Here is a 113,622-nt window from a genome sequence, read left to right as displayed (position 1 = left end):
GTCATCCTGGCCCGCGGGCGTGGCCGTCAGCGTTTTAATCATCGTTCCCGAGTCTGCTGCGATCGTCATCGTCGTCGTGCCTTTTGCCAGCACCTTATCGCGCTGGGTGATGCGCCAGGTCAGACGGCATTCGCGGCACGGTTTCCAGGTGTCGTTAATGACCCACAGACGCACGGTCGCCGCCGCCCCGGATTGCCACTGCGCGGTGACCGGTTCAATGGATGGCAGAACAGGCTGGTACGCACGTTGTAGCGCGTAAAACCCGGCCTTAGGTTTACGCAGGTAGTCCACCACGCCCCAGTTGATGGAGGGCCAGGTTTCCACGAACATGAAGTGGAACAGGGCCGTCACCGGCTGGTAGCGCTGTCGGCGATAGCTTTCTGCCGCCGTGGCCACCAGCTGAGACTGGTACGCCTGAGTATTGCGAATCATCGCCTGAATGTTCTTCCCGCGCGGAATACCGGCAAACTTAAAGGTCTGGAAGGGCTGAAAATTATGGTATTTCCAGACGGTCCAGCCGGGATCGTCAGCGGCGGTCGTTTTTGGCCAGAGCGAGGCCGCCGGGATGATGGTTTTTAGTGTCGATAAGCGGGGAAGCGCCTGCGCGCCGAACTCGGTAATGATCCCCGTTTTAGCCGGTGCAAGCAGGTCGCGCACGGTGCCGAAGTACCAGCCCGCCCAGTAATGCTCTTCAACGGCGGAAAAGCGATGCACGATGCGCGAAGTATCTTCGGCAAGCGTATCCGCTACCTGCTGCGTGAGATCGCGATTCAGATCTTTATTCCAGTCCGGGAAGCGTTTTTCCATCCACGGCGAGTTCCACGGCGGTTCGTTATGCCCGCCCCAGACGATGATGGCGGGCGAATTGCCAAACTGTTTGATCATCTCCCGCGTCTGGCGAACCGCATTTTTCGTAAAGGCGTCACGGCTGTCGTAGCCCCACTGCAGCGGGACGTCCTGCCAGATCATCATCCCCATCTCATCGGCCACGTCATACAATGCACGTCCGGCAACGTGTCCGTGCACGCGTATGGCGTTGGCGTTCATGGCCTCCACCAGACGAAGATCGCGACGGTATTTTTCTCGCGTCATGGTGCTGAGCCACGGGGAACCGATGTAATTACTGCCCTTAATGAAAAGGCGTTTGTCGTTAATGAGCCAGCCCTTATTGTCGGGCTGCTCGACGATCTTACGCAGCCCGGTGCGGGTGACCGCCGTATCCATCAGGCCGTTTTCATCGCGTAATGCCACGCGAATGGTATACAGGTGCGGTTTCCCCGTGCCGACGGGCCACCACAGTTTTGCCTTCGGCATGGGCAGCGTCACCTGCACGGAATGGGCGCCGCTTTCGAGGGTAACCGGAAAGTCAGCCTGATAGCGCTTGCCGCTGAAATTGGCGGGCGTGGCGGTGAGCCGTACGGTCGCCGGGCCCGGATCGAGCGCGCGATAGCGAATCTCCGCCTTTAACGCCGGGCGAGTCAGCCCCTGCGTCCAGTCGGGCCGCAGGATGGTCTCATCAAGGGTAGCGCCCCGGCTAAGATGCAGCCTGACCGGTGCCCAGATGCCGCCTGAGTTAGCATCCTGTCCTTGCGGCGACCAGGCCCCACCGGGACGCGTGTCATGCTGGTTAAGGATCCCCTTCATGAGCGTTTTATGCAGCGGCCAGACCTTAGTGGGATCTTCGTAAGGGCTGTCGACCCTGACCACGAGCTGGTTGTGACGTTGTAACGCTGAGCGGGCATCCAGCGAAAAGCGCTGAAAATAGCCCTCATGCTTGCCCAGCGGCTTGCCGTTCAGCGCCACCTCTGCAAGATAATCGACGCCGTCAAACACCAGAGTACTCATTACGTCGGGGGGCTGCACGGGCAGGGAAAACGCGTGCTTATACCACAGCGCGCCCTGGTGATCGTATCCGGCGCTGTACCAGTTGGCAGGAACCTGAAGCGGGCGCCAGCCTGATGCGGCAGGATGTGCGCTGTCATTGGCATCCTGAACCTGCCATTCTCCTGCCAGTGACCAGCTGACCGGCACGGAGTTCGCCACCGTGTGGGTGGTCAACAGGGCAAAGAGCAGCGCACAGTTGCGAGTCATCATGCGTTTACCCCGCGTGCGGTGAGCCACGCCATCAGGCGCAGCGATTCCTGGCGAAGGTTGTCATTCAGGGCCGCAAGCTGTTGCCCATCCAGCGCATGCGCGTCGCTTTCCAGCACCTGAAGCTGCTGTGCGAGCGTGCTGAAGTCCAGGGTGACGGCCTCTCCGCGCAGCTTGTGGGCCGCGCGGCGCAGCGCCTCGCGGTCGTTGCTGTCGATCGCCTGGGTAATGGTTTTGATTGCTTCATTTAGCCCTTCGCCAAAAAGGGCGAGCAGCTCCTGCACCAGGGCGGGATCGTCAGCGCACTGCTTCAGCAGGCGTGCTTCATCCGGAAAGTCGGAGAAATCCTCATGGCGCTGGAGCACGCGAGTAATCTCTTCAGCGAGACGCTCCTGGCTGATGGGTTTGGCAATGTAGCCGTCGAAACCCATGTTAAGACAGCGCTCTTTGTCCCCCTGCATGGCGTGTGCGGTCATGGCGACGGTGGGCTGAGCCGTGCCGGGCCGGGACCGTTCTTCTTCACGCAGCAGGCGAATGGCGGTTTCACCGTCCATCTCTGGCATCTGAAGGTCGATCAGCAAAACGTCCCACGCATCCTCGCGCCAGCGTTCCAGCAGCGCGACGCCATTATCGACGATCTGACAGGTGTGTCCGAGCCGCTCGAGCAGGCGCGCGGCGACCTTCTGGTTGACCAGATTATCTTCAGCCAGCAGGATCCGCAGTCCCGTAGCCCCTGGCGAGGCGACAGGCGCGGGGGGGCTTTCACCCACGGGCGCCGGCGAACGTTCAAACGCGGCGGCAATCGCCTGATGTAATTCATCCTGGGCGATAGGCTTATGCAGATAGGTCTTGATCCCGATCCGCTTCAGCATATTGATATCAAAATGTCGGCTCATGGAGCTCAGCATAATGATATGGCTCTCAGCAACCTGCGGCAGAACTGAAAGCTCAAGGGCCAGCGACACGCCGTCCATATCCGGCATCTGAGCGTCCAGCAGGATCAGCGGCCAAGCCGTTCCCGTTTTAACCCGATTGATGGCCTCGCTGGCGTTGTTAACACAAGTGGGTTTCAGCCCCATCTGGCTGAGCATCGCTGCCAGCAGCCGCAGGTTGGTCGCGTTATCATCAACCACCAGCACGGGTTCCCCGTTAAAGCGCTGGCTATGTGGGCGCTCTCCGGGCGCAAGGGTCTGCGCCGCCAGCGGCAGCGAGAACGAAAATTCGCTGCCTTTTCCCGGCTCGCTGGAGACCGTTAATTCGCCCCCCATCGCCGCAACCAGTCTTGCCGAGATGGTTAGCCCGAGCCCCGTACCGCCATAGCGGCGGGTGGTTGAGTTGTCCGCCTGGCTGAAGGCTTCAAAAATAGCCTTCTGCTTATCTGCCGGTATGCCAATGCCGCTGTCGCGCACGCGAAAACGCCATCTGTCCGCGCTATCGTCTGGCTCAACAACCAGAATCACTTCTCCCTGATGGGTAAACTTCAGCGCGTTACCCAGCAAATTAGTCAGGATCTGGCGCAGACGCGCGCCGTCGACCAGCAGCACGTCGGGGACGTCGGGCGCAATATCAACCAGCAGCTCAATGCCTTTTTCGCTCGCCCCCGGCATGTGCGGGCGAATAAGCGACTGAATAAAGGGGCGGACAGGCACGGGGTCCGCCTCCAGCTCCACTTTGCCGGCTTCAATTCGGGAAAAATCGAGAATGTCGTTGATGATATGCAGCAGAGACTGGGCAGAGCTCATCACCAGGGTCAGATAATCGCGCTGATCGGCACTGAGAGACGTATCCAGGCACAGCTGGGTCATGCCAATAATGCCGTTCATCGGGGTGCGAATTTCATGGCTCATATTCGCCAGGAACGCGCTTTTTGCCTCATTGGCTTTTTGTGCCTCAATGGCCGAGGCGAACGCCTGAATTTCAGCCTCTTTGCGCCGCGTAATATCCTGCAGCGTGCCAATCACGCGCTCGGCGTTTCCCTCAATGGAGAGGGTGACCACCTGGCCGGAGAGCAGCATCCAGCGCAGTCCTTCGGTAGGGTGATGCACGCGAATTTCACATTCAAAGACCGGACGGTGATCCTGCTTCGAAGCGTGCAGCGCCTTGCGTAGCGCTGCGCGATCGTCCTCGTGGACCTGATTGAGGAGAAAACGTACCGGATATCGCCACTGTGTGCGCGACTGGCCCAGCATGGCAAGCAGGGTGTCATTCACCTGGAGCGTGTCGCCAGAAACCTGCCAGTCCCAGATCCCGATATGGATGGATTCCGCCGTCAGCAGAAAGTCGTCATGCAGCTGATGGCGCGCGCGCTGCGCTTCATCCAGCTCCGTGATATCGCTGTGCAGGCTGACAATGCCGCCGTCCGCAAGCCGCTGGTGCTGGACGAAGATCCGCCGCTGGCCCGCCTGCCGCACTTCGCAATGTTTATCCTGCCGACAGTTGCGCACGATCGACTCGCGCAGCGTCTGGCGCAGGCCGGGGTCGACGTTGTAAACGGCATCGATAAAGCGTTCCGCCAGCGCCTCAAGTGTCGTCCCCACCTTCAGCCACGGGGTTATGACCGGATAAAACAGGGCCACGTTGTGATTCCAGGCCTGAAGGCGTTCCTCGCGGTCATAAATCATGACGGCGGCCGGCAGTGCGTTAAGATCGTACGTGAACGAACTCATCGTGATCCTCCCTACGCGCGGTAGTGCAGTTCTGCCTGTCGGCGCAGGTATTCCAGCCCGGGCGCGATCGCCATGGCCCAGGCCGTCAGGATCTCATCGTCGCACTGCGGATCGCGCTCGCTCACCGCGTTCAACATCGCTTCGCGCCACAGGGCAAAGAATCGCGGGGGGAGGTGGAGGCCGTCGTCGCTTTGCTCCCGCGCCAGGCGCTCGAGAAAATCAGGCACGATTAACGCGCCGTCTACCGCAAGCATGGCGAAGAAACTTTTAAACAGGGTCTGCTGACCTTCACGATCCGGAAGACGAGAAAAATGCGCTTCCGTTTCGGGTGACATATGGACGAAGGCGTCATAGAACGTCTGAAAAAACGCGGTTTTTTCATTATTCGGAAAGACGCGGTTCAGGCTGGATTCAAACAGATCGCGATAAAACTTCACGGCGTCCTCCTTATGGTGCTTTCGCCCGGCAGACAGTGGCCGACAGGCGTGTATTCCTCTGCCAGACGGCGTGAAAAATAGCTCTCTTTCTTCGACCGACGCACATCAAACAGCGGCCCGGCGTTGTGTTTAAAGAAAAGGGCTTCCAGAACCGTGGCATTGGTTGAGAGGGTTAAGGCAGCGTTGGTATCGCCCGTGGCTTCCTGACGGCCTTCGTACCAGCCTTTCTGCGGATCGTTAAGGTGTTTTGTGACCGTCATCAGCACGTCGGTGTACGGAGTGTCCCAAAGAGCCCACAGGGCAAAAACCGCCTTGGTCGATACCTGTGCGAAACGGGTGTAGTCCCGGCCATCGTCGCCGACAGAGTTCCAGGCATAGCCATTTCCCCAGACCGTATCCTGGATATGCCAGGGTGCCTGAGAGAGCGAGAAATCTGCCCTGGCCGTCAGGATTTTATCGGTCTCCCAGCGGCTCTTCTGGCTCAGCCAGACGTTTTCGGCCTGCTTGCGCAGGTACTTTTGCCGATCGGCCGCAACGCCTTCGGGCTCCCAGCCAAACTCCAGGCCCGGCAGCATATAGGGAAGGGTGGTAATCAGGGAGGGCTGCCACGTGGTGCGTGGATCCCTGGCATCAACGGCCAGACGCCGCTGGGCGATGATGACGTGGTGCGCCGGGGGCGTAAACGCTTTCTCCGGGGAAAACCCCCAAAGCTGAAACGCCGTTGCGGCATATTCGCTCTCGCCCAGGCGCAGCTCCTCGCGCACCACCGGCTGACCGTTTTGCAGGGAAGATGACCACAGTTCACCTTCGCCGTCGATGACCGGGCAGAAATTCCAGCGCAGGATGATTTTATCGAGGTATTCGCTGTACTGCGGTTCCCGTTCTGCGGTGAGGCGCAGGGCGAGCATCAGACGCGCCATATCGCGCGCAGACCAGCCGTTTTTGCTGGGCTTGCCGCTAAAATCGACGGGCGTCGCCGTCTGGCTGGAATAGAGTCGGCCCGGCGTCCGGGCATCGGTCAGCATCAGGCGGTTAAGGGTGCCCATGATACGGGTTAAGCGAGCGTCATACTCGGCATCATCAATTAGCCCCAGCTCTTTTGCCGCCAGCAGGGCGATAAGCGTATCGCCCATTTGCCAGAGCGTGACGCGAGGCTGTTTGTCGCTCCCGTTGACCAGGCCCGTTTGCGGCTGGGTATTATTGACGAAATAGCGCCAGGCGATCGCCGCCCACGTCTGCTCCTCCGGCGTCAGGGCGGCAATACGCGCGCTGGAGTGCCAGCCACCGTGGATGAGCCAGCGCCAGCCTGCGCCCTGATGGCCAAACAGGGCAAAGATGATCGCGCCTGCGAGGAGTAATCCCGCGAGCCCTCTGGCTAAGGTTTTAAGCATTGCGCAGTCACCGGAGGCAGTTTAACGGGCTCGTCCGCGCTGCATGACGCGCACTGACAGGCCTGACAGGCGGGTTTGGTACGCTGCGTGACGCCGGTCCGGTCGCACCAGCTTTTTACGGCCGGTGTGCTGGTCAGGAACGGGCGACTGCGCAGCGCGTTGTTCTCTTCAAACTGATCGAGCAGCTTTTGATCCCACAGCGACGGCGCAAAATCCTTGCTCTTCGGGTTGTCGGTGTTGAAGGCCAGCAGTTTTCCCTCTTTTTTGAACAACAGGGCCTCCAGCATGATGCCGTTATTGTTGGCGGTGAATTCTTTGATCGGGCCGTCACCGTTTTCATACAGCCCTTCGTAGTAGCCTTTTCCCTCTTCGTTGGCATTCTCAATGGTGTTGAGCAGGCGGTCGGTATAAGGGGAGTTCCACAGCACCCACATGCCCAGCGCCGCCTTCAGCGATATCGCGGCAGCGTTAGGGACGAACTGGCCCTTATCGGTAATCGTGTTCCAGTTGTATCCGTCGCTGAAGACGGTGTCATAGACGAAGTAAGGCGCCTTATCGAGCTGGTGCTCGGAGCGCGCGGTGAGGACGCCAGTAATGGTATAGCGGTTCTCCTGAGCCTGATAAACGCGGTCAGCAAAGTTTTTCATCCACGTCAGGGAGTAGTCGCGCGGGGCGTTATCCCGGTCGGTCGGTTTATCAAAGCCGAACTCCAGCCCGTAGAGCAGGTAGGATTCCGTCACCACGTAGTTATGCTGCGACGTGTTGCGCGGATCGCGCGTATCGTACGGGACCAGCACGCAGTAGATTTCGGCCAGCTCGTAAGGCTGCGGACGGCTGGCTTTACAGGTATTAAACCCCCACAGCTGGAAACCGGCCGCGCCGTACTCTTCATAGCCCAGCCGACCTTCCTGAACATATTTCGGCTGGCCGTTCTCCAGATAGGCCCCATACAGCGTGCCGCAGGGGTCGATCGCATGGCTGAAATCCCAGCCGAGCACCACGTTATCAATACTGTTGCCGTATTCCGGGTAACGTTCTTTGATGATTTTCAGCCAGACCAGCATTCGCCCGATATCCAGCGCCGAGAAGCCAATTTCGCCGGGCTTGTTGGTGTAGTCCACCTTCTGGCCGCTGATGGTGTTATAGGCCTTGTTGGGCAGCTCGTTGCGGAACAGTACCAGGGTGTTTAACGTGGCGAGAAACTTCAGCATCCGGCGGTCAAATTCCGCTTTATCAATGATCCCCAGCTCGCGCGCCGCCGTCAGGGCGGCCAGATAGGAGGCGCTGTCCCACATGGTGGTGGAGGGATATTTGTTGACCGCATTCACCAGGCCCGTCGTGGGCTGATAGTTGGAGACGAAATACTGCCAGGCGTTTTTCGCGATGGTCATCTCCCGGGCGGTCAGCTCGCCGCTGCGCGGGGAGTAACCTGATGCAGGCAGCTCGGTATCCGCACGCACGGTCGATAAGGCCAGCCAGCAGATCGTTATTCCCGTGAGCAGGTGGAAAAGGATCGGGGATCGTGGCTTCATGGCGTTGCTCCTGCTGAGGGGGAAGTGTAGAGGCAGGCCAGACAGAGCATCTGACCATGCGCGATGTAAGACAGACTTTCCAGCACAATGGCATTGGTATCGGCGTCCACGACGGCATTGACGCTGTTGTTGAGATTTAACCCGCGCTGCCAGCCTTTACCCGGCACCTGAAGGGCCAGAACCTGCTGGCGCAGCGCTTCGCTCCAGCTGTTGCGGAACAGGGCGTACCAGGCAAACGCGGTGCGGGTGGAGGTAATCGCCACTTTCTCTGGCACCTCGTCGCGCAGGTTGCGCGCCTGAACCGGCTGCCTGTCCGGCAGATCGTTGACGTAATCCGGCGCCGGTTCGGCATAATCCGTGCTGACCGGCGGTTTTGGGCTGCGCAGGCTATGGCGCCGCTGCTGGATCTGCATAATCCGCCACGCGATTTCAGCGCTCTGCGCATCAAAGCCCAGCTCAAGACCGGTTAACAGATAGGGGAGACTGATCAGGGAGGTTTGCTTGCCCCATGGCGTGCGTAGTCCCTCATCGGGCACCATCACGCCATCCAGATCGATCATCTTTTGCCCTTCAGGGGGGTTGGTCACCGCGAGGCCTGCCGCGCTGTCAATCAGGCGCAGCGTATGGCTGGCATAGAGACGGTAGCCAAAGCTGTCCCGCTGTTCGTCATCAGTCAGCGTCCAGTGATGGAGTGGAACGGCCGCCTGACTTTGAACGTTATTTTCAATCAGTGCGCCGGTGTTCCAGAGGCTAAACAGATCGTGGATAGCCGCCGCGTGCTGAGGATAACGCCACAGGAGGGTCTGAAGCGCCGTCAGCAGGCGGCTCAGCCCAATTGCCGAGGCGTCGGGTTTGCCGAGGATCTTCAGGGTGTCCGCATGGTAATACGCGGCAGGGAGGCCTTGCTTGTTGAGCGGTAACTGCCCCAGCGTGAACAGGGCCGTGCCGACCCTCTCGTCGAATTCATCGGCGGAAATAATATTGAGCTGCTCTGCGGCAGCGGTCGCAAACAGGTAGCTCCCTACGCTCCAGAGGCTCAGCCACGGCTCACCGTCGCTGGCGTTCGCCAGGCCGTTTGGCTGGGTATTATTCACGTAGTATTGCCAGGCGACCCGCGCCCAGATGGCTTCGTCATAGGTCAGCGCGCGTTTCGCCGGCAGCGGCGGGAAGTCTTTACTGAGCGCGATGCCGCCGCTGCTTTCCACGCGCGTGGGCATCTGTTTCTCCACCCAGACCACAATGGCAAAGCCGATCAGGAAGCCGAGCAAAATGGTGAGGTAGCTGCGCGCGGGCAGCAGGGCATCACGTATCCTCATTGGGTGACCTCATCCTCTTCAGCGGGCGTCCACATGGCCGCGAAAATCAGCGGCAGCATGGCGGCGATGTTCACCCCTCCCCAGAAAATATTGATGACGTAGCCGGAGGGGTCGTCCACCTGTCCACGCGCCACCTGGATACCGCCCCAGATAAGCCCTGCGAGGGTCAGTACCACGATGGCAATCTGCGGCTTCACCAGGTAGAGAAAACGGCCCGTCTGCCGCTCTTTTGGCGTGACGTGAAATTTAATCTGCTCGCCCCGCAGCACCGTATTGAGCGCGCGCAGGTTCATGGAAAAGAAGGAGAGGTAAGAGGCCCTGCCGTCCCAGGCCGAGATCCCCCAGGTACCAAACATAAAGGCCAGTTCAGAGAAAATAAAAAACGGGAGAAAATGCAGATAGAACGGCGTCGACCAGGCGGACACCGGCGGAATGCCGGTAAACAGATAGATAATAGGCGAAATCAAAAACACCGTGTTCCACACGCAGGCCATGTACGACCAGAAGGTGGTGGCATACATCAGCGTCTGGGGGAGGGAAAGCCTGAAGCGGCGACGGCTGAAGATGTTGTCATGAAACAAAATATCCAGCGAACCGGCGGCGTACTTAAAACGCTGGATCATCCAGGTCAGCATATCCTGCGGAGAGAGCATCTTCGACTCAACCCGCGGATGCATAACCGAGCGCCAGCGTCGTGCGGCGTCACCGTGCAGCAGCACCGAGGTGTAAATATCTTCCGAGACGTGGAATTTGTAGGGGGTGAGCTCGGTGTCAAACGCCACGTGCGGACGCATTGCATTCTGCAGCGCGTCCCGCGTTTCGTCATCGCGGATGTCGCGGGTATGTCGATGGATCTCCTCTTCAACGGACCAGACATAGCTTCTCAGCGCGGCCTGCATGACCGCCTCACGACGGTGAATGGACGCCGCACCGCAGCAGAAAGCCGCGTTCGCCCAGTTGCGCCGCCGCAGGATCACGTCATAGAACATGCGCGGATCGTTAAAAAACGGGTCGCGGCCTATCGTGACCGGGCCAACACACTTTTGAATCAGCCAGCCCAGACCGTAGCCCACTTTTCCGGCTTTTCGCTGGCCCCAGCGCGACAGGTTTTCTCCTTCCGGAAGGTCGAAGAACCACTGCGGCGTCTGCACCCAGGCCACGTCCGGGTCGCGGAAATAGCCGAGCGTATGGCTGAGCAGGGTGGGAAATACGCGGGTATCGGCGTCGCAGATAACAATAAAATCGCCGTCGGTTTGCTCAAGGCCGTTGCGCAGGTTGCCGGCCTTAAAGCCGATGTTGGTCTGGCGAGTAATATAGTTAACGCCTTCCTCTTCACAGACGGCTTTCATATCCGGGCGGCGGCCGTCATCAAGCACGTGGATGCGGTAGTCAATCGGGAACGGGTACGCCATCTTCAGGGCATCGCGAATGGATAGCCTGACCAGCTCGGTGTCTTCCGAGTAGGTGGCAATGAACAAATCCACTTTTACAGGACGAGGTTCTACGGCCTCCTCAGGCGACAGACATTCGTTAATTTCGCCGGGCGGCGGACTCTGAGGAGGATCCTGTTCTTTCCACAAATTGATGGTAAACAGCACGGTGCCAATCCACGCCAGGGTTTCGGCGAGGACCAGCGGAATGGCATACCATAATGCGTCAGTATTCAGGGAGGCGGTCCAGCGCCAGTAAATATAATTGGCACCCAGAATAAGCGCCGCGACCGCTAACACCTGCCAGGTCATCATTACCCAACGCGGTGTTGTTAACGGCTCCGGAGGACGACGATGTTCAAAACGGGAAAAATAAAAATCCATAGTTCCGGCGTTCCTGATTCCGTGAAAATGCAGACCCATTCTGCTGCGCAGACAGTTGCCCAAAAGCGAAAGAAAATAGCGATTAAACAAGATTTAAGATAAGTGTAGAACGCCGAATAAAAGTGTCCAGCGTCGTTTTTATTAATATGTAGCAGTGATTAATTTGGATTTAATTCTGCTTAATGTTTTTCATCTGCCGGTGATAAATTGCAGTTACTATTCCTTTAGACTATCTACTTTATTTAGACCTTAATTTTCGTTTTCAGGCAAAGGACACCCTATGAGCCATGTTGCGCCGTCGGTAGCGCAAGAAGATGACGCTAAATCAACAGCATGGCGTTATGCCGTAGCAGGTGCACGGGACCTGAGAATTGACTTTATGCGCGGCATAGCCCTCGTCATGATGGTCGTGGCGCATACGGAGGTCATGTCGGTATTTAATATATTCTCCTGGGAGCGTTTTGGGTTAACAACCGGTGCAGAAGGCTTTGTCATTCTCTCGGGGTTTATGCTGGGAATGCTGAATCGCGCGCGTCTGCAAAAAGTGGTTTTACTCACGGTGTCCTGGGGGCTTTATCTCAGGGCGTGGAAAATATATCGTGTAAATATCATTATCATAGTGTCATTTATTCTCCTGGCCTATATCCCACATATTAATGTTTTCGAGGTCACCCATTTTACCGACCGTTTTTCGGGGCAAAGCTGGTCGCTTTATCCTGTTACGCCGCAAATTAAAGAGACCTGGTTCAACATTATTCTCTATTTGCAGATCGGCCCCCATCAGACGCAGATTCTGGGGCTGTATATCTTCTTGCTGCTACTCAGCCCGCTATTTTTGGGGATGCTGCAGAAAGGGAAAGTCTGGTGGCTGCTGGGGCTGTCGCTGCTGGTGTACAGCCTGTGGCAGCGGTGGCCGCTTCGACTGACGCCATCGGAGTTCGAATTTGCCTTCCCGCTGCTGGCCTGGCAGTTCATCTTTGTGCTGGGGATGGCCAGCGGCTGGTATAAAGCCGAACTGCTCTCTTTCGCCCGGACGCCTCCGGGGAAAGGGGTGGTAGTGGCGCTGGTCATGGTGTCGCTGGTGCTGGGGTTTGTTGCCCAGAACCATACCAACCCGTTTATGCCGCCCGCGCTACTCATGCACGTCATCCCGCCTGACAGCTTCAATACGTTTTATCACACCTGGGCGGCGAAGAACGGGCTGGGCCCGGTGAGGGTGCTAAACGATATCGCCCTGATGGTTACCGTCTACCTGGTGCTGACGTATTGCTGGACGCCGCTCAACCGCCTGCTGGGATGGTTCCTGATCCCGCTAGGCCAGCACTCGCTCTATACCTTTATTTTGCATGTGTACGTGGTGCTGCTGGTGAGCCAGTTCATCACCTTCGACTTATGGCGTCACGCCTGGATAGAGAACACGTTAGTGCATGCGGCGGCACTGGGTATTTTGTGGCTGATGGCAAAATACGACGTCGGCGCACGCTGGATACCTAACTAAGGATGGCGGTTATGCGCGAAAAATGGCTTCTGGCGGGCGTGCTGCTCGCCGCGATCCCCGCCGCAGAGGCGGCACAAAATAGTGATAAAGAAACCCTGCGCGATAAGAACGGTGAACCCGTTCAGGCAGGCGTTTTTACCAGCCGGTGGGGGCGTTTGTTCTCGGGAAATGACAAGAAATTTTCTGGGGCTCTGAGCTTCAGTTCGGGGCTGAAAGAGCAGCTGGTGAGCGTGCCTAATAGCTCTGACAGCGCCGCGCAGGAGAAAAAAATTAACCAGACGCTCAACCTTAGTCTGCAGTATTCCCCGTACAGCTTCTGGTTTGCCAACATTACCTCCCGATTGCCGGTCAGAGATACCACCCGCTATACCGCCGATTTTCGCTACAGCTTCGGCTATGACGACTGGCATGCCAATACGTTCAGCCTGGTTTACGGTAACTACGGTGAAAACCACTTTTGGACGTCAGGCAGCCGGAGACATACCTATTTCGAACAGGGCGCCTTCACGCTGGCCTACAAGTTTTCGCTACCGAAACCGGTTGAAAACACGCTCCTGATTAATAAAGGGGATTCCATCATTTGCCAGGTCGGGTACAGCTGGGTGCCGCGCTACTACGACCTCAGCAGCGATGACATCCGCAAAAATAAAAACGTCATGCTCGGCGGCTGCGGCTACACCTTTAAACAACATTTCTTCGTTCGTGCGACGGCATTCTGGTTCCCGGACAGCAGCCAGCAGCAGCCCTGGAACGGCGATTACAGCTACAGCTTTGGCTACGCGGGCTATACGCCGGGATCGTTCTCTGTTCAGTATGCTAACTATGCGGGGACGCGCTATCCGGGGCACGGCAACGGTAACGCAAAATTCAGGGAAGGGACCGTGAGCCTCATCTGGTTCTTACCGCTATAGGAGGGATACATGTCGGCGCTGCACGTGTTAATCGTTGAAGATTCGCTGATTTATCGTCGGTTACTCTCCCGGATGCTCACCCAGTGGGGGTATGTCGTGAGCGAGGCGGAAAATGGTGTTGCTGCGCTGGAAATCTTGTCCAGTCAGCCGATCAGCATGGTGATAAGCGACTGGGAAATGCCGGAAATGGACGGGCTGACGCTGTGTCAGACCATCCGCAACCGTCAGTTTGGCCGCTACGTGTATATCATCCTGTTGACGGCCCGCGAGAATGCCGGTGACGTGACGCAGGGGTTTGATGCCGGGGCGGATGATTTTTTGAGTAAGCCCGTTGAACAGGCTGAACTCCGGGCGCGGCTTCACGCCGGGGTCCGTATTTTGACGCTGGAAGCGACCCTCGCGGCGCACAACAAACGCCTGAGTGAAGCCTTGCATCAGATTGAAAAAGATCTTGAACTGGCGGCACGTGTTCAGCACTCGGTGCTGCCTTCACACCGCTTACGCTACGGCGACTACTTCTCCGACTGGCTTTTCTTACCGTCAGCCTGGGTCTCGGGCGATGTGTTCAATATCTTTCCGCTGGATTCCCATCTGGGATTCTATTGCGTTGATGTCTCGGGTCACGGCGTGGGGGCCGCGATGATGTCCCTCGCGGTGGCTCGCCAGTTTTTACATGGCCGGGTGGTGGACCGCTTCCTGTTTACCGATGAGGGCGGCATTCAGTCACCCGCGGAGGTCGTCAGGATGTTGAACAGCCGCTTTTGCAGTGAAGAGAGCGACATCACCAGTTATTTCACGCTCATTTACGGCGTGATCGATCCAGAAAGCGGGCAGGGATTGTTGTGCCAGGCAGGGCATCCTACTCCCGTCATTGTGAACGCAGACAGCGCTGTCACGTCCGTGGGCGATGGCGGCCCGCCGGTCGGCCTGATCCCAGACCTGAGCTGGGAGGACGTCGCGTTTTCCCTCAATCCGGGGGATCGCTTATGCTTATTCAGTGACGGTATTACGGAGTGCGAGAACGTCAGCGGCGAGCAGTTTGGCCCGCAGCGTCTCGAACGCTGGCTTCATGAGCATGCCCGGCTCCCGGTTGACCAGCTCCTGCCGCGGTTTGGTGACCACCTGACTGGCTGGCGCAATGCAAATCGTGATGAACCGATCGCCTTAACCGACGACGTGTCACTGCTCGTGATTGAACGTCAGGGAGAACAGAATGATTATTAACACCGAGCGACTACCGCATGCCAACATTCTCACGCCCGCAGTCCGGCGGCTGGATGCCTCCGTTGCCGCGACGTTTAAAGCGTCCGTGACGGAGGAAATTGGCAGCGATCGTAAAGCCTTAATCGTCGACTTTAGCAAAGTGGATTTTATCGACAGCAGCGGGCTGGGGATGCTGGTGTCGTTGTTCAAGCTGATGAACGGAAAAGGCGAAATGGCGCTGTGCGCCCTGAACCCCGGGATCATGAACATGTTCACCCTGACCCGAATGGATCGCATCTTCCGCATCTATCCGGATAAACATAGCGCGCTTGCGCAACTGGGGCAGTAGATGCAGAGGCCGGAACAGGCTGAATTTCCGGCGGCGATCGCGTCCCTGACGCCGCTGTCCGGCTGGCTTGGCGACAGGTTGAGCGCGCTTCCCGTAGATGATGAGTGGCGTTTCGCCTTCGATCTCGCCGCCTGTGAAGTGGCGACGAACATCATCCGCTACGCGCTTCACGAGGATAACTCGCGCGTCTTTCGCGTCCAGTTCGATGTCCGCGGCAATGACGTCTGCGTTGTTTTTAGCGACGCGGGTGACGCGTTCCCGCAGGAGCGGCTTGAGGCCGCCAGGCGAGACCGCTTCTGCGAAATGTCGCCGCTGCTGGAGAGCGGCAGGGGGCTGATGCTCATTTTGCTGAGCGTCGATCGTTTCACTGTGGAACGCGTGGCGGGTGAAAATATCGCCACGCTTGAGAAGAAAATCAGCGTATGACCCGCAGGTCATACGCGCGTGATTTTATTTCGTGTTGTCAGCAAACAGTGTCGGCGCCCATGGACGTGGATCCACCTCCATAAACGGCGCGCGCTCGAAGCGGTCCTTCAGTGCCCACGGCACCGTGCAGTCGAAGATCGTCTTGCAGGAAATGCCGTTGCCGCGAATCGAGGTGCTGTAATCCGGCGACTGGGACGGATCGAGCTGGTGGCCGCGGATCCCCGGAATATTGGTGATGCTGACATCGCCCTGCATGCGCGTCGTCATCGCCCACAGGATGTCGTCGCTGTCGAAAATATCCACGTCTTCGTCGACCAGAATAATGTTCTTCAGCTCCGAATAGGTGGCTAAGGCGATGAGTGCCGCCTGGCCCTGGCGTCCTTCGTCTGACGGCTGGCGTTTTTTCACCTGCAGTATCCCGAGGAACTTACCGCCGCCCGCGGTATGGGCATAGACGTTTTGCAGGAATCCCGGAATAGCCTCTTCAACCGCATTACGGATGCTGGCCTCGGTCGGCAGTCCGGCCAGCGTGGTATGTTCTTCTCCCGGTCCCACCAGCGTCTGCAGGATAGCGTGGTTTCGCATGGTCACGGCTTTCACTTTGATCACCGGCAGGGAGGGATTCGCCTCGCCGCAGTAGCCCGGGAACTCCGGCATCGCGTGGCCGGTGTTGGTGTGCTGATCCTCTCTCACGCGCACGCCCGGAAGCAGTTCACCTTCGATGATGATCTCCGCCCGCGCGATGGCTTTCTCTTTGACCGCCACGCCCTGCACCAGCTCAACCGGCTGCTGGCGTAGCGCCCCAGCGACGCCCAACTCGTTATAGCCAAACGGCGTGGTTGGGGCCTCAAAGCACGCGCCGATATAGATGGCGGGGTCGAGACCCATGTTGATCGTCACCGGCAGCGGCTTTCCGGCATCTTCCGCCTTTTTGCGGAACACTTCGATATGGCGCCCGGCGGCAAGGAACATGGAAAGCTCGTCGCGCTCCTGCACGCAGAGGCGGTGAATGGTGACATCCGTCAGCGAGCTGTCTTCCGGATCGCTTGCCAGCACCAGCCCCAGACAGAAGAACGGACCCGCATCAATCGGCGTGTTGGTTGGGGCCGGAAGCAGCTTGCGAAGGTCGAAGTCAGGATCGTCAGCGTAGAAGACCTGCTCCTGACAGGGGGCCTGCGAGGCCGGGACGACAACCGGCGCAACCGGTTTTTTGACTGCCTGGCCGACGTGTTTTGCCAGTTCAGAGGGCTCGCAGCCCAGAAGGAGCGCCGCGCGCTCGCGGCTGGCGTGCATGCCCACCAGGATGCGGGAGTGCGGATAGCCCTTAATGCTGTTGAACATCATGGCCGGGCCCGTACGGGTTGGACGTTTGACCGTGCCACCCGCGCCGATATGGCGATAGACGCCCGCCAGCTCGGCATTGGGATCGACCGGATGATCGGTTTCGATATACTGCCCTTCGTGGCGGTGCAGTAAGGCGATGGCGCTGCGGAGATCGTTAATCTTATGTTCCATATTTTCCTCCCTCGGTTGAATACCTCCATTTTTATGGCAATGACCAATAGCATCAATTGCATCATTACTGTTAAATTGATAAGTAAATTCATATCAATTCAGGAAGTCGTCTCGTGCAGTTTCGTCAGATGCGCCACTTCATCGTCGTGGCCGAAGAGCTCCATATGCACCGGGCCGCCGAGCGTCTGAACATGGCGCAACCGGCGCTAAGCCAGCAGATAAAGGCGCTGGAAGAACGTTTAGGCGTCACGCTTTTCAGCCGGGCGAATCGCCGCTTAACCCTGACGCCCGCGGGCGAAGCGTTCCTGGTAAAAGCCAGGCTTGCCATCTCGTTAACCGAGCAGGCGGTGCTGGACGCCAGACAGACGGCAAGGGGCGAGCAGGGCGTGTTAAACCTCGGGTGCGTGTCGAGCGCGATGTTCGACGGCAGGCTGCCCGCCGCGCTGCGCCAGATGCATAGCCGCTGGCCGGCCATTACCATGTCGCTGATGACGGGAAACGTGCAGACGCTCTACGCCGCCGTGCAGAGCAACCAGCTGGATGTGGCCATCATCCGCGCGCCGCTGCCGTCGCTGCCGGACGATCTGCAAAGCCGGCCGTTCGCCTCGGAGAAAACGGTGCTGGCGCTCTATCGTCAGCATCCGCTGGCCGGGTCCGCCGCGCTGACGCTTTCGTCGGTGAAAGACGAAAAATGGATCTCCCTGCGCGACCCGGAGGGAATGGGGCTGGAGCAGTATTTCTATGACGCCTGCAGCGGGGCGGGCTTTCAGCCGGACGTGGTGCAAAATGCGACTGACGTGCCCACGGTGATAAGCCTGGTTTCGGCAGGGTTTGGTCTGGCGCTGCTGCCCGCGTCGGCAAAGGCGGTGAGCGTCGAGGACGTCGTCTACGTGGACATCCTTGATCGGCTGCGGGAGAGCGAACTTACCCTGGTTTGCCACCGGATTATACGCTCAGAAGTGCTTAAAAAGTTTCTGGTTACCCTCGATCACACCTGACGTCCGGCGGCCCGCAGCAGCTGCTCGCGCAGCCAGGCATTCGCCGGATCCTGGCTGTTTTTCGGGTGCCAGTACATGTTGATGGTAATCGGCTGGAGCGGCAGCGGCGGTGGAAAAATATCCAGCGTGCTGGCGAACCGTCGCAGCATCCGTTCCGGCAGGGTGCACACCAGGTCGGTACCGGCAACCAGCGGCGGCGCCATGGCGTAGCTCTGGGTGGACATGGCGACGTGTCGCTGATAGCCCAGCCCGGCAAGAGTTTGGTCGACAAAGCCGGTAAACGGATCCCCTGCCGACGACACCACCAGATGGGAAAGCGCGCAGTAGCTTTCCAGATCTAACGGACCTGTTCCGCGCGGATGGCCTTTACGCTGGGCGGTGGCAAACGCGTCGTCGAGGAGTTTGCGCCTTACCCACCCGTCATGGGCGCCCGCGCTCACGCCGATGTAGATATCCACATCCCCGTTTTCCAGCTGCTGCGGCAGGTCAGCCATCTCCGGCAGGGCGAAGCGCAGGCGGATGCCGGGTGCGTCGGTTCCCACCTGGTTAAGCAGCCCGGTGCCGAGCATCAGCGCCGGGTTCTCATGCAGCGCGATAACAAAGGTGCGGCTGCTGGTTTGCGCATCAAATGCCGTGGGGGCAAACAGCGCGCTGATGCCGCGCAGTACGTTCGCCACCTGCGGCTTGAGCGCTTCCGCTCGCGGCGTGGGAAGCACCCCGCGTCCATGCGGGGAGGGAATGAACAGCGGTTCGCCAAACAGCGTGCGCAGACGGGCGAGACGGGCAGACAGCGCGGGTTGGCTGATGCCCAGACGAGCGGCCGCATGGGTGATGTTCCTGTCCTGAAGCAGGGCGTCCAGCGTCAGGAGCAGGGCTATGTCCATGTCAGATATCCGCGTCATCGCTCTATTTCGCGCCGCTGGCGTCCCGGTTGGTATAGGTGACAGGGACCCAGGCATAACCGCCTTTCTCGCCTTTCGTCACATAGCCGATGCCCGGGAAAGGCAGGTGCGGGGCGGCAACCAGGTCCTTGTTTTTCACAAAGTCAGCGAACGCATGCTCGCGTACGCTTGCCGCTTTGTTCTGATCTTCATCGTAGGTGATGGTCACCGCAGGCTGCGGGAACTGAACCGCCGCGGCATGAATGATGTCGCCGACAAAGGTGATCTTCTCGCCTTTACTCGTTAGCGTGTAGAAGGCTGAACCCGGCGTATGGCCGGGATGAACCGTGCCGGTCAGACCCGGGAGAATCTCCGATGTGCCGCTAAACGGCACCACTTTCCCCGCGTCAAGATAGGGCTTCAAGGTCTTCTGCGCGACGTCAAAGTAGTTCTTGCCGTAGCCGGTTTTCTTCTGATTGTCGTCGTTAAAGAAAAAGTCGATATCCGGTTTGCCAACGAAAACGCGCGCGTTGCTGAACACCACCTTGCCATCTTTCACCAGGCCACCGGCATGATCGGAGTGAGCGTGAGTCAGCAGGACTTCAGTGATGTCCTCGGGTTTTATCCCCTGCGTGGCGAGGCTTTCAACCAGACGTCCGCCGGTATCAGGACCAAAGAGTTGGCCAGAGCCGGTATCCACCAGGATTTTATGTCCGGGTATCGCAATCAGGAATGCGTTGATGGAGACCTCAGCCGGGTTGGTCTGGACGTTTTTCGCGAGCAGCGCATCAATGTTTTGCGGCGTAGTCCGGCGCAGTAGCTTGTGCAGATCCTGCGCGACGGTCCCGTCGGTAAACGAGGTGACCAGAACGTCCCCAACCTGAACGCTGTATCCGCCCGCCGGTTGTTTAACGACGTGCTGGGGCGTCTCTGCCGAGGCCTGGAGCGCAGGGTAGAAAAGCAGTGAACTGGAAATCAGCGTGGAAAGAGCAAGTTTTTTCACGGTAAGCATACGAGTCTCCTTTGAAAGTGCTCATCTTACTGCTCCGTAAAATTATAAGAACCTGCCCAGAAATGATAGGACCTATAAACGGGATGGATAGTCAATCGAAGGGCCGGGAAGGCGGGCAATGCCTTTTCCGGCCCGTAAGACCTTATTTTTTCAGCGGTGCGTTCCAGCTATCGAGCGTGGCTTTGGACCAGGCGCCATAAGCGGCATTAGGCAGCACAATCCAGTCGTTGCCGAAGTGTTCGGCGCTGGCTTCAACCAGCTCACGCTGCTGCTCGCTCGGCTTTTTGTTTTTAAACTGCACGGCGAAGTCCGGCAGGCTGTCGCCGAACAGCATCACGATCTGCTGCTTTTTGAGGATGCTCTGGCGGCGCTCTTCCTTGCTGACCGTATCCAGCAGCACGCTTTCGTCAGACACCTGCGGCAGGCCGAGAGCGTTTAACGTCTTCAGCGTGTCGGCTTTATTTTCATGCATACGATCCGAGACATAGTAGATCCGGACCTTGCTCTGATTCACATGGTCAAGAAACGCTTTTGCTCCCGGGATTAAGCCGGGTTTTCCCTGCTTCTCCCAGTCGCTCCAGGTGTCCCATTGTGTATAGTCGTGACACTGCTCCGCGTCGCGCACCAGCAGAGGGGTGTTATCCAGCACCGTTTCGTCGAGGTCCATCACCACGGCGTAGTTTTCGGGCGTTTTCAGATCTTTTAACTTCTCGTTGAAACGCTCGGTGGCAAACCGATAGGTTTGCAGCTGAAGGGCCATAATCTCTGCCGATTTCTGCTGATAGCGCAGCGCCATTTCGTACGCTTTCGGTTCACACAGGTCGCGCCCGGCAGCCGTCGCGGTTGCCGCTGCACTCATAACAGGTAATGCCAGCAGTAATGCCTTAGCCATTGAATTCACGCTTTTTTCCTCAACACCCTGGTTAAAATCCCGAAAGCGTAATGAAATTCAGTGACAGAAATATGACCGCGATGTGGCAATGTGTTTCCGCTAGACCAGCATGTAATACCAGAACAGGGCGACCTCGTCTTTTTCCGGCAAGGCGTTGTAGAGATAACGGTCGTACCCGCCCAGAGTAAATCCGTAGTGACGGTAAAACAGGCAGGCGGAGACGTTCACATTTTGTGTTTCAAGCCGTAATCCGGGCGCGTTTACGCTGCGGGCCCAGACGTGGGCGGCGGCCATTAATTTTTGCGCGGCGCCGGTTCTGCGTCTGGTGCGATCAACGGCAATATAATCCACTGAAATAAACTTATTCCAGCCGATTGACGCGGTAATAAATCCGGCTAATTCACCATCATCCGTTTCCGCCACAAGAAATATGGCGTCCGGATTAACGCAATGGTTTTCAAGCGTTTGAATGTCAAGTTCGTAGGTTTTTATCCACGGCTCGGCGACGGCTTCAATATGCAAATCACAATGGATAAAGGGCTCTCGCGCAATGTGGCTAATGGTGAAAGAAAAGTCACAACATTCAAGACGGACGAGGTCCGTATTTAATCCTTTTCGAATCTGCATAGTATTCCCGATAGTGAGTTATTTCATAAAGAATAGACGAAGCGGTTAAATCCGCTGAGCTCACGCACTTTTAATCCTGAACTAAGCTTGTACTTCGTTCCGCGTAAAATGTGGGTCATTCGAGGACAATGAATGGAATTCAGGACATTTCAAAAGCAGTGGGGTGCTGAGTTTATTTCCGATGACGTTGTACGTTTTCGCGTCTGGGCAGAAGGAAAGAAAGAACTTACGCTACGTCTTGCCGCCACCGATGTGCCGATGACGGCAACAGGCGGCGGCTGGTTCCAGGCAGACGTCCCTGGCGTCACGCACGGTGCAGAATATCAGTTTGTTCTTCAGGACGGCATGGCGGTGCCCGATCCCGCCTCGCGGGCGCAAAAGGGCGACGTTAACGGACCCTCGGTGGTGATCGATCCCCGACGTTACCAGCCGCTCAACCGCGACTGGGCAGGGCGGCCGTGGGAAGAGACAATCATTTACGAACTGCACATCGGCACCTTTACCCCGGAGGGCACCTTCCGGGCGGCCATCGACAAGCTGCCGTATCTGGCGGAGCTCGGGATTACCCAGCTTGAAGTGATGCCCGTCTCTCAGTTTGGCGGTTCCCGCGGCTGGGGGTACGACGGCGTGCTGCTGTATGCCCCTCACTCTGCCTACGGTACGCCGGAGGATTTCCACGCGTTTATTGATGCCGCGCACGGGCTGGGGCTTTCCGTGGTGCTGGATATCGTGCTTAACCACTTCGGCCCGGAGGGGAACTATCTGCCTTTGCTGTCGCCCGCGTTTTTCGATGCTCAGCGGATGACGCCGTGGGGCAACGGCATCGCCTACGAGCGCGAGCCGGTGAGACAGTACATGACCGACGCGCCGCTCTTCTGGCTGACGGAATACCGGCTGGACGGCCTGCGGTTTGATGCCATCGACCAGATTAAAGACGGCTCGGATACGCATATTCTCGAGGAGATTGCCGCAAAAATTCGCGAGGCCATTCCGCACCGTCACGTTCACCTGACCACGGAAGACAGCCGCAACGTGATTTTCCTGCATCCGCGCGATGAACAGGGCAACGCGCCGTTGTTTACCGGCGAGTGGAACGATGACTTCCACAACGCCGCCCACGTGTTTGCCACCGGTGAGACGCACGCCTACTACCAGGATTTTGCCTTTGAGCCGGAGAAAAAGTTCGCCCGGGCGCTGGCGGAAGGGTTTGTCTACCAGGGCGAGGTGTCTCTGCAAACCGGAGAATCTCGCGGGGTGGAGTGCCGCACCCAGCCGCCGCAGTTTTTCGTCGATTTTATTCAAAACCACGATCAGACCGGCAATCGCGCCCAGGGCGAGCGGCTTATCTCCCTCGCGGGTGCCGACAAGACGCGGGTGCTGCTTGCCGCGCTGCTGCTCTCCCCGCATATCCCGCTGCTGTTTATGGGCGAGGAGTTTGGGGAAACGCATCCGTTCCTGTTCTTCACCGACTTTCACGGCGAACTGGCAAAGGCGGTGCGGGAAGGGCGCGCGAAAGAGTTTACTGGCCATGCCGGGCACGATGAAACCGTCCCGGACCCGAACGACGTGAACACGTTTATCCGCTCAAAGCTCGACTGGCATAAAGTCGCCACCGACGAGGGCAAGACGTGGCTGCGCTATACGCGCCATCTGTTGACGCTGCGCCATCGCTATATCGTTCCGCTTCTGCATCCGGGCGGTGCCGTTGAGGGCCATGTGCTCAAGACCGCGCCCGGCATGGTGGCGGTGTGCTGGCACTTTCCGTCGGGGACGCTCTCACTGGCGCTTAATATCGGCATTAAGCCCGTCGCGCTGCCTGCTATGGCGGGGGAGACGCGTTTTGCCTCGCCAGACGTTACCGACGTTTTACCCCCGAACGGTATTGTCGTTCGCTTTGCTGATGGAGAAGCATCGTTATGATCCCTTCCGCCACGTACCGAATTCAGTTCCGTAACGGCATGACCTTCGACCGCGTTGTGGCGCTGGTGCCGTATATGAAGGACCTCGGCATCAGCCACCTTTACGCGTCGCCCGTGTTCACTGCCACGACGAGGTCTACCCACGGCTATGACGTGACCAACCCGAATGAAATCGACCCTGCCATCGGCGGGCGAGACGGGTTTGACCGCATGACCGCCGCGCTCAAACAGGCCGGTATGGGGTTGATTCTGGACATTGTCCCCAATCACATGTCCACCTCGCTGGAAAATGCATGGTGGCGGGATGTGATTGAATATGGCCAGCAGAGCCGCTATTTCCGCTACTTCGATATCGACGGGTCGCGACCGCTAACGCTGCCGTTTCTTGGCGACACCTTTGAGGCGGAGCTGGAGAAGGGAGCTATCACGCTAAAACGTGACCCTGTCACGAAAAAGGCCGCGCTGGTTTACTACGACGCCGAGTATCCGCTCAACCCCGGCACGTACAGCGAGGAGAAGAGCATTGCCGAGCTGCACAACGCGCAAAGCTGGCGGCTGATGTCCTGGCGGGAGGCACCAAAGCAGCTCTCGTGGCGGCGCTTCTTTGAGATCACCGGACTGGTCGGCGTTCGGGTTGAAGATGATGCGGTCTTCGACGACACGCACCGGCTGATCCTTGAGCTGGTCCACGCGGGCGTGGTGGATGGTCTGCGCATTGACCATGTCGACGGCCTGGCGGATCCGCTGGGCTATCTGCAGCGCCTGCGGCAGGCCACCGGGCCCGACTGCTACATTACGGTCGAAAAGATTCTCGCCAAAGGGGAACAGCTCCCCGCTGACTGGCCGGTATCCGGTACCACCGGCTACGAGTTTATCGCCTCGCTGGCGGAAGTGCTGGTCGACGACGATAGCCTGGGGCGTCTTGAGAAAATTCACGACGAGACGCTGGGCATCACGGTCGATCGCCACGCGGAACTGCGGGATGCCAAAGGCCTGATGACCGATCGTAATTTTGAGGGTGAATTCACTACGCTGCTAAACCTTGCTGAGGATTTGGCACGCCGGAATGAGGTTGCGCTGCCGCACGAGGAAATCGGCCACGCGCTGCGCGAACTGCTTATTGCGTTTCCGGTCTACCGCACCTATGGCACCCGGGAAGGATTAACCCCGCCGGACGTGGCGCTGCTCAACCGCGTGGTTGCCAGCGTGGAGACGTCGGAAGCCGCGCTCAGCCTGATCGTGCGCATTCTTACCGGCGACCTGCCGGAAGATTGCCGCGAGAGCGCCGCGCTGTTCAGGACCCGCTTCCAGCAGCTCACAGGGCCGCTGATGGCGAAGTCCGTTGAAGACACGCTTTTCTTTCGCCACAACCTCGAGCTTGCGCTCAATGAAGTCGGTGCCGACCCGACCCCGCGCGCGTTTTCCTTATCCCGCTTCCACCAGGAGATGCGCATTCGTCTGGCCCGTCAGCCCGACGCGCTGCTGGGCACCTCTACGCACGATACCAAGCGCGGGGAAGATGCCCGGGCGCGCCTTTACACCCTGACGGAAGCCCCGGAACGCTGGGGGGAAAATCTGGCCCGCTGGCGGCAGATGAACCAGACCCAGGTGCGTTTTCTCAATGACGGTACCGCGCCAAACGCCGCCGATACGTGGATGATCTACCAGGCGCTGGCGGGCGTCTGGCCCGCCATGCTGTCACCGGACGACGCTGACGGGCTGGCATCACTGGAAGAACGTTTTCTCGGCTTCCTCGAAAAAGCGCTGCGCGAGGCGAAACAGCGCACCGACTGGATTGACAGTAACGAGAGCTATGAGAGCGTGGTGTTGAGCTACGCGCGGCACCTGCTTTCACCGGACAATAGCCTGTTCCTGCACGATTTCAGCGAGGCGATGCAGCCCTTTATCCGCGCCGGGCTGATGAACAGCCTCAGCCAGACGGTGATCAAGCTGACGGCGCCCGGCGTGCCGGATATTTATCAGGGCAGCGAGGCGCTTAACTTCAGCCTTGTCGACCCGGATAACCGACGCGAGCCGGACTTTCCGGCCCTGGTGCAGAGCCTCAGCGCGGCGGATGCCGGGGTGTTTGACAACCCGGCATGCTGGCGGGACGGCAGGGTGAAGCAGTTTGTTACCGCCACGCTGCTGCGGCTTCGACCGCACTACGACGCGCTTTTCCGCTACGGCGACTGGCTGCCGCTTAAGGTCAGCGGCGATCGCGAGGAGAACCTGATTGTCTATGCGCGTGTTAAGGACGACGAGGCGCTGATTGTCGCCGTGCCGCGTCTGGTTTTTGACGTCACCGATAATCATCAGCTGTGGGTCAATACCACGGTCGCGTTACCCGACGAACTGGCCGGGAAGCGCTATCGGGATCTGTTCAGCGGCGAAAGCCGCATGCTGCAAGAAACGCTGGCGTTAACGCCAGAAAAGGGATGTGTACTGGTTCTGCTTACCTGCGAATAATCGTGGAGAACGAAAATGGCAAAGGATACAACGTTTGAAATTCGGGCCGGTCATGGCCAGCAGTTGGGGGCGAATTATGACGGGAAGGGCGTTAACTTCGCGCTGTTCTCCGCTCACGCTGAACGGGTGGAACTCTGTCTGTTTGACCCGTCCGGGAAAACGGAAATCGCCCGGCTGGAGCTGCCCGAGTATACCCATGAGGTCTGGCACGGCTATGTGCCTGACCTGAAGCCGGGGACACTGTATGGCTATCGCGTCTACGGCCCCTACGACCCGGAAAACGGTCATCGCTTCAACCCGCATAAGCTGCTTATCGACCCCTACGCTCGCGAACTGGTGGGTGACATCGACTGGAACGATGCCCATTTCGGCTATGAGCTGGGGCATGACGAGCTGGATTTGAGCTTTGACACGCGGGACAGCGCGCCGTTCACGCCGAAAGGCAGGGTCATCGACCCGAACGCCTTTGACTGGCAGGACAACAACCGGCCGAACGTGCCCTGGCCGCATACCGTTGTCTATGAAAGCCACGTGAAAGGCTTTACCCAGATGAACCCGGCCATACCACCCGAGCTGCGCGGCACGTTTGAAGGCATGGGGCATAAAGCCTCGGTCGACTATATCAAAAGCCTGGGCATTACCTCGGTGGAGCTGCTGCCAGTTCACTGGTTCCCGGACGACCAGCATCTGCTCGACCGCGGTCTGAAGAACTTCTGGGGCTATAACACGCTGGGCTTTTTTGCACCGGCGTCGCGCTACTACGGCCCGGCGGGGATCCAGGGTTTTCGCGACATGGTGCGCGCCTATCATGACGCGGGCATTGAGGTGATTCTGGACGTGGTGTACAACCACACGGCGGAAGGGAACGAGCTTGGCCCGACGCTCTCGTTTAAGGGGATTGATAACTACAGCTATTACCGCACGCTCCCGGACCAGCACCGGTACTACATCAACGACACCGGGACGGGAAATACGGTCAACACCTCGCATCCGCGCGTGCTGCAGATGGTGATGGATTCCCTGCGCTACTGGGCGGAATCGATGCACATTGACGGTTTTCGTTTCGACCTCGGGACGATCCTGGGCCGCGAGCCCGAAGGGTTTGACCCGCGCGGCGGTTTTTTTGACGCCATGACTCAGGATCCGGTCTTATCCCGACTGAAGCTGATTGGTGAACCCTGGGATATCGGTCCCGGCGGCTATCAGGTGGGCGGATTCCCGCCAGGCTGGGGGGAGTGGAACGACAAATACCGCGACACCGTTCGCGAGTACTGGAAGGGGGACAACGTCTCCACGGACTTTGCCGCGCGTCTGCTCGGTTCCGGCGATCTGTACGATCTGCGCGGACGCTGTCCGTGGGCCAGCGTCAATTTCATCACCGCCCATGACGGCTTTACGCTGAATGACCTGGTGTCGTACAACGAAAAGCACAACGCCGACAACGGTGAGGACAATAACGACGGGCATAACGATAACCGCTCGTACAACTACGGCGAGGAAGGGCCAACCGAGAACCCGGATATTATTGCTACCCGCGAACGGCAGAAACGTAATTTCCTGACCACGCTGCTGTTCTCCCACGGCACGCCGATGCTGCTGGCGGGGGACGAGTTTGGCCGTACGCAGAAGGGGAATAACAATGGATACTGCCAGGACAGTGAGATCTCGTGGATCGACTGGAAGGGACTCTCCGAAAACGACGCTGCGCTGCGCGAGTTTACCCGTCGTCTCATTGCCCTTCGCGCGCAACAGCCGCTGCTGCGCCGTGAAAGCTGGCGCGACGGGCTGGAGATCCGCTGGTTCAATGCCGGAGGTGGTCCACAGCAGGCCGAGCAGTGGGATGAAGGCTCGACGCTTGGGGTCTCCATCAGCAGACCGGATCTGCGGCAGGAGGACGGTATCTGGCACGACGTGCTGATGCTGTTCAACCCGTTTGAAGGCACCGTGCCGTTCCAGATCCCGCAATTTGGCGAAGGGGGATGGGTGCTGGAGCTGTCTACGGCGGATGACGCTGCCACCGGGACAGCGATCACCGAAACCGTTGAGTACGAACTGGCCGGGCGCAGCATTACGCTGTTCCGCCGTCCTTAGTTACAGTGACGCCGCCGCCCGGGCGGCGGTGTCATACAGGGAGGAGATCGTGCGTAACAGCTGCGCGGTCTCGCCAATCGACTTCCCGGCAATGCCGCTCTCCGCTTGGATCGCAATCAGACACGCTTCCCGCACGTCCCGGTATTTCATGCACAGCGCTTTCCCTTCCTCCGTGGTAGAGAAAAAGAGTTCTTTACCCGCTTTCTCGCTCGTCACGTAGCCTGCTTTGACCAGCTTTTTCAGCGCATAGGTCACCACGTGGGTGTCTTCCACGTTGAGGACGAAGCAGATATCGGCCAGCTTTTTCTTGCGGTCGCGGTGGTTCACGTGATGCAGCAGCGAAACGTCAAAGGCGCCCATATCGGGCTCGCCGGCAGCCGTCATGCAGCGCACCATCCATTTGTTGAACGCGTTGCTGATCATGATCAGCGCATATTCCAGCTCTGATAACTCCGCGCAGCGCTCGGATACCAGGTGGCGGGAAGAGACGATCCGGCCATCGTTGATATCGTCGCGATCAGGTGAAGCACTCTTTTCTGAGGTCATAACGTTCCTTAACCAGAAATGTAAACTCATCGATAAAATAAGAACATTTTATTGATAATTTGTTTACATGTTTTTGAGGTTCAGATATAGCTTTTTAGCGCAGGTTTTGCGAAGCCTGCCAACAAAACACAACATCGCTCGCCGCAAATTAAAAAAATAGCCGTCGGCGCGCAACGCTCACTTTCGATAGGGTAAACGTTATGGACGGTACTACGCTGTTGCCGCTGATCGGGATACCGATCGTGGTTATTGGTTTTGCACTGCGCTTCAACCCGCTGCTGGTGGTCGTGGTGGCGGGGCTGGCGACGGGTCTGCTGGTCGGCATGGATTTCGGCATGCTGCTGGAGACCTTTGGCGAGAAGTTCGTCAATAGCCGATCGCTGGCCACCTTCATCCTGATCCTGCCGGTGATTGGTCTGCTGGAATATTACGGGCTAAAAGAGCGCGCCCAGGCCTGGGTGGCGAAGATCGCCAGTGCCACCGCAGCGCGTATTCTGATGCTCTATTTTGTCGCGCGGGAAGGCACCGCTGCGCTGGGCCTGATGTCGCTGGGCGGTCACGCGCAGACGGTGCGCCCGCTGCTGGCGCCGATGGCCGAAGGGGCGGCGCTGAACGAATATGGCGAGCTGCCGCAGCACATTCGCGACAAAATCAAAGCCCATGCCGCCGCGTGTGACAACATCGCGGTTTTCTTTGGGGAAGATATCTTTATTGCCTTTGGGGCGGTGCTGCTGATCGACGCGTTCCTGAAAGAGAATGGTATTCAGGGCATTGAACCGCTGCATATCGGCCTGTGGGCCATTCCCACCGCCATTGCGGCATTGATTATTCATATGACGCGCCTGCTGCGCCTCGATGCAAGTATCCGTCGCGACGTGATGGCCTGGCGTGCAGAGCAGGGTACGCAGGAGGCCACGCAATGATGACGCTTATCACCATTAACCGCGTGTACTACCTGATTGGCTTTGTCGTGATGCTGCTGGTTGTGATGACCCTGCGCGATCGCGCCAATCCAAAGCGCTTTACCACCGCGCTGTTCTGGTTCTTGTTTGGCGGGATCTTCCTGTTTGGCGATCTGATGGTTCAGGAACTCGGCAAATCGCTGGCGTACCGGATTATCGGCGGCGGCGTTATCGTTATCGCGCTGCTGGCGGGGTTTGGCCTCGTCGGGAAAGGGCACTATAAAATGTCGACCGAGGAGGAGCGCGTCGCGTCGTCAAACCGGCTTAAAAACTGGCTGTTCCTGCCCGCGCTGATGATCCCGGTGGTGACGGTGCTGGGCACGTTATTCCTGAAGGGCGTTTCGGTCGGCGGCGTGTTTCTGCTCGATCAGAAGCAGCTCACCCTGGCGGCGCTGTGCGTGGCCTGCGTCGCGGCGATACTTACCGGCTGGTGGCTGACCAAAGGCACACCGCTCCATGCCGTTCGTCAGTCCCGTCGTCTTGTCGATACCATCGGCTGGGCGGTGATCCTGCCGCAGATGCTGGCCATGCTCGGCGGCGTGTTCGTGGTGGCTAACACGGGCGACTCGGTACAGAAGGTGGTGAGCCTGTTTGTGAACCCGGACAGCCGCTTTATGCTGGTGGTGATTTACTGCGTGGGTATGGCGCTGTTTACCATGATTATGGGTAATGCCTTTGCGGCCTTCCCGGTGTTAAGTGCCGGTATCGCCTTGCCATTTCTGATCAACGTGCATCACGGCAACCCGGCGCCGCTGCTGGCGATTGGCATGTATGCAGGCTACTGCGGCACGCTGATGACGCCGATGGCCGCGAACTTCAATATCGTTCCCGCCGCGCTGCTGGAGCTGAAAGACAAATATCAGGTGATCAAGATCCAGATCCCGACCGCGTTAACCCTGCTGGTGGTGAACGTGTTCTTAATGTATTTCCTCGTGTTTCGCTAAGGAGCTGTCATGGAATTAACGCAACATCAGGCCGACGCGTTTGCCCGCATGCCTTTGACCTATTTGCGCCAGGAATACCCGAACCACATCATGCACCTGCTTAATGATGATGGTGACGTGCTGCCGCCTCGCGAACTGCACCCGATTTTCTACGGCTGTTTTGACTGGCATTCGGCGGTGCACGGCTACTGGCTGCTGCTGCGCTGCGTGCGCCTCTATCCAGAATTACCGTGTCGGGACGCGATCGTCGCGCTTTTTGACGAGCACATGACCGAAGAGAACGTGGTGAAGGAGCTGGCCTATTTTACCGCGCCGTTCCGCGCCTCGTTTGAGCGTCCGTATGGCTACGGCTGGCTGCTGGCGCTGGCCCAGGAGCTGAAACAGTCGTCGCTGCCGCAGGCCGCAGGCTGGTACCAGACGCTGGCGCCGCTCACCCAGGATATTCGCAACCGGCTGGTGGATTACCTCGGTAAGCTCACCTATCCGATCCGCGTCGGGACGCACTACAACACCGCGTTTGCCCTCGCGCTGGCGCTCGATTACGGTCGCGCAGTCGGAGACAAGGCGCTTGAACAGGCGATTGTGGCAGCGGCGGAGCGGTTTTATCTCGCCGACACGCGCTATCCGGCTCATTATGAGCCCGGCGGAGACGAGTATATTTCCGGCGCGCTGACGGAGGCGCTGCTGATGAGCAAGGTAACTGAAGACTTCCCGGCCTGGTTTGACGCGTTTCTGCCGGAGGTGGGCGCCGTTACGGCACTGATGAACCCGGCGGAAGTGAGCGATCGTACCGACCCGAAAATTGCCCATCTGGACGGATTAAACCTCAGCCGCGCGTGGTGTATGAAGCACATTGCGAAAGCGCTTCCAGCCAGCCACCCGGCGCAACCGGCATTGCGCGAGGCGGTGACGAAACATCTTGCCGCAAGTGTCGGGCATGTGGTCGGCAGCCACTATAGCGGCGGGCACTGGCTGGCGAGCTTTGCGCTACTGGCGCTGGAGTAAACAAACGCGCCGTCTTTCTTGCCGGGTGGCGCTGCGCTTACCCGGCCTACATTGTGCAACGCTTGCCTGTAGACCGCGCAGGGCGCAGCCTGCTCAGGCTGAATACCACCGAACCCGTCGAGGCGATGACGGCTAGCCACAGTGCAACCTGGATAGCATGTTGATGGTCCCATCCTGCCGCTGCTCCCAGCAGCACCCCCACCACGGCGGCGCCGAGACACTGACCGAATGTTCTGACGATCGACAACACGCCGGAGGCATAGCTGGCATATTCCCGCGCGACGTTAGCGAGCATTTCACGATTATTGGGACTCTGGAAGCAGCCAAATCCAATACCGCATACCAGACTGCGCAGACAGATATTCCACACGGAAGGATTCTCCGGCAACGTGGCCAGCAGGACCAACCCACCGACAAAAACGATCAGCCCGAGGGTCGAGATCAGCGGCGCGGAGATCGTATCCGCCCAGCGACCCGCGTGCGGCGCGATCAGCACGATGCCAATCGGCCACGGGGTAAAGAGCAGCGCCGACACCACCGGGCTGTAGCCATACACGCTCTGAAACAGGAACGGCAGCGCGACAAACGTGATCCCCTGGCTGACAAACGAGGCCAGCGAGGTCAGCGCGGCGAGGGTGAAGCGCCCGTTTTTGAACATCACCGGCGGCAGTAAAGGATGTTGCGCGCGCCGGATACGCCAGGTAAAGGCGAAGGCGCTGACCAGCGCGAGAACGCCCCAGAAGACGGCCTGCCGGTTAATGTGTTGCGTCACGTGCTGAAGGCTGTCGGCCATCATGATTGCGGAACCTAACAGGACGGCGGAGAGCACGGCGCCTGGCGCGTCAAAGGGAGTGCGGTCAACGGCCGATTCCCGCGGCAAGGCCCTCCATGCCAGCAGCAGGGCGATGCTGCCCGGAATAAGGTTAATGGCGAACAGCCATTGCCAGCTCAGGGCGTCCAGTATTGTTCCGCCGAGTACCGGGGCTATCGCCGTGCTGGAGGCGATAAGCAGGGCGTGCAGTCCCAGGATACGGCCCAGCAGTCGGCCCGGAAAAACGGACCGCAGGATCGCCGGGGCGATACTCAGGGTCGCCGCCCCGCCGATGCCCTGTAGAATTCGCATCCCGGTTAACATTTCCGGCGTTGTTGCCAGCGCGCAGCCCAGCGAGGTGAGCGTAAAGGTGGCAAGCCCGGCCAGAAAGATTGGGCGATAGCCCACACGGGCCGCCAGCGCCGCGAAGATGGCCAACGTCATCGCCGCTGACAGCAGATAACCGTTGGCGAACCAGACCGCTACGTTCGCGGGGACCTGCATCGCGCTTGCCATGGAGGGGAGCGCGATGTTGATCATGGTACCGTCAAAAACGCCCATCAGCGTGGTGGTCATAACGGCGGCCATCACCCTGGCGCGTTCATGCCCGGGTAAACCTTCATCGCCGGGCTGGTTTGAAAAGAGCGTCATCGTCGTTACTCCGAAAAAGAATCGTGATGACGAAACTATAATCATGCGGTATACAGGGCGGAAGACGCAGCATTTGCATTTAATCATTGCACGTAACGCCATATCTGAGGAGCCATCGTGTCCGATCCTGATTTTAACCTTCTGGTTGCGCTCGACGTTTTGCTGGCAGAAGCCAGCGTGGCGGGCGCGGCGCGACGTTTGAACCTGAGCACCTCCGCCATGAGCCGCACCCTGAGCCGGCTGCGGGAGGTGACCGGCGATCCGATCCTGGTGCGGGCCGGTCGTCACATGGTGCTGACGCCCTGGGCCGAAGCCACCCGGGACCGCGCCAGAAGCGCCGTGCACGAGGCGAGGGCGGTGCTGCAGCCCTCCACCGACGCGCTGAAGGTGGAAAGCCTCGAACGGCTGTTCACCATCCGGGCCAACGACGGTTTTGTGGTGGCGTTTGGGCCTCTGCTTATTGCTGCGGTGGCGAGCGTCGCGCCCGGGGTGTGCATCCGCTTCTCACCGAAACCGGAAAAAACGTCGCGCTACTTGCGGGAGGGACTTGTCGATCTGGAGATTGGCGTGCAGGGCAACATGGGGCCTGAAATACGGCTGCAAAGGCTTTTCCAGGATCGGTTTGTTGGCACGGTGCGCAAGGGGCATCCGCTGTCAGAGCAGCCGGAGGTCAGCCTGAGTGACTATGTCGCCTGGGGGCATGTGGTGGCCTCGCCGGACGGATCGCTGCACGGGTTTGTCGATGAGGCGCTGGCGGAGCGCGGGATGAAGCGCAAGGTCGCCAGCGTGGTGCCCGGCTTTCCGACGGCGTTATCCGTGGCGCTGGCGTCCGATCTGATTGCCATGGTGCCAGCGTTATACCTGCTCAATCAGGCGATGACCGAGCGCGTGCACGTTTTTGAACTGCCCTTTAAGACCCGCACTATTACGGTATCCCAGATGTGGCATCCGCGCATGGAACGGGACCCGGCGCATCGCTGGCTCAGGGAAAAGGTCCTTGAGGTGTGCCGCGCGGTTTACTGACGCTCAGAGCACTTTCCCCGGCACGGTGAGGATGAAGCGCGTCGACACCGCATCCGATTCCACGCGAACTTTTCCGTGGTGTGCGGTGACGATGGACTTCACGATGGCAAGCCCAATGCCGCTGCCTTCGCCTTTACGCTGCCTGGACGGATCGACGCGATAAAAACGGTCAAACAGCTTCGGCAAATGCGCCGGCGGGATCGGCGAACCGGGGTTTTCTGTCACCAGCTCAACGTCGTTATCCTGTTTTCGCAGTGAGACCGTCACCGTTTTGCCCGCTGGCGTATAGCGCAGGGCGTTAGATAACAGATTATTGATGGCCCTTCTGAACATCTGCGGATCGCCTTCTATCAGGCAGGGCATCCCGTTGAATGTCAGCGCGATGTGGCGTTCTTCCGCCCAGGCTTCGAAGAAATCAAACACCTTCATGACCTCGGCGCTTAAATCAAACATCACCCGATCCGGGATGAGCTGATTATTATCGGCCTGTGCCAGGAACAGCATGTCGCTGACCATGCGGGTCATCCGGTTGTACTCTTCCAGGCTGGAGTACAACACATCCTCCAGCTCCTTCGGAGAACGGTTCTGACTCAGCGCGATTTCGGTTTGCGTCACCAGGTTGGTGATAGGGGTTCTGATTTCGTGCGCGATATCGGCGGAAAAGTTAGCCTGACGGGTAAAAACATCTTCAATCTTCTCGATCATCTGGTTGAAGGAGATGACCAGTTGTTCCAGCTCAACGGGGACGCGGGACGGCTCCAGTCGTGCATCCAGGTTTTCGGAGGTGATGTTTTTAATGGCGTTGCTGACGTTACGCAGGGGCAAATGTCCCTGACGCACCGCGATGCGGATGACAAGAATAATCAGCAGGCTGATAACCGCGGCAATCGCCAGAAGGTTTTTTTTCAGCGCCTCAAGATAGTGAAGATGAAAATTAATGGAGAGCCCGATCAGCATGACGTAGTCCTGGGTTTTGCCCTGCAGCGTCGCCGTGCCTGAGGAGGCGATAATCCGGTACGTTTCCATTTTCATGTCGGACCCGGCATGCATGGGGTTGGCCGGGTCTTCTACCGTCCAGAGAAACACATCCTGTGCACGACGGTGTTCGCTAAAGTCCGCCGTCTTCATTGCCGGGCGCAATGCCGCCCCTTGCGTCGAGCTGAACAGGGTATTGCCCTGCGGATCCAGAAGCAGGACGGCCACGTTGCGGTAACTGGCGATCGACTCTTTGATCTTACTGATTTTCTTTTGGTCGGGATCGGCCGGTGAGTGCAGAATGCGGTGCATCGCGGTGCTGATCTGCTGAAGGTCGCTGATATCCTGCTCGGCAAAGTGCTTCTCAACGGAGTGCAGCATGAACCAGGTAAAGGCGAAGAAGGCCAGTATGGTGGAGAGGCTGATAAAAAAGGTCAGCCGCAGCGCAAGAGAGAACGGGCGTCGGAGGGGCTTAACGCGCATCCGGCACCTCCAGCATATAGCCCACGCCGCGCACCGTCTGGATCAGCTTCGGGTCAAAGTCATTATCGATCTTTGCGCGCAGCCGCTTTACCGCCACATCAATCGCGTTCGTGTCGCTGTCAAAGTTCATGTCCCATACCTGGGAGGCAATCAGGGAGCGGGGCAGCACTTCCCCCTGATGGCGCATGAAAAACTCCAGCAGGCTGAACTCCTTGCTGGTGAGCATAATCCGACTACCGGCCCGGCTGACTTTTCTCGACACGAGGTCAACCGTCAGGTCTGCTACCTGAAGCTGGCTTTCTGCGATCACCGTATTTCCGCGTCTTAACAGCGTCCTTACCCGGGCAAGCAGCTCGGCAAAGGCGAACGGCTTAATCAGATAATCATCTGCGCCCAGCTCAAGCCCTTTAACCCGGTGTTCAATCGTACCGAGAGCCGTCAGAAGCAGTATGGGCATCCCTTTGCCGGCAGAGCGGAGCATGCGGACAATATCCCAGCCGTTCACATCGGGCAGCATGATGTCGAGAATCAGCAGATCGTATTCAGCGGTCATGGCGAGATGGTAGCCGTTCAGGCCATTATCAGCGTGGTCCACGACAAACCCCGCTTCAGTGAGTCCCTTGCTGAGGTACTCACCGGTTTTCATTTCGTCTTCAACGATCAGTATTTTCATCTTGCTCCCCTGACTGGCTGCTGATGACATTCTATGGCGCCCGCCACCGTTCACAATGACTTACGTTAAAAATGACAACATTGTCATTATCCCGTCACCCGTCAAACAGGAAGCGTTCAGTAGAGTAGCCCTAAAAATACTCTGGACTTCATTTGAACCGTTATGTTCCTGATAAAACGACTTAGCATCAGTACGGTATTTATCCTGGCAGGCTGCGTCTCGCTGGCTCCCGACTATCAGCGCCCGGCGTCACCGGTCCCCCAGCAGTTTTCGCTTTCACGCAACGGCCTGACGCCCGCGGTGGCGGGGTATCAGGACACCGGCTGGCGCACCTTTTTTGTCGACCCGCAGGTAGCCGGGTTGATTACGGAAGCCCTGAACAATAATCGCGATATAAAAATGGCCGTCCTGAAGGTTGAAGAGGCGCGGGCGCAGTTCAACGTGACGGAGGCGGAGCGTTATCCGCAGCTGAATGGATCCGCAGGTATCACGTACCGCGGAGGACTGAAAAGTGACAAACCGACTTCGCAGCAGTACGACGCGGGTCTTGCGCTCAGTTACGAACTCGACTTTTTCGGCAGGCTGAAGAACATGAGTGAGGCTGATCGACAGAACTATTATGCCCAGGAAGAGGCCCGTCGCGCCGTGCATATCCTGCTCGTCTCTAACGTGTCGCAGAGCTATTTCAACCAGCAGCTGGCGTATAAACAGCTGCGTATCGCGCGGGAAACGCTGGAAAATTACCGGCAGTCTTATGCATTCGTTGAGCAACAGCTGGTGACGGGCAGCACTAACGTACTCGCGCTGGAGCAGGCCCGGGGACAGATCGAAAGCACGCAGGCAGAGATTGCCAAACGTGAGGGGGAGCTGGCGCAGGCCAATCATGCCCTGCAGCTGCTCCTCGGGACGTACCGTGCGCTGCCGGGCGACAGTGGAATGAACGCCAGCGATATTGCGCCGGTAAAACTCCCGCCTCATCTTTCCTCAGAGATACTGCTGCAGCGCCCGGATATTATGGAGGCGGAGTATCAGCTTAACGCGGCCGATGCGAATATCGGCGCCGCGCGTGCCGCCTTTTTCCCGTCGATTTCCCTGACCAGCGGGCTTTCAACTGGCAGCACGGAGTTGTCCAGCCTGTTCACAGCAGGCAGTGGGATGTGGAATTTTATTCCTAAAATCGAAATTCCCATTTTCAATGCGGGCAGGAATAAGGCCAACCTGAAACTGGCTGAAATTCGTCAGCAGCAGTCGGTCGTGAATTACGAACAAAAAATACAGGCCGCCTTCAAACAGGTCGCCGATGCGCTCGCGCTGCGGGACAGCATTAACCAGCAAATTGACGCTCAGCGTCGTTATCTTGATTCGCTCCAGATTACGCTCCAGCGTGCCAGAGGATTATATGCCAGTGGTGCAGTCAGTTATATCAACGTGCTGGACGCGGAACGTTCTCTTTTCTCCACCCGCCAGACCCTTCTCGACCTTATTTATGCCCGACAGGTTAATGAAATAACGCTCTTCACCGCCCTGGGCGGCGGTTGGGTCGAATAACTGTACTTAAAGAGGAAACTAAAAATGCGTAATTCACTTAAAGCCGTGGTATTCGGTGCGATCGTTGTGACGTTTTCTGCCGGCCTTCAGGCTGAGGTTCATCAGTACGAGGCGATGAGCGCCGCCCCTGAAGGGGCCGCAGAGCAGGTTATTACCGGGACCGGTATCGTGAAAGACATTGATCTCACGAATAAAAAAGTCACGATTTCTCATGAGGCCATCCCGGCGATTGGCTGGCCCGCGATGACCATGCGTTTCACCTTTATTGAGGCCGATGAGAGCATCAACGCCTTAAAGGTCGGCAGTCACGTTGATTTTTCATTTGTTCAGCAGGGCAATATCTCTTTACTAAAGAGCATTAAATAGCGAGAAACGGCATGGCCTCATTAAAAATAAAATACGCTGCCATGATAGTCAGCAGCCTTATTGCCGGAGGGCTGATATCCGTGACGGCATGGCAGACACTTTATTCATCTGAAAAAACAGCAAATAGCGTTGCGGAAAGAAAGGTCCTTTTCTGGTATGACCCGATGAAGCCTGACGTGAAATTCGACAAGCCCGGTAAATCACCGTTTATGGATATGGATCTGGTCCCGAAATATGCGGACGAAAATGACGATAAAAGCGGTGGCGGTATCCGTATCGATCCGACGCAGGTCCAGAATTTAGGATTAAAAACGCAAAAAGTGACGCGCGGAACGCTGAATTATGCCCAGACGATCCCGGCCAACGTCAGCTATAACGACTATCAGTTTGTCATTGTGCAGGCGCGTGCGGATGGGTTCGTTGAGAAAGTCTACCCGCTGACGATCGGCGATAAGGTGAAGAAAGGCACGCCGCTGATTGATATTACCATTCCGGACTGGGTCGAAGCGCAGAGCGAGTTCCTGCTGCTCTCCGGCACCGGCGGTACGCCCACGCAAATAAAAGGGGTTCTGGAACGGCTTAGGCTGGCGGGTATGCCAGATGAGGATATTCAGCGGCTGCGTGCGACCCGCACTATCCAGACCCGGTTTACCATCAGGGCGCCCATCGACGGGGTGATCACGGCATTTGACCTGCGCACCGGGATGAATATTTCGAAAGATAAGGTCGTGGCGCAAATTCAGGGAATGGATCCGGTCTGGATCGGCGCGGCGGTCCCAGAATCGATTGCGTATCTGCTGAAAGATACCTCGCAGTTTGCTGTTTCGGTACCGGCCTGGCCGGATAAATCCTTCCCGGTTGAAAAGTGGAGTCTTCTGCCGAGCGTGGATCAAACCACCCGTACGCTGCAGGTGCGCCTGCAGGTCTCCAACAAGGATGAGCTGCTGAAACCGGGCATGAATGCCTACCTGAAGCTGAATACCCAAAGTCAGGAAATGCTGCTGATTCCGTCTCAGGCCGTTATCGATACCGGCAAAGAGCAGCGCGTTATTACCGTTGACGCTAACGGGAATTTTGTACCGAAAAGGATCCACGTTCTGCATGAATCTCAGCAGCAGTCCGGCATTGGTAGCGGGCTGGAAGAAGGGGAGTCAGTCGTCGTCAGCGGTCTGTTCCTGATTGACTCGGAGGCCAATATTACCGGTGCGCTGGAGCGCATGCGCCACGCTGAAACCCCTGACGACGCCCATTCTGGCCATTAAGGAGACGATGATGATTGAATGGATTATCCGGCGGTCAGTGGCTAATCGTTTCCTGGTTATGATGGGGGCGCTGTTTCTCAGCGTCTGGGGAACATGGACCATCATCAACACCCCGGTTGATGCCTTGCCCGATCTGTCTGACGTTCAGGTGATTATCAAAACCAGCTATCCCGGCCAGGCCCCGCAGATTGTTGAAAACCAGGTGACCTATCCACTCACCACCACCATGCTGTCGGTTCCCGGCGCGAAGACCGTGCGCGGCTTTTCGCAGTTTGGTGATTCGTATGTCTATGTCATTTTTGAAGATGGCACTGATTTGTACTGGGCCCGTTCGCGCGTGCTGGAGTACCTGAACCAGGTTCAGGGCAAACTCCCTGCTGGCGTGAGTTCCGAGATCGGCCCGGATGCCACCGGCGTGGGCTGGATATTTGAATATGCGCTGGTGGATCGCAGCGGAAAACACGATCTCGCCGAGCTGCGCTCATTGCAGGACTGGTTCCTGAAGTTTGAGCTGAAAACGATCCCGAACGTGGCCGAAGTGGCCTCCGTCGGCGGCGTGGTGAAGCAGTATCAGATTCAGGTTGACCCGTTAAAGCTGGCACAGTATGGCGTCAGCCTGCCGGAGGTTAAGCAGGCCCTTGAGTCGTCTAACCAGGAAGCAGGGGGATCGTCCGTAGAAATCGCGGAAGCGGAATATATGGTTCGGGCCAGCGGCTATCTGCAGACCATCGATGATTTCAATCACATTGTCCTGAAAACCGGCGAGAACGGCGTACCGATCTATCTGCGTGACGTTGCCCGCGTACAAACAGGGCCGGAAATGCGCCGCGGTATTGCCGAGCTGAACGGGCAGGGTGAAGTGGCGGGCGGCGTGGTGATCCTGCGTTCGGGTAAAAACGCGCGCGAGGTCATCACGGCGGTGAAGGATAAGCTGGAGACGCTGAAGGCCAGCCTGCCGGAAGGCGTTGAGATTGTGACCACCTACGATCGCAGCCAGCTCATCGACCGGGCCATTGATAACCTGAGCGGCAAGCTTCTCGAAGAGTTTATTGTGGTGGCCATCGTATGCGCGCTGTTCCTCTGGCACATTCGCTCGGCGCTGGTGGCGATTATCTCTCTGCCGCTTGGCCTGTGTATTGCCTTCATCGTCATGCATTTCCAGGGGCTGAACGCCAATATTATGTCGCTCGGAGGCATTGCCATTGCCGTCGGTGCAATGGTGGATGCCGCCATCGTGATGATTGAAAATGCGCATAAACGGCTGGAAGAGTGGGATCACCAGCATCCGGGGGAACAGATTGACAACGCCACCCGTTGGCAGGTGATCACTAGTGCCTCCGTTGAGGTGGGGCCAGCCCTGTTTATCAGCCTGCTGATCATCACCTTGTCGTTCATTCCCATCTTTACCCTCGAGGGTCAGGAAGGGCGGCTGTTTGGTCCACTGGCCTTCACGAAAACGTACGCCATGGCGGGGGCGGCCGCGCTGGCCATCATCGTGATCCCCATTCTGATGGGATTCTGGATCCGGGGTAAAATCCCGGCCGAGACCCGTAACCCGCTGAACAGACTGTTGATTAATACCTATCATCCGCTTCTGATTCGAGTGCTCCACTGGCCTAAAACAACCCTGCTGGTTGCGGCATTATCCATCTTCACGGTGATCTGGCCCCTGAGCCAGGTGGGCGGCGAGTTTTTACCGAAGATCAACGAAGGCGATCTGCTGTATATGCCCTCGACATTGCCAGGCGTGTCTCCGGCAGAAGCGGCGGCGCTCCTGCAAACCACGGACAAACTCATCAAAACCGTGCCTGAGGTAGCGTCGGTGTTCGGTAAAACCGGTAAAGCCGAAACGGCCACGGATTCCGCGCCGCTCGAAATGGTCGAAACCACCATTCAGCTTAAGCCTGAGGATCAGTGGCGACCCGGCATGACGATTGACAAGATTGTTGACGAGCTCGATAAGACCGTTCGTTTGCCTGGCCTGGCGAATCTCTGGGTTCCGCCCATCCGCAACCGCATCGATATGCTTTCAACCGGGATTAAAAGCCCCATTGGTATCAAGGTTTCAGGTACCGTTCTGGCTGATATCGACGCCACGGCGCAGCGCATAGAGGCCGTCGCCAAAACGGTGCCAGGCGTGGTGTCTGCCCTCGCTGAACGTCTGGAAGGCGGGCGCTACATCGATGTTGATATCAACCGGGAGAAAGCCTCCCGCTATGGAATGACGGTGGGCGACGTGCAGCTGTTCGTCTCCTCGGCCATCGGCGGCGCGACGGTGGGGGAAACGGTGGAAGGCGTGGCCCGCTACCCGATTAATATTCGTTATCCTCAGGACTACCGGAACAGCCCGAACGCGTTGAGGCAGATGCCGATCCTGACGCCGATGAAACAGCAGATCACGCTGGGTGATGTGGCGGATATCAACGTGGTTTCCGGCCCCACGATGCTAAAAACGGAGAATGCCCGACCTGCAAGCTGGATTTATATCGATGCCCGCGGCAGGGATATGGTGTCCGTAGTGAACGACATTAAAACGGCCATCAGTCAGAACGTGAAGCTGAGGCCGGGTACCAGCGTGTCATTCTCCGGACAGTTTGAACTGCTTGAGCACGCTAACAAGAAACTGAAGCTGATGGTGCCGATGACGGTAATGATCATTTTCATTCTGCTCTATCTGGCGTTCCGTCGCGTGGACGAAGCGTTGCTGATCCTGATGAGCCTGCCGTTCGCGCTTGTCGGCGGGATATGGTTCCTCTACTGGCAAGGTTTTCATATGTCAGTTGCAACCGGCACCGGGTTTATCGCCCTGGCCGGGGTGGCGGCAGAATTTGGGGTGGTCATGCTGATGTATTTGCGTCATGCCGTTGAAGAACATCCGGCGTTGTCCCGCCAGGAAACGTTCACTGAACGAGGGCTTGATGAGGCGCTTTATCATGGTGCCGTGTTGCGCGTGCGGCCAAAGGCAATGACCGTCGCGGTGATCATCGCGGGTCTGCTGCCCATTCTCTGGGGGACCGGCGCAGGGTCAGAAGTTATGAGCCGGATAGCGGCCCCCATGATCGGCGGGATGATTACAGCACCGCTGCTATCGCTGTTTATTATTCCTGCGGCGTATAAGTTAATTTGGTTGCGCAGACATAAAAAGCCATAAAAAAACCCGCCGGTAGCGGCGGGTTTTTACGGGATGAATGCTTAGCGCGCCTTGCTGATCAGTTTGCGCCAGGCTCTGTTATGCAGAGTAAATAGCAGCATCTTATAAAAAGCGGTAGAGAGGATACAGCTGCCGCTAAGCCCCAGCATGACAGTACTCACCATCGCAGCGGTCAGACTGACGCCCGGAGCAGCGCTACCGCTCAGCGCGGCCAGCAGATAGGCTGCCGTTAATACCAGACTCATCACCGCCAGCGTAAGATGTAACCGCACGGCGCGCATGCTGCCTTTGCCAATCATAAACATCGTCACGCCGTTGATGCTTGCGAACAGGAGGGCGATCAGCACAACCCACACGAATACGCGTTCGGCTGGCTGGCCGAGTGCGGCGAGTACGCCATAGCCCAACCACAGCTGAGGAATCGCGAAGCTGACAATTACCCCGAGAGTGCTGATTGCCGCCGGAATACCCATGGTGTGTAGACCCACAGGTTTGCCCATTTCTTCAGCCAACTGAGTCTTTAGCTGTTGCAGCTGTGTCGGGGAGGTATTGCTTATGCTGGTAGCCACCTCGTTACAGTGTTGCAGGCGACGGGATGCTCTTCTAATTATTTGAATAATCAAAGTTTTGCCCCTCTCACTCCTTGAGTCCTGGATCAGGGTAGGGATTAAGCCCCTGGAGTGACAGAAATGTCACTCGCCAGTCATGCGATAAACAGCGGCCGGTTTTTATAATTCATTATAAAGAAGGCCACCAACTGTTGAGCACTTTAATTTCGGAGATACAACCATGAAAAAGTTCCTTTTATCTGTTATTGCCATCCTGGCGGTTTCTGCATCCAGCTGGGCTGCAGAGACAAACAACAACGAACAGGCAGCAATGTCTCATGACATGATGCAAAACAACACAGAAGCTGCACACCAGAGCATGGCTGACATGCATAAGGAGATGATCAAAAACGGTCCATGCAGTACTAACGAAACTGCGACGTCGTTTTCTGCGGTGAATGAACACGAGAAAGCGGCGATTGCACACGAGACGGCGAATAACGGCCAGTCTTCGGCTAGCCATCAGCAGCAGGCTGAACAGCATCGTCGCCAGATGACTGAGAATTAATCGGCTGCGAAGCCTCTCAGTGATTATTGACGTTACTCATACGCTCCTTAAAAAAAGGGGCGTTTGTTAGTGGGAAGGCCGGGTTATCACGTAGAGAATGGTTATTGGCATATCGTATTTAACTATTCTGGGTTTGAGGAATATACATAATTTACGACAGCACCAGAAACAGTATAACAAACTGTTTTAAATGCATATTAATCAAATGGCGATTCAAACTCACAGTTATGAACTCAGTTTTGGTTCATAACTGTGTTAAACGCTGTCCATAAATCACTCGATGTCACGCCTGTTGGTTCATGAACTGTTCGTTCTAATTTTGTGATGTGCGTCAGGTTTTAGTGTTCAGTAATATTACCTTTTACTCGATGATCGATTGTTTAGCACCTCTCCGACAACCGGAGCAGCAGTAAATGCGTTTGGCCAGCCAGCGTAGAACGCGGCCTGGGTAACGATCTCACCAGCTTCCTCAACAGAAAGTCCATTATCCATTGCTCTATTGAGGTGATAGCCAATCTGCGCGCTCTGTCCGGATGCGATTAACGCGCTGACCGTAATCATACTTCTGTCGCGGGGTTTCAGCGCGGGTCTTTGCCAGAGCTCCAGGAACAGTGGATCTGTAGTGAATTTAACCAGGCCCGGAGATATTGGGCCAACATTTTTTTCCACTGTCTCTGAACGCTGCTTTTCTGCTTCCTGATTGAGAGGAAGCAGGTCCGGAGAAGCTTCAGGAAGTACATCTGCCGTGACGCCACGAGTTTCAAATACTGCTTTGGTCACGCTGACGGCTGACATGGCATTTGACCAACCTGAGTAGAACGCCAGATGGGTAATGATTTCTGACAACTCCGCTGGCGTAACGCCGTCATCAAGGGCAATGTCTATATAGTGCTTAAGGTCGCCAGGCTGGTTTCTGGCAATTAGCATGGCGACGGTCACCATACTACGATCCCTGGGCGAGAGGGCATCGCGTGTCCACAGATCTTCAGTAATCGCTTCTCGACCAAAGCGCGCAAGAGCCGGTGAGACGGAACGAATATCAGCTTCAGAAATCGCTGAAGGTTCAATTTTCATCATCGCTTTACCTTTTGTTTCCTCAGCAGTAGCAAAATTAGAAATAACAAGCGACATGGCCGCCGCTGCAATTACGCTTTTCATGTTAATCCTCACTGGTCAACGGTGCGGATCCTGTTTGATTCCGCCTTTGTTACGAAGAAATACCGGTTTTACCGGGATAGCGTCCTTACTGGCGCTCATATGCGCCGTTTGCCTGAGATAGTCACGGAAGTGTGGCGTTTGTCGGTGCAGTTGATACGCTTCCTCACTGGCGTAAATCTCATAGAAATACCAGCGGTTCGGAGTCTGTGAATCTGTAGCGGCATACATCGCTAATACGCCTTTCTCTACTTTGAGCGATTCCGCCATTTCGGGCAGGACGATGTTTTTAAACTCGGTCTGAAATTCAGGCTTTACCTCGACGATCACCAGATTATTAATGGTTCGCTCATCCGGTATGATGTGTTTGTCCACCAGAAATTGGGGCTCCAGGGTGATTTTATTTTTCCGATTGATAATGTCAGGTGCCCGGGCAGCGAATGCCTTATATGGTTCGGCATTCAGATGTTTGCGGTAAGTACTTTCGTTTTCATAAAGTTCGACCATGAATGCCTGACGTGGATTGTCGCTGCGGTGCAGGGCGTACATCGCCAGCGTACCTGCTTCATGATCAACCGAAGCGGAAATCGTCTGTCTGGCTACGTCTGCAAAATCTTTGTCCCGATCGTGCCTGACGCCGAGCTCAAAGATATTCATCACTCGCTTATCCGGCGCGTCCAGTTTTGTTGCAAAGACAGGGCTGCTTATGAGCATACAAATTAAAAGCATAAGGGGCTTTTTCACGATGATCCTTTTACTGAAATTACTGTTTGCTACCGCGTCCAGACCTGATTAACGTCTTTCGTTTGCGGCGTGTTTTGCGCCATGATCCCCGTCAGAACATGCGGCTGGTAGGTTTCTTCCAGAAACCGGATTTCCTCCGGGCTCAGTAATTGAGCAGCTCGACAAGCCTTGAAGCGTGTTCCCGGGCAAGCGTTTTTTGCTGCGCGATTTTGTCGGCATCCCGGTCGGCATAGCTGATACCGCAGGTATAAACCGGTGCCAGCAGCTCAAGATTGCACAGTTTTGCCGTGGTCTCGAACGGAATAAGATACTCTTCAATGGCATGGCCAAAGAAACCGTCAGCGGTATAGAGCGCCTGTGGCGCCCCTGTAGTGAAGGAGAGGAGCAGCTTTTTACCGCCCAGTTTCGCTGTTGAGCCATGCGCGAAGCCGTGGACAAAGACCTCGTCCAGCCATTGTTTCATTAACCCGGGCAGCCCATACCAGGAAAAAGGAAACTGCCAGACAATCACATCGGCCCTGAGCAGGCTTTCCTGCTCCGCAGCGATATTGAATTTGCCGTCCGGATAGAGCCAGTCCAGACGACGAATTTCAGCATCGGGAAGGGCGGTCGCCACTTCATCAAGGATCGTGGCATTGGCGACGGAATGGGTAAGCTCAGGATGGCCTGAAACAATAAGGATATTTTTCATTTCAATGAGTTAAATATATTTGATGAATGTTTAACCCAGTATAGAGTGACACCATTATTTTTTTTAGAGCAGTAAAGACTCATTCACTTTTAGACAAAAACTAATAATGGTCGACTGTTCTCATTGTACCGGTCATCACGAACCCGTGAACTACGCCGTGATGCCCAGTAAACGTTCTGCATTGCGAAATGCGATGGCCTCTTTTTCAGCCTTGTTGACGGGCAGACTGTCGATAAAGGTTTTTACACCGTCCAGGGTCTGATAGGGATAATCGACGGAGAACAGGATCCTTTCTGCCCCCATTAACGCGTAGATAAACTGGAATTGCGGCAGCGACAGCATACCTGACGGGGTAACGTAAACGTGCTCCTGGAAGGTTCTCGTTAGCGTGCGTGACAGACCCGTTGCAGCCAGTGGAAGGCTGTCATCAAGACGCTGCAGCCAGAAGGGCAGCATCTCTCCCCAGTGGCCACTGATTACCTGCAAGTGGGGATATTTATCAAATACGCCCGATAACATCAGCCGTAACAAATGGATCCCGGCTTCGTGATGCCAGCCCCACCCAAACATAGAGAGCCGGGCGTTGACCTCTGCGCTGAAGCCCGTGAAGTAGGCCTGTTGGACGCTTTTAAACGGTAATCCGGGATGAAGATAGAGTGGCACATTCAGTTTATTAAAGCGGGAAAGCAGGGAGTCATAGTCAGGATTATCGAGAAAGCATGAAGAGGGTCGGCCATTCAGAAGTGCCCCCTTAAACCCCAGTTCTTCAACTGCGCGGACAAGCTCTTTTTCAGCCTCTTCCGGCTGTGCCCAGGGAAGAGTGGCAAATGCCGCGAAGCGATCCGGATGATTTCTTACCGCCCCGGCAAGGCGGTCGTTTGCCGCCGTATTTAATGTTACCGCTTCATCCTTAGGTGCCAGCTGGGGGAATCCGCCCACAGAAAGGATCTGAAGGGTAATTCCAGCCTCATCCATATCCCTGAGGCGGCGGCTTCCCAAATCAGCGCCTTTCGCGTTTATCAGCGCATTCTTTTCTATCTGCGGCCGGCTTCGGTCAGGATTATGACCATCAGCGACGGTTTTCCCCCAGTCGCCAAGGAAAGGCGCCTGCTCAAGCGCAACAGGCATACACGCTCGGCCTAACTCGCTGTCGAGATAATGTTCTTCAAGGCAAATGATTATCATATTCTCACCCTTCATACAAAGCAGTAAAGTGATACAGATTAGAATCACCCGGAACAGCCCGTTCGTGTGTGTCATTCATGACAGTCTGTTCCGGACGGGCTTTACACCATCGGTTTTTCCCAGGCGCCTCGTGTATCCACTCTGGTCTCTGCGGCGAGTTGTTCCAGCAGGATGATTTCCTCATCGCGTAACTGGATGTCTGAAGCGCAGGCGGCGTCCAGAACGTGATGGACTTTAGTCGCACCAACGAGGGGAAGGGTACCTTTCGCAATAGCCCATGCGATGGCTATCTGTGCCACGCTGGCATTCCTTTCGGCTCCCATTTTTTTCATGGCGGCGGTTAATCTTTCAATCTGCGGCAGTACCGCGTTATAACTTTCGGCCCGGTCACTCCCGGCAGGCATGGGATGATTTGAATCATAACGGCCACTGAGCGCGCCTTGCTCCAGGACCATGTAAGCAAAGAACTCGATGTTATTTTGTCGGCAATAATCAAGGATCCCGGCCTCTTCAGAAGCGCGATAGAGCAGGCTGTAGTGATTTTGTACTGCACTGAGGGAATAACCGGAAGCGTTAAGGATTTCATTGGCGCGTCTGATTTGTGCCAGATTGTGGTTGGAAACACCTACGCGTTTGACCTTACCGCTTTGTAAAAGTGGGATCAGTTCTGGCGTCCATTTCTCAACGTCGAGGGGATTATGGATCCAGTAGATATCAATCGCGTCCACACCCAGACGCCCAAGGCTGGCCTCAAGCATATCGCTGACAGGCTGCGCTGACTGTTCGTTCGCAATCTGCGGTGTAAATTTGGTGGATAAAGTCATATCCTCGCGGGGGAACTGACGGACTAATGCTCCCAGCGCTGCCTCGGAACTCCCCAAGCCATATACTGCTGCGGTATCCCAGAGATTGAGGCCCTTACTCATGGCCGTGATGAACACGTCTGCCATCTGAGTATCAGAAAGATGATTGCCGAAGACGGTGTCGCCACCGGCGAAGCCAGTGCCCCAGGACCATGTGCCCAGCGCGACGGAAGGTAGTGTTTTCATATTCAGCTCCTGTAAAAAGGCCGGAACGTTGCTGACGTAAACCGGCCAAAGAGGATGAGTAACGGTGAAAAAGAGATGAATGGATTAAGCTGACTGGCGGAGGGCATTTAACAGCGCCACACCGACACCGTGCGCTGAAGCGGGATTCTGCCCCGTGATAAGGCGACCGTCAGTAACCACATTTTCAGACCAGTTCGGGGCTTCATGATGAAGCGCGCCATGCTCGCGAAGTGCAGTCTCAAGCAGGAAGGGAACCACATCTGTAGTGTGAACTTCTTCCTCTTCCTTGTTGGTAAAGGCCGCCACGTTTTTGCCTTTCACCAGGTATTCGCCGCTACTGAGCTTTGCGTCAACCAGTGCCGCAGGTCCGTGGCAGACGGCTGAGACAATGCCATCACTTTCATATACTTCGCGGATAATACGCTGGGCATCCTGGCTGTCGCGGAAATCCCACATGGTTCCATGGCCGCCTGCAAAGAAAACGGCGCTGTAATCGGTACCGTTTAGCTCGGATAACGCTGGTGTTGTTGCCAGGCGCTGCTGAAAATCGGTTTCGTTCCAGTACCAGGCATTGACAGGATCACTGAGGTCAAATCCATCCACCGGCGGCTGTCCCCCGCGAATGCTGGCGATCATCGTTTTTAGTCCGGCATCTTCCAGTACTTTCAGCGGATGGGTCAGCTCGGCCAGGAAAAAACCGGTTGGTACACCGGATGCACCTTTAATCGGATGGCTGGAAACGACACACAGCACGGGTTTATCTGCAGGTTTCATATCGGGCCTCACTCTTTATTTTTAAATTCAGCGGCAAAGAGATTTTCCCAGTTAATAAAGGAGCCAAGCGGAATGCACTCAAAGCTTAATAAGCCAGCTTTTGCCAGCGGGAATTCGGCCATTACGTTCATCGCTTCATCGACAGAGTCACATTCAAGAAAAATAGCGACGCCAGGTCTGTCCTGACGGAAGTAGATGTCGCGGATGAAGCCGGATTTATACAATCCCCAGGCGTGCAGCGCTTCAGCGTTAAGGTGTGGAGCATATTTTTCCAGCAATGCTCCAGGTGCGGGGATATCCAGACATAAAATTCGCATCATAGTCTCCTGAACTCAGGTCGTTGTAGAAAGAGATAAAAGTATAAGAGGCGAATTTCACGAAGATTAGAGGAGCATTGACTTAAGCATCTTTAGACTGTACTTAATAATCAGGCGGAGATTGCTTTAGGAAAACATTATGAATAACGCCCTGTATAACCAGATACGGATCTTTCAGAGCATTGCACGTGAGGGCAATATTTCGGCAGCCGCAAGAAAACTGGAAATTACGCCTCCCTCCGTCAGCAATGCGCTTAAGCTGCTGGAAGATCATATCGGCCATCCGCTTTTTGTGCGTACGACCCGCCGTATTGAGCTGACGGAAACTGGGCAGCTGTTGCTGGAACAGACCGCTGCGGCGGTGGAGTCGCTGGAACATTCGCTTGAAAGCATTCGCGACCAGAATCAGGAGCCCTCTGGTATCGTGCGAATCACGCTCTCGCGTTTTGCCTATCTGTTAATTCTTAAACCTGCAATGGCGAAATTCTGTCAGCAATATCCGGGTATACAGCTTGAAATTTCGGTTTACGACGGTACCGTGAATGTTATCGAAGAGCGTTTTGATCTTGGGATCCGTTTTGGCGATATCCTCGAAGGTGGGGTGGTGGCGCGGCCGTTAATGAAACCCTTTCGTGAAGGGTTATATGCATCCTCAGCTTATATCAGCGAGCATGGAATGCCCGAGGTGCCGGCTGACCTCAGTCAACACAAGCTAATTGGCTACCGTTTTATTACTAACAACCGCATCCTTCCGTTGATTCTGAACGATCGCGGAGAGCAGTTGACGGTTGAGATGCCCGGGCAGTTAATCAGCAACGATATTGACGTTATGGCAGACGGGATCCGTAACGGCCTGGGAATCGGACGTTTGTTTGAACCCATCTTGCAGTTACAGCCGGACAGGGAGCGCTTTATACCCGTGATGGAGAGCTACTGGAAAACCTACCCGCCAGTGTATCTCTATTACCCCAAAAACGCGGGTAAAACGAAAAGAGTGAAGGCCCTGATTGATTTTCTGATATCCGCTACGGGACGATAAAGACGATAACGCCTCGTTCAGTATGGAAGCGCTATTTCACAACCCCAGCGGCCTGGCCTCCTGTATGAACTCTATCAGAAGGCGAAGCCCGGTCGGCAATTGCCGGCGGCTTGAATAATAGATATGAAAACCTTCCTCCAGCGGGGACCACTCCGTAAGCACCAGGCGGAGCCGGCCATCCTTCACATAGGGTGCAACAAGAGGCTCCGGAAAATACATCAGGCCGGCTCCGCCTAATACGGCCACAAGGCCCGTTTCAGCCTGATTGACCGTCACAGAGCCAGGCACACTGATTTGGTACGTTTCGCCGTCTCGCTCAAGTTCCCAGCGATAAATCCGATCGTCGCCGAGACGATTGCTTATACAGCGATGGTGTAATAAATCATCCGGATGTTCAGGCGTTCCGCAGCGTTCAAGGTAGTCGGGGGATGCTGCGATAACCCAGCGAATATCGGCAGATAAACGCCGGGCAACCATGTCTTCCGGGACGGTGCCACCATAGCGGATACCGGCATCGAAGCCCGCATCAGTGACGTCAACCATACGGTTGCTGGCCACAATATCGATTTCAATATCGGGATAGCGATCCATAAACGCGGGCATAACTGGCGCAAGCAAAAGATTGGCCGCTTCAACGGCAGCATTGATGCGGATACGTCCGGTAGGGGTATTACGATACCGGTTAAGCGATTCAAGCGCGCCTTCTATCTTGTCGAAAGGCTGAAGGACAGACTGAACCAGTTCTTCACCTGCAGCCGTAGGTGTAACGCTCTTCGTCGTGCGATTAAGGAGGCGAACACCGAGCCGGGTTTCCAGCCCCTTCAGGGCATGACTAAGCGCTGATGCACTCACACCTAATTCAATCGCCGCACGGCTGAAACTGCGATGACGTGCAATAGCCATGAAATAAATGAGATCGGCGACATCCGCTCTGCTTATTTGCATACAGAATCGTTTTCCTTGTGCGTTAAGGCCCGAATGTATTGATACGGAAATGATATACACCATAGACCGATTAGCGCTAATCCGTTGCTGAATTTATTTCACAAGTCCATCCACTCATCGCCTCTCACTGAACACGTTGTGCTTCGTTATTCTTGAAAATTATGCGCTCTGGCCGTCGGTCAGGGCGGAATATTCACCTAACGGAGCCGTGTATGAACTATACGCATCTTGGCCGCACCGGCCTGAAAGTCAGCCGCCTTTGTCTCGGAACCATGAATTTTGGTGACGTCACCGACGAGAAAACCAGCGCCCGCATTCTGGATGAAGCGCTTGAGGCAGGTATAAATTTCATTGATACAGCAGACGTGTATGGCACCGAACAATCACCCGATATCCAGCAAGGCTCGGGGCTGTCCGAAGAGATTATTGGTCGCTGGATCCAGCAGGGTGGACGCCGTGACCGTATCGTTCTGGCGACGAAAGTCTATCAGCCAATGGGGCCAGGTCCGAATGATCGCCGTCTTTCTGCTTACCATATTCGCAAGGCCTGCGAGGACAGTTTGCGACGGCTTAAGACCGACCATATTGACGTCTATCAGATGCATCACATCGATCGCTATACGCCATGGGAAGAGATCTGGCAGGCCATGGAACTCCTTGTTCAGCAGGGAAAAGTGCTTTATATCGGTAGCAGCAATTTCGCAGGCTGGGACATTGCGACTGCGCAGTCAGTTGCTACGGCCCGTCATTCCCTTGGCCTTGTCGCCGAGCAAAGTCTCTACAATCTGACTGCCCGAACTGTTGAGCTGGAGGTCATTCCCGCATGCCGCCATTTTGGCCTGGGATTGATCCCCTGGAGCCCACTTGCCGGAGGGTTGCTTGGGGGCGCACTGAAAAAGATGGCAAGCGGGCGCCGTGCAAGGCCCGCGTTTGCCCGTCTAATTGAACAACACCGTCCTCAGCTGGAAGCCTACGAAGGATTATGTGAGGACCTCGGCGAAACCCCTTCCGATGTGGCGCTTGCGTGGCTCCTGCAGAATCCTGTCGTTACTGCTCCACTTATCGGGCCTCGTACGGTCGAACAACTCCATCAGGCGCTTCACGCAACGACAATCACGCTATCAGACGACACCATGAGCTGTCTCGACGAAATCTGGCCCGGACCCGGGGGAGAAGCGCCCCAGGCTTATGCCTGGTAATCACCGTATGTAGGGTGGTCGCGCAGATCCGTTAACCGAAAGTCAGTATGATAAAAGTTAAACCTTTACTGGGGGACCCGGCAACGCCGGGCCAGGGTAGGGCATTAACAGTCCTGTATTGCTGAAGGCGGCGTGAGTGAAGGTGGCGTATCCGGAAGTGGGGGAATGATCCCGTCGACGGGGTGCGGCAGATAGTGTGCCTCGAGTTCCGTGATTTCTGCATCGCTAAGTGAAAAGTCCAGCGCGCTGATAGCCGTGGAAAGATGTTCTGGTTTCGTCGCGCCGATGATCGGTGCTGTGATGACCGTTTTTGATAGCAACCAGGCAATTGCAACATGGGCTCTTGGCACATCGTGCTTTTCAGCAATTCTGGCAACAACATCAACAACGGGCTTATCCAGCAGGGCTGCGTTCTCATACATTTTTAACGCAAAGGCATCGTTTTGCGTTCGTCGGGACGTGACACTCCAGTCGCGCGTGAGCCTGCCGCGTGCCATCGGACTCCAGGGGATCACACCAACGCCCTGGTCTTCACACAGGGGCAGCATCTCGCGCTCTTCTTCCCGGTAAAGCAGGTTGTATTGCGGTTGCATCGTAATAAATCGGGACCAGCCGTTACGCTCTGCAGTATGCTGCATTTTTGCAAAGCGCCAGGCTTCCATAGATGATGCGCCGATGTAACGTACTTTTCCTGATTTAACGAGGTCATGCAGAGCCTCCATGGTCTCTTCAACAGGCGTGGAGTGGTCAAAGCGGTGAATTTGAAAGAGATCCACATAATCCATACCTAAGCGCATCAAGCTATCGTCAATAGACTGAAAAATGGCCTTGCGGGAAAGAAACCCGGTATTGGGTGAGTTGCGCCACGGAAAGAAGGTCTTTGTCGCCACAACGATCTCGTCGCGTCTGGCCAGTTCTCTCAGCGCTTTTCCTGTGATCTCTTCAGAACTTCCGCCAGAGTAGATATTTGCGGTATCAAAAAAATTAATGCCAGCTTCAAGCGCCTGACGAATGAGCGGACGTGACGCTTTTTCATCCAGGGACCAGGGTTGAGGCAAACGTTCGGGGTCACCATAGCTCATACAACCGAGACAAAGACGGGAGACTTTCAAACCGCTACGACCCAGATTCACATACTTCATTCGATGTTCCTTCTTTTATTACCAGCAATTCTGTATGCGACAGGTTATTGCACTGGTATGAAGGGGACCAGCATCTGCTATCGAATGGTGCTGTGAGTTTTTCTCACAAATGGTTTGTTATCGACGGTGGATTTTATCGAGAAGGGAGGACACCAACGTACTAATTTCTGGAGCTGCATGAGAGCACCATGGAGAATAGACCTATAAATTCAATTTAACATAATATACATTATGCGCACCAATATATGATTCCTCAAAATCTGGATGTATTCGGTCGTAATTGTCCTGGACCATTCCGAGCTCGTGCAGTCGCCTTTTCACGCGTTCATGCTGACATGATACCCACACAACCCAACATCTGCGTTTACACATGGTTGAAAGACGTTTGATATACTTCAGCCTTTGACCACTGCTGCCGTAAACTTATGGAAATTGAATTAGATAAAAGTGTCAGAGAAAGGATTTTCCACGCGGTCATTTTTGAAGTGACGGCTAACGTTATCATCGCGCTGTCGCTTGCCTGGCTGATGAACGTGTCGGTACTCCAGTCAGGCTCGCTGTCCGTGATATCCGCGCTAACCGCCACGGCCTGGAATTTTGTGTTTAACAAACTCTTTGACTCTCTTCAGAAAACATACCGATTTGAAAGAACATTTCTGGTCCGCGCGCTCCATGCGGCCTGTTTTGAAGTTGGCCTTATCATAACGTTAATTCCTGTGGCAATGGTGATGCTGAATTTAACGGTGACGGAGGCTTTTTTTGTAGAGATCGGTCTTGTACTGTTTTTCCTGCCGTACACGATGCTGTTTAACTGGCTCTACGACTACCTGCGCTGGACATTTGTTGGGCGGAAACGGTCTGCTCTGTAGCGAGACATCTGTCACATAGGCACGCCCTTGATCATATTCGACTCCTCTCACCTTCTATACTCTTCATTTCTCTATCTCTTTTGAGGAGTCGATAATGTTTGACCATGTTAAATTCGGCGTCAGCGATTATGAAAAAAGTAAAACCTTCTTCCTTGAGGCGCTTCGCCCGCTTGGTGTGGAACTCATTGATGAAGGCGCGCCAGATTACGGTGTTGAAATGAGCGCTGGCGACGTTTCACTTTGCCTTTTCCAGACAAATGATAAACCTGCGCCTCTGCACCTGGCGTTTGTGGCTACTACACGTCAGCAGGTTGATGATTTTTACCACGCCGCGCTGCGCGTTGGCGGACGTGATAACGGCGGGCCGGGATTACGTCCGTACGGTGAAAATTATTATGCCGCTTTTGTCATCTCACCTGATGGTCATAACATCGAGGCCGTGTGCCATGCACCGGAGAGCCGGTAGCACAACGCCTTTGTCAAAATGCTCATGCGACTTTGTGCACGATATTGCACGAAGCGTTGTATTTCAGGCCGGTAATGGCGTAAGGTATCCTCTGTAAATGTGCAGTTTCATGCAATAACGCTGACAGAGGTATTAATGACACAACAGTTGATTTTAATTGCCGGTCCCTATCGCAGCGGAACCGATGGTGTTCAGGCGCGAATTGACGAGAATCTGGCGCGTCTCGAAAACGCAGCATTAGCCGTTTACCAGCGTGGCCACATCCCGGTCATTGGTGAATGGCTTGCTTTGCCGCTGGCAAAAGCCGCTGGCTCAAAAACGGTGGGTGATGAAATCAGCGAAGCGATGCTGTACCCCGTTGCTCACCGGCTCATCGCAAAATGCGATGCGATTTATCGTATTGCCGGTGCGTCTAAAGGTGCCGATATGGACATTGAAGTAGCCAGAAAATATGGTCTCAGCGTGTATACCGCGCTTGAGAACATTCCAGAAGCGTAAGCCTGGACGCCAGCCAGCCTGACGTTAAAGGCTGGTTGTCAGAGGCGGTCACGATCTGAGGTCAGCACGACGGATACCCCCTTTTCCGATACCGCGCGGATCCAATCCTTATCCGTACCGTCTTCAACGACGATGGTATTCACTGAAGATACATCGCCAATCACAAACGACGACGCGGTGTTGATCTTTTCCGGAGACGCCAGAACGACCGTTTCCGCGGCTCTGCCGGAAAATGCACGTTTGATGCATGCCTCTTCGAAATCACCGGTTGTCAGCCCCGCATCGGGATGAATACCGGTCACCCCCATAAAGAACAGGTCTGCATGGATATTTTCTATGCCTTCGATGGCCGCAGCACCGACCGCAACAATCGAGTGTTTATACAAGCGTCCGCCGATTAAAATCACCTCAATGGAAGGATGATCAACGAGCCCCAGAGCAATACTTGGGCTGTGCGTCACCACGGTGATGCGTAAGTCAGGAGGGAAAAATGTAATCAGCTCCGAGGTAGTCGTGCCACCGTCGACAATCACCACCTGGCCTGATGAAATCAGCTGTGCTCCTTTCCGGGCCACCCTTTTTTTCGCATCCATCCTCACGGATTGCCGTTCTGCAAACGGAGCTATAGCGGAAGATGACGGCAGCGCGCCGCCATGAACACGCTGCAAACGCCCTTCTGCCGCCAGCTCGCGCAGATCGCGCCGGATGGTGTCTTCAGAGACGTCAAAGAGAATGCTGAGCGCTTTTGACTGGACCTGGCCTTCGGCATCCAGCTTTTCAAGGATCAATTGTTTTCGCTGACTGGTGAGCATCATGAATTCCTGATGTTGCATGTTTTATCTTGAATATGCATGATATTGCTGTTTATGATCATTACTCTACGTAAGGAGGAACAATCGTGCAATCAAAACGTGCAGATGTGCGCATCATCGACAGTGAAACCCTTTCTGACAACTGGTACATCCTTAAAAAATATACCTTTGACCTCCAGCGGCGTGATGGCGAATGGCAACGGCAGCATCGGGAAGTCTATGACCGTGGCAACGGCGCGACGATTCTTCTCTATAACCGTGAGAAAAAGACGGTGATCCTGACGCGTCAGTTCCGCTTCCCTGTCTTTATCAACGGCCACCAGGACGATTTAATTGAAGCTGCCGCGGGATTGCTGGACAACATGGATCCCGAAAGCCGCATAAAAGCAGAAGCGGAAGAAGAGACCGGCTTTCACGTTTCGCGCGTGCAGAAAATCTTTGAAGCCTATATGAGCCCAGGCTCCGTCACGGAAAAACTCTATTTTTATCTTGCAGAGTACCAGCCAGATGACAGAACCGGCGCAGGCGGTGGGATCAAGGCCGAGGGGGAAGATATCGATGTGCTGGAAATGACGCTTGAAGAGGCATTACGCAGCATTGAAACGGGCAAGATTGTCGACGGTAAAACCATCATGCTGCTTTATCATGTTGCCCTGAAAGGTATTCTGTAACCTACTGGTTTACATCCTGATTTGAAGGCGCATGAAATCGGTACGCTTGTGCGCTACCCGGATGAAAAGCGGAAAACCTCCTAAATTTTGCAGCCTACTATATTTAGTGAGCGATTCCGAAATTCGATAAAATCATCAACTATTCCCTCAGTCACCTGCATTTATCATTCAAAAATGCCAAACGTTCACGAGGCTGCCTGCTGAGGTAGCCTGTCTTATCGGTTGTCTGGATTAAAATGCGACTCGCTACAGATAACGAAGCATATTATACTTGGTCCTCCACTCGAACAGGAGGCAGCAACTCACGTGAAGGATACATATTACAACGACATAACGATCAACACGCAAATTCAGAGTGAGCTGGACGCGTTTTTTGAGGATTTCAAAGGGATCGTCTTCGCCTACGCTATTATGAACAAGAAAGATCCTTCACAGATGAGGATACTCAATAATAGCCCCGAGTGGTTTAATATCTATCTTGAAAGAAAATATCAGTTCATTGACCCTGTCATTATTCGGGCTTTGCGCTGTGTTGACGATTTTTTCTGGGAAAGTGATGTCGTCCTGTCGGATGGTTACAACCTGACACGCATTTTCGACGAAAGTGTCCAGTATGATATTTACCAGGGACAGACGTTTCCTCTGCATGACTATCTGAATAATCTTGTGGTCTTATCCGTCATCAGTCCTAAGCATTCTGGCATTGACATAGAGAAATATCGACCGCAATTTCTACGCTTCCTTGTTCAGTTACATCAGAAGACACTCAACCTTTATAGTCAGCATCAGCAGAAGAAGAATGTTTTCTTATCGCCACGCGAGCGCCAAATCCTTAAATGGGTCAGCGCCGGGAAAACGTACGCAGAAATTGCGGTTATTTTGTCTATTGCTGAGCGCACCGTCAAATTTCACATGGGCAATATAATGAAAAAACTCGGTGTAAATAATGCCAGACACGCAATAAAACTTGGAACGGAACTCCGGTTACTGGAGGACTGAGCCTCAGCCACTGGTTATAAATGGCGTAAATGCTCGAGCATTTCGCGAAGCCAGTGACTGGATTTATCTTTGCTAATAATGTCTTCAATAATGCTGGGGCTGGCAGGCATATAAATATAATAAATAACCTCCCCTTTTTCAGAAACACCGCGCTGAATTACTTCAACTTTCCAGTTTGCATGGCGAAATATGGCATACATACCACGACTGGCTACTGCGTACATCCCGTGATATTTTTTCTTTAGGCAATAAATATTCATTGCAAGAAACAATGCTTTACTGGCGGGCACGCCCTGCAGACTTGCAGAGTCTCGTGTTTCTTTATCTAAAAATAAGCGACTCACTTCACAGCAGGGAACATCTGCTGGAAAAACAATGGGATTATCGAAATAGTTGTGAAAGATCTCGCTTATCATTGTCGGCTGCGTTGCGTTAATAAATCGCGCGCCGCATAACAGCTGTCCATCATACATCCCCAGCAAGTATGTCGTGTTATGAGAATCAAACTGATCCTTTTCCATACCTTCGATGCATTCCACTTTCCAGTCGAGTCGGTCCCGAAAAGTTTTTCTTCTGAGTCGGTAGAGTTCGTGTGCTAATGCTGGTGGTAAATCATCGTAGTCGTGTAAAAAAAATTCAATGACAGAATTCATGCTCTTGTTCCTGATAATAACACCTGAAACTATTATCACCTGTCTTTAAGGACAGCTTTCATTGTGCCGCATATTCCCTATACTTAAAAAGTACCTGACCACGAAGTTCTCGCAAAACTAGGCGGTCAGGAGGTCAAAGACCTACGAAACACCAGGGATATACCCATCGATGATTATCTAATATTTAAAGTTTCGGGTACAGAGCATAAGAAGCACTTTGCCTATAAAATATTAAAAAACAATAATCACAAAATAATTACAATAAAAACATTGCCCCTTAATCTTTTAAGGGGTAATATTTCCGTTTGCTTATTTTTTCTACCTTCCCTTCGTTTTACTGACTCTGCTGATTTCATCTGCCCAAAACCCTCGTCGGTACCGCTTAACAGACATCTGCCTGTGCTATTCTTGCTGAATCATGTAAGACGGAGAATTGATGATGGCCGACTGGAACCCTTCTCTTTACCTGCAATTTGGCGCAGAAAGAACGCGTCCAGCCGCCGAATTGCTCGCCAGAATTCCTCTGGATGAGGCTGCGACTATCGCCGATCTGGGCTGCGGTCCGGGCAACAGCACGGCGCTGTTGAAGCATCGCTGGCCTTCTGCGCACATCACCGGGGTCGATAACTCCCCTGCTATGCTTGAGGAAGCACGCGCCGCCTTACCTGACTGCCACTTTGTTGAGGCCGATATCCGGCAGTACAAGCCTGGTCAGCCGCTGAGCCTGATTTATGCCAACGCGTCGCTGCAATGGGTTCCGGACCATTATGATCTCCTGCCGCATCTTGTCTCCCTGCTTAAGTTAAATGGCGTGCTGGCGATCCAGATGCCCGACAACTGGCTGGAACCCACTCATGTGGCGATGCGTGAAGTGGCGCTGGAGCAAGACTACCCAGACCGGGGCCGCGAACCTCTGCCGGGCGTACATGCTTATTACGATATTCTGTCGGAGGCTGGCTGTGACGTGGATATCTGGCGGACAACCTATTATCACAAAATGAGCTCTCATCAGGCCATTATTGACTGGGTAAGCGCCACCGGCCTGCGGCCCTGGCTCCAGGAACTGAATGAGAGCGAACAGAAACGTTTCCTGAAACGCTACCATGAACTGCTGGAAGAGCAGTATCCGCTGCAGGAAAACGGGCAGATACTGCTGGCTTTTCCTCGGTTGTTTATCGTGGCTCAACGCCAGCCCTGATCCGATTACAGGCGGGCTTCTTTGAGCAACTGCTGGATAACCTTTTCCTGCTGCGCATAATCCCCCTCGCCAAAGGCGGTATAGCGCAGCTGCCCTTTGGCATCAAAGTAGTAATGCGCTGGCCAGTACTGGTTGCCGAACGCATTCCAGATTTGATAGTTGTTATCCGTCACGACCCGATACGGCAGTTGCCACTTTTTCACCGCATTTTTAACCGACGAAAGCGGTTTTTCCCAGGGGTATTCCGGGGTGTGAACCCCAATCACCACCAGACCCTGCGATTGATACTTTGTAGCCCACTCCCGCACATGAGGGAGCGTATGCTGGCAATTAATGCAGTCCCAGGTCCAGAAATCAATCAGAACAACCTTCCCTCGCAAGGATTCAGACGTGACAGGGTCACCGTTAATCCATCCTGTTCCACCGCTTAGCGAAGGCAGCTGGCTGCTGGGCTCAGCGATCGCCACCGGCTGGAGCTTCACCGTCGCGGTTGTGGGTTTTGCCAGGTTTAAGAGCGCGGTCTCAAGACGGTCTGCGACGCCGTTAACGCCTTTCAGCAACGAGGTCATCCCCGTCGCATTCAGGACGACTGCCGCTAACATCGCCACCCCCGCCCCCTGACGCAGCTTCGCCATGAGTGCCGATTTTGCTCTCAGCGGGGTCATTAGCGTGCGGCCTCCCATGATGAGTAATCCCAGCATCAGCGCGCATCCGCTGCCATAGGCAGCCAGCAGTGCGCCGGTGGTAATGGCGGAATGCCCCGCAATGTTAATGCTGAAGATCGCTCCCAGGATGGGGCCCGCGCAGGGAGACCAGAGCAGTCCTACCGCAAGCCCGGCCAGAAAAGCCGATGCCATTCCGCGCGTTTGCCCGCTTCGGGTGTTGAGGACATTTCCCGCGCTGACGGCCGGACCGGCAATACGCTGGGCGAAAGACGGGAAAATTAAGGCCAGCGCGGCGGTGGCCAGAATGACGAGCGCGATCCAGCGCCCAACAATGGTCGCCTCTGTTATCCACTCACTGGCGACGGTGACGACCATCGCCACCAGGGTGAACATCACGACCATCCCTGCGAGCAGGGCCAAAATATGTCGTCGTTGCCCCTGAAAACCGGCAAACAGGAGTGGAATAACCGGGAGCGTACATGGGCTGAGCAGGCTTATCATCCCGCCCAGAAAAGCGATTAACAGAAACATAATGACCTCACATTACACGTCCTGCGACACTGCAGTGAGGCTATTTCATCGTCCTGATGTGTTCAGGATATGTGTAAACGCGCGGTTTTTGTCTGGTTCTGTATCACCCAGGCCAGGAGATACAAAGCCGTACAATTTTATGAACGACGCGGTAGCGTAATGGCGACATCCAGTCCGCCTCCGGCGCGGTTCGCCAGCCTGAGTTTGCCGTCCAGCTGTGCGGTCAGCTGCGCGGCAATCGCCAGGCCGAGACCTGTCCCGCCGGTATCGCGATTACGCGAGGTTTCAACCCGATAAAACGGCTGCAGAACCGCCTCCAGTTCGGCTTCGGGTATTCCCGGCCCGTCGTCCACAATGTGAATCACCACCTCTTCGGCAGACGAAATATCAATAGCAATGACGGCACCGCCGCCGAACTTAAGCGCATTATCCAGCAGGTTAGTCATCACTCTACGAAGCGCCTGTGGACGCGTGATGATGGGCAGGCGGGTTTCGCTTGCCTGAAACTGCACGTTTTTACCAATGTCCTGATAATCGCTGGCGATGCTGTTGACCCAGGCGTTCAGCTCCAGCTTCAGCGACGTTTCCTCCAGTGATTCTGATGACCGGGCATACGCGATACCCTCCCGCACCAGACGAGACATGCTATCAAGATCATTGAGGAGCTTGTCGCGTAGTTCCGGTTCCCCGGCCATTTCGACACGCAGCTTCATGCGAGTAATGGGCGTCTGGAGATCGTGGGAAATCGAGGCCAGGATCTGTGCGCGTTCCCGGAGATAAGACTGAATGCGCGCCTGCATGGCGTTGAAGGCATGCGCTGCCCGCTGCACCTCAAGCGGCCCCTTTTCCGTCATTGGCGTGCTGGCCGCCGGATCCAGCGCATCCACCGCGCGGGTAAAGTGTGAAAAAGGCCGTACCACCTGCCGCACGGCGACCCAGGCGCAGACGGCCACAACCAGCAGCTGCAAAACGAGAACGATCGGGAGCCAGCTGGCGACGGGCGGCATGCGCGGGATCAGGTCAATGCTCAGCGGCGCGCCATCGCGTAACGTAAGATGGGCCTGAATATGTGAAATGGCGCCGGGAACCGCGGTAAAGCTAAGCGGGTAATGCGCGGCAAGCGTCGCTTTTAAGGTTCGGATAGCATCTTGCGAACGCTTATCCGTCGGCGCTGCGCCGGGTTCTCCTGTGCCCAGAATATAACGATAGTTACCTCGTTCAAGTCGAGGCAGCCAGGCGGCGCGTTCGCTGGCCGGTAAGCGGTCTAAAATGGCGACGCTGGTTGCGACATCGTTTTCCAGATTACCGAGCATCACCGTGCGCGCGCTGTGCATGCGTTCAGTCATGACCAGCGTCAGGCTCAGGGCGTTAGCCAGCAGCAAACCGGACAGTACGACGATCAGCAAACGGGCCAGCAAAGAGCGTGGCCAGAGCGTCATTCGTTAACCTCTTTGATGGTCACCGGCATCGTAAAGACGTAACCTTCGCTGCGCACGGTTTTGATATAGGCGGGCGTGCGGGCATCTTCATTGAGACGCTGGCGAACCCGGCTTACCAGCAGATCGACAGAACGTTCAAACAGTTCGGCGTCACGACCCTGCGTCAGATTGAGCAATTGGTCACGGGTCAGCACGCGTTGCGGATGGTCCAGGAAAACGCGCAGCAGACGATACTCCGCCCCACTGAGTGCCACAATCACCCCTTCCGGGTCGATTAAGTGGCGAGCAACGGTATCGAGCTGCCATTCACCGAACATCACCAGCCGCCCTGCTTCTGTCACCTGTAGATTGGGCGGCATCGTGCGAAAACGCCGTAAAATCGCTTTGATGCGTGCCAGAAGCTCACGGGCGACAAACGGCTTCACCACGTAGTCATCCGCCCCCATCTCCAGACCCAGGATCCTGTCCGTCTCCTCATTGCGCGCCGTCAGCATCAGGATGGGCAGATCTTTATGTTTGCCGCTGCGTAGCTGCCGGCATAGCGTGAGACCGTCATCGCCGGGCATCATGACGTCCAGCACCACCAGGTCGATATGTTGTTTATCCAGTACGCTACGCATCTCTTTGCCGTTGGCCGCGCCCGTCGCGCGATAGCCAGACTTACCGAGATAATCGACAATCAGTTCACGAATATCCCTGTCGTCATCGACGACAAGGATGTGGTCAATATGTTCCACCGAACTCTCCAGACCGAAGGGTAACGTACTGAAAATAGCACATTTCACAGCTTATCCGCGTCGATAACTGCCTTGACGAAATCCTGTGGATCTTCCTGAGGCGGGTTATGCCCCACGGTTGCGCCGAAGGTGCGGTGCTCATATTTGCCGGTAAATTTAGCTGCATAGGCCTGCGGTGCCGGATGCGGCGCGCCGTTGTTGCCGCCTTCGATGGTGATCGTTGGGACGGTGATATTCGGCAGCGTGGCCAGTTTTTGCTCGTAGCGGTCGTATTTACGCTCGCCTTTTTCCAGCCCTAAACGCCAGCGATAATTACTGAGCGTCACCGCGACGTGGTCCGGATTATCGAGGGATTTGGCGCTGGCGTTAAAGACCGCATCGCTAAATTTCCAGTCAGGCGAGGCCTGCGACCAGATTAAGCGCGCAAAGTCATGCGTGTTTTTGGCATAGCCTTCAGCACCGCGCGCGGTGGCGAAATAGAACTGATACCACCACTGCTGCTCTGCTTTTGGCGGCAGCGGCTGTTTGCCAATCTGCTGGCTGCTGATGAGATACCCGCTCACCGACACCAGTGATTTTACGCGCTCAGGCCACAGCGCCGCGACGATATCCGCCGTCCGGGCGCCCCAGTCATATCCTGCAAATACCGCCTGCCTGATATTCAGGGCATCCATCAGATTAACGATATCTTTCGCCATCGCCGAGGGCTGGCCGTTGCGCGGTGTGTTTGCTGACAGGAAACGCGTGGTACCGTAGCCGCGCAGAGACGGCACAATGACCCGGTACCCTTTTGCCGCCAGTGCGGGTGCAACCTCGGCATAGCTGTGAATATCGTAGGGCCAGCCATGCAGTAAAATAACCGGCTGACCGTCTTTCGGGCCAATGTCGACATAACCGACATTCAGATCGCCGGCATTAATTTGCTGAGGATGTTCAAAGGCTGCGGCGACGTTTGTGCCGGTGACTTCGGCCTGACAGGACATCACGGTGCCAAGCGAAACGGTCAGTGCGAGGGTTGAGTAAGCAAGTTTGCTGAACATGTTGGTATCTCCGGTTGAGTACAATTCACGGGGATATCACAACACCTCAATGTATAGCGGATATGTGCGAAAGCGGGTTTATTGCAAGCCTGTGTATGTATCCGGGACGCTGATACAGTGTGATACAAACACAGGCGCTGTAGTTTTAGAGGGAGAGACGATAGCGGACGTAATCGTCAGCTTCACCATATTTGTCATAGAGTTTACGCGCCGGGTTGTTTTCCCGGGTGACCCAGTACAGTTTCGACCACCCTTCGCGCTTGCCTTCGTCAATCAGAGCGTCCATGAGCGCCTTACCGGCTCCCGCCCCGCGTTCGGCAGCATCAACAAACAGATCTTCCAGGTAGCAGATGGGCGCGGTTGACCAGGTGCCTTCATGCAGAACACACATTGCGAAACCGATGACCTTTTCGTCCTTCTCCACGACCCGGCAGAACATCGATGAATGCGCTGAGAGCGCCCTTTCCCACGTCGCTGCGGTGACGGATTCCTCGAGGAAGCAATCATAAAAATGGGTGTAACCATCCCACAGCGGTCGCCATTGGGAATAGTCCTCTGCGCGTAAAGGTCTTACCGTAACTGCCATGTTTTCCTCACATTACAGGTCAATTGCCATTTCAAAACAGCGTAAATCAGCCCCCGCCATACGCGAATGATGATTATGTTCTCTCAGCGTAACAAACCCAAGCTTCTGATAAAACGACTGGGCGTTAGGCGTCGCATCGAGCGTCAGGCGGGTTATCCCCCGGCTGCGGGCCTCGTGTTTGAGTGCCTCAATAATCCGGGTCGCCATGCCTTTACCGAAGGCTGCGGGCAAGGTGAAAATCGCCTCCAGGCAATGGGTATCCAGATCGAGATAGCCGCTTGCCGCAACATCGCCCTTTTCATCTTCAACCACGTAAAAAGGGTATTCAATGACCATCTGCCGATAGCGTTCGGGCATCAGATCAGGCGTCCAACGCGCAATGACCTCTGCGTCGTAACTGGTTTTACAGCCGTGACGAATCGCCTGGTTACGAATGTCCCAGAGTACTTCGGCTTCCTGCGGGTGGGCTCGTCTCAATGCCATAGTGACCTCTGCAAATGATAGTAGGATGGAAAAGTGAGCTTGCTGAGATAGAGTGCTATTGAGATGAAAATACCAGAACGCAAACAAAAGCATAACGCCTAAATAGGGAGATCCGCGCATGACGATACCGACGCTCACGACAGAACGTTTACTGCTGAAACCGCTGGTTGCGGAAGATGCCGTCCAGATACAAACGCTGTATCCGCGCTGGGAGATTGTCCGCTATATGGTCTCTTCCGTGCCCTGGCCCTATCCGGATAACGGCGCGGAAAACTATGTCAACAACGTGGCGCTGCCGGATATGGCGAAAGGGATTGCCTGGTTCTGGAGCATCCGGCGACGTGAGGTGCCGGATGAATTGATGGGCATTATTTGCCTGTACGACGTCGAGGATAACAACCGCGGGTTCTGGCTCGCGCCGGAGTTCCAGGGTCAGGGATTTATGCGCGAAGCCAGCATTGCCGCGACGGATTACTGGTTCAACACGCTAAACAAATCCGTTTTGCGGGCCCCGAAGGCCGCTGCTAACAGCCGCTCCCGTCGTATTTCGGACAGTAGCGGCATGCGGCTTATCAGGACGGAGAAGAAAGCCTACGTCAGCGGGATGCTGGACTCCGAGCTGTGGGAGATCACTCGCGACGAGTGGAACGCCCGTCAGGTCAGCTGATAGTGCTTATCCGGCACCAGCCTTTCCGGAATATTCTCTTCGTCGTTCATCTGCAGCAGATCGCGTTCCATCATGTTGCAGATGGCGTCCAGCGGCAGGTCGTTATCTTCTGTGCCAAACGGGTCTTCCAGCTCTTCCGCCAGGGTGTCCAGCGAGATAAAGGTGTATGAAATCAGCGCCGAGACAAAGGGCGTCATGTAATGCAGATCCACAACAAGCGCAAACGGCAGCATGATGCAGAACAGATAGACCGTACGGTGCAAAATCAGCGTGTAGGCAAACGGTACTGGCGTGGTCGCAATGCGCTCGCAGCCGGACAGGACGATGGACATATCGTTCAGACGGTTGTTCAGGCTGTGAAACAGGATGTCCGAGAGTTGCCCGTTACGTCGCCGCACGGCCAGCCACTCCCCCATGATCAGTAAAATACGGTTCGCGGGCGCACTGGCCTTCATCACCTGACGTAAATCATCCGGAGAAAGATAGCGAGAGAGTTGCTCTGCGTTCAGCTCCCGGCGCAGGGTCATCCGCAGGCAGTTGGCAAAAGCAATCTGCAGTCGCACGAATTCGCCGAGGTGCTTATCGTCAGGCAAGGTGTTTTTTACCTCGCGAAACAGCGAGCGTGCCGCTATCATCAACTGCCCCCAGAGCAGGCGAGCCTCAACGTAGCGCGAATAACAGGCGTTGTTTCGGAAACCCAAAAAGATAGCGATCGCCACGCCGAGAATGCTGAATGGCGCCACGGTAAATTTGATGCCCAGCGAGGTATACCACGGCAACATCAGGATAACGGCAATAGAAAGCAGGAAATTGAGCAGCAATCGGGTATAGATCTTAGGCAGTACCGAACCGTGCCAGACAAAAATCAGTTGTAGCCAGTGCTGTTTAGGACGAACGATCATAGTGAGTTTCAGGAAAGAAAAGAGCGAGGCTATTAAACGAGATCCCCGTCACCGTTGCAAGCTTGTTAACGGGACATTGCATTTTCTCCCCTGATTAGCGAAATCCGCACAGTGCTGCATGTGCTTTTTAAAACAAAGCCAATAGTATGTTGTAACTAAATAGATCGTATTCAAACCCGGCCGAAGCCGGGTGAACGCATTAGCAAAGCGGTTTAACCGCAGCGCGCATGCCCTTCAGCAGAATGGCATCCAGGTCCAGCGTGACCTGGTCGACAAGCCCACTCACCTGCGTCAAGTCCTGCTCCCAGTGTTCGCGTGCGCTGAGTACGGACTGTACCAGCTCACGGGTGCTCAACTGCCGATCGCGGTGCTGTGCCCAGAGCTGCTGATAGCGTTCCAGCCAGCACGCATCATCCTGCACCGGATAGCTCTCCCCGTCACGCTCCGCGCGGTAGAACGCGATCAACGCGGCTAAGGCAAACGTCAGACGTGCCGGTAATTGCCCCGTTGCCTTCTGCCCTGCCAGCAGCTGCGGCAGGATGCGGGTACGGTATTTGGTCATACCGTTAAGCGCAATGGATAGCAGCTGGTGTCTGATGTAAGGGTTACGAAAACGCCCAGTCACCGCACTGGCGAAAGATTCCAGCTCGTTACGCGGCAAATCGAGGACCGGAATGATCTCCTGATAAATTGCTTTTTCGACGAACGCGCAGATCTCCGCATCATTCATCGCCTCGCCTACCGTATCCAGCCCGGCCTGGAAGGCGACCGGCACCAGCGCCGTATGCGCCCCGTTCAGAATGGCAACCTTGCGTTCTTTGTAGGGCCTGATGTCGTCGACAATCCGTACATTTAGCGGGTACTTATCCAGACGAAGTTCGCGGGCAAGGGATGCAGGTCCCTGAATAACAAACAGATAGAAGTGTTCGGCCGTGTCCAGGAACCCATCGTGATAACCCAGCTCAGCTTCAAGCGCAGCCGCTTCGTCACGTGGATAACCCGTCACGATACGGTCAACCAGCGTCGAGCAGAAGCTGTTGGCGTCATTGAGCCACTGAATAAAGGCGGCGGGCAGCGCCCACTCCTGCGCATAGCGCAAGACGAGTTCACGCAGTGCGTCACCGTTGTAGTCAATCAACTCGCAGGGAATGATGATCCAGCCCTTGTCAGCCGCACCGTTGAAGTGGCTAAAGCGCTCAAACAGCAGACGCGTCAGCTTCGCCGGATAGCTCACCGCAGGGGCATCGTCGAACCGGTCACCCTCGTGGTAGCTGATACCCGCTTCGGTGGTATTCGAGAAAACAAAGCGCATATCCGGATTGTGTGCCAGCTTCAGGAACGCGTCATACTGGTCGTAGACGTCGATTTCCCGGTTAACGGAGCGGATAAGCCGGCTTGCGCTCACCGCCTCACCCTTCTCATTCAGACCGCGAATGAGCGTGGTATAGAGACCGTCCTGCGTATTCACTGACGGCGGGAAGTCGCTCTGAATCGGACGGACGATAACCACGCCGGCGTTAAGATCGGTATGTTCGTTTAACAGGTCAATTTGCCAGTCGACAAACGCGCGCAGGAAGTTGCCTTCACCAAACTGAATGATGCGTTCGGGATAAAGAGCACCGGGAAAATCGCGACGGTTGAGCGTGTTCACAAGAGGTTCCTTTTATGATTAGTCATACAGCCTGATAAGATTGGTACGATAACTTATCAAAACTTAACGACCAGAAACCCTGTTTTGATCAATACGTCGCGTAGTTGTGCAGAAAAATTATAAGAACTTATAAAACACGGACGTGGATGTCATGGCACCGTCCGGCATCAGGGCATAGCGCGGGATCTCACCAACCTTTTGCCAGCCGGCACGCTGGTAGAAAGTCTCGGCCCCGCTGCCGGTGGAGGTATCGAGCACCAGCACCGAAATCTCTCTGGCTCTGGCCTCAGCTTCCAGCGCTTCCATCAATGCCATCGCGGCCCCTTTCCGGCGCGCTTTCTCGTGAACCAGCAGCTTCGCCACATCGGCGCGATGCGGCTGGTTTTCCGGCTGATCTGTGATCAGCTGCACCGTTCCGATGACGCCGTCCTGCGCATCGACGCAGGCAAGCACCAGTCGCTCGCCACGCGCGACGCTTTCGGCAATACCGCGCCAGAAAATACTGGCCTTATCCAGGCCATAAGGAAGCATAAAGCTGACGGATGCCCCGCCGTTTACGCAGTTTTCGAGGATCCCGGCCAGCGCATCAAGATGGGTGAGGATCTCTTCCCGGGTGAGATTTTTGATTTGCAGTGAGGTATTCATTGTTTTTCCTTACGTTGAATACACTCACTTTGTATTTAACAACTTATTAACGCAAGCGGATCGGACATAGGCTTTTGTTATGTCACCGGGCGCGCTGGCGCTGCTGTTTCATGGCGTACATCTTTTCATCGGCATCTTTTAACCACTGCTGCAGGTCGTTGCCGCTATGATCGAATTCGCTAAGCCCCCATGAGAACTGAAGCGACCAGGGATGCAGCTTGCGGGCGTTATAGTGTTCCACCTGCTCAGCGAGATACTGCATGGCAATCCAGGCCCCTTGCTCATCCGTATCCGCAAACAGCACGGCGAACTCGTCCCCGCCAAAACGCACCAGCAGATCCGCTTCACGGAAAGAAGCACGCATCAGTTGCGCCATGACTTTCAGCGCCTTATCGCCCTCTTCATGCCCGTAGCGATCGTTAATCTCCTTAAAGCGATCCAAATCCAGCCAGCCGAGCGTGAGCGGCTCAGCCCGGCGCCGGGCAACAGAAAGCGTGAACCGCACCAGCTGATTAAAGCCCCGACGGTTGAATAAACCCGTTAATTCATCCGTTGTCGCCGCGCTGATAGCGGCAAACTCATCTTCAGCCAGCGCGCCAAGATCCCCCAGCACGGCGAGATCGGCCGCTGAAAACTCCCTGGGCGCGTAGTCAATCAGGCAGAGCGAGCCCACGCTCGCGCCGTCACGCAGGCGCAGCGGGAAGCCCGCGTAAAAACGCACGCGAGGTTCACCGGCCACCAGCGGATTATCCGCAAAACGATCGTCCTGCAGCATGTCTCCCACCACCAGCGGTGCTTCGGTGAGGATCGTATGGCCACAAAACGAAATGTTACGCGGTACGGAATTGGGTGCCTGCCCGTCGGCCGACTTCACAATCAGTGAATGCTCATCAATCAGATTGACCATCGCCAGCGGCACCTGGAAGAAGCGCTTTGCCAGACGTGTTAACCGGTCAAACGCCGGGGAGCTGTCTATCTCAAGCAAACCGGATTCGCGCAGCGAGTTCAGTCTGTCTGTTTCATTTTCAGGGGTTGCAGGTGCTTTCATAATGTCTCCTGACGTAAAGCGTTACTAAAAGCGTAGCTTAAACAGAGACATTGTCAGTGTTCGAACATCCTGTTAAGCCGCTTGCTATTCACGTCAATGCCTTATGACGATTAACGCAGCTATATTTCACTCCCGGAGGTCGCGGCAACCTGCTCGTCCGACATCCGGGCACTGGTACGATTTCGACCCGCTTTTTTTGAACGATAAAGATGATCGTCCGCTTCGGCCATCAACGTGTTGAAGACCTCGGTCAACTGCCATGACTCAGACTTTCCGCTTCCGAGACCAATACTGACCGTCAGGTAGAGCGTCTGGTGGCGCCACGTAAAAGGATGGCTGGCGACGGTGGTTCTGATACGCTCCGCCAGTTCATAACCGTTTTGCGCATTACCAGAGTTTACCACCACCGCGAACTCTTCCCCGCCCATTCGCGCAACCATGCCGTCTTCGCCGACAACCTGTTGGACCTGTCTGGCAAATGACGCCAGCACGCGGTCACCACACTCGTGACCATAGTTATCATTAATGCTTTTAAAGTAATCGATATCCAGCAGCATGACGGTCAGAAAACGCGAGTGCCGGTGTGTCTCTTCGTGTTTTAACGCCTCATAAAGCCCGGAACGCGAGTAAACATGCGTTAAGAAGTCATAATCCGCCCGCAGGGAAACCTGACGGATCAGGGAATTAATGGCAGCCATGCTGACGGAGACCATCACCGGACAGATCGCCATCGTGGCAATACCCAGCCGGGCAGAAAACATCATTGGGGTGGTAAACGGCGTCGCCACGGCAATATTAATCACCGAGTTGGCGACCAGAATAATTTCAATGGCGCCCGTGACAAACGTCAGCAAGCAGGTCACAGGCAATGGGTAGCGTACCGCACACCAGATAAGCGCAGGCAGAGGAAAAGAGAGGCTCCCCGCTCCGCCGATCACCACCGACGCGACCACCGAGACAATCAGCGCAATAACCGGTAGCAACTGCTCCAGACGCAACCTGAATTCGCGCACGGGCATGCCCAGCGTGAGCATACACGGCACAACAAGCACGCCGGTTGAGAACTGCTCGCTAAACCAGTCGGCAAACAACGGCCAGAAGGTGTGACTGTCAATCCCGACCGAACCTACCGCGCCGAGCAACGCGCACAGCAGCGCGGCGATCAGACAGTAGTTGAACAGGCGTAATGCGTTAAGCGGATCGGGGGTTTTCTTCATCAGCCGCTTGTCACGCTGAACCAGCACGGCCACAACGACGATAAAGACCATGTTAGACAGGTTGATCACCACGGAGGCCATCCCCCAGCTGGTCGTGACCGCGTCGTACAACAGCATCGCGACATAGGATACCGCATAGTAATGCAGGCGATTCAGGAAAGCATAACGGGCAAAGATCCCTGCCATCACGCCATTGAGTGGCCAGAACAGCGACAAGGCCTCCACGAGACGTAATTCCGCGCCCACAAAATAGAACAAGGTGGTGAGAATAAAGATCGTCGATGCATTTCGCAGCGGCGTGTCAGGCTGGAACGGTCTGAAAGCGGTAAGAGCAGAACGCATTAAATATCATTCCATATGAAAGCTTATGGCAATTATTGCGGTCGTCAGCACGATCGAAGCTCACTTAAGATGCATCTATAACACAAATACAGCGGGATCATAACTCGTCAAATTTAGGCGTTCATCTGCAGTACCAGCCAGTGGTGAATGACGCTGACGATATACTGCTGCTGCTGCGCGGTGAGCTGAACACCAGGTGGAATATTATGCCATTTTGCCAGGCAGCCCCGACAACAGGTGGCGGTAGCATGCTGGGCGATAAACACCGGGTGACCGCGCATGGGCGTCTGTTTCCCGTCGTTTGCAGGTTGTGCAGGGGCAAGACGCTTTTCAACAAAATCCGCGGCATGCTGGTCAATGGTATCCGGGCCTTTGTCCCAGCAGTACTGCCGTTCCTTACCGCCTAAGCGAAAGCGCGAGCGAAACGTCGATCGCGCCAGACGGGAAAAAAGAGGATCCAGGTCAGACATCAGTAGACTGAACGTCCCATACGCTGGGTCAGTTTCTCCAGAACCGCCACACCGGCAAGCGAATTTCCGGTTTCATCCAGCTCGGGGCTCCAGACCGCAATCGCCATTTCATGCGGCACAATAGCCACGACTCCGCCACCGACGCCTGATTTAGCCGGGAGACCAACGCGCCAGGCAAACTCGCCGGCGTTTTGATACATCCCGCTGGTCGCCATCAGCGCGTTAACCTGGCGTGCCTGCAGAGGTGAAACCACCTCCTGATCGAGATGCGGCGCGTGCCCCTGATGCGCCAGGAACAGGAACGTCTGAGCCAGCTCAACGCAGCTCATCTTCAGGGCGCAGTAATGGAAGTAGTTTTGCAGGACGGTCGCCACGTCGTTATGGAAATTGCCGAAGGATTTCATCAGCCACGCGATGGCCGCGTTACGGGCGGAGTGTTCAAATTCCGAGCGGGCCACCACCGGATCGTAGGCAATGTCGTCGACGCCCGAAAGCTGGCGCACGATCTCCAGCATTCGCTGACGCGGCGCGCTGAGGCGGCTTTGCAGCATATCGCAGACCACCAGCGCCCCGGCGTTGATAAAGGGATTTCGCGGTTTACCCTGTTCTATCTCGAGCTGAAGCAGCGAGTTAAAAGGCTGGCCGGACGGATCTTTGCCCACCCGCTGCCAGATCTCGTCTTCTTCATACTGGCGCATCGCCGCAACCAGACTGAGCACTTTCGAAATGGACTGAATGGAAAAACGTTCTGTTGCATCCCCTGCCTGGTATCGCTGTCCGTCGATGGTACAGATAGCAATGCCCAGCTTATTCCCGCTGACCGAGGCAAGGGCCGGAATATAGTCGGCAACCTTCCCCTTTCCAATTAACGGACGAACCTGCGCCAGAATCTCGTCCAACATCTCATTATGGATGACCGCAGCCACACTTTGCTCCTTGCCCTCAGGCTAAAACGGGCTGCGAGTATAACAGAGGCTTATGTATTGCGTCAGGCGCTAAGACGAAAACGCGAAACGGCCTGCAATAAAAGATCGGATTGCTTTTGCAGACGTTCAGAAGCATCCGAGGCGTCAGAGACCAGCAAATCCGTCTGACGGGAGACCTGGTTCAGCGCCTGAAGCTGACGCGTCATCTGGTGAATACTGTCTCCCTGGCTGAGCGTGGCGGTGGAGATCTCATTAAGCAAACTGCTTAAATTGCCCACCAGACCGGTGACCTGCTGCAGATTCTCTTCCATCAGGGTGACGGCACGAGAACCGTCTTCAATCCCCTGCACCGAGCGGTTGATAAGCTCCTGAATGGTCTGCGTCGAGTGGCTGCTCTTTCTGGCCAGCAGCCCAACCTCCCGGGCAACGACGGCAAATCCGCGCCCCTGATTTCCGGCATGGGCCGCCTCAATAGCGGCATTCAGCGCCAGGATGTTCGTCTGAAACGCCACGCTGTCGATCATCGCCACGATCCCGCGCATCTCTGACGATCGCTCGACGATCGCCTGCATGGACGCGTTTACGGTCGACATCATCTGGTCTCCCCCCACGGCTGCCTGGCGCGCTTCATCGGCCCGGGCGCTGGCGAGTCTGGCATACCCGGTGTTGCCTTCAACGTGGCTTTCCAGCGCCGCGATATGCGCCGTCACATCCTCAAGCTCTTTCGCCTGACGTGCCGACTGCTGATACAGCTTCTGGTTACCCTGTGCCAGGGCATCAATGTTCTCCACCATGGTCGCCGTGGCATAGCTGACCTGCATCACCAGCTGCTGCAGGCCAAGCTGCATCGTGGCAATACTGTCGCTAAGCTGCCCAATCTCGCGATTGAAACGCATAACGTTCGGCGGCGTGCCGGAGAGATCCCCTGCTGCCAGCAGGTTGATATGCGCGATGAGCCGACGCAGCGGTGTAATCACCCATCGGGACATACCGAACCAGACGACAGCGGCGATGGCGACTAACAGCACCGGGGCAAACAGGAATAACGTTTGCAGGTCGGAGAGCTGCGCCATGAGGCTCTGACGCCCCTGCATCGCCTGCTTCTCGCTTGCCTGCTGATAGCGCGCATAGTTGTCGTTAAAATCCGTCTGAAACGCCTGCGCCGGGACGGCAAAAAAAGCGTCGATGGTGTTGGTTTTGACCAGACCTTCCGCCTGCTCTTTGATCGCACCGTAGAAAAGTTGATAGCTGTTCACCAGCGCGTCGTCTTTCGGCGGATTCAGCGCCAGCCAGGCCTTCCATGCCTGCTGCGAAACCGTCAGCGCCTTTTGCGCGTCATCCATCAGGCTATGCCAGCTTCCGTCGGAGCCGGTCTCTTTATCCTGCATAAACCAGACGCCGGAGCGGTTAAGGAGATCGCTTGCGGCCAGCAGAGAGACGCGAGCCAAATCCAGCTTGCTCTGCTGCTGCCAGGCCAACAGGTTGTGCTGCTCGTTGCGCTGGGCTTCATTCAGGGAGGCATTAAGCAGGAGTGACGAGGAGAGCTGCAGCGCGGAGAAAAGGCCAATGATGCAAAAGATGCCCGTCAGCAGACCAAAGTGACGGGGGGTGAGACGCTGCGCAATACGGCGAAAAATTTGCGTTAGGTTCATAATTAGCTTCATTTACAAGGCGTTAGACGCGAGCGAGTCTACGAAATGAAAATGACAGAACCATTGCAGAATAGTGACAACGGCCCTCGTGAAGAGGGCCGAAATTCAAGATTACACGCGATCCTTCCACACCGTCTGCGCATTACAGAACTCGTGCAAGCCAAAGTGGGAAAGCTCACGGCCAAAGCCGCTTTTCTTCACGCCGCCAAAGGCTACGCGCGCATCGCTGGCGCTAAAGCCGTTGATAAACACCCCGCCGCACTCCAGCTCGCGGGAGAAGGTCTCTGCCAGCGCATCACTGGCGGTAAAGACCGTGGCTGACAGACCAAAATCGCTGTCGTTGGCCAGCATCAGGGCGTGCTCCGCGTCTTTCGCGACCGTAATGGCCGCGACCGGCCCAAACAGCTCCTGACGGAACGCCGTCATCGACGGGGTGACATTCGCCAGCACGGTTGGCGCATAATAATTTCCCTCGCCGCTGATTTTCTCACCGCCCAGCAGCAGCGTTGCCCCTTCTGCCAGCGTCGCCTGCACCTGCTGATGCAGTTCATCGCGCAGATCAAAACGCGCCATCGGGCCCAGGTAGTTTTCTTCCTGGTCCGGCGCACCCAGCTTCAGGGCCGCAACCGCATCGACAAAGCGTTGGGTAAAGGTGCCCGCAATACCTTCTTCCACAATGAAGCGTTTGGCCGCCGCACACACCTGTCCGGTATTCTGGTAGCGGCCTGCTACCGCCGCCTTCACGGCAAGATCCAGGTCGGCATCGTTGAGAACGATGAACGGGTCTGAGCCGCCCAGTTCAAGAACGCATTTCTTCAGCGCGGCCCCCGCCTGAGCACCAATGGCTGCCCCGGCACGCACGCTGCCGGTGACGGTCACCGCCGCAATACGACGATCGTTAATCGCCTGGCTGACGCCGTCGTTGGTGGCGTTCACCCAGCCGAACACGCCTTCAGGGAAACCCGCATCCGCAAAAATCTGCGCGATAAGATCCGCCGAGCCGAGCACGTTGGGCGCGTGTTTGAGCAGATAGCTGTTCCCTGCCAGCAGAATCGGCACCGCGCCGCGCAGCACCTGCCAGAGCGGGAAGTTCCACGGCATTACCGCGAGGATCGGCCCCAGCGGACGGTATTCAATAACCGCGTTCTGGTTTTCCACCTGCGTGGGTTCCGCATGCAGCATCGCTGGGCCGTGCTCGGCGTACCAGTCGCACAGGCCGGCGGATTTCGCCACTTCCGCCCGCGCCTGCTGAATGGGTTTGCCCATTTCACGGGAGATCGTCTGCGCCATCTCTTCAGCGCGATGACGCAGCGCGGCACCAAGATCGCGCAGCTTTTGCGCCCGGTGGGAGACGCTTTCGCGACGCCACTGGCGATAGCCCGCGTCGGACTGAGAAATCGCGCGTTCAACCTGTTCCGGCGTCGCCCACGGATACGCGGCGAGGGTTTCACCCGTGGCCGGGTTGACTGAGAAGGCATGTGTTGCAGAGGAATAAGTCATGGTGTTCTCCACGTTTTTCGGTTGATTAATTGTGGCCCACTCTGCTATTTCTTAAAAATGAATAATACTAACCACCTTATTCACGAAACGAGAACATTATGGATCTAACCCAGCTTGAGATGTTTAACGCCGTCGCGCTGACGGGCAGTATCACCCAGGCGGCGCAAAAGGTGCATCGCGTGCCGTCTAACCTGACGACCCGCATCCGCCAGCTGGAAGCCGATCTCGGCGTTGAGCTGTTTATTCGTGAGAACCAGCGTTTGCGTTTATCCCCGGCTGGCCATAACTTCCTGCGCTACAGCAAGCAGATCCTCGCGCTGGTGGATGAAGCGCGCATGGTTGTCGCGGGGGATGAGCCGCAGGGGTTATTTGCCCTCGGCGCGCTGGAAAGTACTGCCGCCGTGCGCATTCCTGAAACGCTGGCACAGTTTAACCAGCGCTATCCGCGCATTCAGTTTGCCCTTTCGACCGGGCCATCCGGAACGATGATTGATGGCGTACTGGAGGGAACCCTCAGCGCCGCCTTCGTCGACGGGCCGCTGTCGCACCCGGAGCTGGAAGGAATGCCGGTCTACCGGGAAGAGATGATGCTGGTCACGCCTGCCGGGCAGACGGAAATCTCGCGTGCCGCGCAGGTCAGCGGCAGCGACGTGTATGCCTTTCGCGCCAACTGCTCGTATCGCCGACACCTGGAGAGCTGGTTTCACGCTGACCGCGCCGCGCCCGGTCGCATTCATGAGATGGAATCCTATCACGGCATGCTCGCCTGCGTTATTGCGGGCGCGGGCATCGCGCTGATGCCGCGCTCGATGCTGGAAAGTATGCCTGGGCATCATCAGGTGGAAGCCTGGCCGCTGGCAGAAAACTGGCGCTGGCTCACCACCTGGCTGGTGTGGCGACGCGGGGCGATGACCCGCCAGCTGGAGGCCTTTATAGCGCTGCTAAACGAACGTCTTCAACCAGCGCCTTCTCCATAAACAGGCTGAGCGGATCGTCAACGTACGGGGCAAACGCCGGGCGCAAATCGTATCCGCACTGTTCATAAAGACGCACCGCGGCATGCTGCTTGATGCCCGTCTCCAGCCGTACCGTATGGCAATGACGGCTCAGAGCCTCATCTTCCAGGGCGGCCAGCAGCGTCTCTCCCAGATGCTGGCCACGATGGGCCGGGTCAATATAGACCCGCTTCATCTCGCCCGTACCGTCGCCGTTGAGCACGATAGCGCCACAGCCAACGGCCTGAAGCTGCTGGTCGCGAATGATCATCAGGATCAGCGAGGCTTCCGGCAGCGCAGCCAGATCGAGCAGATGATTACTTTCAGCGGGATAGAGTTCGCTCTGATAGCGGTCAAGCGCCGCGATCAGGCTAAGAATGTCCGGGTGACGTGCAGATTCAGAGGTAATGGAATACATGGCAGGCTCCTTGCTTTTTTATGAGGCTAAATTTCAACATAGCGCAGGCCTGCCAAGGTGCTTCATAGTATTAACTTATGTCATGACGCCAGCGTCAACTGGACATCTAACGCCCTCAACCCGGCCTGTGTCGCTTCGTCCAGCCTGCTGTCCGTGACGATATCCGTCAGGGTATTAAGATGCGCCACGTTAAATAATGACCAGGCTCCGTACTTGGAACTGTCCGCCAGCAGCACGCGACGTTTTGCATTGGCAATCAGATCCCGCTTTAAGGCAGCCTTCTCTTCCGTTGGTGAGGTAATGCCGCGGGTGATATCCCATCCGTTACAGCTAACGAAAGCCATGTCTGGCCACACGTTCTGCAGCAAGCGACGCCCGTGCTCACCGATGCAGGACTGACTTGAATCATCAATACGCCCGCCAATTATCGTCACTTCAATCTGACGGAATTCCGAGAGAAACAGCGCGATGTGCAAGTCGCTGGTGATGACGCGAAGCGGCAGATGCGTAAGTTGGCGAGCGAGTTCAATCATCGTGGTGCCAGCATCGAGCACAATGGCGTCGCCCGCTTTAACAAAGCTTGCCGCCGCGCTGGCGATGGCGTGTTTTTCTGCCAGACTGCGCTGCATTTTTTCATGCGTTGTGGGCTGGGAAGGAATAAACCGGTTAAGGGTAACGCCGCCATGGGTACGGCTAATGACACCTTCCTGATCGAGCTTTATCAAATCCCTGCGGATCGTCGCCGGAGAGGCATCGGTAATTGCCACCAGCTGATCCACCGTCACCAGATTGTGCCCTTTCAGGTAATCCATTATCTGCTCTAACCGGTTATATCCCTTCATATCATTCCCGTGTAATTTGCATAGCCAACTGGATAGACACCGTCATGCTCTCAGACTTCGCTTTGCCGGTCCAGGCAATATCGAATGCGGTACCGTGGTCCGCAGAGGTACGGATAAACGGCAAGCCGGCGGTGATATTCACCCCGTCATAAAAGCCGAGTAATTTTAGCGGAATATGCCCCTGATCGTGATACATCGCAACGACCATGTCATACATTCCTTCGTGGCATTGCATAAATACCGTATCCGGTGGACACGGTCCGGTGACGTTTAACCCCTGCGCTTTCATCGCGTCGATAGCCGGGCCGACAATCTTGATCTCTTCATCGCCAAACAGGCCGTTTTCACCCGCATGCGGGTTAACGCCGGCAACCGCAATGCGCGGATGTTGAAAGCCGACGCGTTTCAGGAATCTATCCGCAATCCCAATCACGGTTTTTACCCGATCCTGATTGAGCGTATCAAGGAATTTGCGCAACGCAATGTGGGTCGTGATGTGAATCACCTTCAGTTTGTCCGTATACAGCACCATGGCGTAATCTTTGCTGTCGGTCAGATGCGCCAGCAGCTCGGTATGACCCGGATAGAGATGACCGGCCAGGTGCAGTGCCTCTTTATTCAGGGGAGCCGTTGCAATCGCCTTCACCTCACCCGCCATCGCCAGTTCGGTAGCACGCTTCACGCAGCGATAAGCCAGATCCCCGGCCTCAGCCTGAACGATACCCGGCTTCAGTGCATCAGGATCGGCCAGCGGTTCATCAAGCACGTTAATCACGCCAGCGGCAAAGCGCGCGCCGCTGACCGTGTCGATAGTGCGGATATCCGCCTGCCCGGTGATTCCTTTCTCAAGCACCCGCTGCAGCGTTCTGGCGCAGCCCACAACCACCACAGGCGCCCCTGACAACTCACCCTCGGTGAGGGATTTGATGATGATTTCCGGGCCAATGCCAGCCGGGTCACCCATGGTTACAGCAATAATTTTAGTCACTCAGTCTCTCCTCGATAAAATGCAACACCTCAAGCAGCGTCTCTTCGTTTCCGAAGCCCCCTGCTTTGGTCATTACCGGCTGCTGCCAGCCACAACCCAGAAATTTTCCGACTGGCACGCACTGTGCGACGCACCCGGTAATCTCAAACCCCCGAGCGTCCAGTGCCCTCGCGACAGCCATCGCCACGTCGCCACCGGAGACGTACAGCGCGTCAGGCGTCTGCGCCGCCAGCACCTGTCGGGTCAGTTCGCCTAAAAACGTACAAATTTTTTCGCCCAGGCCTGCGCGGGTGACGCGATACTGCTGGCAGAGTTGCTCGACCTGATGCCGAGCCTCGTGGCCCGCACAGGTATGCACAATGCAGTGATGGCCAGACTGAAGTACCTGCGCAATCTGTTCGAGATACCGGGACGTGTCTCCGCGCAGCGCGTCATTCACATCAATGAGTACCGACGAGACGTCCGCCTGGCTTACCGCCAGCGCAATCTGTCGTTGCGCGATCTCACTCATCGAGCCGACGACGGCCAGCAGTTGTTTACGCCGGACCGGGGCCAGATGACGGGCCAGCGCATCGCATAGTCCGGCAGAGCCCACCAGCAGCGGCGTCTGTGAGCAGGCCAACGCGGCATCGATAATGGCGTCCATCTCCTCATCGGTGTGCGCATCCACGATGAGCCATTCCGTTCCTCGGGCAAGTTCGGCAGTGAGCGTTTTCACGGTCACGCTTTTAGCGCTCACCCCGGTAAACAGGTCAGCAATAGCGGCAGACGGGACAGGCGTTTTGGGATCGCTGGCAAATTCGGTTTCATTCACCGGAACGCCGTTTACCAGACACCTGCCGTACCGCGTGATCCGCCCTGCTGACGGGTATGCCGGCGCCACGATCACCTGCCGCCTGCCGCTTAATGCCTTAAGAACCTGAGATTCGGCTCCTGCATTGCCACGCAGCGTGGAATCCATCTTTTTAATGAGCCAGCGGGCATCCGCGATTTCAGCCCCGAGTGCGGCCACCCTTTCGGCCGCCTCCGATGCCTTCAGCGCCCGGGAATCGGTGTTAACGATCAGCACATCGCTCGCCTGGGTAAACGGTGTATGAAACGCCACGCTGACTTTTTTGCCGCACAGCGCCAGGCTGACACCGGCATCATTTGCGCCGGTAAAGTCATCGGCGACGACCACGACCTCTCTGTTCACATTGCTCACTTTCATCCCCACTTCGGGTTAGCCTTTCCCGTTAATGATTATATTCAATCATTATTGATTATATGTGAGCAAGATCAAGTTAATCAGTTTGCGAATAAATTATAAATTTAGCCACACGATGACCATGAAGCGTCTTACTTGAGCGAAATCAATCATGGATACAGAGACAGGAGAAAAGCGTGGTTACGATCAACAGCACCCTGATTAGCGGGGCGAATGCCATCGCCGCCATCAGGCCATTACTTACTGATAAAACGCAGATCCTGCTGGTGACGGACGGCAATATTGCGCGTCTGGAGGCAGCAAAGCAGATCCGCGCGATCCTCGAAGAGGACCAGCGCGGCGTCACAATTATCGACAATGTCCCGCCTGAACCCACCCATCACGACGTTAACCAACTGCTCTCGACGTTAAAGGGAACGTTTGGGCTGGTCGTCGGGCTCGGCGGCGGTAGCGTACTGGATGTAGCCAAACTGCTTTCAGTACTTTGTCACCCGCTTTCTCCAGGGCTGGACAACCTGCTCGCGGGCATAAAACCGGTGGCACGCATCGCGTCACTGCTGATCCCGGCCACTGCAGGAACCGGATCGGAAGCGACGCCGAATGCCATTCTGGCCATACCGGAGCAAAGCACGAAAGTGGGCATCATCTCCCCCGTCCTGCTGCCCGATTACGTCGCCCTGCTGCCGGAACTGACGACCAGCATGCCCGCACACATTGCCTCATCCACCGGGATTGATGCCCTGTGCCATCTGATTGAGTGTTTCACCTCAACGGTCGCTAATCCGGTTAGCGATAACGCCGCGCTGATGGGCCTGTCTAAGCTGCTCAACAACATTGAAACGGCCTGCGCCGAACCGGGCAATCTGCTGGCGAAACTGGAGATGCTGTGGGCGTCTTACTACGGCGGGGTCGCCATTGCACATGCTGGCACGCACCTGGTTCACGCCCTGTCCTACCCGCTCGGCGGCAAATATCACCTGCCTCACGGGGTGGCCAACGCGATTCTGCTGGCGCCCTGCATGCGCGTGGTTCGTCCCCACTGCGTGACGAAATTTGCGCAAGTCTGGGATTTGGTGCCCGGCGCGGATACGTCGCTGTCAGACGAAGAAAAATCCCACGCGCTGGTGGAGTACTTTGCCGCGCTGGTTCGCAGACTCAACCTGCCGGATAACCTGGAGACACTGGGCGTACCGCGTGAAGATATCGCCTCCCTCAGTGATGCGGCCCTTAACGTTAAGCGGCTCATGAACAATGCACCCTGTCAGGTTAATCACGACGAGGTGCAGGCGATTTACCGGACACTGTTTCCCCAACATTAATAGCCAAGGAGTGTGTAATGCGTAACAACATCAGGGGCGTGCTAACGGCCGTTGTAACCCCCTTTAACATGGAAGGCGCGCTGAACCTGTCGGGCCTGAAACGACAGATCGATCGTCAACTCAGTGCTGGCAACGGCATCTTCTGCGGCGGCACAAACGGCGAGTTCTTCGTGCTTAACGAAGAAGAAAAAATCGCCGTCACCCGCACCTGCGTGGAAACGGTGGCCGGGCGCGCACCGGTCGTGGCGCACATTGGGGAAATTTCGACCCGCGAAACCATCCGTCTGGGGAAACAGATCGCCTCGCTGGGCGTCGATGCCGTTTCCGTCATTACCCCTTACTTCGTTCCGCTGAAACAGTCTGAACTGGTCGCGCACTACACCGCTATCGCCGACGCGCTAGCCGTACCGGTATTTCTGTACAACATTCCAGCGCGTACCGGCAATACCATTGAACCCGCTACCGCACGCGCGCTGGCCGAACATCCCAACATCGTCGGTATTAAAGACAGTGCCGGGAGCTATGAAAGCCTGCGTGGATTCCTTAATGCGGTGAGGGACATGGATGGATTCGACGTGCTCAACGGCCCAGATTCGCTTATCCACCAGGGCTTCGTCGACGGATGTTCGGCCTGCATTTCCGGGCTGGCAAACGTGGCGCCGACGGCCATCAACGCTATCTGGTCACGCTTTAACGCGGGGGATATTGACGGTTCCCGCCTTGCGCAGGAGAGCGTCACCCAACTGCGCACCGAGCTGTACAACGTGGCGTTTTCCCCTGCCGCAGTCAAAAAAGCACTGCAGATCATGGGGGAAGACGTCGGTGAGAGTCGATATGCCGTGGCATTTAGCGAGCAGCAGTGCCAACAGATACGCCGAATAGTGACAACGTCACTTAACTAAACGGCGTTGGTTTCGTCAATAAGAATACCGGGTACCTGAGGTGCCCAGGATTCACTCGCCCTGAAGAGAGGCAAAGATGAATAATTTTACCGCTGAAGATACCCTAATCATTGTGGGCATTGTTATTGCTTACATCCTTTTCACCACCTGGCTGACCTTCCGGATCCGCAGTAAAAATTCCGGCGATTTTATGGAAGGCTCCCGCGCAATGCCGGCACTTATTGTCGGGATCCTGCTGATGTCCGAGTATATCGGCGCTAAATCCACCATCGGCACCGCACAGGCGGCGTTTGAAGACGGCTTTGCCGCGTCATGGTCGGTCATCGGGGCCGCGATTGGCTTCCCGCTCTTTGGCCTGTTGCTGGTAAAACGCATCTACAACACCGGGAAAATCACTATCTCTGGTGCGATTGCTGAAAAATACGGTAACAGCACCAAAAACATTATCTCTGTCATCATGATCTACGCCCTGCTGCTGGTTAACGTGGGGAATTACGTCAGCGGCGCAGCGGCTATTTCCACCGTACTGAAAGTCAACCTGCCCGTTGCCGCCTTCATTACGGCCATCGTCAGTACCTTCTACTTCGCCTTTGGCGGCATGAAGGGGGTTGCCTGGGTGACCGTACTGCACAGCGCGCTGAAATACTTCGGTATCCTCGCTATCATGGGCTTTGCGCTCTCCAAAACCGGCGGCTTTACGCCAATGATTGAAAACATGCCGGCCTTCTACTGGACCTGGGACGGTAACATCGGTGCGTCGACCATTTTCGCGTGGCTCATCGGCACCATCGGCTCTATCTTCTGTACCCAGTTTGTAATCCAGGCAATCTCCTCCACCAAAGATGTGAAATCGGCCAAACGCTCTACCTGGGTCGCCTTCTTCTTCTGCCTGCCGATTGCGCTGGCCATTGCGGTGATTGGGGTGGCGGCAAAATATCTGCACCCGGAAATTAACAGCCTGTATGCAATGCCGATTTTCCTGCAGGACATGAACCCGTGGTTGGCCGGCCTGGTCACCACCTCTCTGGTGGCGTCTATTTTCGTCAGCGTCAGTACCGTGGCGCTGGCTATCGCCTCCCTGGTGGTAAAAGACTTTTACGTGCCGATGCGCAACCCAACGCCCGATCAGGAGTTTAAGGCCACCCGCTGGATCTCCCTACTGATTGGTTTCCTGCCGCTGATTTTTGTTCTGCTGGTACCTGAAGTCCTGAAGCTCTCGTTCTTTACCCGCGCCATTCGCCTGTCGATTTCCGTGGTGGCCGTTATTGCGTTTTACGCGCCGTTCTTCCGCAGCACCCGCGGTGCCAATGCGGGCCTGATTGGCGCCTGCGTCGTCACCTCCGTCTGGTATCTGCTGGGCGACCCTTTCGGCATCAACAATATGTACATTGCCTTGCTGACCCCTGCCGTCATCATGGCGATCGATCGCCTCATTCCGGGAAAAGCGCAGGGTAAAGCGCCAACCCCCGCTCAAAATAATGGAGTCTGATATGTCTGTAACCGTAACCCGCGACGGGATTGTTCGACCACAACAGGATGCGCACGTGCAAACCGCCATGCTGCCCTCCTCTTGCCCACAAAACCACGCGGCGAATCTGCTGCCGCTGCCGGATGGCTCGCTGATGTGCGTCTGGTTTGGCGGCACCCAGGAAGGCATTGCCGATATCTCCGTGTGGGGGGCACGCCTGGCACCGGGCAGCCAGCAGTGGAGTGATGCGGTAAAACTGTCGGACGATGCCACGCGTTCCGAACAGAACCCGGTTCTGTTCCTGGCCCCGGACAACGTCCTGTGGCTGCTGTGGACCGCGCAGATCTCAGGTAATCAGGATACGGCTATCGTTCGCTATCGCCAGTCCCGGGATCTGGGGAAAACCTGGGGGGAGATCGCTACCCTGCTCGATAAACCGGGCACGTTTATCCGTCAGCCGATTGTCGTGGTGGATAACGGTAACTGGCTGCTCCCGGTGTTTTATTGCCGTACCCAACCAGGTGAGAAATGGGTCGGAAACGACGATATCAGCGCGGTAAAAATATCCGGGGACGGCGGCAAAACGTGGCGCGATGTTGAGGTACCGGAAAGCCTCGGCTGCGTACATATGAATATTACCCACCTGCTCAACGGCACACTGGTCGCCCTGTTCCGCAGCCGCTGGGCAGACAATATCTATTACAGCCAGTCAACGGATAACGGCGAAAGCTGGTCCGTACCGGAGCCCACGGAGCTCCCTAATAATAACTCCTCTATCCAGGTGACCACGCTTGCGGGCGGTGAACTCGCGCTGGTCTTTAACCCCATGAGCGCCGCCGGGGCGCGGGAACGTCGCGCCTCGTTATACGATGAAATTGACGATGGTGATGACCGCAAGGAGCCGGTTGTTACCCACGGTCGGACGGCCTTCTGGGGCGCACCGCGGGCACCGATGACCGTCGCCATTTCGCCTGACGGCGGAAAAAGCTGGCCGTGGCAGCGTCATCTTGACGAGGGGGATGGTTACTGCATGACCAACAACTCTCTGGAAAAGCTGAACCGCGAATTCTCCTATCCCAGCATCAAACAGGGGCCCGATGGCGCGCTTCATATCGCGTACACCTACTTCCGCCAGGCCATCAAATATGTGCGGGTGACCCCGGAATGGGTTAAGGAGTCCATATGATTATCGGTCATCTCAACGCCCTGCCGCTGGCAGGGCTTCCGTCGGCGTTGTACGCCCTGCTATCCCGTCCGGACTGCACGCTGCAGGCGCTCAGCGAACGCGATGACGGGCGCTGGCAGCCGGAAAATGCAACCTGGTTTTGCCAGATTGGTCCGGCGCAGACGCAGCCACGTCCAGATCGGCATACGGAGTACCATCGCCAGTGGGCCGATATTCAGGTTGTGCTGGCAGGAGAAGAACATATTTATGCTGGCGCACGCCCCACTGGCAAGCCGGAGGACGAAGAGCGTAAACCGGATCTCTTTATTACTTCACCTGCTGAACACAGCGTGAGGATCCGTCTTGCCGCAGGAGACTTTGCGGTCTTTTGTCCGGGAGAACCCCACCAGGCGCTGTGCGCCGCAGAGGCGCCGCTGACCGTTCGCAAAGCGGTATTTAAAATTCCCCGAGCGATGCTGGAGGTCTGACATGCGTCACGCCGTCGTCACCGGGGCCAGCTCCGGAATTGGTGAAGCCATCGTCAAGCGTTTACTGGCGGAAGGCTGGCAGGTTACTGGGCTCAGCCGCCGGGCAGTGATGCTGAATGCCCTTGGCTTCACGGGCCTGCGCGTGGATATCAGTGATCCTGCTGCGCTGTGCAGCGCCCTGCAAACCATCGCGACGCCCCAGGCGGTGATCCATGCTGCAGGGATGATGGCCGCTGCGCCCCTGGGCCAGCTCGAAAGCGATGTGAGCACCTCACTGTGGCAACTCCACGTCCGGGCCTGTGAGGCGTTGTTTAACCATTTTGCGCCCGCAATGGCCGCAGGTGGACGGTTTGTGGCGATTGGCAGCAGAACCTCTCGCGGTGCAGCAGGACGATCGCAGTACGTTGCCACCAAAGCAGCGATGGTAGGGATGGTCAGAAGCTGGGCGGCGGAACTGGCCCCGCGCGGGATCACCGCTAACGTGGTCGCGCCAGGGGCTACCCAAACGCCGATGCTCAGCGCACCGGGGAGAGAAACCTCGCCGCCGAAGTGTCCGCCAATCGGACGTCTGATCGCCCCAGAGGAGGTGGCGGGACTGGTGAATTTCTTACTTAGCAATGAAGCCGCCGCCATCACCGGTCAGGAGATGGTGATATGCGGCGGCGCCTCACTCGGCTAGCGCAGGAAAACACGCCCTTTCAGATACAGGGTGGCCTGACCGCCGATCAGCACGCGGTCGCCCTTCAGCTCGCAGCGCAGATCCCCGCCACGGTGCGCCCCCTGGTGGGCATAAAGTGACGTTTTACCCAGCTTTTCGCTCCAGTAAGGGATCAGCATGCTGTGGGCAGATCCGGTAACCGGATCTTCGGGCACCCCTTCGCCCGGGCAGAAAAAGCGGCTGACGAAGTCATATTTATCACCCGGCGCCGTCACGCAGACCATTTTATCCAGCGGAAGCATTGCCCCAATATCCGGCGTTAACGCTTCTACCTGCTGCTGGCTCTCCAGCACCACCAGGTAATCACGTCCAACGCGCACCTCTTTTGCCTCTGTGATGCCCAGGCCGCTAAACAACAGCGCAGGTGGGTTCTCGACCACCTCCGTTGACCACGCGGGGAAGTTCAGCGTCAGCCAGTCGCCGCTGCGTTTAACCGTCAGCTCGCCCACGAAGCGCGTGGTGAAGGTGATTTCAGTGTGCGGATAGTCAAGGTATTCGAAAATAACGTGCGATGCGGCAAGCGTGGCATGGCCGCACAGGTTAATTTCATCCAGCGTGGTAAACCAGCGCAGCTCAAACCCACCGTCGGTACGGACGAAAAAGGCGGTTTCAGACTGGTTATGCTGCTGCGCCATTTTGAGCAGCGTCTCGTCCGGCAGCCACTCTTCCAGAGGACAGACCGCTGCCGCGTTGCCGCCAAAGGTTTTGTCGCTGAAGGCATCCACCAGATAAAAATCAATTTCCTGCATTGTCTCTTCCTCTCTTGTTATGGGTATTTAGCGCAGAAAAACTGTGCCTTTCAGATAAAGTGAAGCCTGTCCGCTCATCAGCACGCGCGAGCCTTTCAGTTCACAGCGCACGTCGCCGCCGCGCGCGGAAACCTGACGGGCAAGCATGGCTGTTTTCCCCAATTTTTCGCTCCACCAGGGAATTAGCATGGTGTGCGCGGAGCCGGTGACTGGATCTTCCGGTACGGAAACGCCGGGGGAGAAAAAGCGGCTGACAAAATCGTATTCCCCCTCACCGCGCGCCGTCACGCTCACCTTATGCTCGCCCGGCGTCATCGCCGAAAAGTCCGGGGCGAGGGCCTCGACCTGCTGGCGATTTTCCAGAACGATGACCCAAGCGCGCCCTTTACGGGCTTCAACGTAGCGGCTGATACCCAGCGCCGAAAGCATTTCCGGCGGGGGCGTCTCTTCATGGGTTGGGCATGCCGGGAAGTCCAGCGTCATCCAGTCCCCCTCCCGGGTGACCGTCAGGTGGCCAGAGGCGGTATCAAAGTGGATCCGCGCGTCCGGGTAGTCCAGCTCGGTAAACAGTACATGCGCCGCCGCCAGCGTAGCGTGACCGCAGAGATTGACTTCACTAAGCGTGGTAAACCAGCGTAGCTCAATGCCCCCTTTGCTGCAGACGAAAAACGCCGTTTCCGACTGATTATGCTGCTGCGCCATCTTCAGCAAGATCTCATCGGGTAACCATGCTTTCAGCGGGCACACGGCGGCCGGATTACCGCCAAACGTGGTATCGCTGAACGCATCGACCAGATAAAAATCAATCTCCTGCATTGTCTTACCGCCTGTTTTTATTGTGTTGTTCTTTTATATTCAATGAAAACAGCGTCCCCGGCTACCGCTTTCATAAGGTAAATATTGAGATCTGCGTCACATAATGGTTGAGTTTTCGCCGTTCGACGTTTTAAGATCGTCTCCTCTTCTTTTCAGCAACGAATCTCAGACATCCCTATGACAACGAACACAGTTTCCCGCAGGGTCGCGTGGCTACGCGTGGTCACGCTGGCAGTTGCCGCGTTTATTTTTAATACCACAGAATTTGTGCCGGTTGGGCTGTTGTCGGACATCGCTGACAGTTTCCAGATGGAAACAGCGCAGGTGGGCATTATGTTGACCATCTACGCCTGGGTGGTGGCGCTGATGTCTTTGCCGTTTATGCTGCTGACCAGCCAGATGGAGCGGCGCAAGCTGCTGATCGGTCTGTTTGTCTTGTTCATTGCGAGCCATGTGCTGTCGTTTATGGCGTGGAATTTTACGGTGCTGGTCATGAGCCGAATTGGCATCGCCTTTGCCCATGCGGTGTTCTGGTCGATTACCGCGTCGCTGGCGATTCGCCTGGCGCCGGCAGGTAAACGCGCTCAGGCGCTGAGCCTGATTGCTACCGGTACCGCACTGGCGATGGTGCTGGGTCTGCCGATTGGCCGCATCGTGGGGCAATACTTCGGCTGGCGCACGACCTTCTTCGCCATCGGTATGGGCGCGCTGGCGACGCTGGTATGCCTGATTAAACTGCTGCCCGCGCTGCCGAGCGAACATTCCGGCTCGCTGAAAAGCCTGCCGCTGCTGATGCGTCGCCCTGCGCTGCTGAGCATCTACCTGCTGACCGCCATCGTCGTGACGGCCCACTACACGGCGTATAGCTACATTGAACCGTTTGTGCAGGTGGTGGCGGGCTTTAGCGCCAACTTTGCCACCGTCTTGCTGCTGATCCTCGGCGGCGCGGGCATTATTGGCAGCGTACTGTTTGGCAAGCTGGGTAACCGGCACGCCTCCCTGCTGGTGAGCAGCGCCATCGGCCTGCTGCTGGGCTGTCTGCTGTTGCTGATGCCCGCCGCGGGCAGTGAAAGCCATCTGGCGATCCTCAGCCTGTTCTGGGGCGTGGCGATCATGATTATTGGCCTGGGTATGCAGGTGAAGGTGCTGGCCCTGGCGCCGGATGCGACGGACGTCGCCATGTCGCTGTTCTCGGGGATTTTCAATCTGGGCATTGGCGCGGGGGCGCTGGTGGGAAATCAGGTCATCCTGCACGTGTCGATGTCGGCGATTGGCTATCTGGGGGCTATTCCGGCCCTGGTGGCGCTGATCTGGTCGGTACTCATCTTCCGTAAGTGGCCGGTGGCGCTGGAGGAACAGGGGCAGCACGGGTGAGGGTTGTTGGTGCCGGGTGGCGGCTTCGCCTTACCCGGCCTACGTTATTACGATTTGTAGGCCGGGTAAGCGCAGCGCCACCCGGCAATGAACTTAATGATAGGTCTTAATAATCTCCAGCACGCCGTTAATAATAAACTGCACGCCCATACAGACCAGTAAGAAGCCCATCAGACGGGAAATTGCCTCGATACCGCCCTTACCTACCCAGCGCATAATGGCGCCGGAGCTGCGCAGCGACACCCACACGATAAGACCGATAATCGCAAAAATCAGCGGTGGCGCAACCGTCAGTACCCAGTCCGGGAAAGTTGCGCTGTCACGCACCGTTGACGCGGAGCTGATGATCATCGCGATAGTCCCCGGCCCCGCCGTGCTCGGCATGGCAATCGGCACAAAGGCGATATTCGCACTCGGTTCGGTTTCCAGCTCTTCCGATTTGCTGGTCGCTTCCGGCGACTCATGCGCTTTTTGCGCCGGGAACAACATGCGGAAACCAATAAAGGCCACAATCAGCCCCCCGGCGATACGCAGACCAGGGATGGAAATCCCGAAGGTATTCATCACCACCTGTCCGGCGTAATAAGCCACCATCATGATGGCAAACACATACACCGAGGCCATCATCGACTGATGGTTGCGCTCTGCGCTGTTCATGTTCCCTGCCAGCCCGAGGAAAAGCGCCACCGTCGTTAACGGGTTAGCCAACGGCAGCAAGACCACCAGCCCAAGGCTGATTGCTTTAATTAAATCCAACATAGTGCGTTGTCGTCCTTATCCATATTTAACACAGCAATTATAGGGGGAAAGTGTGACATTCAGCCATGGGGGCAACGTAACGATTATTTTCCTTCAGAAAAGATAACTGTCAGTTATCTCTATGATTTGAAAGACCTCAAAAAAAGTTCATGAAACGTTTTAGCAATTCGTGGCATCGGCTGATTCATTCAGTTGACTTATACTTGCCTGAGCAATAATATCTGCCGTGACTAACTACTTGCCAGGGCAACCATTGTGAAAAGCACCAGTGATATCTTTAACGACGTTGTTCCGCTGGGTCGTCTTATTCATATGGTCAATCAGAAAAAAGATCGCCTGCTCAATGACTACCTGTCACCGCTGGATATCACCGCAACACAGTTCAAAGTGCTGTGTTCCATTCGCTGCGAAGTGTGTATCACGCCGGTTGAGCTGAAAAAGGTGCTCTCTGTCGATCTGGGTGCGTTAACCCGCATGCTCGATCGTCTCGTCTGCAAAGGATGGATAGAACGAAGCCCTAACCCGAATGACAAACGCGGCGTACTGGTGAAGCTAACCAGCGATGGCGCGGCCATGTGCGAGCAATGTCATCAATTAGTAGGACAAACACTGCATCAGGAACTAACAAAAAACTTAACGGCAGATGAAGTGGCAACCCTTGAGCTTCTGCTGAAGAAAATCCTGCCGTAAACAGAAAAAAAGAGGTATGACGATGTCCAGACGCAATACTGACGCTATCACCATTCATAGCATTTTGGACTGGATCGAGGATAACCTGGAATCGCCGCTCTCCCTTGAAAAAGTGTCAGAGCGTTCGGGTTACTCCAAATGGCACCTGCAACGGATGTTCAAAAAAGAGACCGGTCATTCATTAGGTCAATATATTCGCAGCCGCAAGCTGACGGAAATTGCCCAGAAACTGAAAGAAAGCAATGAGCCGATCCTTTATCTGGCGGAGCGTTACGGATTTGAATCGCAGCAAACCCTGACGCGTACGTTCAAGAACTATTTTGACGTGCCGCCTCATAAGTACCGAATCACCAGCGTGCCGGGCGAATCCCGATACCTGTATCCGTTAAAACACTGTAGTTAATCATCGCCTGTAACAGACGTAACCGAGGAAATCATGAAAGTTATCGCCTCCGCCGCCCTCGCCTTGCTGGTGCTGTTCTCCAGCCAGACCTTCGCGGAGCAAACCCCTCGTGCAACGCAGCAAAATAATCCTGATACGATGATTTTGCCGTCAGCACATGACCAGTCGCCTTATGATTTCAACCACATGGGTGCTGGTAGCGACAAATCCGACGAATTAGGCGTGCCTTATTATAATCAGCACGGCTTCTGATTCGTTTTTGCCCCGCAGATGCGGGGCTTTTTTTATGCCTTTTCGCTTACCCGCGTCGTCCGACGAACCCGCAGACCAAACACGTTAATGTACAGCCCGGCCATGATCAGCACGGCGCCCAACAGCTGCAGCGCGCTCAGCGTTTCATCCAGCAATATCGCCGCACTGGCAAGTCCTACCACCGGTACCAGCAGGGATAACGGCGCGACGCGCCAGGTCTCATACCGCCCCAGCAGAGATCCCCAGATCCCGTAGCCCACAATGGTGGCGACAAAGGCCAGATAGACGAGAGACAGGATCGTGGTCATATCGATGTCGACCAGACTGTTCAGCATCACCGCCGGACCGTCCAGAATACTCGACGCCAGCAGAAACGGAATAACCGGGATCAGTGCGCTCCACACCACCAGCGACATCACCGCCGGGCGCGCCTCGTGCTGCATAATCAGCTTGTTGAAGATATTCCCGCAGGCCCAGCTCAGCCCTGCCGCCAGCGTCAACATAAACCCGAGCAGCGCCACATGCTGACCATTCAGGCTGGCCTCGATCAGCACCAGCACGCCGAACACCGCCAGGGTGATCCCCGCCAGCTGTTTGCCCTGCAGACGCTCGCCAAACACGAACGCCCCGAGAATAATGGTAAAGAACGCCTGCGCCTGTAACACCAGCGAGGCAAGACCCGCCGGCATACCGAACTTGATGGCGCAAAAGAGAAACGCGAACTGGCCAAAGCTAATGGTCAGACCGTAGCCCAGCAGCAGTTTAAAGGGGATCTTTGGACGCGCCACAAAAAAGATGGCCGGGAAAGCGACCAGCATAAAGCGTAAACCGGCCAGCATCAGCGGCGGCATGTTATGCAGCCCCAGCTTAATGACCACAAAATTGAGCCCCCATACTACGACCACCAGCAATGCCAGCAGCCCGTCTTTCCGCGTCATATCCAGCCCCTGAATTATTAATAATTTGTTAACACTTCAAGGTAACAGAAAAAAGTACGTCACGAGAAGATCATTATTTCTGGCAGGCAGCTGAAGCACTTAGGGATAAATCAGGTGCTATACAAGCCCCTTATGTCATGGTAATCCTGTTAACACACATCTAATAAAAGCATAAGCAACTGTCGGGCAGGAATATGAAACCATCTCTCAGGCGCTCAACCACAGCGCTGCTGGCATCGTCATTGTTGTTAACCATCGGTAGAGGGGCAACGCTGCCGTTCATGACCATCTATCTCACGCGCGTCTACAGCATGAGCGTCGAGAATATTGGTTATGCCCTGACCGTGGCGCTGACCATTGGCGTGGTATTCAGCCTGGGATTTGGCATTCTGGCCGATAAGTTTGATAAAAAACGCTACATGCTGATCGCGATTGTGGCGTTTATCGCTGGCTTTGTGGCGATCCCGCTGGTCAATAACGTCACGCTGGTGGTGCTGTTCTTTGCGCTGATCAACTGCGCCTACTCCGTCTTTTCGACGGTGCTGAAAGCCTGGTTCTCCGACGTACTGACCTCCAGCCAGAAGGCGCGGGTCTTCTCGCTGAACTACAGCTTCCTGAACATTGGCTGGACGGTCGGCCCGCCGATTGGCACCCTGTTGGTGATGTACAGCCTGCAGCTGCCATTCTGGCTGGCAGCCTTCTGCGCCGCCCTGCCGCTGGGCTTTATCCATTTCTTTGTGCAAAAAAGCGTGGCGTTAGATACCGCAGAGGAGAAAACGCCCTGGCAGCCGTCGGTCTTGCTGAAAGACCGCGCGCTGTTCTGGTACACGCTCTCTGGCCTGCTGGCGTCCTACGTGGGTGGGTCGTTCGCGAGCTGTATTTCGCAATACGTTCTGGCCGCGCATGCGGACAGTGATTTCGCCGAAAAGGTGGTGGCCGTGGTGCTCCCGGTCAACGCTGCCGTGGTGGTGACGCTGCAATATGCGCTGGGCCGCAAAATCTCAGCCAGCAATATCCGCCCGCTGATGACCCTTGCCACCCTGTTTTTTATCGTGGGACTGGGCGGCTTTATGCTCTCCGGGGAAAACCTGGTTTACTGGGGCATCGCTGCCGCCATTTTCACGCTGGGTGAGATTATCTATGCGCCGGGTGAATACATGCTGATCGACAACATTGCGCCACCGGGAATGAAGGCGAGCTATTTCTCCGCGCAGGCGCTGGGCTGGCTCGGCGCGGCGGCAAACCCGATGATCACCGGTATCATCCTGACCAACCTGCCGCACTGGTCCTTGTTTGTGATCATGATGGTCGCCATCGCCATGGCCTGGCTGATGATTTTGCGCGGGATGAGCGTGAAAAGTGAAGATAGCGTGTCGGGTGGCGCTGCGCTTACCCGACCTACAAAACCCTAATCGTAGGCCGGGTAAGGCGAAGCCGCCCCCCGGCAAAAGCAAAAACCTAGTGGTGCAACATCTCCTCCACCACCTGCTCTTTATACATCTCGTTCGGGTAATAGGTCGGCCAGTTGTCCATCTCTTTCAGCAGCGCCTCCTGAGAGGTGTTGCCCATGAAGATATGGAAGTGAGACGAGGCCTTCGGTCCGATGGTATGGTCGCTGAACTGCACGAACTTCGGCGCCTTGCTAGCGACGTCCTTACACTCAAACAGATAGCGAACGCCTTTCTTACCTGACGCGTAGGTCAGAATTTTGTAGCCGCTGTAATCATACTGACACCGGCTGACCGCTTTGCCCTGATGGAATTCCATCACGTTATTTTCGATGCCGATGGCATCCACGTCCGTCGCATATCCCGTGCGGTAGTAGGCTTTCACCTCATCAAAGGATTTGCTTTTGTCTTTCTGGGCTTTCTGTTTAAAGACCGGATCCAGCGAACCATCGAGCAGGAACGGATAGACCGACTGCCAGGTTCCGTCCCAGTCAGACAGCGTTCTGTCCTTCACGTCTTTATCCTCAAACACGCCGTTCGCCGCCTTCTGTTCCGCTTCGGTCATCTGATGGCCGTGCGAGTGAGCAAACAGCTGGCCGCTGACCAGCAGCGCCCCCAGAGTCATGGCAAATTTTCCAATATGTGCAGCCAAAGTAACGCCCTCATTCCGTTTTATAAGAATGAGAATGTTATATTATAACATTTCAGATCGCAACCAGGCCGCGCACGCCCTCCTGCTCCATGTTTTCGCCCCGCCCGCGCTGAATAATGGTGCCGCGGGACATCAGCAGATAGCTGTCGGCCAGCTCGGCGGCAAAGTCGTAAAACTGCTCCACCAGCAGGATCGCCATGTCACCTCTGTTTGCCAGGGTGCGAATCACGTGGCCGATCTCTTTAATAACGGAAGGCTGTATGCCTTCGGTCGGTTCATCCAGGATCAGCAGCTGCGGACGGCTCGCCAGCGCGCGCCCAATCGCCAGCTGCTGCTGTTGCCCGCCGGAGAGATCGCCCCCGCGACGATGCTTCATCTCTTTGAGCACCGGGAACAGCTGCCAGATCTCCTCCGGCACCTGCTTCGCCTCGCGGGCAGAAAATCGCGACAGCCCCAGCTGGAGGTTCTCCTCCACGGTCAGGCGCGGGAAAATCTCCCGTCCCTGCGGGACATACGCCACACCAGACTGTACCCGCTGGTGCGGTTTACTGTGGGTGATCGTTTTTCCCTGCCAGATGACCTCCCCGGTTTTCGCCGGGATCAGCCCCATCAGACACTTCAACAGCGTGGTTTTCCCCACGCCGTTGCGACCCAGCAGACAGGTGACTTCACCGGTGACGGCCTCAAAGCTCACGCCGCGCAGGATATGGCTGCCGCCGTAATACTGATTCAGTTCGTTGACCTGTAACATTCCCTCTCCTTAACGTCCCAGATAGACCTCAATCACCTGCTCGTTGGCCTGAACTTCGCGAAGCGATCCTTCCGCCAGCACCCGCCCCTGATGCAGCACGGTCACATGGTCGGCGATGGTTTCAACAAAGCCCATATCGTGCTCCACCACCATCAGGGAGTGTTTGCCCGCCAGCGTTTTGAACAGCTCTGCGGTGTATTCCGTTTCCGCGTCGGTCATTCCGGCGGCGGGTTCATCCAGCAGCAGCAGATGCGGGTCCTGCACCAGCAGCATGCCGATCTCCAGGAACTGCTTTTGTCCGTGGGAAAGCAGCCCGGCGCGGCGGTCGCGCTCGCCGGTCAGCCGCAGTAAAACCAGCATCTCGTCGATCCGATCGCGCTGCCCGCCGTTGAGTTTTGCCCGCAGGCTCGCCCAGACGGACTTATCGGTTTTCATCGCGATCTCCAGGTTTTCCCACACCGTCAGCGCCTCAAAGACCGTGGGTTTCTGGAATTTACGCCCGATGCCCTGGCGCGCAATGGCCGCTGGCTCCAGCGCGGTCAGGTCGATGGACTGGTCGTAAATCGCCCTGCCGCTCTTTGGCCGCGTTTTGCCGGTGATAACGTCCATCAGCGTGGTTTTACCGGCCCCGTTGGGACCGATCACGCAGCGCAGCTCACCCACGCCGATATTCAGCGAGAGATCGGTCAGGGCCTGAAAGCCATCAAAATTGACGTTAATCGCCTCAAGCTGCAGGACCGGGTCGGTCTGCTCGCGGTAACGATCGCCGGGTAGCTGGCGGGTGAATAACCCTTCGGCTGGCTGCATTATTTTTCTCCCTTACGAAACAGTCCGTAGACGCCGCGCGGTAAAAACAGCGTAACGGCGATAAAAATCAGCCCCAGAAACAGCTGCCAGTATTCCGGCATCGCAACGGTGAAGAAACTTTTCGCCCCGTTCACCAGCGCCGCGCCAATCACCGGCCCCACCAGCGTGCCGCGCCCACCCAGCGCCACCCAGATGGCGGCCTCTATCGAGTTTGTCGGCGACATTTCGCCCGGGTTGATAATGCCCACCTGCGGCACATAGAGCGCCCCCGCCAGACCGCACAGCACGGCAGAGAGCGTCCACACCAGCAGCTTGAACCCGCGCGGATCGTAGCCGCAAAACGTCAGCCGGTTTTCGGCATCGCGAACGGCGGTCAGAATGCGGCCAAACTTGCTCTTCGCCAGCGCAAACCCTGTGCCCAGGGCCAGGAGCAGCAACAGCACGGTGGTCAGAAACAGCGCGATACGGGTCGTCGTTTCCGTTACTGAAAACCCGAGCAGTGTGGTGAAGCCGGTAAAGCCGTTATTGCCGCCAAAGCCGGTTTCGTTGCGAAAGAACAGCAGCATCCCGGCATAGGTCAGCGCCTGGGTCATAATCGAGAAATAGACCCCTTTGATCTTCGAGCGGAAGGCAAACCAGCCAAATACCAGCGCCAGCAGCCCCGGCACCAGCACAATCAGCACCAGCGCCCAGGCAAAATGCTGGGTGCCCCACCAGAACCAAGGCAGCTCGCTCCAGGAGAGAAACGACATAAACGCAGGCAGACCGTCACCTGCAGCCTGGCGCATCAGGTACATGCCCATCGCGTAGCCGCCCAGCGCGAAGAAGATCCCGTGCCCAAGCGACAGCATACCGGCATAGCCCCACACCAGATCCAGCGCCACCGCAACGATGGCATAGCAGAGGATCTTGCCAATCAGCGTCAGCATCCAGGTCGACAGCGCCAGCGGATGCGTCGCAGGCAGTAAGGCGAAAAACGGCAATATCAGCAGACACACCACCAGCAGGCTGCCTGCAATTTGCGTTGTGCGTGGCGCTTTGCGCGCCAGCGTTAAGGTCAGCGGCTGGCTCATCAGTCAATCACCCTCCCTTTCAGCGCAAACAGTCCCTGGGGGCGTTTCTGGATAAACAGCACGATCGCCACCAGAATCACGATCTTGCCCAGCACCGCCCCTATCTGCGGTTCAAGAATTTTATTGAAAATGCCCAGACCAAACGCCGCGGCCACGCTGCCTGCCAGCTGGCCTACGCCTCCGAGCACCACCACAAGGAAGGAGTCGATGATATAGCCCTGACCCAGCTCCGGCCCGACGTTACCCAGCTGCGATAGCGCCACGCCGCCTAACCCCGCAATCCCGGAGCCAAGCCCGAACGCCAGCATATCGACGCGCCCTGTCGGTACCCCGCAGCAGGCGGCCATGCTGCGGTTTTGCGTCACCGCCCGCACGTTGAGCCCCAGACGGGTTTTATTCAGAATGAGCCAGGTGAAGAACAGCACCAGCAGCACGAAGCCCAGCACCACAATGCGGTTCCACGGCAGCGTCAGGTTGGCAAAAACCTGCACCCCGCCGGAGAGCCATGCCGGGTTCGCCACCTCGAGGTTCTGGGCGCCAAAGGTCATGCGCACCAGCTGGATAAGCATCAGGCTGATGCCCCACGTCGCCAGCAGCGTTTCCAGCGGACGACCGTACAGATGACGGATCACCGTGCGCTCCAGCATCATTCCAATGCCCGCCGTCAGGCAGAACGCGACCGGCAAGGCGATAACGGGATAGAGCGCCAGCCACTGGGGCGCAAGCCCGGCCATCGCCTGCTGTACCATCCAGGTGGCATATGCCCCGAGCATCAGCATCTCGCCGTGGGCCATGTTAATCACCCCCAGCAGGCCGTAGGTGATAGCCAGCCCCAGCGCGGCCAGCAGCAGTACCGATCCGAGGGACAGCCCCATAAACGCCTGGCCCAGTAGATCGCCCCACATCAGTCGGTGCTGGATCTGGCTAAGACTCTCTTCTGCGGCCGCGCGAACGCCGCTATCCGGCTCCGTCTGTGGCTGGGTAAACGGGGTGAGTCTGGACTGTACGTCCGGATCGTCGGACTGGCCTAACAACGCCACGGCCTTGCGGCGCACCTCGGCCTGCGGGCTTGCCAGCTGGAGATTCGCGACCGCCAGCAGCAGCGCCTGACGCGCCACGGCATCCGTTTCATCGCTCACTCGCTTTTCCAGAAAAGCGAGCATGTCGGGCCGGGCATCGCGCTGCAGCTGACGCGCCGCCGCTCGCCTTTCAGTGACACTGTCACTCACCAGCTGATGCGTGGCGATGGCGGTCGCAGCCAGCACGCGCAGCCGGTTCGTCAGACGAACGGCTTTGGTTGGGCCCTCTGCCGTCTGACTTTCCCCCAGCGGGATGACGTTGCCATTGCGTTGTGCAAAGGCGTGCTTTTGCGTATCGACGTAGAGGTTTTCTTTTTGCAGCGCCTCAAGGAGCGGCAGTCTTGACGCATCCGGCGCGGCGGCCCACTGCGTCAACAAATCCGCCTGCTGGCTGCGGCTGGCGGCAACAAAACGATCGGCATCCGATGCCTGCACCATCCCTGGCAGCAGTCCGGAAAGCCATACAAGAGCGATGAACAGGCGCATGGCGTTCATGACGTTTCTCCCTTCGGTGATGGCTTAGTTGCTGGCGGTTTTCATCGGCTGGTCGGGCTTTTTGTCATTCCCGGCGATGAACGGACTCCACGGCTGGGCGCGTACCGGCTGTTCGGTCTGCCACACCACGTTAAACTGACCGTTGCCTTCGATTTCACCGATCATGACCGGCTTATGCAGATGATGGTTGGTGGCATCCATGGTGAGCGTAAAGCCTGACGGCGCCTTAAAGGACTGACCGGCCATCGCCGCACGCACTTTGTCCACATCGGTAGTGCCTGCTTTTTCCACCGCCTGCGCCCACATATGAATCCCCACGTAAGTCGCTTCCATCGGGTCGTTGGTCACCACGGTGTCGGCGTTCGGCAGCTTGTGCGCCTTCGCATAGGCTTTGTAATCCGCCACGAACGCCTGGTTAGTCGGATTATCGACGGACTCAAAGTAGTTCCACGCCGCCAGGTTCCCCACCAGCGGTTTGGTGTCGATCCCGCGCAGCTCTTCTTCACCGACGGAGAAGGCCACTACCGGCACGTCGGTCGCCTTCAGCCCCTGGTTAGCCAGCTCTTTGTAGAACGGTACGTTGGAGTCGCCGTTGATGGTCGACACCACGGCGGTTTTGCCGCCCGCAGAGAATTTTTTGATGTTGGCGACGATGGTCTGGTAGTCGCTATGACCAAACGGGGTATACACCTCTTCAATATCCTTATCCTCCACCCCTTTCGAATGCAGGAACGCGCGCAGGATCTTGTTGGTGGTGCGCGGATAGACGTAATCGGTTCCCAGCAGGAAGAAGCGTTTCGCCGCGCCGCCGTCTTCGCTCATCAGGTATTCCACCGCCGGGATCGCCTGCTGGTTCGGCGCCGCGCCGGTATAGAAGACGTTTGGCGACATTTCCTCGCCCTCATACTGCACCGGATAGAACAGCAGGCCGTTCAGCTCCTCAAAGACCGGCAGTACGGATTTGCGCGAAACCGAGGTCCAGCAGCCGAATACCACCGCCACTTTATCCTGGCTCAGCAGCTGACGGGCCTTCTCGGCAAACAGCGGCCAGTTTGAGGCCGGGTCCACCACCACCGGCTCCAGTTTCTTGCCCAGCACGCCGCCTTTGGCGTTGATCTCGTCGATGGTCATCAGGGCGACATCTTTCAGCGGGGTCTCGGAGATAGCCATCGTGCCGGAAAGAGAATGCATGATCCCCACTTTGATGGTATCGGCCGCCTGCGCGCCAAAACTCATCCCCATCGCCACGACGGACGCAGACAACGCGAAGGCTTTTAGTAAAGTACGACGGTGCATATTTTCACTCCTGAAAAAGAACGCTGTGCGAAAACGTCCGTTACAGCGTGGACGCGGAAAAAAATGTGTCAGCGAAGCAGGAGCAAAAAGAATGCCAGAATGGAGATAGCGCTATCTCTGGGAGGGGAACGCCGGATGTAAAGAGAACGTCTCACAATGGCACAGCGCTGCACTTTTATAATGCAGCGCTGAGGAGGAAGGTTTTACCAGACTTCGCTGGCGATCTGCGTGACCAGACGGACTTTGTCCCACTGCTGGGATTCGCTCAGGCTGTTGCCCTCTTCGGTAGAGGCAAAGCCGCACTGCGGGCTAAGGCAAATTTGCTCTTTCGCCACGTATTTCGCCGCCTCTTCCAGACGGGCTTTAATCCCCTCCGGGTTCTCCAGCTCGCCGTTTTTCGTGGTAATAAGACCCAGCACCACCTGCTGCTTGCCCGGGCGGACAAAGCGCAATGGCGCAAAATCCCCGCTGCGGTCGTTATCATATTCGAGGAAGAAGGCGTCAACGTTGACGGTTCCGAACAGCACTTCCGCTACCGGCTCGTAGCCGCCCTCGGAAATCCAGGTGGAGCGGAAATTGCCGCGACAGACGTGCAGCCCGATGGTCAGGTCGTCCGGCTTGCCCTCCAGCGCCTTGTTCAGCACGCGGGCATAGATGCGCGCCAGCTCATCGGCGTCGTCGCCGCGCTCGCGGATCTGACGGCGCTGATCGTCCGAGCAGAGATAGGCCCAGACGGTGTCATCCAGCTGCAGATAACGGCAGCCCGCATCGTAGAAGGCCCGAATGGCGTCGCGCCAGGTGGTCGCCAGGTCATCAAAATAGACGTTCAGGTCCGGGTAGACGGTCGCATCAATGTCTTTGCGACCGCCGCGGAAATGCAGCACGCTCGGGCTGGGAATGGTCATTTTCGGCTGGGCGTTCCCGCTGATGCTTTTCAGATAGCGAAAGTCTTCCAGCATCGGATGCTCGCCAAAGCCCAGCTTGCCGGTGACGCGCACGCCGTGGGCTTTGGTTTGCACGCCGTTAAACTGGATGCCCTGCTGCGAATCGTAACGCTCAACGCCCTGCAGTCCGTCGAAGAAGTCGAAGTGCCACCAGGCACGACGAAACTCTCCGTCGGTCACCACATGCAGGCCGCACGCACACTGCTGATCGACGACGTGGCGAATGGCCTCGTCCTCCACCGCGCGAAGCTGCCCGGCATCAATCTCACCGCTGGCAAATTTCAGGCGAGCCTGCTTGATGGCATCCGGGCGTAAAAAACTGCCGACTACATCGGCGCGGAACGGGGCGTGGTGTCGTTGCATGGAAATCTCCTCAGCCTGCCGGCAATAATTGCCCGCAGTGATAATTCATCATTTGAAGTTTTAGACTTCTGGATGTCTAAATGTCCAAAAACAATGTCATACCTCACCGGTGCCGGCAAACGAGAAAATTTCACGGGTGTTGAAAAAAATTCATCTTCACAGCGCAGCGACGGACGCCTCGCTGGCAAACGCGTAGCGTTCATCTTCCCAGCCGGTGATCCCACCGAGCATGATTTTGACCGGCAGCCCGAGACGTGCCAGCTTCAGCGCGGCTCTGTCCGCGCCGTTACAGTGCGGCCCTGCGCAGTAGACGACGAACAGCGTTCCTTCAGGCCATTGGGCCATGCGCTCAGCGGTCATCTGGCTCCATGGCATATGCAGAGCGCCCGGCACATGGCGACGGGCAAACTGCTCCGGGCTTCCCACAACGTGCAGTAAAACAAAGTCCTGCTCATTATGCGTGATGGCATGATGAACATCGGCGCAGTCGGTTTCGACGCTCAGGCGGCGCAGGAAATGGGTAACGGCTTCCTGCGGCTCGGCAGCCGGAAATTCAGTAACATAACTCATGATCCTTCCTCATCTTTGGCGTTTGTGTTAACACTACTCTATCCACAAATTCAGCCCGTGAATGCGCTCGCTTATGCCAGAAAACAGCAAAAAGATGACAACGTTAAGACAGATTGCCCGCCCGAAGGTGGTGGTGCTGGCGTATGACGGTCTGTGTACCTTTGAGTTTGGGGTGGCGGTGGAAATCTTCGGCCTGCCGCGCCCCGAGTTGGGCGACGACTGGTATCGTTTTGCCGTGGCAAGCGTTGACAGTGGTGAGCTTCGGGCGACAGGCGGGATCCGTATCATTACCGATGGCGATCTCTCCCTGCTTGAGTCTGCCGATCTGATCGTGGTGCCGGGCTGGCGTGGGCTGGACTCGCCGGTGCCGGACGCGCTCTGCAACGCATTACGTCAGGCCAGCGCGCGAGGCTGTCAGCTGCTCTCCATCTGCTCGGGCGTATTTGTGCTGGCCGCCTCGGGGCTGCTGAACGGGCGCAAAGCCACGACGCACTGGCGCTACATTGAGACGCTAAAAACCCGCTTCCCTGACATCGACGTGGTCGAGGATGTGCTCTACCAGGATGAAGGCGATATACTGACTTCCGCAGGCAGCGCGGCGGGGATCGATCTCTGCCTTCACGTTGTACGAAGAGATTATGGGATGGAAACCGCCAACAGCGTGGCGCGTCGGCTGGTCATTCCCCCTCACCGGGATGGCTCTCAGCCGCAACAGCTGAGTCGCCCGGTGGCGCAGCTGCGCGAAAGCCAGCGCCTTGGTCAGCTGTTTGATTTTCTGCACACGCATCTTACCGAGCCGCACAGCGTCGACTCGCTGGCGCGCCGCGTCGGTATGAGTCAGCGCACGTTTCTTCGTCGCTTCGAAGCGGCAACGGGAACGACGCCTGCCCGCTGGCTACTCAATGAACGCCTGCTGCGGGCGAAAGATTATCTTGAAAGCAGCCGTTTAAGCATCGACAGCATCGCGGAACAGACCGGGTTTGGTCAGGCATCGACGCTGCGTCATCATTTCCGCCAGCAGTTCGCGCTTTCCCCGGCCCAGTACCGTAAACAATTTTCTCATTCCGGTACTGCCCGCTGAGGCGTTAGTTTTATGGTTAATACGGAGCACCTGATGGTCACCACACACGTTTTTATCGCAACCAGTCTTGATGGCTACATCGCCAGACACAATGACGATATCGAGTGGCTGCTGCAGCGCGATGACCCGACTGAGGATCATGGCTATGCGGCGTTCATCGCGGACAAAGAGTGGATCGTGATGGGCCGGGGGAGCTATGAGAAGGTGCTGACTTTTGACACCTGGCCGTATGATCGGCCCGTGCTGGTCCTCTCCCGACGGCTGGCCGACACGCCGGTGCCCGACGCATTGAGGGGCAAAGTACAGTTTTCAGGCCGCACGCCAAAGGAGGTGCTCGACGATCTGGCGATGCAGAACGTCCATCGCGTCTATCTTGATGGTGGGCAGGTGATACAGTCGTTTCTGCGGGAAGGATTGGTCGCCGATATGGTGATCACGACCGTTCCTGTGCTGCTCGGCTCGGGTAAATCACTGTTTGGCGCCCTGCCCGGGGATATCGACTTGACACTGGTCTCCAGCCGCAGCTTCCCTTCGGGTCTGGTGCAGTCGCACTACCGACTGATGCCGTAAAACCACGGTAAACACTGCGCAAAAAAAAACCGCCAAAAATGGCGGTAAATGCTTGCATGGATAGATTTGTATTTTGGTCTCTACGTCCCGACACGACATGGCCGGGCTGCGGATCCCATACAAGCTAACACCCGTTGTCTTAACGAAGGTTAAACAGCCTTTTTTAACCCGCATGGGTAAAGCTCTCTCATGACATGCAGCGCGCCCGAAATCATACTCTTTGACATTTCCTTTGCGCTAATTTGAAGTTTTGAATAATAACCATAATAAATAATCGGCATGATCAAGCCGCAATGTTATTCGGCGGTGACTTCATGGTTAAAAAAGGTTTATCTCTCGTGATGCTGATCTGTGCCCTTTTTTCAGGCCAGCTTATGGCCGGGCACAAAGGACATGAATATCTGTGGGTAAAGAATGTGGATCATCAACTTCGTCATGAAGCCGACAGCGATGAATTGCGAAGTGCGGCGGAGGAGTCGGCGGAAGGTTTGCGCGAACACCACCTGTGGCAGAAATCGCGCAAACCGGACACGCACGTTCGGTAGTTAGCTGCCCTTGCGTTTTGGCAGCGTTTTCATCAGATCGTCCGGACTGACGGACGCCACAATACTGCCGGGCTGCGGCATTTTGAAGATGTGGTTTTTCATCTTGCCAATCACATGCATTTCGCAAGGACGGCAGTCAAATTTGAGGGTCAGTACTTCGTCACCGTTTACGAGCTGCATAGGGGTAGCCTTCCAGCTCTTGATGTTGCCTTTTGCCTGCTTAGGGCACAGGTTAAACGCGAAACGGAGGCAGTGCTTGGTGATCATCACCGGCACATCGCCCTTCTCCTCATGCGCTTCATAGGCCGCGTCGATCAGCTGCACGCCGTGGCGATGATAGAATTCACGTGCTTTATGGTTATAGACGTTGGCCAGGAAGGATAAATGCGTATCCGGGTAGACGGGCGCAGGAACGGCTTCCGCTTTACGGCTAGCGCGTGGGTAGTTCGCCAGGCGCGCGTCATCCAGCATCTCGGCGGTTTCACGGCGGAACTGGTTGAGCAAACTGTTCGGCACAAACAGGGCATCCGGCAGGTTGATCTCAACGTTGCGGGCGTAGTAAATCGTCTGGCCCAGCTTCGCGACGCCATCCTTCAGGCTGTTGAGCGCTTTCTCCGCGTTGTTTGCCACCTCGAACAGGCCATCAAGCGTATGCGTTACGCTGATGCCGTCTTCACAGGTCATGGTCAGAATCAGCTGCTCTTCCCAGCCGCCCAGTTCAATATCCACCGCAATACGACGTTCGCTGGAGGTTTTCAGCAGCGCCTGCTGCCAGTTATGATCGAGGTTACGGTTAAGCGCCGCGTTCGGTCGCGCCTTGTAGAGATCGGCCGGCATTTCATTCGGCCACACGCGGTAGCGGTTCTCGCCGGTTTTTTCGACCGTGTTGGCGCGGAAGCCCACCACTTCACGCTTAATCATCACGTTAAGTCCATCGCCGTTCGCCAGCGGCTCCGTCACCGCAACATCAAGGTGATCTTTCGCCACTTTCAGCACTTCGCCAACCGGTAAGCCGATAAACTTCGGTGAGTCAAACGCGCCGATATCCCCTTTACGGGCATTCACAAAATAGTCCGTGCTGCCGCGGTGGAACGTTTTGTCCGTCGACGGAATAAAGAAATGCTCGGTACGACCGGCCGACGCGCGCGCCAGGTCACCGCGATCCTCAATAATGGCATCCAGCATCTGGCGATAGTGCGCGGTGATGTTCTTCACGTAGCTCATATCTTTATAGCGCCCTTCAATCTTGAAGGAACGCACGCCCGCGTCGATCAGCGCGCCCAGGTTGGCGGTCTGATCGTTATCCTTCATCGAGAGCAGGTGTTTTTCAAATGCCACGACGCGCCCCTGATCGTCTTTCAGGGTATACGGCAGACGGCAGGCCTGTGAACAGTCGCCGCGGTTGGCGCTGCGGCCCGTTTGCGCGTGGGAAATGTTGCACTGACCGGAATAGGCGACGCACAGCGCGCCGTGGATAAAGAATTCAATCGTCGCGTCTGTCGCCTGGTGAATATCGCGGATTTGATTCAGGTTCAGCTCGCGGGCCAGGACGATCTGCGAAAAGCCGACGTCAGAGAGAAACTTCGCCTTCTCTACCGTGCGGATATCACACTGGGTACTGGCGTGTAGTTCAATGGGCGGAATATCCAGCTCCAGCACGCCCATATCCTGAACAATCAGGGCATCCACCCCGGCCTGATAGAGATCGGTAATCAGACGTTGCGCAGGCTCCAGCTCATCATCATGAAGAATGGTGTTCAGGGTCACGAACACTTTCGCCCCGAAACGGTGGGCGAACGGCACCAGTTCAGCAATATCGCTCAGGCTGTTGCTGGCGTTATGGCGGGCACCGAAGCCAGGACCACCAATGTAGACGGCATCTGCGCCATGAAGGATCGCTTCACGGGCAATGGCGGCGTCACGGGCCGGGCTTAAAAGTTCAAGATGATGGGATTGCAGGCGCATACTTCGTCGTTATCCGTTATGGTCAAAATGGCGGCTATTGTAGTCAGAAGTCTGCGTCAGCGAAACAGTTTTGCGTAGCCTCAGCGGGGATAATGAATCAGGGAGTGAAAATGCACCGTCCGGTCGCTGCTGTTGCGGTAGGCATGCGGTTTATCGCCGGCGAAACGGACGCCCGAATCGGCAGAAATCGTCTGCCACTTGCCCTCGAGTTTCATCTCCAGCTCGCCGCTGATCACCACCACATGTTCAATCACCCCTGCCTCATGCGGCGTGGATTCACTCAGGGCGCCGGGGGCCAGGGTAATGGAGAAATAATCAAACCGGAGCGCCTCGTCCCACGGAAAGAGCGGCTTGACGACCATCGCCTGCTGCTGCGGGTCAAACACCGCCTGTCGGTCCGCCTCAGGCGTGATGAAGGCGGAAAACGGCACGTTCAGTCCTGTGGCAATTTTCCACAGCGTCGACACCGTGGGGCTGGATTCATTTCGCTCGATTTGCCCGAGCATGGCCTTTGACACGCCGGTCTCGTCCGCGAGCTTCGACAAACTCCAGCCGCGTGCCTGGCGCAGCGTTTTCAATGTGGTTGCAAGATGTCGTGTGATGTCCATGTTCCCTCCTGGTGACATTCAGCATACCACTTGTACGCTATAGCGCACAGTGCTACCTTACTGCGGACGTTATAACGCACAACGGAGTTTTCATGCGCCCTTCCTCTCATCTTATTCCAGTCGCACTGGCTGGATTTGTCGCCGTGCTGGTCGGTTACGCCAGCTCGGCAGCCATCATCTGGCAGGCCGCCGCCGCGGCTGGCGCCAGCGCGCAGCAGATTGCGGGCTGGATGACCGCGCTGGGGCTTGCGATGGGCGTCAGCACGCTGGCGCTCTCCTGGTGGTACAAGGCGCCTGTACTGACCGCCTGGTCGACGCCCGGCGCGGCGCTGCTCGCCACCAGCCTGCACGGCGTCACGCTGGCGGAAACCATTGGCGTGTTCATCTTTGCGAACGCGCTTATTTTGCTCTGCGGCATTACCGGGCTTTTCGCCCGCCTGATGAAGCTGATCCCCCATTCGCTTGCTGCCGCCATGCTGGCCGGGGTATTGCTGCAGTTTGGCCTGCACGCGTTTGCGCATCTGGAGGGGCACTTTCTGCTGTGCGGCAGCATGATTGCGGCGTGGCTGATCGCCAAAGCGCTGTCGCCGCGCTATGCCATCGTGGTCACGCTCCTGGTGGGCGGTATGGTGGCATGGTTCGGTGGTGACGTTGTCACGGATAAGCTCACGCTTTCACTGGTGATGCCCGAATTTATTGCGCCCGCCTTCACCTTCACCAGCCTGGTGAGTATTGGCTTGCCCTTCTTCCTGGTCACCATGGCCTCACAAAACGCGCCGGGGTTCGCCACGATGAAAGCCTCCGGTTACCTGCTGGCGGTCTCACCGCTCATTATCGTTACGGGGGGAATGGCGCTGCTGTTTTCTCCGTTTGGCGTCTTTTCAATCTGCATTGCGGCCATTACCGCCGCCATTTGCCAAAGCCCGGATGCACACCCGGATGCGGGTAAACGCTGGCTGGCGGCCATCGCTGCGGGAGGGTTTTATCTGCTGGCGGGAATTTTCGGTGGCTCCATTACCGGGCTGATGGCCGCGCTGCCGCTCAGCTGGATCCAGACGCTGGCCGGTCTGGCACTGCTGGGCACCATCAGCGGGATTTTATATCAGGCGCTGAGTCACGAAGCGGAGCGCGACGCGGCTATCGTCACATTTCTGATGACCGCAAGCGGCGTGACAATCCTGGGCATCGGTTCGGCATTCTGGGGGCTGGTGCTGGGCGGAGTATGCTACGCCCTGTTTTCACGCGCTCGCCGCGCGTAGCTGCGAAGGCGTCATGCCCGTCGCGCTGCGAAAGCGGTTGCTGAAGTGGCTGGCGGAGTTAAACCCGCAGGCAAGCGCGATCTCCGTCAGCGGCGTCGTCGTATGCTGGACAAGGGCTTTCGCTTTATCCATTCGCCTCTGCATCACATACTGATGCGGCGCCAGCCCCGTCGACTGGCGGAACATGCGGGCAAAATGGTATTCGCTGAGGGCAGCCTGCGCCGCCAGTTCGGCGAGCGTCAGGGGCTGCCCGAGATTCTCTTCGATAAAGGCGAGGACGTTGCGCAGCACAAACGGCGACAACCCTCCCGTGACAACCGGCAGCTTCCACTGCACGTTTGAGTAGTTTTGCAGCAGATGGGTCAGCAGCAGCGTGGAGGCCGTGCTCAGGGTCAGCTGGTTGGCGTGCTGCTGCCAGTCACAGCCCAGTAAAAACTGGCGATACAGCGTGGTGATCTTCGGATCGCTGCCAAAAATGCGCTCGTCCAGGGTCAGCGAAAGCGGTCGCTTGTCCCAGATTTTCTCCCCCACATCGCGCAGGTGTTCATCGGTGCAGTAGAGATGCACAAACGACAGGTCATCACGGATGTCCCACGTCGATTCGCTCTCTTTGGGCATCAGGCAGAAACGGTCCGGCCCCCCACCGTTCTTCCAGCCGCCCGGCGTTTTTTGATAGCTTTCGTAGCCGTCCGCCACGTACAGGCTGAGGGTATGATGGTTGCTTTTAACGGTTATCGTGTCGTGCTTGTTGTACCACGCTGCCAGCTGAATACCCGAATTCAGCGAGACGGTTTCCCGCAGGACTGCATTCTGTTGGCAAAGCGTTTCAAAGGTATCGTAAGCGTGAGACATAACCGTTAGCGCATGAATGATCGGAATATCAGTCTAAAAAGAGTTGTCCCCCGTTGCCAGACCCCAGGGAAGAAAAAAGCGCAAGATTTTGCAAGTCACCCGCAAGCAGGTGAAAGCCCGTTACGCAGTTCAGCGCCATACTGCGGGCTTCCGCGGTTTGAGAAGAGACAACTATGAACGCATTATTATATGGACTCGTGGTCATTATCTGGGGAACCACCTGGATTGCGATTTTCCTGCAGCAGGGCCCCGTCGCGGCGCCGGTGTCGATTTTCTGGCGCTTCGCCGTCGCCAGCCTCACCATGATGGTGGTGTTACTCGCCCTGCGTCGCCTGCGCACGCTGGCGCTTCGGGATCATCTTTTTTGCCTGCTTCAGGGATGCTGTGTTTTCTGCTTTAACTTCTGGTGTTTTTACACGGCAGCGGCACATATCAATACCGGACTGGAGTCGGTGATCTTCTCCATGGCGGTGCTCTATAACGCCATTAACAGCTTTATTTTCTTCGGGCAGCGCCCGCCCGCGCGTTTCTGGACGGCGGCGGCACTGGGGCTGGTTGGGATTGTCACCCTCTTCTGGGACGATCTGCTGGCCAGCGGCTGGAGCGCGTCACTCCTGACCGGCATTGGGCTTTCCGCGCTCGGAACCTACGGCTTCTCGCTGGGCAATATGATCAGCATGCGCCATCAGCGCAGAGGCCTTGAAACCATGACCACCAACGCCTGGGCGATGCTCTATGGCACGCTGGTGATGGGCTGCATTGCGCTGTTCAGAGGCGATAGCTTTGTGCCGGAATGGACGGTGAGCTATCTCGGCGCGCTGGTGTATCTGGCCCTGTTTGGCTCGGTGATTGCCTTTGGTGCCTACTTCACGCTGGTGGGACGTATTGGCCCGGGCAAAGCGGCCTACAGCACGCTGCTCTTTCCGCTGGTGGCGCTCTCCATTTCCACGGTCTATGAAGGCTACGTCTGGCATGTCAACGGTATCGTGGGATTAGTGCTGATCCTGGGAGGAAATATGGTGATGTTTACCAAACCGGAAACCTGGTTCAGACGCTTACGGATGGCGTAAATAAAAAGGCCTGCATTACGCAGGCCGTTTTATTTTATTTTGCGGTCTTTTTCACATCAAACATGGTGGCATCCGTCGCCATATCATCAACAACCTGCTTCAGCGTCGCAAAGGTCATTGGTGTGTTTTCGTTATTCAGCTCTTTACCTTCGCCTTTACGTACCACCTTCATGACCGGTTTATTGGTGGCCGCATCGATCAGCTCGCCTTCAAAGAAGAGATGCGTATCCATGGTGCGGTGTCCGGTTGCCATCTGCGTACCGGCAACCACCAGCGCAACAGGCACCACTTCATAGAACTGCAGCCCCTCTTTCTGCGAACTCACCCCGGTAATCGCGCCGCGGAAAATCAGGCTATGTTTACCCGGCGTGGTCACAACCGGCTTACGCGTACCAATCGCCGTTTTCATTTTGTTATTGGTGTAATTCAACAACTCATCAAGCGTTTTTTGACCAATTTGCGTGGTCGGTTTTGGCGTTGGGTAATAGGTAATCGGCGTCCAGAGAATACTGTCGTAGTTAGCCTCATTATAAGAAGGATCAACCCAACGCAGCGTTGGTTTACCCGTCGCAGACGTTGTCTGCTGCAAGCCTGAGTAGTCTTTTAAAAAGCCGGAGTATTGTTCTGGAGCGGCGACTTTTGAAGAACAGCCCGCCAACGCCAACAGACCAGTAAGCACTGCAACTTTAAAAAAAGTTTGAGTACGCATGATAGTTTTCCATGTTATCTGCAAGTATGCATTTGAAGTTATAGCAAAAGACTGGCGGGTTTGTTGTGACAAAAAATGATGCGGTGAGCACAAATTGCAAAAAGATTGCCCGGACGCATGCCGGGCAGTGAAAAATTACTGATTTATATCCACTTGCCAGAACAGATGTTTGCCAAACGGGTCGATTTCATAGCCCTTCACCTCCTTGCGTACCGGTTCGAAAATCGTTGAATGCGCAATCATCACCGCAGGCATCTGGTCATGCATCATCTGCTGCGCCTCTTTATACAACGCCACGCGCTTATCATGATCGGTTATCGATTTCGCCTCGGCAATGAGGTTATCGAAGGGCTTGTAGCACCATTTCGCCGAGTTTGACCCGCCGTTCGCCGAGGTGCAGGTAAAGAGCGGGCCGAAGAAGTTATCCGGATCGCCGGTGGCCGTCGTCCAGCCCATCAGCGCGGCCTGATGCTCTCCGCCCTTCACGCGTTTCAGATACTCGCCCCATTCGTAGGTAACGATTTTGGTCTGTACGCCAATTTTCGCCCAGTCCGCCTGAATCATCTCCGCCATGCGTTTCGCATTCGGGTTATAGGGACGCTGGACCGGCATCGCCCATAAATCAATGCTGACGCCGCTGGCAAAGCCGGCCTCTTTCAGCAGCGCTTTGGCTTTTTCAGGATCGTAGTCGTAATCCTTAAGCTCGCTGTCGGCACTCCAGACGCCCGGCGGCAGCAGATTCTTCGCCACGGTCCCGGTACCGTGGAACACCGCATCAATAATGGCCGGTTTATTGATGGCCATCGCCAGCGCCTGACGGACCTTCACGTTATCCAGCGGCGGCTTCTGCGTGTTGAATGCCAGGAAGCCGGTATTCAGTCCGGCCTTGCTCATCAGGTTGATATCTTTGTTGGCCTTCATGCGCGGCAGATCGGCCGGGTTCGGGAACGGCATCACCTGACATTCGTTCTTCTCAATTTTGGCAAAACGCACGGAGGCATCCGGGGTGATGCTAAACACCAGCCTGTCCAGCTTCGATTTCCCCTGCCAGTAGTCGGCAAACGCCGTGAACAGGATCCGGGAATCCTTCTGATACTGCGCCAGCTTAAACGGCCCGGTGCCGATGGGCTCCATATCCACCTTCTCCGGCGTGCCCGCTTTCAGCATCGCGTCGGCATACTCCGCTGAAAGGATCGAGGCAAAATACCAGGCCAGATCGGCGACAAACGGCGCTTCCGGGTGCGCCAGGGTAAAGCGCACGGTGTGGTCATCGACTTTATCAATGGCGGTTATCAGGCTGCCGAACTCCAGACTTTCGAAGTTCGAGTAGCTGCCGTTAGAGACGTTGTGGTAGGGATGATTCACGTCTTTTTGCCGCATAAACGAGAAGATCACGTCATCGGCGTTAAAGTCACGGGTCGGCGTGAAGGATTTATTGCTCTGGATCTTCACGCCCTTGCGCAGATGGAAGGTGTAAACCTTGCCGTCGTCGCTCACCTCCCAGCGTTCCGCCAGGCTCGGCACCAGCTCCGTGGTACCAGGTTTGAAATCGACCAGACGGTTATAGACCGGCACGGCGCTGGCGTCGACGCTGGTTCCCGAGGTGTAAAGCTGAGGGTTAAAGTTTTCCGGCGATCCTTCGGAGCAATACACCAGCGTTTTCGCAGCGACAGCGGAACTGACCGTGAGTGCCGCGAGCGCCAATGTGAAAGTTGTGAGTTTGCTTGTCATCATTTATTCCTGTCTTTTTAATTCGACGGCTAATTAATTCTTTTGCCATTTCATAAATAACATTAAAGTGATGTGGCAAACACCTGAAAAATAAATAAGGAATAAATCACTATGGGCTCGCCGCTTTCCAGACAATTAACGCACCGTTTTTTCCGCTATCTCGCGATCACCAGCCAGAGCGATCCCAAAGTCAAAACCCTGCCCTCAACGCCGGGCCAGCATGACATGGCGCGCGAGCTGGCGCAGGAGCTGGCACAGCTGGGGTTAGACGACATTGTGATAGATGAATTCGCCACGGTGACGGCGGTTAAAAAAGGCAACGTGCCCGGTGCGCCGCGCATCGGCTTTATTACCCATATTGATACCGTCGACGTGGGACTTTCACCGGATATTCATCCACAAATATTAACGTTTACCGGTGAAGATCTCTGTCTGAATAAAGAGAAAGACATCTGGCTACGGGTAAACGAGCATCCCGAAATTCTGGCTTATCCGAACGAGGAGATTATTTTCAGCGACGGAACCAGCGTATTGGGCGCCGATAATAAATCGGCGGTCACGGTGGTCATGACGGTGCTGGAAAACCTGACGGCGGAGCACCGGCATGGCGATATCGTCGTGGCGTTTGTGCCTGACGAAGAGATCGGCCTGAACGGTGCCAAGGCGCTGGATCTTAAGCGCTTCGACGTCGACTTTGCCTGGACCATTGACTGCTGCGAGCTGGGTGAGATTGTCTACGAGAACTTTAATGCGGCAGCCGCGGAAATCCGTTTTACCGGCGTGACGGCGCACCCGATGTCCGCCA

The 113,622-nt window shown here is 56.3% G+C and carries 109 protein-coding genes and 1 pseudogene (2 of these 110 running past the window's edge); 45 read left to right on the top strand and 65 right to left on the bottom strand.

Annotated features, from left to right (window positions below):
• The 7 genes in view from LJA86_RS07160 to LJA86_RS07130 are tightly spaced (at most 11 nt apart) and all read right to left on the bottom strand, a layout consistent with a single transcriptional unit that may run on beyond the window.
• Window positions 1-2,091 carry the 5' portion of a glycosyl hydrolase 2 galactose-binding domain-containing protein gene (locus tag LJA86_RS07160; protein ID WP_420707830.1) on the bottom strand. 81 nt of this gene lie to the left of the window's left edge, so only the first 2,091 of its 2,172 coding nucleotides appear in the window; its start codon is at window positions 2,089-2,091; the stop codon falls past the left edge of the window.
• The gene (locus LJA86_RS07155; protein ID WP_229225897.1) at window positions 2,091-4,757 is read right to left on the bottom strand and encodes a hybrid sensor histidine kinase/response regulator; all 2,667 of its coding nucleotides are present in this window, start codon (window positions 4,755-4,757) and stop codon (window positions 2,091-2,093) included. The genes LJA86_RS07160 and LJA86_RS07155 overlap by 1 nt, the downstream gene beginning before the upstream one ends.
• An 11-nt stretch (window positions 4,758-4,768) precedes the next feature.
• The gene (locus LJA86_RS07150; RefSeq protein WP_024909518.1) at window positions 4,769-5,194 is read right to left on the bottom strand and encodes a globin; all 426 of its coding nucleotides are present in this window, start codon (window positions 5,192-5,194) and stop codon (window positions 4,769-4,771) included.
• Entirely contained in the window at window positions 5,191-6,585 is a 1,395-nt protein-coding gene (locus tag LJA86_RS07145) for a DUF3131 domain-containing protein (RefSeq protein WP_229225896.1), read from the bottom strand. The genes LJA86_RS07150 and LJA86_RS07145 overlap by 4 nt, the downstream gene beginning before the upstream one ends.
• A complete protein-coding gene (locus tag LJA86_RS07140; protein ID WP_024909516.1) occupies window positions 6,570-8,117 on the bottom strand; it encodes a DUF3131 domain-containing protein in 1,548 nt (515 codons plus the stop codon). Before LJA86_RS07140 ends, LJA86_RS07145 begins: the two co-directional genes overlap by 16 nt.
• Complete coding sequence (locus LJA86_RS07135; RefSeq protein ID WP_045910594.1) at window positions 8,114-9,433, bottom strand: DUF3131 domain-containing protein; 1,320 nt, start codon at window positions 9,431-9,433, stop codon at window positions 8,114-8,116. The genes LJA86_RS07140 and LJA86_RS07135 overlap by 4 nt, the downstream gene beginning before the upstream one ends.
• Window positions 9,430-11,247, bottom strand: coding sequence for a glycosyltransferase (locus LJA86_RS07130; RefSeq protein ID WP_229225895.1), 1,818 nt, complete (start codon window positions 11,245-11,247; stop codon window positions 9,430-9,432). The genes LJA86_RS07135 and LJA86_RS07130 overlap by 4 nt, the downstream gene beginning before the upstream one ends.
• A gap of 280 nt (window positions 11,248-11,527) precedes the next feature.
• Between LJA86_RS07130 and opgC the strand changes: the two genes are divergently transcribed.
• The 5 genes from opgC to LJA86_RS07105 are packed head-to-tail and all read left to right on the top strand — an operon-like array spanning window position 11,528 to window position 15,634.
• On the top strand, window positions 11,528-12,745 hold the full coding sequence (opgC, locus tag LJA86_RS07125; protein ID WP_063621686.1) for an OpgC domain-containing protein: 1,218 nt from the start codon (window positions 11,528-11,530) through the stop codon (window positions 12,743-12,745).
• Window positions 12,746-12,756: 11 nt separating this feature from the next.
• Window positions 12,757-13,656, top strand: coding sequence for a hypothetical protein (locus tag LJA86_RS07120; RefSeq protein ID WP_045910591.1), 900 nt, complete (start codon window positions 12,757-12,759; stop codon window positions 13,654-13,656).
• 9 nt (window positions 13,657-13,665) lie between these two features.
• Window positions 13,666-14,880, top strand: coding sequence for a PP2C family protein-serine/threonine phosphatase (locus LJA86_RS07115; RefSeq protein ID WP_219983778.1), 1,215 nt, complete (start codon window positions 13,666-13,668; stop codon window positions 14,878-14,880).
• The gene (locus tag LJA86_RS07110) at window positions 14,870-15,208 is read left to right on the top strand and encodes an STAS domain-containing protein (protein ID WP_048223277.1); all 339 of its coding nucleotides are present in this window, start codon (window positions 14,870-14,872) and stop codon (window positions 15,206-15,208) included. The genes LJA86_RS07115 and LJA86_RS07110 overlap by 11 nt, the downstream gene beginning before the upstream one ends.
• On the top strand, window positions 15,209-15,634 hold the full coding sequence (locus LJA86_RS07105; protein WP_208762889.1) for an ATP-binding protein: 426 nt from the start codon (window positions 15,209-15,211) through the stop codon (window positions 15,632-15,634).
• A 24-nt stretch (window positions 15,635-15,658) separates the two neighbouring features.
• Here the strand turns inward: LJA86_RS07105 and LJA86_RS07100 are convergent, their stop codons facing one another.
• On the bottom strand, window positions 15,659-17,149 hold the full coding sequence (locus LJA86_RS07100) for a UbiD family decarboxylase (protein ID WP_229225894.1): 1,491 nt from the start codon (window positions 17,147-17,149) through the stop codon (window positions 15,659-15,661).
• A gap of 113 nt (window positions 17,150-17,262) precedes the next feature.
• Here LJA86_RS07100 and LJA86_RS07095 point away from each other — a divergent pair, with 113 nt between their 5' ends.
• Window positions 17,263-18,147, top strand: coding sequence for a LysR substrate-binding domain-containing protein (locus tag LJA86_RS07095; RefSeq protein WP_229225893.1), 885 nt, complete (start codon window positions 17,263-17,265; stop codon window positions 18,145-18,147).
• Here LJA86_RS07095 and LJA86_RS07090 read toward each other — a convergent pair.
• The 4 genes from LJA86_RS07090 to LJA86_RS07075 form a co-directional block, all read right to left on the bottom strand.
• On the bottom strand, window positions 18,138-19,049 hold the full coding sequence (locus LJA86_RS07090; RefSeq protein ID WP_229225892.1) for a LysR family transcriptional regulator: 912 nt from the start codon (window positions 19,047-19,049) through the stop codon (window positions 18,138-18,140). The genes LJA86_RS07095 and LJA86_RS07090 overlap by 10 nt on opposite strands.
• 4 nt (window positions 19,050-19,053) lie before the next feature.
• Window positions 19,054-20,040: an MBL fold metallo-hydrolase gene (locus LJA86_RS07085; protein ID WP_126533858.1), complete on the bottom strand. Its 987-nt coding sequence runs from the start codon at window positions 20,038-20,040 to the stop codon at window positions 19,054-19,056.
• 142 nt (window positions 20,041-20,182) lie between these two features.
• Entirely contained in the window at window positions 20,183-20,932 is a 750-nt protein-coding gene (locus LJA86_RS07080) for a 5'-nucleotidase, lipoprotein e(P4) family (protein ID WP_205246191.1), read from the bottom strand.
• A gap of 99 nt (window positions 20,933-21,031) precedes the next feature.
• A complete protein-coding gene (locus tag LJA86_RS07075; RefSeq protein WP_045910584.1) occupies window positions 21,032-21,559 on the bottom strand; it encodes a GNAT family N-acetyltransferase in 528 nt (175 codons plus the stop codon).
• 132 nt (window positions 21,560-21,691) lie between these two features.
• Between LJA86_RS07075 and treZ the strand changes: the two genes are divergently transcribed.
• The 3 genes from treZ to glgX are packed head-to-tail and all read left to right on the top strand — an operon-like array spanning window position 21,692 to window position 28,035.
• On the top strand, window positions 21,692-23,479 hold the full coding sequence (treZ, locus tag LJA86_RS07070) for a malto-oligosyltrehalose trehalohydrolase (protein WP_229225891.1): 1,788 nt from the start codon (window positions 21,692-21,694) through the stop codon (window positions 23,477-23,479).
• The gene (gene treY / locus LJA86_RS07065; RefSeq protein WP_229225890.1) at window positions 23,476-25,944 is read left to right on the top strand and encodes a malto-oligosyltrehalose synthase; all 2,469 of its coding nucleotides are present in this window, start codon (window positions 23,476-23,478) and stop codon (window positions 25,942-25,944) included. The genes treZ and treY overlap by 4 nt, the downstream gene beginning before the upstream one ends.
• A 15-nt stretch (window positions 25,945-25,959) precedes the next feature.
• Complete coding sequence (glgX, locus tag LJA86_RS07060; protein ID WP_229225889.1) at window positions 25,960-28,035, top strand: glycogen debranching protein GlgX; 2,076 nt, start codon at window positions 25,960-25,962, stop codon at window positions 28,033-28,035.
• Here the strand turns inward: glgX and LJA86_RS07055 are convergent, their stop codons facing one another.
• A complete protein-coding gene (locus LJA86_RS07055) occupies window positions 28,036-28,581 on the bottom strand; it encodes a winged helix DNA-binding protein (protein WP_229225888.1) in 546 nt (181 codons plus the stop codon).
• 200 nt (window positions 28,582-28,781) lie between these two features.
• Between LJA86_RS07055 and LJA86_RS07050 the strand changes: the two genes are divergently transcribed.
• The 3 genes from LJA86_RS07050 to LJA86_RS07040 are packed head-to-tail and all read left to right on the top strand — an operon-like array spanning window position 28,782 to window position 31,492.
• Window positions 28,782-29,504 carry a DUF969 domain-containing protein gene (locus tag LJA86_RS07050; protein WP_229225887.1) on the top strand — a complete coding sequence of 241 codons (723 nt, stop codon included), beginning with the start codon at window positions 28,782-28,784 and terminating at the stop codon, window positions 29,502-29,504.
• Entirely contained in the window at window positions 29,501-30,487 is a 987-nt protein-coding gene (locus tag LJA86_RS07045; RefSeq protein WP_023344166.1) for a DUF979 domain-containing protein, read from the top strand. The genes LJA86_RS07050 and LJA86_RS07045 overlap by 4 nt, the downstream gene beginning before the upstream one ends.
• Before the next feature lie 9 nt (window positions 30,488-30,496).
• A complete protein-coding gene (locus tag LJA86_RS07040) occupies window positions 30,497-31,492 on the top strand; it encodes a DUF2891 domain-containing protein (RefSeq protein ID WP_229225886.1) in 996 nt (331 codons plus the stop codon).
• A gap of 46 nt (window positions 31,493-31,538) precedes the next feature.
• Here LJA86_RS07040 and LJA86_RS07035 read toward each other — a convergent pair whose 3' ends face one another.
• Window positions 31,539-32,954 carry an MFS transporter gene (locus LJA86_RS07035; RefSeq protein WP_229225885.1) on the bottom strand — a complete coding sequence of 472 codons (1,416 nt, stop codon included), beginning with the start codon at window positions 32,952-32,954 and terminating at the stop codon, window positions 31,539-31,541.
• Window positions 32,955-33,071: 117 nt separating this feature from the next.
• On the opposite strand from LJA86_RS07035, the gene LJA86_RS07030 reads away from it, so the two are divergent.
• Window positions 33,072-33,977 (top strand): LysR family transcriptional regulator, encoded by a 906-nt coding sequence (locus tag LJA86_RS07030; protein WP_126533865.1) that lies wholly within the window; start codon window positions 33,072-33,074, stop codon window positions 33,975-33,977.
• A gap of 3 nt (window positions 33,978-33,980) precedes the next feature.
• Here the strand turns inward: LJA86_RS07030 and LJA86_RS07025 are convergent, their stop codons facing one another.
• A complete protein-coding gene (locus LJA86_RS07025; protein ID WP_111966649.1) occupies window positions 33,981-35,435 on the bottom strand; it encodes a Cu(+)/Ag(+) sensor histidine kinase in 1,455 nt (484 codons plus the stop codon).
• A complete protein-coding gene (locus tag LJA86_RS07020; RefSeq protein WP_126533867.1) occupies window positions 35,425-36,108 on the bottom strand; it encodes a copper/silver response regulator transcription factor in 684 nt (227 codons plus the stop codon). Before LJA86_RS07020 ends, LJA86_RS07025 begins: the two co-directional genes overlap by 11 nt.
• Window positions 36,109-36,270: 162 nt before the next feature.
• Between LJA86_RS07020 and LJA86_RS07015 the strand changes: the two genes are divergently transcribed.
• The 4 genes from LJA86_RS07015 to silA are packed head-to-tail and all read left to right on the top strand — an operon-like array spanning window position 36,271 to window position 42,435.
• Window positions 36,271-37,656: an efflux transporter outer membrane subunit gene (locus LJA86_RS07015; protein ID WP_126533868.1), complete on the top strand. Its 1,386-nt coding sequence runs from the start codon at window positions 36,271-36,273 to the stop codon at window positions 37,654-37,656.
• A gap of 24 nt (window positions 37,657-37,680) precedes the next feature.
• Complete coding sequence (cusF, locus tag LJA86_RS07010) at window positions 37,681-38,022, top strand: cation efflux system protein CusF (RefSeq protein WP_229225884.1); 342 nt, start codon at window positions 37,681-37,683, stop codon at window positions 38,020-38,022.
• Between the two features lie 11 nt (window positions 38,023-38,033).
• Window positions 38,034-39,284 (top strand): efflux RND transporter periplasmic adaptor subunit, encoded by a 1,251-nt coding sequence (locus LJA86_RS07005; protein WP_069719217.1) that lies wholly within the window; start codon window positions 38,034-38,036, stop codon window positions 39,282-39,284.
• A gap of 10 nt (window positions 39,285-39,294) precedes the next feature.
• Window positions 39,295-42,435 (top strand): Cu(+)/Ag(+) efflux RND transporter permease subunit SilA, encoded by a 3,141-nt coding sequence (gene silA, locus LJA86_RS07000; RefSeq protein ID WP_229226253.1) that lies wholly within the window; start codon window positions 39,295-39,297, stop codon window positions 42,433-42,435.
• A 41-nt stretch (window positions 42,436-42,476) separates the two neighbouring features.
• On the opposite strand, the gene LJA86_RS06995 is transcribed toward silA, so the two are convergent.
• Window positions 42,477-42,923, bottom strand: a complete 447-nt coding sequence (locus LJA86_RS06995) for a hypothetical protein (protein WP_229225883.1) — start codon at window positions 42,921-42,923, stop codon at window positions 42,477-42,479.
• 301 nt (window positions 42,924-43,224) lie between these two features.
• Here LJA86_RS06995 and LJA86_RS06990 point away from each other — a divergent pair, with 301 nt between their 5' ends.
• Window positions 43,225-43,551 carry a Silver-binding protein gene (locus tag LJA86_RS06990; protein ID WP_229225882.1) on the top strand — a complete coding sequence of 109 codons (327 nt, stop codon included), beginning with the start codon at window positions 43,225-43,227 and terminating at the stop codon, window positions 43,549-43,551.
• Between the two features lie 354 nt (window positions 43,552-43,905).
• On the opposite strand, the gene LJA86_RS06985 is transcribed toward LJA86_RS06990, so the two are convergent.
• The 8 genes and pseudogenes from LJA86_RS06985 to LJA86_RS06950 all read right to left on the bottom strand — a co-directional run bounded on the left by LJA86_RS06985 (window position 43,906) and on the right by LJA86_RS06950 (window position 49,466).
• Window positions 43,906-44,709, bottom strand: coding sequence for a carboxymuconolactone decarboxylase family protein (locus tag LJA86_RS06985; protein ID WP_229225881.1), 804 nt, complete (start codon window positions 44,707-44,709; stop codon window positions 43,906-43,908).
• 15 nt (window positions 44,710-44,724) lie between these two features.
• A complete protein-coding gene (locus LJA86_RS06980; protein ID WP_229226252.1) occupies window positions 44,725-45,420 on the bottom strand; it encodes a putative quinol monooxygenase in 696 nt (231 codons plus the stop codon).
• Between the two features lie 59 nt (window positions 45,421-45,479).
• Window positions 45,480-45,596, bottom strand: a pseudogene (locus tag LJA86_RS06975) (aldo/keto reductase); the annotation flags it as partial.
• Entirely contained in the window at window positions 45,593-46,141 is a 549-nt protein-coding gene (locus LJA86_RS06970) for an NAD(P)H-dependent oxidoreductase (protein ID WP_229225880.1), read from the bottom strand. The gene LJA86_RS06970 and the pseudogene LJA86_RS06975, both read right to left, overlap by 4 nt.
• Window positions 46,142-46,291: 150 nt before the next feature.
• On the bottom strand, window positions 46,292-47,326 hold the full coding sequence (locus LJA86_RS06965) for an amidohydrolase family protein (protein WP_196352384.1): 1,035 nt from the start codon (window positions 47,324-47,326) through the stop codon (window positions 46,292-46,294).
• 101 nt (window positions 47,327-47,427) lie between these two features.
• The gene (locus LJA86_RS06960) at window positions 47,428-48,375 is read right to left on the bottom strand and encodes an aldo/keto reductase (protein WP_229225878.1); all 948 of its coding nucleotides are present in this window, start codon (window positions 48,373-48,375) and stop codon (window positions 47,428-47,430) included.
• An 84-nt stretch (window positions 48,376-48,459) separates the two neighbouring features.
• A complete protein-coding gene (locus LJA86_RS06955) occupies window positions 48,460-49,149 on the bottom strand; it encodes a type 1 glutamine amidotransferase domain-containing protein (RefSeq protein ID WP_229225877.1) in 690 nt (229 codons plus the stop codon).
• Window positions 49,150-49,157: 8 nt separating this feature from the next.
• Entirely contained in the window at window positions 49,158-49,466 is a 309-nt protein-coding gene (locus LJA86_RS06950; RefSeq protein ID WP_229226251.1) for a superoxide dismutase, read from the bottom strand.
• Between the two features lie 139 nt (window positions 49,467-49,605).
• Here LJA86_RS06950 and LJA86_RS06945 point away from each other — a divergent pair, with 139 nt between their 5' ends.
• Entirely contained in the window at window positions 49,606-50,505 is a 900-nt protein-coding gene (locus LJA86_RS06945) for a LysR family transcriptional regulator (RefSeq protein ID WP_045617329.1), read from the top strand.
• A gap of 36 nt (window positions 50,506-50,541) precedes the next feature.
• Here the strand turns inward: LJA86_RS06945 and LJA86_RS06940 are convergent, their stop codons facing one another.
• Entirely contained in the window at window positions 50,542-51,450 is a 909-nt protein-coding gene (locus LJA86_RS06940; protein WP_229225876.1) for a LysR family transcriptional regulator, read from the bottom strand.
• A 212-nt stretch (window positions 51,451-51,662) separates the two neighbouring features.
• On the opposite strand from LJA86_RS06940, the gene LJA86_RS06935 reads away from it, so the two are divergent.
• A complete protein-coding gene (locus tag LJA86_RS06935) occupies window positions 51,663-52,649 on the top strand; it encodes an aldo/keto reductase (protein ID WP_048030452.1) in 987 nt (328 codons plus the stop codon).
• Between the two features lie 104 nt (window positions 52,650-52,753).
• Here LJA86_RS06935 and LJA86_RS06930 read toward each other — a convergent pair whose 3' ends face one another.
• Window positions 52,754-53,791, bottom strand: a complete 1,038-nt coding sequence (locus LJA86_RS06930) for an aldo/keto reductase (protein WP_229225875.1) — start codon at window positions 53,789-53,791, stop codon at window positions 52,754-52,756.
• Window positions 53,792-54,216: 425 nt separating this feature from the next.
• Here LJA86_RS06930 and LJA86_RS06925 point away from each other — a divergent pair, with 425 nt between their 5' ends.
• The 3 genes from LJA86_RS06925 to LJA86_RS06915 all read left to right on the top strand — a co-directional run bounded on the left by LJA86_RS06925 (window position 54,217) and on the right by LJA86_RS06915 (window position 55,624).
• The gene (locus LJA86_RS06925) at window positions 54,217-54,660 is read left to right on the top strand and encodes a PACE efflux transporter (RefSeq protein ID WP_196346338.1); all 444 of its coding nucleotides are present in this window, start codon (window positions 54,217-54,219) and stop codon (window positions 54,658-54,660) included.
• A gap of 94 nt (window positions 54,661-54,754) precedes the next feature.
• A complete protein-coding gene (locus LJA86_RS06920; protein WP_069719226.1) occupies window positions 54,755-55,126 on the top strand; it encodes a VOC family protein in 372 nt (123 codons plus the stop codon).
• A 135-nt stretch (window positions 55,127-55,261) separates the two neighbouring features.
• Window positions 55,262-55,624: a DUF4406 domain-containing protein gene (locus LJA86_RS06915; RefSeq protein ID WP_048223225.1), complete on the top strand. Its 363-nt coding sequence runs from the start codon at window positions 55,262-55,264 to the stop codon at window positions 55,622-55,624.
• Window positions 55,625-55,662: 38 nt separating this feature from the next.
• Here LJA86_RS06915 and LJA86_RS06910 read toward each other — a convergent pair whose 3' ends face one another.
• Window positions 55,663-56,436, bottom strand: a complete 774-nt coding sequence (locus tag LJA86_RS06910) for a DeoR/GlpR family DNA-binding transcription regulator (RefSeq protein ID WP_229226250.1) — start codon at window positions 56,434-56,436, stop codon at window positions 55,663-55,665.
• 86 nt (window positions 56,437-56,522) lie between these two features.
• On the opposite strand from LJA86_RS06910, the gene LJA86_RS06905 reads away from it, so the two are divergent.
• Both LJA86_RS06905 and LJA86_RS06900 read left to right on the top strand, forming a co-directional pair.
• Window positions 56,523-57,107 carry an NUDIX domain-containing protein gene (locus LJA86_RS06905; RefSeq protein ID WP_045910554.1) on the top strand — a complete coding sequence of 195 codons (585 nt, stop codon included), beginning with the start codon at window positions 56,523-56,525 and terminating at the stop codon, window positions 57,105-57,107.
• 306 nt (window positions 57,108-57,413) lie between these two features.
• On the top strand, window positions 57,414-58,106 hold the full coding sequence (locus LJA86_RS06900) for a helix-turn-helix transcriptional regulator (protein ID WP_048030459.1): 693 nt from the start codon (window positions 57,414-57,416) through the stop codon (window positions 58,104-58,106).
• 14 nt (window positions 58,107-58,120) lie between these two features.
• Here LJA86_RS06900 and LJA86_RS06895 read toward each other — a convergent pair whose 3' ends face one another.
• Complete coding sequence (locus LJA86_RS06895; RefSeq protein WP_048223222.1) at window positions 58,121-58,759, bottom strand: acyl-homoserine-lactone synthase; 639 nt, start codon at window positions 58,757-58,759, stop codon at window positions 58,121-58,123.
• A 439-nt stretch (window positions 58,760-59,198) separates the two neighbouring features.
• Here LJA86_RS06895 and tam point away from each other — a divergent pair, with 439 nt between their 5' ends.
• On the top strand, window positions 59,199-59,957 hold the full coding sequence (gene tam, locus LJA86_RS06890) for a trans-aconitate 2-methyltransferase (protein WP_048224425.1): 759 nt from the start codon (window positions 59,199-59,201) through the stop codon (window positions 59,955-59,957).
• A gap of 5 nt (window positions 59,958-59,962) precedes the next feature.
• Here tam and LJA86_RS06885 read toward each other — a convergent pair whose 3' ends face one another.
• The 6 genes from LJA86_RS06885 to LJA86_RS06860 all read right to left on the bottom strand — a co-directional run bounded on the left by LJA86_RS06885 (window position 59,963) and on the right by LJA86_RS06860 (window position 65,438).
• Window positions 59,963-61,153, bottom strand: a complete 1,191-nt coding sequence (locus LJA86_RS06885) for a cytochrome c biogenesis protein/redoxin (RefSeq protein WP_229225874.1) — start codon at window positions 61,151-61,153, stop codon at window positions 59,963-59,965.
• A gap of 137 nt (window positions 61,154-61,290) precedes the next feature.
• Complete coding sequence (locus LJA86_RS06880; RefSeq protein WP_229225873.1) at window positions 61,291-62,592, bottom strand: ATP-binding protein; 1,302 nt, start codon at window positions 62,590-62,592, stop codon at window positions 61,291-61,293.
• Window positions 62,589-63,329 (bottom strand): response regulator, encoded by a 741-nt coding sequence (locus tag LJA86_RS06875; RefSeq protein WP_032647230.1) that lies wholly within the window; start codon window positions 63,327-63,329, stop codon window positions 62,589-62,591. The genes LJA86_RS06880 and LJA86_RS06875 overlap by 4 nt, the downstream gene beginning before the upstream one ends.
• Window positions 63,330-63,373: 44 nt before the next feature.
• Complete coding sequence (locus LJA86_RS06870; protein WP_229225872.1) at window positions 63,374-64,369, bottom strand: alpha/beta fold hydrolase; 996 nt, start codon at window positions 64,367-64,369, stop codon at window positions 63,374-63,376.
• Window positions 64,370-64,514: 145 nt separating this feature from the next.
• Window positions 64,515-64,955 (bottom strand): GNAT family N-acetyltransferase, encoded by a 441-nt coding sequence (locus tag LJA86_RS06865; protein ID WP_229225871.1) that lies wholly within the window; start codon window positions 64,953-64,955, stop codon window positions 64,515-64,517.
• A gap of 12 nt (window positions 64,956-64,967) precedes the next feature.
• Window positions 64,968-65,438 (bottom strand): GNAT family N-acetyltransferase, encoded by a 471-nt coding sequence (locus tag LJA86_RS06860; protein WP_223540504.1) that lies wholly within the window; start codon window positions 65,436-65,438, stop codon window positions 64,968-64,970.
• 118 nt (window positions 65,439-65,556) lie between these two features.
• Here LJA86_RS06860 and LJA86_RS06855 point away from each other — a divergent pair, with 118 nt between their 5' ends.
• Entirely contained in the window at window positions 65,557-66,105 is a 549-nt protein-coding gene (locus LJA86_RS06855) for a GNAT family N-acetyltransferase (protein ID WP_047075363.1), read from the top strand.
• Here LJA86_RS06855 and LJA86_RS06850 read toward each other — a convergent pair.
• From LJA86_RS06850 to sad, 9 genes are all read right to left on the bottom strand, one after another.
• Window positions 66,093-67,007, bottom strand: coding sequence for a bestrophin family protein (locus LJA86_RS06850; RefSeq protein ID WP_111966668.1), 915 nt, complete (start codon window positions 67,005-67,007; stop codon window positions 66,093-66,095). The genes LJA86_RS06855 and LJA86_RS06850 overlap by 13 nt on opposite strands.
• A 199-nt stretch (window positions 67,008-67,206) precedes the next feature.
• Entirely contained in the window at window positions 67,207-68,658 is a 1,452-nt protein-coding gene (locus tag LJA86_RS06845; protein ID WP_229225870.1) for a tagaturonate reductase, read from the bottom strand.
• A gap of 117 nt (window positions 68,659-68,775) precedes the next feature.
• Window positions 68,776-69,303 carry a GNAT family N-acetyltransferase gene (locus LJA86_RS06840; RefSeq protein WP_229225869.1) on the bottom strand — a complete coding sequence of 176 codons (528 nt, stop codon included), beginning with the start codon at window positions 69,301-69,303 and terminating at the stop codon, window positions 68,776-68,778.
• A gap of 82 nt (window positions 69,304-69,385) precedes the next feature.
• Entirely contained in the window at window positions 69,386-70,351 is a 966-nt protein-coding gene (locus LJA86_RS06835; RefSeq protein WP_229225868.1) for a sensor domain-containing diguanylate cyclase, read from the bottom strand.
• 119 nt (window positions 70,352-70,470) lie between these two features.
• Window positions 70,471-71,910 (bottom strand): GGDEF domain-containing protein, encoded by a 1,440-nt coding sequence (locus LJA86_RS06830; protein WP_196352263.1) that lies wholly within the window; start codon window positions 71,908-71,910, stop codon window positions 70,471-70,473.
• Window positions 71,911-72,023: 113 nt separating this feature from the next.
• A complete protein-coding gene (locus tag LJA86_RS06825) occupies window positions 72,024-72,380 on the bottom strand; it encodes a DUF4186 domain-containing protein (RefSeq protein ID WP_229225867.1) in 357 nt (118 codons plus the stop codon).
• Window positions 72,380-73,306 (bottom strand): glutaminase B, encoded by a 927-nt coding sequence (gene glsB / locus LJA86_RS06820; protein ID WP_045910537.1) that lies wholly within the window; start codon window positions 73,304-73,306, stop codon window positions 72,380-72,382. The genes LJA86_RS06825 and glsB overlap by 1 nt, the downstream gene beginning before the upstream one ends.
• Before the next feature lie 62 nt (window positions 73,307-73,368).
• The gene (locus LJA86_RS06815; protein WP_063621618.1) at window positions 73,369-74,958 is read right to left on the bottom strand and encodes a methyl-accepting chemotaxis protein; all 1,590 of its coding nucleotides are present in this window, start codon (window positions 74,956-74,958) and stop codon (window positions 73,369-73,371) included.
• A 111-nt stretch (window positions 74,959-75,069) separates the two neighbouring features.
• Entirely contained in the window at window positions 75,070-76,458 is a 1,389-nt protein-coding gene (sad, locus tag LJA86_RS06810; protein ID WP_063621617.1) for a succinate-semialdehyde dehydrogenase, read from the bottom strand.
• Between the two features lie 98 nt (window positions 76,459-76,556).
• On the opposite strand from sad, the gene ptrR reads away from it, so the two are divergent.
• Complete coding sequence (gene ptrR, locus LJA86_RS06805; protein WP_047741852.1) at window positions 76,557-77,435, top strand: putrescine utilization regulator PtrR; 879 nt, start codon at window positions 76,557-76,559, stop codon at window positions 77,433-77,435.
• On the opposite strand, the gene LJA86_RS06800 is transcribed toward ptrR, so the two are convergent.
• The 4 genes from LJA86_RS06800 to dtnK all read right to left on the bottom strand — a co-directional run bounded on the left by LJA86_RS06800 (window position 77,389) and on the right by dtnK (window position 80,911).
• Complete coding sequence (locus LJA86_RS06800; RefSeq protein WP_024908460.1) at window positions 77,389-77,871, bottom strand: GNAT family N-acetyltransferase; 483 nt, start codon at window positions 77,869-77,871, stop codon at window positions 77,389-77,391. The two genes, ptrR and LJA86_RS06800, sit on opposite strands and share 47 nt — an antisense overlap.
• Window positions 77,872-77,951: 80 nt before the next feature.
• Entirely contained in the window at window positions 77,952-78,713 is a 762-nt protein-coding gene (locus LJA86_RS06795) for a DeoR/GlpR family DNA-binding transcription regulator (protein WP_229225866.1), read from the bottom strand.
• A 1-nt stretch (window position 78,714) separates the two neighbouring features.
• The gene (locus tag LJA86_RS06790; protein ID WP_111966672.1) at window positions 78,715-79,701 is read right to left on the bottom strand and encodes a D-threonate 4-phosphate dehydrogenase; all 987 of its coding nucleotides are present in this window, start codon (window positions 79,699-79,701) and stop codon (window positions 78,715-78,717) included.
• Entirely contained in the window at window positions 79,694-80,911 is a 1,218-nt protein-coding gene (dtnK, locus tag LJA86_RS06785) for a D-threonate kinase (RefSeq protein WP_229225865.1), read from the bottom strand. The genes LJA86_RS06790 and dtnK overlap by 8 nt, the downstream gene beginning before the upstream one ends.
• Before the next feature lie 173 nt (window positions 80,912-81,084).
• Between dtnK and LJA86_RS06780 the strand changes: the two genes are divergently transcribed.
• The 6 genes from LJA86_RS06780 to LJA86_RS06755 all read left to right on the top strand — a co-directional run bounded on the left by LJA86_RS06780 (window position 81,085) and on the right by LJA86_RS06755 (window position 86,929).
• Window positions 81,085-82,227 carry an iron-containing alcohol dehydrogenase gene (locus tag LJA86_RS06780; RefSeq protein WP_104948567.1) on the top strand — a complete coding sequence of 381 codons (1,143 nt, stop codon included), beginning with the start codon at window positions 81,085-81,087 and terminating at the stop codon, window positions 82,225-82,227.
• A gap of 17 nt (window positions 82,228-82,244) precedes the next feature.
• The gene (locus tag LJA86_RS06775) at window positions 82,245-83,129 is read left to right on the top strand and encodes a dihydrodipicolinate synthase family protein (RefSeq protein WP_229225864.1); all 885 of its coding nucleotides are present in this window, start codon (window positions 82,245-82,247) and stop codon (window positions 83,127-83,129) included.
• A 76-nt stretch (window positions 83,130-83,205) separates the two neighbouring features.
• Window positions 83,206-84,618 (top strand): sodium:solute symporter family protein, encoded by a 1,413-nt coding sequence (locus LJA86_RS06770; protein ID WP_229225863.1) that lies wholly within the window; start codon window positions 83,206-83,208, stop codon window positions 84,616-84,618.
• 1 nt (window position 84,619) lies between these two features.
• On the top strand, window positions 84,620-85,783 hold the full coding sequence (locus tag LJA86_RS06765) for a sialidase family protein (protein WP_111966676.1): 1,164 nt from the start codon (window positions 84,620-84,622) through the stop codon (window positions 85,781-85,783).
• Window positions 85,780-86,250 carry a YhcH/YjgK/YiaL family protein gene (locus LJA86_RS06760; RefSeq protein WP_229225862.1) on the top strand — a complete coding sequence of 157 codons (471 nt, stop codon included), beginning with the start codon at window positions 85,780-85,782 and terminating at the stop codon, window positions 86,248-86,250. The genes LJA86_RS06765 and LJA86_RS06760 overlap by 4 nt, the downstream gene beginning before the upstream one ends.
• A 1-nt stretch (window position 86,251) precedes the next feature.
• Window positions 86,252-86,929 carry an SDR family NAD(P)-dependent oxidoreductase gene (locus tag LJA86_RS06755; RefSeq protein ID WP_229225861.1) on the top strand — a complete coding sequence of 226 codons (678 nt, stop codon included), beginning with the start codon at window positions 86,252-86,254 and terminating at the stop codon, window positions 86,927-86,929.
• Here LJA86_RS06755 and LJA86_RS06750 read toward each other — a convergent pair.
• Window positions 86,926-87,717 (bottom strand): PhzF family phenazine biosynthesis protein, encoded by a 792-nt coding sequence (locus tag LJA86_RS06750; RefSeq protein ID WP_126533881.1) that lies wholly within the window; start codon window positions 87,715-87,717, stop codon window positions 86,926-86,928. The two genes, LJA86_RS06755 and LJA86_RS06750, sit on opposite strands and share 4 nt — an antisense overlap.
• Before the next feature lie 27 nt (window positions 87,718-87,744).
• On the bottom strand, window positions 87,745-88,533 hold the full coding sequence (locus tag LJA86_RS06745; protein WP_229225860.1) for a PhzF family phenazine biosynthesis protein: 789 nt from the start codon (window positions 88,531-88,533) through the stop codon (window positions 87,745-87,747).
• 177 nt (window positions 88,534-88,710) lie between these two features.
• Between LJA86_RS06745 and LJA86_RS06740 the strand changes: the two genes are divergently transcribed.
• On the top strand, window positions 88,711-89,907 hold the full coding sequence (locus LJA86_RS06740) for a sugar transporter (RefSeq protein ID WP_229225859.1): 1,197 nt from the start codon (window positions 88,711-88,713) through the stop codon (window positions 89,905-89,907).
• 93 nt (window positions 89,908-90,000) lie between these two features.
• On the opposite strand, the gene LJA86_RS06735 is transcribed toward LJA86_RS06740, so the two are convergent.
• Window positions 90,001-90,666 (bottom strand): MarC family NAAT transporter, encoded by a 666-nt coding sequence (locus LJA86_RS06735; protein WP_032651801.1) that lies wholly within the window; start codon window positions 90,664-90,666, stop codon window positions 90,001-90,003.
• 255 nt (window positions 90,667-90,921) lie between these two features.
• Between LJA86_RS06735 and marR the strand changes: the two genes are divergently transcribed.
• Genes marR through marB form a run of 3 tightly spaced genes read left to right on the top strand, consistent with a single transcriptional unit; the run spans window position 90,922 to window position 92,011 of the window.
• Window positions 90,922-91,356 carry a multiple antibiotic resistance transcriptional regulator MarR gene (gene marR, locus LJA86_RS06730; RefSeq protein ID WP_008502236.1) on the top strand — a complete coding sequence of 145 codons (435 nt, stop codon included), beginning with the start codon at window positions 90,922-90,924 and terminating at the stop codon, window positions 91,354-91,356.
• Window positions 91,357-91,378: 22 nt separating this feature from the next.
• The gene (gene marA / locus LJA86_RS06725) at window positions 91,379-91,759 is read left to right on the top strand and encodes an MDR efflux pump AcrAB transcriptional activator MarA (RefSeq protein WP_008502237.1); all 381 of its coding nucleotides are present in this window, start codon (window positions 91,379-91,381) and stop codon (window positions 91,757-91,759) included.
• A gap of 33 nt (window positions 91,760-91,792) precedes the next feature.
• Window positions 91,793-92,011, top strand: a complete 219-nt coding sequence (marB, locus tag LJA86_RS06720; RefSeq protein WP_008502238.1) for a multiple antibiotic resistance protein MarB — start codon at window positions 91,793-91,795, stop codon at window positions 92,009-92,011.
• A 32-nt stretch (window positions 92,012-92,043) separates the two neighbouring features.
• Here the strand turns inward: marB and eamA are convergent, their stop codons facing one another.
• Window positions 92,044-92,949 (bottom strand): O-acetylserine/cysteine exporter, encoded by a 906-nt coding sequence (eamA, locus tag LJA86_RS06715; protein ID WP_021242508.1) that lies wholly within the window; start codon window positions 92,947-92,949, stop codon window positions 92,044-92,046.
• Between the two features lie 194 nt (window positions 92,950-93,143).
• Between eamA and ydeE the strand changes: the two genes are divergently transcribed.
• A complete protein-coding gene (gene ydeE, locus LJA86_RS06710; protein ID WP_229225858.1) occupies window positions 93,144-94,361 on the top strand; it encodes an efflux MFS transporter YdeE in 1,218 nt (405 codons plus the stop codon).
• Between the two features lie 46 nt (window positions 94,362-94,407).
• On the opposite strand, the gene zinT is transcribed toward ydeE, so the two are convergent.
• The 8 genes from zinT to LJA86_RS06670 form a co-directional block, all read right to left on the bottom strand.
• Window positions 94,408-95,049: a metal-binding protein ZinT gene (gene zinT, locus LJA86_RS06705; protein ID WP_045910531.1), complete on the bottom strand. Its 642-nt coding sequence runs from the start codon at window positions 95,047-95,049 to the stop codon at window positions 94,408-94,410.
• A gap of 52 nt (window positions 95,050-95,101) precedes the next feature.
• The gene (urtE, locus tag LJA86_RS06700; RefSeq protein ID WP_229225857.1) at window positions 95,102-95,800 is read right to left on the bottom strand and encodes an urea ABC transporter ATP-binding subunit UrtE; all 699 of its coding nucleotides are present in this window, start codon (window positions 95,798-95,800) and stop codon (window positions 95,102-95,104) included.
• A 9-nt stretch (window positions 95,801-95,809) separates the two neighbouring features.
• Window positions 95,810-96,607: an urea ABC transporter ATP-binding protein UrtD gene (urtD, locus tag LJA86_RS06695; protein WP_229225856.1), complete on the bottom strand. Its 798-nt coding sequence runs from the start codon at window positions 96,605-96,607 to the stop codon at window positions 95,810-95,812.
• Complete coding sequence (gene urtC / locus LJA86_RS06690) at window positions 96,607-97,680, bottom strand: urea ABC transporter permease subunit UrtC (RefSeq protein ID WP_196352274.1); 1,074 nt, start codon at window positions 97,678-97,680, stop codon at window positions 96,607-96,609. The genes urtD and urtC overlap by 1 nt, the downstream gene beginning before the upstream one ends.
• Window positions 97,680-99,254, bottom strand: a complete 1,575-nt coding sequence (gene urtB / locus LJA86_RS06685) for an urea ABC transporter permease subunit UrtB (RefSeq protein ID WP_229225855.1) — start codon at window positions 99,252-99,254, stop codon at window positions 97,680-97,682. Before urtB ends, urtC begins: the two co-directional genes overlap by 1 nt.
• Window positions 99,255-99,278: 24 nt before the next feature.
• Window positions 99,279-100,550, bottom strand: coding sequence for an urea ABC transporter substrate-binding protein (gene urtA / locus LJA86_RS06680; protein ID WP_023618714.1), 1,272 nt, complete (start codon window positions 100,548-100,550; stop codon window positions 99,279-99,281).
• 203 nt (window positions 100,551-100,753) lie between these two features.
• Window positions 100,754-101,857: a cobalamin-independent methionine synthase II family protein gene (locus LJA86_RS06675; RefSeq protein WP_229225854.1), complete on the bottom strand. Its 1,104-nt coding sequence runs from the start codon at window positions 101,855-101,857 to the stop codon at window positions 100,754-100,756.
• A gap of 156 nt (window positions 101,858-102,013) precedes the next feature.
• A complete protein-coding gene (locus LJA86_RS06670) occupies window positions 102,014-102,427 on the bottom strand; it encodes a rhodanese-like domain-containing protein (protein WP_008502248.1) in 414 nt (137 codons plus the stop codon).
• A 73-nt stretch (window positions 102,428-102,500) separates the two neighbouring features.
• Here LJA86_RS06670 and ftrA point away from each other — a divergent pair, with 73 nt between their 5' ends.
• The 3 genes from ftrA (at window position 102,501) to LJA86_RS06655 (ending at window position 104,623) form a co-directional block, all read left to right on the top strand.
• On the top strand, window positions 102,501-103,508 hold the full coding sequence (gene ftrA / locus LJA86_RS06665) for a transcriptional regulator FtrA (RefSeq protein WP_229225853.1): 1,008 nt from the start codon (window positions 102,501-102,503) through the stop codon (window positions 103,506-103,508).
• A gap of 33 nt (window positions 103,509-103,541) precedes the next feature.
• Entirely contained in the window at window positions 103,542-104,078 is a 537-nt protein-coding gene (locus LJA86_RS06660; RefSeq protein WP_047075346.1) for a dihydrofolate reductase family protein, read from the top strand.
• Between the two features lie 314 nt (window positions 104,079-104,392).
• The gene (locus LJA86_RS06655) at window positions 104,393-104,623 is read left to right on the top strand and encodes a DUF2554 family protein (RefSeq protein ID WP_008502251.1); all 231 of its coding nucleotides are present in this window, start codon (window positions 104,393-104,395) and stop codon (window positions 104,621-104,623) included.
• On the opposite strand, the gene LJA86_RS06650 is transcribed toward LJA86_RS06655, so the two are convergent.
• Together LJA86_RS06650 and LJA86_RS06645 are read right to left on the bottom strand one after the other, a co-directional pair.
• Complete coding sequence (locus LJA86_RS06650) at window positions 104,624-106,588, bottom strand: peptidase U32 family protein (RefSeq protein ID WP_045910524.1); 1,965 nt, start codon at window positions 106,586-106,588, stop codon at window positions 104,624-104,626.
• A gap of 80 nt (window positions 106,589-106,668) precedes the next feature.
• The gene (locus tag LJA86_RS06645) at window positions 106,669-107,196 is read right to left on the bottom strand and encodes a helix-turn-helix domain-containing protein (RefSeq protein ID WP_048223163.1); all 528 of its coding nucleotides are present in this window, start codon (window positions 107,194-107,196) and stop codon (window positions 106,669-106,671) included.
• Between the two features lie 92 nt (window positions 107,197-107,288).
• Between LJA86_RS06645 and LJA86_RS06640 the strand changes: the two genes are divergently transcribed.
• Window positions 107,289-108,455 (top strand): benzoate/H(+) symporter BenE family transporter, encoded by a 1,167-nt coding sequence (locus tag LJA86_RS06640; RefSeq protein ID WP_229225852.1) that lies wholly within the window; start codon window positions 107,289-107,291, stop codon window positions 108,453-108,455.
• On the opposite strand, the gene LJA86_RS06635 is transcribed toward LJA86_RS06640, so the two are convergent.
• Window positions 108,435-109,307: a helix-turn-helix transcriptional regulator gene (locus tag LJA86_RS06635; protein WP_045910521.1), complete on the bottom strand. Its 873-nt coding sequence runs from the start codon at window positions 109,305-109,307 to the stop codon at window positions 108,435-108,437. The genes LJA86_RS06640 and LJA86_RS06635 overlap by 21 nt on opposite strands.
• Window positions 109,308-109,480: 173 nt before the next feature.
• Here LJA86_RS06635 and LJA86_RS06630 point away from each other — a divergent pair, with 173 nt between their 5' ends.
• Window positions 109,481-110,377 carry a DMT family transporter gene (locus LJA86_RS06630; RefSeq protein WP_008502257.1) on the top strand — a complete coding sequence of 299 codons (897 nt, stop codon included), beginning with the start codon at window positions 109,481-109,483 and terminating at the stop codon, window positions 110,375-110,377.
• Between the two features lie 34 nt (window positions 110,378-110,411).
• Here LJA86_RS06630 and LJA86_RS06625 read toward each other — a convergent pair whose 3' ends face one another.
• Together LJA86_RS06625 and LJA86_RS06620 are read right to left on the bottom strand one after the other, a co-directional pair.
• Window positions 110,412-111,086: a DUF3313 domain-containing protein gene (locus LJA86_RS06625; protein WP_008502258.1), complete on the bottom strand. Its 675-nt coding sequence runs from the start codon at window positions 111,084-111,086 to the stop codon at window positions 110,412-110,414.
• Between the two features lie 135 nt (window positions 111,087-111,221).
• Window positions 111,222-112,817 carry an ABC transporter substrate-binding protein gene (locus LJA86_RS06620; protein WP_229225851.1) on the bottom strand — a complete coding sequence of 532 codons (1,596 nt, stop codon included), beginning with the start codon at window positions 112,815-112,817 and terminating at the stop codon, window positions 111,222-111,224.
• 111 nt (window positions 112,818-112,928) lie between these two features.
• On the opposite strand from LJA86_RS06620, the gene pepT reads away from it, so the two are divergent.
• Window positions 112,929-113,622 carry the 5' portion of a peptidase T gene (gene pepT / locus LJA86_RS06615; RefSeq protein ID WP_229225850.1) on the top strand. The gene runs 536 nt beyond the window's last position, so only the first 694 of its 1,230 coding nucleotides appear in the window; it begins with the start codon at window positions 112,929-112,931; its stop codon lies off the right edge, out of view.

The sequence above is a fragment of the Enterobacter sp. TCD1-1 genome, from assembly GCF_020567405.1.
Taxonomy (GTDB): Bacteria; Pseudomonadota; Gammaproteobacteria; order Enterobacterales; family Enterobacteriaceae; genus Enterobacter; species Enterobacter quasiroggenkampii.
Note: the sequence above shows the minus strand (reverse complement) of the source record. Positions and strands in the feature narration are given on the sequence as shown.

What these genes read in the sequence shown, in the direction of transcription:
- LJA86_RS06925 (WP_196346338.1), top strand. Translation starts at nt 54,217, where the DNA reads ATGGAAATTGAATTAGATAAAAGTGTCAGAGAAAGGATTTTCCACGCG.
- LJA86_RS06745 (WP_229225860.1), bottom strand. Translation starts at nt 88,533, where the DNA reads ATGCAGGAGATTGATTTTTATCTGGTCGATGCGTTCAGCGATACCACG.
- LJA86_RS06735 (WP_032651801.1), bottom strand. Translation starts at nt 90,666, where the DNA reads ATGTTGGATTTAATTAAAGCAATCAGCCTTGGGCTGGTGGTCTTGCTG.
- LJA86_RS06940 (WP_229225876.1), bottom strand. Translation starts at nt 51,450, where the DNA reads ATGCAAATAAGCAGAGCGGATGTCGCCGATCTCATTTATTTCATGGCT.
- LJA86_RS06985 (WP_229225881.1), bottom strand. Translation starts at nt 44,709, where the DNA reads ATGAAAAGCGTAATTGCAGCGGCGGCCATGTCGCTTGTTATTTCTAAT.
- LJA86_RS07040 (WP_229225886.1), top strand. Translation starts at nt 30,497, where the DNA reads ATGGAATTAACGCAACATCAGGCCGACGCGTTTGCCCGCATGCCTTTG.
- LJA86_RS06870 (WP_229225872.1), bottom strand. Translation starts at nt 64,369, where the DNA reads ATGTTCAGCAAACTTGCTTACTCAACCCTCGCACTGACCGTTTCGCTT.
- urtD (WP_229225856.1), bottom strand. Translation starts at nt 96,607, where the DNA reads ATGCAGCCAGCCGAAGGGTTATTCACCCGCCAGCTACCCGGCGATCGT.
- LJA86_RS07050 (WP_229225887.1), top strand. Translation starts at nt 28,782, where the DNA reads ATGGACGGTACTACGCTGTTGCCGCTGATCGGGATACCGATCGTGGTT.
- LJA86_RS07120 (WP_045910591.1), top strand. Translation starts at nt 12,757, where the DNA reads ATGCGCGAAAAATGGCTTCTGGCGGGCGTGCTGCTCGCCGCGATCCCC.
- LJA86_RS06960 (WP_229225878.1), bottom strand. Translation starts at nt 48,375, where the DNA reads ATGAAAACACTACCTTCCGTCGCGCTGGGCACATGGTCCTGGGGCACT.
- LJA86_RS06815 (WP_063621618.1), bottom strand. Translation starts at nt 74,958, where the DNA reads ATGAACCTAACGCAAATTTTTCGCCGTATTGCGCAGCGTCTCACCCCC.
- LJA86_RS07140 (WP_024909516.1), bottom strand. Translation starts at nt 8,117, where the DNA reads ATGAAGCCACGATCCCCGATCCTTTTCCACCTGCTCACGGGAATAACG.
- LJA86_RS06750 (WP_126533881.1), bottom strand. Translation starts at nt 87,717, where the DNA reads ATGCAGGAAATTGATTTTTATCTGGTGGATGCCTTCAGCGACAAAACC.
- LJA86_RS06625 (WP_008502258.1), bottom strand. Translation starts at nt 111,086, where the DNA reads ATGCGTACTCAAACTTTTTTTAAAGTTGCAGTGCTTACTGGTCTGTTG.
- LJA86_RS07155 (WP_229225897.1), bottom strand. Translation starts at nt 4,757, where the DNA reads ATGAGTTCGTTCACGTACGATCTTAACGCACTGCCGGCCGCCGTCATG.
- marA (WP_008502237.1), top strand. Translation starts at nt 91,379, where the DNA reads ATGTCCAGACGCAATACTGACGCTATCACCATTCATAGCATTTTGGAC.
- LJA86_RS07115 (WP_219983778.1), top strand. Translation starts at nt 13,666, where the DNA reads ATGTCGGCGCTGCACGTGTTAATCGTTGAAGATTCGCTGATTTATCGT.
- LJA86_RS06795 (WP_229225866.1), bottom strand. Translation starts at nt 78,713, where the DNA reads ATGAAGGGATATAACCGGTTAGAGCAGATAATGGATTACCTGAAAGGG.
- LJA86_RS06770 (WP_229225863.1), top strand. Translation starts at nt 83,206, where the DNA reads ATGAATAATTTTACCGCTGAAGATACCCTAATCATTGTGGGCATTGTT.
- LJA86_RS06915 (WP_048223225.1), top strand. Translation starts at nt 55,262, where the DNA reads ATGACACAACAGTTGATTTTAATTGCCGGTCCCTATCGCAGCGGAACC.
- ftrA (WP_229225853.1), top strand. Translation starts at nt 102,501, where the DNA reads ATGCCAGAAAACAGCAAAAAGATGACAACGTTAAGACAGATTGCCCGC.
- LJA86_RS07090 (WP_229225892.1), bottom strand. Translation starts at nt 19,049, where the DNA reads ATGACGCGGATATCTGACATGGACATAGCCCTGCTCCTGACGCTGGAC.
- dtnK (WP_229225865.1), bottom strand. Translation starts at nt 80,911, where the DNA reads ATGAAAGTGAGCAATGTGAACAGAGAGGTCGTGGTCGTCGCCGATGAC.
- LJA86_RS06850 (WP_111966668.1), bottom strand. Translation starts at nt 67,007, where the DNA reads ATGATCGTTCGTCCTAAACAGCACTGGCTACAACTGATTTTTGTCTGG.
- LJA86_RS07025 (WP_111966649.1), bottom strand. Translation starts at nt 35,435, where the DNA reads ATGCGCGTTAAGCCCCTCCGACGCCCGTTCTCTCTTGCGCTGCGGCTG.
- LJA86_RS07005 (WP_069719217.1), top strand. Translation starts at nt 38,034, where the DNA reads ATGGCCTCATTAAAAATAAAATACGCTGCCATGATAGTCAGCAGCCTT.
- LJA86_RS07080 (WP_205246191.1), bottom strand. Translation starts at nt 20,932, where the DNA reads ATGGCTAAGGCATTACTGCTGGCATTACCTGTTATGAGTGCAGCGGCA.
- glgX (WP_229225889.1), top strand. Translation starts at nt 25,960, where the DNA reads ATGGCAAAGGATACAACGTTTGAAATTCGGGCCGGTCATGGCCAGCAG.
- LJA86_RS07100 (WP_229225894.1), bottom strand. Translation starts at nt 17,149, where the DNA reads ATGGAACATAAGATTAACGATCTCCGCAGCGCCATCGCCTTACTGCAC.
- LJA86_RS06640 (WP_229225852.1), top strand. Translation starts at nt 107,289, where the DNA reads ATGCGCCCTTCCTCTCATCTTATTCCAGTCGCACTGGCTGGATTTGTC.
- LJA86_RS06855 (WP_047075363.1), top strand. Translation starts at nt 65,557, where the DNA reads ATGACGATACCGACGCTCACGACAGAACGTTTACTGCTGAAACCGCTG.
- LJA86_RS06930 (WP_229225875.1), bottom strand. Translation starts at nt 53,791, where the DNA reads ATGAAGTATGTGAATCTGGGTCGTAGCGGTTTGAAAGTCTCCCGTCTT.
- LJA86_RS06765 (WP_111966676.1), top strand. Translation starts at nt 84,620, where the DNA reads ATGTCTGTAACCGTAACCCGCGACGGGATTGTTCGACCACAACAGGAT.
- urtA (WP_023618714.1), bottom strand. Translation starts at nt 100,550, where the DNA reads ATGCACCGTCGTACTTTACTAAAAGCCTTCGCGTTGTCTGCGTCCGTC.
- marB (WP_008502238.1), top strand. Translation starts at nt 91,793, where the DNA reads ATGAAAGTTATCGCCTCCGCCGCCCTCGCCTTGCTGGTGCTGTTCTCC.
- LJA86_RS06980 (WP_229226252.1), bottom strand. Translation starts at nt 45,420, where the DNA reads ATGCTCATAAGCAGCCCTGTCTTTGCAACAAAACTGGACGCGCCGGAT.
- LJA86_RS06965 (WP_196352384.1), bottom strand. Translation starts at nt 47,326, where the DNA reads ATGATAATCATTTGCCTTGAAGAACATTATCTCGACAGCGAGTTAGGC.
- cusF (WP_229225884.1), top strand. Translation starts at nt 37,681, where the DNA reads ATGCGTAATTCACTTAAAGCCGTGGTATTCGGTGCGATCGTTGTGACG.
- LJA86_RS06635 (WP_045910521.1), bottom strand. Translation starts at nt 109,307, where the DNA reads ATGTCTCACGCTTACGATACCTTTGAAACGCTTTGCCAACAGAATGCA.
- LJA86_RS06935 (WP_048030452.1), top strand. Translation starts at nt 51,663, where the DNA reads ATGAACTATACGCATCTTGGCCGCACCGGCCTGAAAGTCAGCCGCCTT.
- LJA86_RS06825 (WP_229225867.1), bottom strand. Translation starts at nt 72,380, where the DNA reads ATGTCTGACCTGGATCCTCTTTTTTCCCGTCTGGCGCGATCGACGTTT.
- LJA86_RS07045 (WP_023344166.1), top strand. Translation starts at nt 29,501, where the DNA reads ATGATGACGCTTATCACCATTAACCGCGTGTACTACCTGATTGGCTTT.
- LJA86_RS06840 (WP_229225869.1), bottom strand. Translation starts at nt 69,303, where the DNA reads ATGAATACCTCACTGCAAATCAAAAATCTCACCCGGGAAGAGATCCTC.
- LJA86_RS06860 (WP_223540504.1), bottom strand. Translation starts at nt 65,438, where the DNA reads ATGGCATTGAGACGAGCCCACCCGCAGGAAGCCGAAGTACTCTGGGAC.
- urtE (WP_229225857.1), bottom strand. Translation starts at nt 95,800, where the DNA reads ATGTTACAGGTCAACGAACTGAATCAGTATTACGGCGGCAGCCATATC.
- LJA86_RS06775 (WP_229225864.1), top strand. Translation starts at nt 82,245, where the DNA reads ATGCGTAACAACATCAGGGGCGTGCTAACGGCCGTTGTAACCCCCTTT.
- LJA86_RS07145 (WP_229225896.1), bottom strand. Translation starts at nt 6,585, where the DNA reads ATGCTTAAAACCTTAGCCAGAGGGCTCGCGGGATTACTCCTCGCAGGC.
- LJA86_RS06800 (WP_024908460.1), bottom strand. Translation starts at nt 77,871, where the DNA reads ATGTATTCCATTACCTCTGAATCTGCACGTCACCCGGACATTCTTAGC.
- LJA86_RS07130 (WP_229225895.1), bottom strand. Translation starts at nt 11,247, where the DNA reads ATGGATTTTTATTTTTCCCGTTTTGAACATCGTCGTCCTCCGGAGCCG.
- LJA86_RS06830 (WP_196352263.1), bottom strand. Translation starts at nt 71,910, where the DNA reads ATGCGTTCTGCTCTTACCGCTTTCAGACCGTTCCAGCCTGACACGCCG.
- LJA86_RS06620 (WP_229225851.1), bottom strand. Translation starts at nt 112,817, where the DNA reads ATGACAAGCAAACTCACAACTTTCACATTGGCGCTCGCGGCACTCACG.
- LJA86_RS06660 (WP_047075346.1), top strand. Translation starts at nt 103,542, where the DNA reads ATGGTCACCACACACGTTTTTATCGCAACCAGTCTTGATGGCTACATC.
- silA (WP_229226253.1), top strand. Translation starts at nt 39,295, where the DNA reads ATGATTGAATGGATTATCCGGCGGTCAGTGGCTAATCGTTTCCTGGTT.
- LJA86_RS07035 (WP_229225885.1), bottom strand. Translation starts at nt 32,954, where the DNA reads ATGACGCTCTTTTCAAACCAGCCCGGCGATGAAGGTTTACCCGGGCAT.
- LJA86_RS06835 (WP_229225868.1), bottom strand. Translation starts at nt 70,351, where the DNA reads ATGAAAGCACCTGCAACCCCTGAAAATGAAACAGACAGACTGAACTCG.
- treY (WP_229225890.1), top strand. Translation starts at nt 23,476, where the DNA reads ATGATCCCTTCCGCCACGTACCGAATTCAGTTCCGTAACGGCATGACC.
- opgC (WP_063621686.1), top strand. Translation starts at nt 11,528, where the DNA reads ATGAGCCATGTTGCGCCGTCGGTAGCGCAAGAAGATGACGCTAAATCA.
- LJA86_RS07085 (WP_126533858.1), bottom strand. Translation starts at nt 20,040, where the DNA reads ATGCTTACCGTGAAAAAACTTGCTCTTTCCACGCTGATTTCCAGTTCA.
- LJA86_RS06955 (WP_229225877.1), bottom strand. Translation starts at nt 49,149, where the DNA reads ATGAAACCTGCAGATAAACCCGTGCTGTGTGTCGTTTCCAGCCATCCG.
- LJA86_RS07110 (WP_048223277.1), top strand. Translation starts at nt 14,870, where the DNA reads ATGATTATTAACACCGAGCGACTACCGCATGCCAACATTCTCACGCCC.
- LJA86_RS07135 (WP_045910594.1), bottom strand. Translation starts at nt 9,433, where the DNA reads ATGAGGATACGTGATGCCCTGCTGCCCGCGCGCAGCTACCTCACCATT.
- urtC (WP_196352274.1), bottom strand. Translation starts at nt 97,680, where the DNA reads ATGAGCCAGCCGCTGACCTTAACGCTGGCGCGCAAAGCGCCACGCACA.
- sad (WP_063621617.1), bottom strand. Translation starts at nt 76,458, where the DNA reads ATGACTTATTCCTCTGCAACACATGCCTTCTCAGTCAACCCGGCCACG.
- LJA86_RS06670 (WP_008502248.1), bottom strand. Translation starts at nt 102,427, where the DNA reads ATGAGTTATGTTACTGAATTTCCGGCTGCCGAGCCGCAGGAAGCCGTT.
- ptrR (WP_047741852.1), top strand. Translation starts at nt 76,557, where the DNA reads ATGGATCTAACCCAGCTTGAGATGTTTAACGCCGTCGCGCTGACGGGC.
- LJA86_RS06950 (WP_229226251.1), bottom strand. Translation starts at nt 49,466, where the DNA reads ATGCGAATTTTATGTCTGGATATCCCCGCACCTGGAGCATTGCTGGAA.
- LJA86_RS07015 (WP_126533868.1), top strand. Translation starts at nt 36,271, where the DNA reads ATGTTCCTGATAAAACGACTTAGCATCAGTACGGTATTTATCCTGGCA.
- LJA86_RS06920 (WP_069719226.1), top strand. Translation starts at nt 54,755, where the DNA reads ATGTTTGACCATGTTAAATTCGGCGTCAGCGATTATGAAAAAAGTAAA.
- eamA (WP_021242508.1), bottom strand. Translation starts at nt 92,949, where the DNA reads ATGACGCGGAAAGACGGGCTGCTGGCATTGCTGGTGGTCGTAGTATGG.
- LJA86_RS06645 (WP_048223163.1), bottom strand. Translation starts at nt 107,196, where the DNA reads ATGGACATCACACGACATCTTGCAACCACATTGAAAACGCTGCGCCAG.
- LJA86_RS06675 (WP_229225854.1), bottom strand. Translation starts at nt 101,857, where the DNA reads ATGCAACGACACCACGCCCCGTTCCGCGCCGATGTAGTCGGCAGTTTT.
- LJA86_RS06865 (WP_229225871.1), bottom strand. Translation starts at nt 64,955, where the DNA reads ATGGCAGTTACGGTAAGACCTTTACGCGCAGAGGACTATTCCCAATGG.
- LJA86_RS07105 (WP_208762889.1), top strand. Translation starts at nt 15,209, where the DNA reads ATGCAGAGGCCGGAACAGGCTGAATTTCCGGCGGCGATCGCGTCCCTG.
- LJA86_RS07055 (WP_229225888.1), bottom strand. Translation starts at nt 28,581, where the DNA reads ATGACCTCAGAAAAGAGTGCTTCACCTGATCGCGACGATATCAACGAT.
- LJA86_RS06630 (WP_008502257.1), top strand. Translation starts at nt 109,481, where the DNA reads ATGAACGCATTATTATATGGACTCGTGGTCATTATCTGGGGAACCACC.
- LJA86_RS06740 (WP_229225859.1), top strand. Translation starts at nt 88,711, where the DNA reads ATGACAACGAACACAGTTTCCCGCAGGGTCGCGTGGCTACGCGTGGTC.
- LJA86_RS06655 (WP_008502251.1), top strand. Translation starts at nt 104,393, where the DNA reads ATGGTTAAAAAAGGTTTATCTCTCGTGATGCTGATCTGTGCCCTTTTT.
- LJA86_RS06650 (WP_045910524.1), bottom strand. Translation starts at nt 106,588, where the DNA reads ATGCGCCTGCAATCCCATCATCTTGAACTTTTAAGCCCGGCCCGTGAC.
- LJA86_RS06885 (WP_229225874.1), bottom strand. Translation starts at nt 61,153, where the DNA reads ATGTTTCTGTTAATCGCTTTTCTGGGCGGGATGATAAGCCTGCTCAGC.
- ydeE (WP_229225858.1), top strand. Translation starts at nt 93,144, where the DNA reads ATGAAACCATCTCTCAGGCGCTCAACCACAGCGCTGCTGGCATCGTCA.
- LJA86_RS06880 (WP_229225873.1), bottom strand. Translation starts at nt 62,592, where the DNA reads ATGACGCTCTGGCCACGCTCTTTGCTGGCCCGTTTGCTGATCGTCGTA.
- urtB (WP_229225855.1), bottom strand. Translation starts at nt 99,254, where the DNA reads ATGAACGCCATGCGCCTGTTCATCGCTCTTGTATGGCTTTCCGGACTG.
- LJA86_RS06945 (WP_045617329.1), top strand. Translation starts at nt 49,606, where the DNA reads ATGAATAACGCCCTGTATAACCAGATACGGATCTTTCAGAGCATTGCA.
- LJA86_RS06970 (WP_229225880.1), bottom strand. Translation starts at nt 46,141, where the DNA reads ATGAAAAATATCCTTATTGTTTCAGGCCATCCTGAGCTTACCCATTCC.
- LJA86_RS06760 (WP_229225862.1), top strand. Translation starts at nt 85,780, where the DNA reads ATGATTATCGGTCATCTCAACGCCCTGCCGCTGGCAGGGCTTCCGTCG.
- LJA86_RS07075 (WP_045910584.1), bottom strand. Translation starts at nt 21,559, where the DNA reads ATGCAGATTCGAAAAGGATTAAATACGGACCTCGTCCGTCTTGAATGT.
- LJA86_RS07020 (WP_126533867.1), bottom strand. Translation starts at nt 36,108, where the DNA reads ATGAAAATACTGATCGTTGAAGACGAAATGAAAACCGGTGAGTACCTC.
- LJA86_RS06895 (WP_048223222.1), bottom strand. Translation starts at nt 58,759, where the DNA reads ATGAATTCTGTCATTGAATTTTTTTTACACGACTACGATGATTTACCA.
- LJA86_RS06910 (WP_229226250.1), bottom strand. Translation starts at nt 56,436, where the DNA reads ATGCTCACCAGTCAGCGAAAACAATTGATCCTTGAAAAGCTGGATGCC.
- tam (WP_048224425.1), top strand. Translation starts at nt 59,199, where the DNA reads ATGGCCGACTGGAACCCTTCTCTTTACCTGCAATTTGGCGCAGAAAGA.
- treZ (WP_229225891.1), top strand. Translation starts at nt 21,692, where the DNA reads ATGGAATTCAGGACATTTCAAAAGCAGTGGGGTGCTGAGTTTATTTCC.
- LJA86_RS06990 (WP_229225882.1), top strand. Translation starts at nt 43,225, where the DNA reads ATGAAAAAGTTCCTTTTATCTGTTATTGCCATCCTGGCGGTTTCTGCA.
- LJA86_RS06755 (WP_229225861.1), top strand. Translation starts at nt 86,252, where the DNA reads ATGCGTCACGCCGTCGTCACCGGGGCCAGCTCCGGAATTGGTGAAGCC.